The 115343-nt window shown below is 39.9% G+C and carries 111 protein-coding genes, 2 tRNA genes and 1 riboswitch (2 of these 114 running past the window's edge); of the genes, 52 read left to right on the forward strand and 61 right to left on the reverse strand.

The annotated features are described in order from the left end of the window. A protein-coding gene (locus AC056_RS03690) for an NRDE family protein (protein WP_213033471.1) crosses the window boundary here: on the reverse strand, positions 1–394 show its 5' portion. The gene continues 392 nt to the left of window position 1, outside the view; the window shows 394 of its 786 coding nt (coding positions 1–394); its start codon is at positions 392–394; its stop codon lies off the left edge, out of view. A gap of 93 nt (positions 395–487) precedes the next feature. Between AC056_RS03690 and lgt the strand changes: the two genes are divergently transcribed. The 7 genes from lgt (at position 488) to msrA (ending at position 5373) form a co-directional block, all read left to right on the forward strand. Further along, positions 488–1306: a prolipoprotein diacylglyceryl transferase gene (gene lgt, locus AC056_RS03695; RefSeq protein ID WP_004698831.1), complete on the forward strand. Its 819-nt coding sequence runs from the start codon at positions 488–490 to the stop codon at positions 1304–1306. A 73-nt stretch (positions 1307–1379) separates the two neighbouring features. Continuing rightward, positions 1380–1739 carry a hypothetical protein gene (locus AC056_RS03700; protein ID WP_032048365.1) on the forward strand — a complete coding sequence of 120 codons (360 nt, stop codon included), beginning with the start codon at positions 1380–1382 and terminating at the stop codon, positions 1737–1739. Between the two features lie 11 nt (positions 1740–1750). Beyond that, on the forward strand, positions 1751–2116 hold the full coding sequence (locus AC056_RS03705; RefSeq protein WP_077162777.1) for a hypothetical protein: 366 nt from the start codon (positions 1751–1753) through the stop codon (positions 2114–2116). Positions 2117–2281: 165 nt separating this feature from the next. Beyond that, the gene (thyA, locus tag AC056_RS03710) at positions 2282–3124 is read left to right on the forward strand and encodes a thymidylate synthase (RefSeq protein WP_002115009.1); all 843 of its coding nucleotides are present in this window, start codon (positions 2282–2284) and stop codon (positions 3122–3124) included. 44 nt (positions 3125–3168) lie between these two features. Next, a complete protein-coding gene (locus AC056_RS03715) occupies positions 3169–3678 on the forward strand; it encodes a dihydrofolate reductase (RefSeq protein ID WP_019458053.1) in 510 nt (169 codons plus the stop codon). A 14-nt stretch (positions 3679–3692) separates the two neighbouring features. Next, the gene (locus AC056_RS03720) at positions 3693–4748 is read left to right on the forward strand and encodes a DUF4105 domain-containing protein (RefSeq protein WP_077162778.1); all 1056 of its coding nucleotides are present in this window, start codon (positions 3693–3695) and stop codon (positions 4746–4748) included. Positions 4749–4848: 100 nt separating this feature from the next. Then, positions 4849–5373 (forward strand): peptide-methionine (S)-S-oxide reductase MsrA, encoded by a 525-nt coding sequence (gene msrA, locus AC056_RS03725; protein ID WP_019458051.1) that lies wholly within the window; start codon positions 4849–4851, stop codon positions 5371–5373. Between the two features lie 57 nt (positions 5374–5430). Here the strand turns inward: msrA and AC056_RS03730 are convergent, their stop codons facing one another. The 5 genes from AC056_RS03730 to AC056_RS03750 form a co-directional block, all read right to left on the reverse strand. Beyond that, positions 5431–5835: an ExbD/TolR family protein gene (locus AC056_RS03730; RefSeq protein WP_004698850.1), complete on the reverse strand. Its 405-nt coding sequence runs from the start codon at positions 5833–5835 to the stop codon at positions 5431–5433. Beyond that, the gene (locus AC056_RS03735) at positions 5835–6455 is read right to left on the reverse strand and encodes a MotA/TolQ/ExbB proton channel family protein (RefSeq protein ID WP_019458050.1); all 621 of its coding nucleotides are present in this window, start codon (positions 6453–6455) and stop codon (positions 5835–5837) included. Before AC056_RS03735 ends, AC056_RS03730 begins: the two co-directional genes overlap by 1 nt. Positions 6456–6499: 44 nt before the next feature. Further along, complete coding sequence (locus AC056_RS03740; RefSeq protein WP_039250355.1) at positions 6500–7255, reverse strand: energy transducer TonB; 756 nt, start codon at positions 7253–7255, stop codon at positions 6500–6502. Between the two features lie 390 nt (positions 7256–7645). Then, on the reverse strand, positions 7646–8509 hold the full coding sequence (gene purU / locus AC056_RS03745; RefSeq protein WP_004698860.1) for a formyltetrahydrofolate deformylase: 864 nt from the start codon (positions 8507–8509) through the stop codon (positions 7646–7648). 74 nt (positions 8510–8583) lie between these two features. Next, positions 8584–9276, reverse strand: coding sequence for a TetR/AcrR family transcriptional regulator (locus AC056_RS03750; RefSeq protein ID WP_019458048.1), 693 nt, complete (start codon positions 9274–9276; stop codon positions 8584–8586). 112 nt (positions 9277–9388) lie between these two features. Between AC056_RS03750 and AC056_RS03755 the strand changes: the two genes are divergently transcribed. The 4 genes from AC056_RS03755 to AC056_RS03770 all read left to right on the forward strand — a co-directional run bounded on the left by AC056_RS03755 (position 9389) and on the right by AC056_RS03770 (position 13266). Next, positions 9389–10837: a coniferyl aldehyde dehydrogenase gene (locus AC056_RS03755; protein WP_077162780.1), complete on the forward strand. Its 1449-nt coding sequence runs from the start codon at positions 9389–9391 to the stop codon at positions 10835–10837. A 167-nt stretch (positions 10838–11004) separates the two neighbouring features. Continuing rightward, positions 11005–11241 carry a 50S ribosomal protein L28 gene (gene rpmB, locus AC056_RS03760; protein WP_000048256.1) on the forward strand — a complete coding sequence of 79 codons (237 nt, stop codon included), beginning with the start codon at positions 11005–11007 and terminating at the stop codon, positions 11239–11241. A 12-nt stretch (positions 11242–11253) separates the two neighbouring features. Further along, entirely contained in the window at positions 11254–11409 is a 156-nt protein-coding gene (gene rpmG, locus AC056_RS03765; RefSeq protein ID WP_001205031.1) for a 50S ribosomal protein L33, read from the forward strand. Between the two features lie 147 nt (positions 11410–11556). Continuing rightward, positions 11557–13266, forward strand: a complete 1710-nt coding sequence (locus AC056_RS03770) for a cation:proton antiporter (RefSeq protein WP_004698868.1) — start codon at positions 11557–11559, stop codon at positions 13264–13266. A 36-nt stretch (positions 13267–13302) separates the two neighbouring features. Here the strand turns inward: AC056_RS03770 and AC056_RS03775 are convergent, their stop codons facing one another. From AC056_RS03775 to AC056_RS03825, 11 genes are all read right to left on the reverse strand, one after another. After that, positions 13303–13581, reverse strand: a complete 279-nt coding sequence (locus tag AC056_RS03775; RefSeq protein WP_004698869.1) for a hypothetical protein — start codon at positions 13579–13581, stop codon at positions 13303–13305. A gap of 112 nt (positions 13582–13693) precedes the next feature. Beyond that, entirely contained in the window at positions 13694–14197 is a 504-nt protein-coding gene (locus AC056_RS03780; protein ID WP_004698871.1) for a DUF6586 family protein, read from the reverse strand. An 81-nt stretch (positions 14198–14278) separates the two neighbouring features. After that, the gene (locus tag AC056_RS03785) at positions 14279–14638 is read right to left on the reverse strand and encodes an ASCH domain-containing protein (protein ID WP_077162781.1); all 360 of its coding nucleotides are present in this window, start codon (positions 14636–14638) and stop codon (positions 14279–14281) included. Positions 14639–14645: 7 nt separating this feature from the next. Continuing rightward, the gene (locus tag AC056_RS03790; RefSeq protein WP_019458044.1) at positions 14646–14885 is read right to left on the reverse strand and encodes an RNA recognition motif domain-containing protein; all 240 of its coding nucleotides are present in this window, start codon (positions 14883–14885) and stop codon (positions 14646–14648) included. Positions 14886–14958: 73 nt separating this feature from the next. Then, positions 14959–16938: an ATP-dependent helicase gene (locus AC056_RS03795; protein ID WP_077162863.1), complete on the reverse strand. Its 1980-nt coding sequence runs from the start codon at positions 16936–16938 to the stop codon at positions 14959–14961. 115 nt (positions 16939–17053) lie between these two features. After that, entirely contained in the window at positions 17054–17626 is a 573-nt protein-coding gene (locus tag AC056_RS03800; protein WP_049066792.1) for an HdeD family acid-resistance protein, read from the reverse strand. A gap of 137 nt (positions 17627–17763) precedes the next feature. Further along, positions 17764–18522, reverse strand: a complete 759-nt coding sequence (locus AC056_RS03805) for a hypothetical protein (protein WP_077162782.1) — start codon at positions 18520–18522, stop codon at positions 17764–17766. Between the two features lie 38 nt (positions 18523–18560). Beyond that, complete coding sequence (locus tag AC056_RS03810; RefSeq protein WP_039250493.1) at positions 18561–19346, reverse strand: NYN domain-containing protein; 786 nt, start codon at positions 19344–19346, stop codon at positions 18561–18563. Between the two features lie 101 nt (positions 19347–19447). Further along, positions 19448–22084, reverse strand: a complete 2637-nt coding sequence (gene topA / locus AC056_RS03815) for a type I DNA topoisomerase (RefSeq protein ID WP_019458040.1) — start codon at positions 22082–22084, stop codon at positions 19448–19450. Positions 22085–22119: 35 nt separating this feature from the next. Then, positions 22120–22569, reverse strand: a complete 450-nt coding sequence (locus AC056_RS03820; protein WP_004698883.1) for a hypothetical protein — start codon at positions 22567–22569, stop codon at positions 22120–22122. Between the two features lie 147 nt (positions 22570–22716). Next, entirely contained in the window at positions 22717–23094 is a 378-nt protein-coding gene (locus tag AC056_RS03825; RefSeq protein ID WP_004698884.1) for a winged helix-turn-helix transcriptional regulator, read from the reverse strand. A gap of 99 nt (positions 23095–23193) precedes the next feature. On the opposite strand from AC056_RS03825, the gene AC056_RS03830 reads away from it, so the two are divergent. After that, on the forward strand, positions 23194–24201 hold the full coding sequence (locus tag AC056_RS03830; protein ID WP_077162783.1) for a zinc-binding alcohol dehydrogenase family protein: 1008 nt from the start codon (positions 23194–23196) through the stop codon (positions 24199–24201). Positions 24202–24256: 55 nt separating this feature from the next. Here the strand turns inward: AC056_RS03830 and AC056_RS03835 are convergent, their stop codons facing one another. Next, positions 24257–24502: a SlyX family protein gene (locus AC056_RS03835; protein WP_004698888.1), complete on the reverse strand. Its 246-nt coding sequence runs from the start codon at positions 24500–24502 to the stop codon at positions 24257–24259. A gap of 32 nt (positions 24503–24534) precedes the next feature. Here AC056_RS03835 and AC056_RS03840 point away from each other — a divergent pair, with 32 nt between their 5' ends. Then, positions 24535–26445, forward strand: coding sequence for an ATP-binding cassette domain-containing protein (locus AC056_RS03840; protein ID WP_077162784.1), 1911 nt, complete (start codon positions 24535–24537; stop codon positions 26443–26445). Between the two features lie 20 nt (positions 26446–26465). Here the strand turns inward: AC056_RS03840 and AC056_RS03845 are convergent, their stop codons facing one another. Next, the gene (locus AC056_RS03845) at positions 26466–27473 is read right to left on the reverse strand and encodes an acyltransferase family protein (RefSeq protein WP_077162785.1); all 1008 of its coding nucleotides are present in this window, start codon (positions 27471–27473) and stop codon (positions 26466–26468) included. Positions 27474–27613: 140 nt separating this feature from the next. On the opposite strand from AC056_RS03845, the gene AC056_RS03850 reads away from it, so the two are divergent. The 3 genes from AC056_RS03850 (at position 27614) to AC056_RS03860 (ending at position 30666) form a co-directional block, all read left to right on the forward strand. Beyond that, positions 27614–28246 (forward strand): LysE family translocator, encoded by a 633-nt coding sequence (locus AC056_RS03850; protein ID WP_077162786.1) that lies wholly within the window; start codon positions 27614–27616, stop codon positions 28244–28246. 117 nt (positions 28247–28363) lie between these two features. Then, entirely contained in the window at positions 28364–29299 is a 936-nt protein-coding gene (gene lpxL, locus AC056_RS03855; RefSeq protein WP_077162787.1) for an LpxL/LpxP family Kdo(2)-lipid IV(A) lauroyl/palmitoleoyl acyltransferase, read from the forward strand. A 266-nt stretch (positions 29300–29565) separates the two neighbouring features. Further along, entirely contained in the window at positions 29566–30666 is a 1101-nt protein-coding gene (locus AC056_RS03860) for a glycosyltransferase family 4 protein (RefSeq protein WP_077162788.1), read from the forward strand. Between the two features lie 56 nt (positions 30667–30722). Here AC056_RS03860 and gltP read toward each other — a convergent pair whose 3' ends face one another. Both gltP and AC056_RS03870 read right to left on the reverse strand, forming a co-directional pair. Then, positions 30723–32009 carry a glutamate/aspartate:proton symporter GltP gene (gene gltP / locus AC056_RS03865; RefSeq protein WP_039250323.1) on the reverse strand — a complete coding sequence of 429 codons (1287 nt, stop codon included), beginning with the start codon at positions 32007–32009 and terminating at the stop codon, positions 30723–30725. A 690-nt stretch (positions 32010–32699) separates the two neighbouring features. Continuing rightward, on the reverse strand, positions 32700–33821 hold the full coding sequence (locus tag AC056_RS03870; RefSeq protein WP_077162789.1) for an endonuclease/exonuclease/phosphatase family protein: 1122 nt from the start codon (positions 33819–33821) through the stop codon (positions 32700–32702). A 187-nt stretch (positions 33822–34008) separates the two neighbouring features. Here AC056_RS03870 and asd point away from each other — a divergent pair, with 187 nt between their 5' ends. The 5 genes from asd (at position 34009) to truA (ending at position 39831) form a co-directional block, all read left to right on the forward strand. Next, positions 34009–35127 carry an aspartate-semialdehyde dehydrogenase gene (gene asd, locus AC056_RS03875; protein ID WP_002053322.1) on the forward strand — a complete coding sequence of 373 codons (1119 nt, stop codon included), beginning with the start codon at positions 34009–34011 and terminating at the stop codon, positions 35125–35127. Between the two features lie 148 nt (positions 35128–35275). Then, positions 35276–36637 (forward strand): FimV family protein, encoded by a 1362-nt coding sequence (locus AC056_RS03880; protein ID WP_077162790.1) that lies wholly within the window; start codon positions 35276–35278, stop codon positions 36635–36637. A 59-nt stretch (positions 36638–36696) separates the two neighbouring features. Then, the gene (locus tag AC056_RS03885) at positions 36697–37989 is read left to right on the forward strand and encodes a hypothetical protein (protein ID WP_139344618.1); all 1293 of its coding nucleotides are present in this window, start codon (positions 36697–36699) and stop codon (positions 37987–37989) included. 58 nt (positions 37990–38047) lie between these two features. Further along, positions 38048–39019: an asparaginase gene (locus tag AC056_RS03890; RefSeq protein ID WP_077162791.1), complete on the forward strand. Its 972-nt coding sequence runs from the start codon at positions 38048–38050 to the stop codon at positions 39017–39019. A gap of 14 nt (positions 39020–39033) precedes the next feature. Further along, positions 39034–39831, forward strand: a complete 798-nt coding sequence (gene truA, locus AC056_RS03895; protein ID WP_077162792.1) for a tRNA pseudouridine(38-40) synthase TruA — start codon at positions 39034–39036, stop codon at positions 39829–39831. A 19-nt stretch (positions 39832–39850) separates the two neighbouring features. On the opposite strand, the gene AC056_RS03900 is transcribed toward truA, so the two are convergent. Further along, positions 39851–40861 (reverse strand): AraC family transcriptional regulator, encoded by a 1011-nt coding sequence (locus AC056_RS03900; RefSeq protein ID WP_004883404.1) that lies wholly within the window; start codon positions 40859–40861, stop codon positions 39851–39853. A 264-nt stretch (positions 40862–41125) separates the two neighbouring features. On the opposite strand from AC056_RS03900, the gene infA reads away from it, so the two are divergent. Next, on the forward strand, positions 41126–41347 hold the full coding sequence (gene infA, locus AC056_RS03905) for a translation initiation factor IF-1 (RefSeq protein WP_001284370.1): 222 nt from the start codon (positions 41126–41128) through the stop codon (positions 41345–41347). 51 nt (positions 41348–41398) lie between these two features. Here the strand turns inward: infA and AC056_RS03910 are convergent, their stop codons facing one another. After that, on the reverse strand, positions 41399–41770 hold the full coding sequence (locus tag AC056_RS03910) for a lysozyme inhibitor LprI family protein (protein WP_077162793.1): 372 nt from the start codon (positions 41768–41770) through the stop codon (positions 41399–41401). A gap of 170 nt (positions 41771–41940) precedes the next feature. Between AC056_RS03910 and AC056_RS03915 the strand changes: the two genes are divergently transcribed. Then, positions 41941–42348 (forward strand): hypothetical protein, encoded by a 408-nt coding sequence (locus AC056_RS03915; protein WP_077162794.1) that lies wholly within the window; start codon positions 41941–41943, stop codon positions 42346–42348. A gap of 59 nt (positions 42349–42407) precedes the next feature. Here AC056_RS03915 and leuB read toward each other — a convergent pair whose 3' ends face one another. The 4 genes from leuB to leuC all read right to left on the reverse strand — a co-directional run bounded on the left by leuB (position 42408) and on the right by leuC (position 46306). Further along, complete coding sequence (leuB, locus tag AC056_RS03920; RefSeq protein WP_077162795.1) at positions 42408–43487, reverse strand: 3-isopropylmalate dehydrogenase; 1080 nt, start codon at positions 43485–43487, stop codon at positions 42408–42410. Between the two features lie 31 nt (positions 43488–43518). After that, complete coding sequence (locus AC056_RS03925; protein ID WP_004698919.1) at positions 43519–44109, reverse strand: hypothetical protein; 591 nt, start codon at positions 44107–44109, stop codon at positions 43519–43521. A gap of 112 nt (positions 44110–44221) precedes the next feature. Beyond that, the gene (leuD, locus tag AC056_RS03930; protein ID WP_004698920.1) at positions 44222–44869 is read right to left on the reverse strand and encodes a 3-isopropylmalate dehydratase small subunit; all 648 of its coding nucleotides are present in this window, start codon (positions 44867–44869) and stop codon (positions 44222–44224) included. Between the two features lie 18 nt (positions 44870–44887). Further along, positions 44888–46306: a 3-isopropylmalate dehydratase large subunit gene (leuC, locus tag AC056_RS03935; protein WP_213033467.1), complete on the reverse strand. Its 1419-nt coding sequence runs from the start codon at positions 46304–46306 to the stop codon at positions 44888–44890. A 244-nt stretch (positions 46307–46550) separates the two neighbouring features. Here leuC and AC056_RS03940 point away from each other — a divergent pair, with 244 nt between their 5' ends. Continuing rightward, on the forward strand, positions 46551–46799 hold the full coding sequence (locus AC056_RS03940) for a DUF2061 domain-containing protein (RefSeq protein ID WP_031944944.1): 249 nt from the start codon (positions 46551–46553) through the stop codon (positions 46797–46799). A 117-nt stretch (positions 46800–46916) separates the two neighbouring features. Beyond that, the gene (locus tag AC056_RS03945) at positions 46917–47777 is read left to right on the forward strand and encodes a LysR family transcriptional regulator (RefSeq protein WP_077162796.1); all 861 of its coding nucleotides are present in this window, start codon (positions 46917–46919) and stop codon (positions 47775–47777) included. Positions 47778–47782: 5 nt separating this feature from the next. On the opposite strand, the gene AC056_RS03950 is transcribed toward AC056_RS03945, so the two are convergent. From AC056_RS03950 to AC056_RS03965, 4 genes are all read right to left on the reverse strand, one after another. Further along, positions 47783–48034: a hypothetical protein gene (locus tag AC056_RS03950; RefSeq protein ID WP_077162797.1), complete on the reverse strand. Its 252-nt coding sequence runs from the start codon at positions 48032–48034 to the stop codon at positions 47783–47785. A 128-nt stretch (positions 48035–48162) separates the two neighbouring features. Next, positions 48163–48906 (reverse strand): sporulation protein, encoded by a 744-nt coding sequence (locus AC056_RS03955; protein ID WP_077162798.1) that lies wholly within the window; start codon positions 48904–48906, stop codon positions 48163–48165. 54 nt (positions 48907–48960) lie between these two features. Beyond that, the gene (locus tag AC056_RS03960) at positions 48961–50400 is read right to left on the reverse strand and encodes a DUF2252 domain-containing protein (protein ID WP_077162799.1); all 1440 of its coding nucleotides are present in this window, start codon (positions 50398–50400) and stop codon (positions 48961–48963) included. A gap of 187 nt (positions 50401–50587) precedes the next feature. Then, a complete protein-coding gene (locus AC056_RS03965) occupies positions 50588–51238 on the reverse strand; it encodes an HAD family hydrolase (protein ID WP_077162800.1) in 651 nt (216 codons plus the stop codon). 183 nt (positions 51239–51421) lie between these two features. On the opposite strand from AC056_RS03965, the gene AC056_RS03970 reads away from it, so the two are divergent. From AC056_RS03970 to katG, 3 genes are all read left to right on the forward strand, one after another. Further along, a complete protein-coding gene (locus tag AC056_RS03970) occupies positions 51422–51907 on the forward strand; it encodes an RNA pyrophosphohydrolase (RefSeq protein ID WP_019458019.1) in 486 nt (161 codons plus the stop codon). A gap of 84 nt (positions 51908–51991) precedes the next feature. After that, a complete protein-coding gene (gene ptsP / locus AC056_RS03975; RefSeq protein WP_077162801.1) occupies positions 51992–54286 on the forward strand; it encodes a phosphoenolpyruvate--protein phosphotransferase in 2295 nt (764 codons plus the stop codon). A gap of 512 nt (positions 54287–54798) precedes the next feature. Continuing rightward, on the forward strand, positions 54799–56955 hold the full coding sequence (gene katG / locus AC056_RS03980; RefSeq protein WP_077162802.1) for a catalase/peroxidase HPI: 2157 nt from the start codon (positions 54799–54801) through the stop codon (positions 56953–56955). Between the two features lie 66 nt (positions 56956–57021). Here the strand turns inward: katG and AC056_RS03985 are convergent, their stop codons facing one another. Continuing rightward, a complete protein-coding gene (locus AC056_RS03985) occupies positions 57022–58074 on the reverse strand; it encodes an MBL fold metallo-hydrolase (RefSeq protein WP_004698935.1) in 1053 nt (350 codons plus the stop codon). 692 nt (positions 58075–58766) lie between these two features. Between AC056_RS03985 and hcaR the strand changes: the two genes are divergently transcribed. Together hcaR and AC056_RS03995 are read left to right on the forward strand one after the other, a co-directional pair. Continuing rightward, positions 58767–59666, forward strand: coding sequence for a DNA-binding transcriptional regulator HcaR (gene hcaR / locus AC056_RS03990; protein ID WP_077162803.1), 900 nt, complete (start codon positions 58767–58769; stop codon positions 59664–59666). A gap of 243 nt (positions 59667–59909) precedes the next feature. Further along, positions 59910–60587 carry a DUF1345 domain-containing protein gene (locus tag AC056_RS03995; RefSeq protein ID WP_077162804.1) on the forward strand — a complete coding sequence of 226 codons (678 nt, stop codon included), beginning with the start codon at positions 59910–59912 and terminating at the stop codon, positions 60585–60587. Between the two features lie 58 nt (positions 60588–60645). Here AC056_RS03995 and AC056_RS04000 read toward each other — a convergent pair whose 3' ends face one another. From AC056_RS04000 to AC056_RS04015, 4 genes are all read right to left on the reverse strand, one after another. Continuing rightward, positions 60646–61251 carry a glutathione S-transferase family protein gene (locus AC056_RS04000; protein WP_077162805.1) on the reverse strand — a complete coding sequence of 202 codons (606 nt, stop codon included), beginning with the start codon at positions 61249–61251 and terminating at the stop codon, positions 60646–60648. Positions 61252–61300: 49 nt separating this feature from the next. Continuing rightward, positions 61301–61996: a helix-turn-helix transcriptional regulator gene (locus AC056_RS04005; protein ID WP_077162806.1), complete on the reverse strand. Its 696-nt coding sequence runs from the start codon at positions 61994–61996 to the stop codon at positions 61301–61303. A gap of 70 nt (positions 61997–62066) precedes the next feature. Continuing rightward, positions 62067–62741 (reverse strand): HAD-IA family hydrolase, encoded by a 675-nt coding sequence (locus AC056_RS04010; RefSeq protein WP_039251825.1) that lies wholly within the window; start codon positions 62739–62741, stop codon positions 62067–62069. Further along, entirely contained in the window at positions 62738–63670 is a 933-nt protein-coding gene (locus AC056_RS04015; protein WP_077162807.1) for an RluA family pseudouridine synthase, read from the reverse strand. The genes AC056_RS04010 and AC056_RS04015 overlap by 4 nt, the downstream gene beginning before the upstream one ends. 722 nt (positions 63671–64392) lie before the next feature. Between AC056_RS04015 and AC056_RS04025 the strand changes: the two genes are divergently transcribed. The 4 genes from AC056_RS04025 (at position 64393) to AC056_RS04040 (ending at position 70147) form a co-directional block, all read left to right on the forward strand. Beyond that, positions 64393–67707 carry an Rne/Rng family ribonuclease gene (locus AC056_RS04025; RefSeq protein WP_077162808.1) on the forward strand — a complete coding sequence of 1105 codons (3315 nt, stop codon included), beginning with the start codon at positions 64393–64395 and terminating at the stop codon, positions 67705–67707. Positions 67708–67899: 192 nt separating this feature from the next. Then, positions 67900–69741, forward strand: a complete 1842-nt coding sequence (locus AC056_RS04030; RefSeq protein ID WP_077162809.1) for a long-chain-acyl-CoA synthetase — start codon at positions 67900–67902, stop codon at positions 69739–69741. A 232-nt stretch (positions 69742–69973) separates the two neighbouring features. After that, positions 69974–70049: transfer RNA gene (locus AC056_RS04035), tRNA-Lys, on the forward strand. A gap of 22 nt (positions 70050–70071) precedes the next feature. Then, positions 70072–70147 (forward strand) — tRNA-Lys (locus tag AC056_RS04040). A 64-nt stretch (positions 70148–70211) separates the two neighbouring features. Here AC056_RS04040 and AC056_RS04045 read toward each other — a convergent pair. Further along, positions 70212–71108, reverse strand: coding sequence for a LysR family transcriptional regulator (locus tag AC056_RS04045; protein WP_077162810.1), 897 nt, complete (start codon positions 71106–71108; stop codon positions 70212–70214). A 113-nt stretch (positions 71109–71221) separates the two neighbouring features. Here AC056_RS04045 and AC056_RS04050 point away from each other — a divergent pair, with 113 nt between their 5' ends. Continuing rightward, on the forward strand, positions 71222–71977 hold the full coding sequence (locus AC056_RS04050; protein ID WP_077162811.1) for an SDR family oxidoreductase: 756 nt from the start codon (positions 71222–71224) through the stop codon (positions 71975–71977). 51 nt (positions 71978–72028) lie between these two features. Here the strand turns inward: AC056_RS04050 and hemW are convergent, their stop codons facing one another. After that, entirely contained in the window at positions 72029–73183 is a 1155-nt protein-coding gene (hemW, locus tag AC056_RS04055; protein WP_077162812.1) for a radical SAM family heme chaperone HemW, read from the reverse strand. 117 nt (positions 73184–73300) lie between these two features. Here hemW and AC056_RS04060 point away from each other — a divergent pair, with 117 nt between their 5' ends. Beyond that, positions 73301–73762 (forward strand): DMT family transporter, encoded by a 462-nt coding sequence (locus AC056_RS04060; RefSeq protein ID WP_004698953.1) that lies wholly within the window; start codon positions 73301–73303, stop codon positions 73760–73762. A gap of 32 nt (positions 73763–73794) precedes the next feature. Next, positions 73795–75141: an MATE family efflux transporter gene (gene abeM / locus AC056_RS04065; protein WP_213033468.1), complete on the forward strand. Its 1347-nt coding sequence runs from the start codon at positions 73795–73797 to the stop codon at positions 75139–75141. A 34-nt stretch (positions 75142–75175) separates the two neighbouring features. Here the strand turns inward: abeM and AC056_RS04070 are convergent, their stop codons facing one another. Together AC056_RS04070 and AC056_RS04075 are read right to left on the reverse strand one after the other, a co-directional pair. Next, positions 75176–76426, reverse strand: coding sequence for an acyl-CoA dehydrogenase family protein (locus AC056_RS04070; protein ID WP_077162814.1), 1251 nt, complete (start codon positions 76424–76426; stop codon positions 75176–75178). Positions 76427–76458: 32 nt separating this feature from the next. Further along, entirely contained in the window at positions 76459–77706 is a 1248-nt protein-coding gene (locus AC056_RS04075; protein ID WP_077162815.1) for an SfnB family sulfur acquisition oxidoreductase, read from the reverse strand. 257 nt (positions 77707–77963) lie between these two features. On the opposite strand from AC056_RS04075, the gene AC056_RS04080 reads away from it, so the two are divergent. The 3 genes from AC056_RS04080 to AC056_RS04090 all read left to right on the forward strand — a co-directional run bounded on the left by AC056_RS04080 (position 77964) and on the right by AC056_RS04090 (position 80203). Further along, a complete protein-coding gene (locus AC056_RS04080) occupies positions 77964–79262 on the forward strand; it encodes an ABC1 kinase family protein (RefSeq protein WP_077162816.1) in 1299 nt (432 codons plus the stop codon). Positions 79263–79362: 100 nt separating this feature from the next. Further along, positions 79363–79617 carry a type B 50S ribosomal protein L31 gene (locus AC056_RS04085; protein WP_077162817.1) on the forward strand — a complete coding sequence of 85 codons (255 nt, stop codon included), beginning with the start codon at positions 79363–79365 and terminating at the stop codon, positions 79615–79617. Positions 79618–79870: 253 nt separating this feature from the next. Then, entirely contained in the window at positions 79871–80203 is a 333-nt protein-coding gene (locus AC056_RS04090) for a HopJ type III effector protein (RefSeq protein WP_002114866.1), read from the forward strand. A 132-nt stretch (positions 80204–80335) separates the two neighbouring features. On the opposite strand, the gene AC056_RS04095 is transcribed toward AC056_RS04090, so the two are convergent. From AC056_RS04095 to AC056_RS04120, 5 genes are all read right to left on the reverse strand, one after another. Next, a complete protein-coding gene (locus tag AC056_RS04095; protein ID WP_002053279.1) occupies positions 80336–80464 on the reverse strand; it encodes a hypothetical protein in 129 nt (42 codons plus the stop codon). A gap of 166 nt (positions 80465–80630) precedes the next feature. Further along, a complete protein-coding gene (gene crcB, locus AC056_RS04105) occupies positions 80631–81011 on the reverse strand; it encodes a fluoride efflux transporter CrcB (protein WP_077162818.1) in 381 nt (126 codons plus the stop codon). Between the two features lie 124 nt (positions 81012–81135). Then, positions 81136–81202: riboswitch (Fluoride riboswitch) on the reverse strand. A 44-nt stretch (positions 81203–81246) separates the two neighbouring features. Then, on the reverse strand, positions 81247–81657 hold the full coding sequence (locus tag AC056_RS04110) for a GFA family protein (protein WP_000075988.1): 411 nt from the start codon (positions 81655–81657) through the stop codon (positions 81247–81249). A 77-nt stretch (positions 81658–81734) separates the two neighbouring features. Continuing rightward, entirely contained in the window at positions 81735–82940 is a 1206-nt protein-coding gene (locus tag AC056_RS04115; protein ID WP_077162819.1) for a TIGR03862 family flavoprotein, read from the reverse strand. Beyond that, complete coding sequence (locus AC056_RS04120; RefSeq protein WP_077162820.1) at positions 82930–83568, reverse strand: SAM-dependent methyltransferase; 639 nt, start codon at positions 83566–83568, stop codon at positions 82930–82932. Before AC056_RS04120 ends, AC056_RS04115 begins: the two co-directional genes overlap by 11 nt. An 87-nt stretch (positions 83569–83655) precedes the next feature. Here AC056_RS04120 and AC056_RS04125 point away from each other — a divergent pair, with 87 nt between their 5' ends. Next, complete coding sequence (locus AC056_RS04125; protein ID WP_004698974.1) at positions 83656–83850, forward strand: DNA gyrase inhibitor YacG; 195 nt, start codon at positions 83656–83658, stop codon at positions 83848–83850. Here the strand turns inward: AC056_RS04125 and AC056_RS04130 are convergent. From AC056_RS04130 to AC056_RS04150, 5 genes are all read right to left on the reverse strand, one after another. Next, positions 83847–84491: an MBL fold metallo-hydrolase gene (locus tag AC056_RS04130; protein WP_019456911.1), complete on the reverse strand. Its 645-nt coding sequence runs from the start codon at positions 84489–84491 to the stop codon at positions 83847–83849. The two genes, AC056_RS04125 and AC056_RS04130, sit on opposite strands and share 4 nt — an antisense overlap. A gap of 23 nt (positions 84492–84514) precedes the next feature. After that, positions 84515–85531, reverse strand: a complete 1017-nt coding sequence (gene hemH, locus AC056_RS04135) for a ferrochelatase (protein ID WP_077162821.1) — start codon at positions 85529–85531, stop codon at positions 84515–84517. A gap of 73 nt (positions 85532–85604) precedes the next feature. Then, the gene (locus AC056_RS04140) at positions 85605–86609 is read right to left on the reverse strand and encodes a DUF4062 domain-containing protein (RefSeq protein ID WP_077162822.1); all 1005 of its coding nucleotides are present in this window, start codon (positions 86607–86609) and stop codon (positions 85605–85607) included. Between the two features lie 120 nt (positions 86610–86729). Then, entirely contained in the window at positions 86730–87596 is an 867-nt protein-coding gene (murI, locus tag AC056_RS04145) for a glutamate racemase (RefSeq protein WP_077162823.1), read from the reverse strand. Between the two features lie 48 nt (positions 87597–87644). Then, on the reverse strand, positions 87645–88256 hold the full coding sequence (locus tag AC056_RS04150) for a DUF1285 domain-containing protein (RefSeq protein WP_077162824.1): 612 nt from the start codon (positions 88254–88256) through the stop codon (positions 87645–87647). A gap of 184 nt (positions 88257–88440) precedes the next feature. Between AC056_RS04150 and AC056_RS04155 the strand changes: the two genes are divergently transcribed. Next, the gene (locus AC056_RS04155; protein ID WP_077162825.1) at positions 88441–90153 is read left to right on the forward strand and encodes an electron transfer flavoprotein-ubiquinone oxidoreductase; all 1713 of its coding nucleotides are present in this window, start codon (positions 88441–88443) and stop codon (positions 90151–90153) included. A gap of 43 nt (positions 90154–90196) precedes the next feature. Here AC056_RS04155 and AC056_RS19665 read toward each other — a convergent pair whose 3' ends face one another. After that, positions 90197–90577, reverse strand: coding sequence for a hypothetical protein (locus AC056_RS19665; RefSeq protein ID WP_139344619.1), 381 nt, complete (start codon positions 90575–90577; stop codon positions 90197–90199). A 132-nt stretch (positions 90578–90709) separates the two neighbouring features. Next, positions 90710–90967: a sulfurtransferase TusA gene (gene tusA, locus AC056_RS04165; RefSeq protein WP_002053527.1), complete on the reverse strand. Its 258-nt coding sequence runs from the start codon at positions 90965–90967 to the stop codon at positions 90710–90712. Positions 90968–91151: 184 nt separating this feature from the next. On the opposite strand from tusA, the gene AC056_RS04170 reads away from it, so the two are divergent. Together AC056_RS04170 and lnt are read left to right on the forward strand one after the other, a co-directional pair. After that, positions 91152–91991 (forward strand): HlyC/CorC family transporter, encoded by an 840-nt coding sequence (locus tag AC056_RS04170; protein WP_004698992.1) that lies wholly within the window; start codon positions 91152–91154, stop codon positions 91989–91991. Beyond that, the gene (gene lnt, locus AC056_RS04175) at positions 91988–93547 is read left to right on the forward strand and encodes an apolipoprotein N-acyltransferase (protein WP_077162826.1); all 1560 of its coding nucleotides are present in this window, start codon (positions 91988–91990) and stop codon (positions 93545–93547) included. The genes AC056_RS04170 and lnt overlap by 4 nt, the downstream gene beginning before the upstream one ends. A gap of 1 nt (position 93548) precedes the next feature. Here lnt and AC056_RS04180 read toward each other — a convergent pair whose 3' ends face one another. After that, the gene (locus AC056_RS04180) at positions 93549–93887 is read right to left on the reverse strand and encodes a tRNA-binding protein (protein WP_000434938.1); all 339 of its coding nucleotides are present in this window, start codon (positions 93885–93887) and stop codon (positions 93549–93551) included. Positions 93888–94120: 233 nt separating this feature from the next. Between AC056_RS04180 and AC056_RS04185 the strand changes: the two genes are divergently transcribed. After that, positions 94121–94381 (forward strand): DUF2798 domain-containing protein, encoded by a 261-nt coding sequence (locus AC056_RS04185; protein ID WP_019456904.1) that lies wholly within the window; start codon positions 94121–94123, stop codon positions 94379–94381. Positions 94382–94440: 59 nt separating this feature from the next. Here the strand turns inward: AC056_RS04185 and AC056_RS04190 are convergent, their stop codons facing one another. The 3 genes from AC056_RS04190 to gspF all read right to left on the reverse strand — a co-directional run bounded on the left by AC056_RS04190 (position 94441) and on the right by gspF (position 96864). Next, positions 94441–94785 carry a hypothetical protein gene (locus AC056_RS04190; protein WP_019456903.1) on the reverse strand — a complete coding sequence of 115 codons (345 nt, stop codon included), beginning with the start codon at positions 94783–94785 and terminating at the stop codon, positions 94441–94443. Positions 94786–95050: 265 nt separating this feature from the next. After that, positions 95051–95635, reverse strand: coding sequence for a type II secretion system major pseudopilin GspG (gene gspG, locus AC056_RS04195; RefSeq protein ID WP_039251176.1), 585 nt, complete (start codon positions 95633–95635; stop codon positions 95051–95053). Positions 95636–95658: 23 nt separating this feature from the next. Next, positions 95659–96864: a type II secretion system inner membrane protein GspF gene (gspF, locus tag AC056_RS04200; RefSeq protein ID WP_004699003.1), complete on the reverse strand. Its 1206-nt coding sequence runs from the start codon at positions 96862–96864 to the stop codon at positions 95659–95661. Positions 96865–97012: 148 nt separating this feature from the next. On the opposite strand from gspF, the gene AC056_RS04205 reads away from it, so the two are divergent. The 6 genes from AC056_RS04205 (at position 97013) to AC056_RS04230 (ending at position 104401) form a co-directional block, all read left to right on the forward strand. After that, positions 97013–99241 (forward strand): primosomal protein N', encoded by a 2229-nt coding sequence (locus AC056_RS04205; protein WP_077162828.1) that lies wholly within the window; start codon positions 97013–97015, stop codon positions 99239–99241. Between the two features lie 75 nt (positions 99242–99316). Continuing rightward, complete coding sequence (locus AC056_RS04210; RefSeq protein WP_077162829.1) at positions 99317–101158, forward strand: monovalent cation:proton antiporter-2 (CPA2) family protein; 1842 nt, start codon at positions 99317–99319, stop codon at positions 101156–101158. A 165-nt stretch (positions 101159–101323) separates the two neighbouring features. Then, entirely contained in the window at positions 101324–102199 is an 876-nt protein-coding gene (locus AC056_RS04215; RefSeq protein ID WP_004699009.1) for an Hsp33 family molecular chaperone HslO, read from the forward strand. Between the two features lie 136 nt (positions 102200–102335). Then, entirely contained in the window at positions 102336–102947 is a 612-nt protein-coding gene (locus AC056_RS04220) for a LysE family translocator (RefSeq protein WP_004699012.1), read from the forward strand. 150 nt (positions 102948–103097) lie between these two features. Further along, the gene (locus AC056_RS04225; RefSeq protein ID WP_019456898.1) at positions 103098–104060 is read left to right on the forward strand and encodes a DnaJ C-terminal domain-containing protein; all 963 of its coding nucleotides are present in this window, start codon (positions 103098–103100) and stop codon (positions 104058–104060) included. Positions 104061–104071: 11 nt separating this feature from the next. Further along, the gene (locus AC056_RS04230; RefSeq protein ID WP_019456897.1) at positions 104072–104401 is read left to right on the forward strand and encodes a chaperone modulator CbpM; all 330 of its coding nucleotides are present in this window, start codon (positions 104072–104074) and stop codon (positions 104399–104401) included. A 228-nt stretch (positions 104402–104629) separates the two neighbouring features. On the opposite strand, the gene AC056_RS04235 is transcribed toward AC056_RS04230, so the two are convergent. The 3 genes from AC056_RS04235 to rpsO all read right to left on the reverse strand — a co-directional run bounded on the left by AC056_RS04235 (position 104630) and on the right by rpsO (position 108542). Next, complete coding sequence (locus tag AC056_RS04235) at positions 104630–105841, reverse strand: magnesium transporter CorA family protein (RefSeq protein WP_049065194.1); 1212 nt, start codon at positions 105839–105841, stop codon at positions 104630–104632. A gap of 87 nt (positions 105842–105928) precedes the next feature. Then, on the reverse strand, positions 105929–108016 hold the full coding sequence (gene pnp, locus AC056_RS04240; protein WP_171262119.1) for a polyribonucleotide nucleotidyltransferase: 2088 nt from the start codon (positions 108014–108016) through the stop codon (positions 105929–105931). A gap of 256 nt (positions 108017–108272) precedes the next feature. Beyond that, positions 108273–108542: a 30S ribosomal protein S15 gene (gene rpsO, locus AC056_RS04245; protein WP_001229357.1), complete on the reverse strand. Its 270-nt coding sequence runs from the start codon at positions 108540–108542 to the stop codon at positions 108273–108275. Positions 108543–108754: 212 nt separating this feature from the next. On the opposite strand from rpsO, the gene AC056_RS04250 reads away from it, so the two are divergent. After that, positions 108755–110053 carry a serine hydrolase domain-containing protein gene (locus AC056_RS04250; protein WP_077162868.1) on the forward strand — a complete coding sequence of 433 codons (1299 nt, stop codon included), beginning with the start codon at positions 108755–108757 and terminating at the stop codon, positions 110051–110053. A gap of 717 nt (positions 110054–110770) precedes the next feature. Here the strand turns inward: AC056_RS04250 and recD are convergent. Together recD and AC056_RS04260 are read right to left on the reverse strand one after the other, a co-directional pair. Continuing rightward, positions 110771–112522 carry an exodeoxyribonuclease V subunit alpha gene (gene recD, locus AC056_RS04255; protein ID WP_077162831.1) on the reverse strand — a complete coding sequence of 584 codons (1752 nt, stop codon included), beginning with the start codon at positions 112520–112522 and terminating at the stop codon, positions 110771–110773. A 108-nt stretch (positions 112523–112630) separates the two neighbouring features. Continuing rightward, a protein-coding gene (locus AC056_RS04260) for a UvrD-helicase domain-containing protein (protein WP_213033469.1) crosses the window boundary here: on the reverse strand, positions 112631–115343 show its 3' portion. 995 nt of this gene lie beyond the right edge of the window; only the last 2713 of its 3708 coding nucleotides appear in the window; the start codon falls outside the window, past its right edge — the gene reads right to left on this strand; it ends in the stop codon at positions 112631–112633.

Raw genomic sequence — 115343 nt, forward strand, 5'->3', positions numbered from 1 at the left:
GTGCTTCTCCGCGGTTACTCATATAAACCGCTTGATCAGCCGTTCCCATAAACAAGTTAAAACCAGCAAAGTTCTGTTGCTGTTGTTCTAATTGCTGAGCAAAACGAATCGGTAATAACTCAGACTCTAAAAAAGCCTGAACTAAATGACCACGAGAAGTCTCGTATTGTTGTTTATCACGTCCATCACGGAAATTAGTTAACACAGCCCATCGGCCCTGCGGTGTAACCCCCATCCAAGTACCACCTGACTGTAAGTCTTGCCCTGCAATGATGGGTGTATGTTCCCATTGATGCAATAATGCGGTTGGTCGATGATAAAACTCATCACGGTTTGAAATAAGACACAAGGGCATATCATCCAGAACATGCCATGCTAAAGCCACAATACACATTGATTCTTGTTCCCTATGTTTACACATTGAATGTACAACATTTTTCACATCATTCCGCTACAATCTGTCAAAACGTAAGATCAAGGAGCAGCAATGCTGACCTATCCTAATATCGATCCGGTCGCAATACATCTAGGACCTCTTCAAGTCCATTGGTATGGACTCATGTATTTATTGGCATTTTTATGTGCTTGGGGACTTGCTTCCTACCGTGCCAAACAGCGTGATGGCTGGACATCGGACATGGTTTCCGATCTGGTGTTTTACGGCGCTTTAGGTGTTGTACTCGGCGGACGTATCGGCTATGTGCTTTTCTATGAGTTTGATAAATTCCTTGAAAACCCAATTTGGCTATTCCAAGTCTGGACTGGTGGTATGAGCTTCCACGGCGGCTTCTTAGGCGTCATGATTGCAATGCTATTCTGGTGTAAAAAATATCAAAAAACATGGTTCCAAACACTCGACTTTATTGCCCCTTGTGTACCGACAGGCTTAATGTTCGGACGCTTCGGTAACTTTATTGGTGGAGAGTTATATGGCCGTGCGGTTACAGATCCGAACTATCCATTTGGAATGATCTTCCCAACCGATCCATTACACTTGGTTCGCCATCCTTCTCAAATTTATCAAGCGCTTTGTGAAGGTCTAATTCTATTCATTATCTTATGGTGGTTTAGTTCAAAACCTCGCCCTCGTATGGCCGTTTCATCACTATTCTTGATGGGTTACGGCGTTGCACGTTTTGTAATGGAATTCTTCCGTCAACCAGATGCCGACCAAGGTTTCATTTTATTTGGCTGGATGACTAAAGGTCAGATCCTTACCGTTCCAATGCTACTCATTGGCCTTTGGATGATGTGGTATGCCTATCAAAAGAAAATTTATGACTGGGGCCCACAAAAGAACAGTTAACATCTAAATCTGAGGAGTTTCGACTCCTCTTTTTTATGCTACAGTTTTTATCTCCCAAGAAAGAAGATACACCATGCTGGAATTCTGGTTTAACAAGCAAGTCCCGTCTTTTAAAAAATTAATGATCTTAATTATTACCCTCTTAATCTGTATTGGGTTATATCAATATCAACCATTACCGTTAGATACTATTTTAATGTTTACGGGAACTGGGGTTATTTTTTTAATCTGCCGTTACTTTAAATTGCATTTTGCTCAAAGTAATCCAACCGGTTTACTTTACCGTCTATTTACATGGGTTCCTATTGCACTCTTGTTTGCACTTATTTTTGTGAAAGCCATGCCTAACTTACTGATCTGGGGCGTTCAAGGCATCGCATTTATGGCGCTTGCTGCTTTTATTTTTTCACCACAATCGTTATTTAACAAATAGGCTCATTCTTTATGTTGGCTTATTGGTACAACGCACCGCGTCACATCAAACTTATCTTCATTATTGCGGTTTGTGCTGCAATTTATGTAGCCAATCAAGTCCAGCCTTTATCGCCGAGTTATACTATTCTTAGCCTTGTGTTAGGTTTCGGACTTCATTTCGGGCAATATTTACAAACAAAAATTCCAGATCGTAGTTCATATAAATCTAACTTCCAGTTTCTGCTTAGAATTTATCCTCTTATTATTGTTGCTATTGTGGTATGGCTATTATCGCCTCAGCACAATTGGATCTTAACGATACAAGCTTTAGGCTTTGTACTGGTTGGATTTTTTCTTGTTTCGATTTATCAGAATCGTGCCAAGCGTTTTGAATAATTACGCCTCTTGAAATGCCATAGAACTATTTTTAGATTTTCATCTTGAGCTACAACAGGTATCATCTTCAATGGTTCATGATGAAGCAGCTCTATTGCGTAATTATTTATCATTGAGCTATCTCCCCCCTTTATTTAATGGAATTAATCCGAACTCGAGAGTGTTATGCGTGCATATTTAGACCTACTACAACATATCCTTGATAATGGCGGTGACAAAGGCGACCGTACAGGCACAGGAACCCGTTCTGTATTTGGTCATCAAATGCGTTTTGATCTCTCTAAAGGTTTTCCTTTACTCACTACAAAAAAAGTTCACTTCCGTTCTATTGTGATTGAGTTACTTTGGTTTTTAAAAGGCGACACCAACGTCCAATATTTAAAAGACAATAAAGTTTCAATTTGGGACGAATGGGCAACAGCAGAACAAACGGCTCGTTTTGGCCGTCCAGAACATGAACTAGGCCCAGTTTATGGCCACCAATGGCGTAATTTCGGCGCAACTAAAAATGCTGATGGTACTTATAACCAAGATGGTTTTGACCAAATTAAATGGTTAATTAACGAAATCAAAACTAACCCAAATTCACGCCGTTTAATCGTTTCTGGTTGGAACCCGAATGAAGCTGGACAAGTTGCATTGCCACCTTGCCACACACTCTTCCAATTTTTCGTACAAGACAACAAATTGTCATGCCAGCTTTATCAACGAAGTGCTGACGTATTCTTGGGCGTGCCATTTAATATTGCTAGTTATGCTCTACTCACTCATATGATTGCTCAAGTGTGCGGCTTAGGTGTAGGTGATTTTGTTTGGACTGGTGGCGATACGCATCTTTATGCCAACCATTTTGAACAAGCACGACTACAATTAACGCGTGAACCATTACCACTTTGCCAATTAAAACTTAATCCGGAAGTTAAAGACCTTTTCGATTTCAAATTTGAAGATATCGAGATTGTAGGTTACGAGTCACATCCGGCAATTAAAGCACCGGTTGCAGTATAACGACGGCTTAAATTTCATTAGATTACGGTTTAGAGAATAAGATTATGGCATGGCAAAATGTAGAAGTTGTTCACGTTGTCGCAATGGACAAAAATCACTGTATTGGTAAAGGCAATGCGTTGCCATGGCATATCTCTGCCGATTTAAAACACTTTAAAGAAATCACTCAGGGTGGTGTGGTCATCATGGGCCGTAAAACCCTTGAGTCTATGGGCCGTGCTCTACCGAACCGTGTGAACTGGGTAATTACCCGTGACATTAACTGGCACTTTGATGGTGTAAAAATTGCGTATTCAATTGAAGATGCTTTAAATGCAGCTTTAGAAGATGCCAAAAACACCGAAAAGCAGGCGCTTTTCATCATTGGTGGTGGTGAAATATTTAAGCAAACCTTGTCAATTGCAGACCGTCTTGAACTCACTCATGTTGACTTAGATGTCCAAGGTGATGCACATTATCCAACTATACCGAGTGAATTTCATAAAGTTGCGAGCGAGCAGCAAGTAGATGAAAAAACAGGAACTTCATTCGAATTTGCAACTTATAAAAAATAATTTTATGGCCGCTTATGCACAATATCGGAACACGTGAATTTATTATCGCCCTCCTCTTCGGCGCTTTACATGGTCTATTCACGTTGTTTATTGTGCTTTCCAGCATTTGGGTGTGTTTAGCACTTTGGGTGCAACAACCTTTTGGCTGGTTAGGCAGCCGCATTATTATTGGCATATGGATTGCCTTTGCTTTAAGTATGGCTGGCTTATATTTTAATGGCCATATCATTAGCCGTCGTACAGACATTTTGATCTATCTGTTAGCTTTTGCTTGTTCTTTGGTTTGGTACTTCTCGATTACAGCACGTCAAGACCGTGACTGGAATCCTGAAGTTGCCAATATACTAAGTTACGAAAAACATGGCGATGTAATTACCTTGCACAATGTCCGTAACTTCAACTGGCACCCTGATGGCACTTATGATGTCCGCTGGGAAACCCGTACTTTTAACCTGAACAAGTTAAATGGCATAAATATTATTACCTCTTACTGGATGGGGCCACAAATTGCCCATACTCTGGTCAGTTTTGAGTTTAAAAATCAACAACCTTTGGTTTTTTCAATCGAAATTCGAAAAGAAAAGAACGAAGAGTTTTCGGCAGTGGGTGGTTTTTTTAGAAAATACGAACTGAGCTTAATTGCGTCCGATGAAAAAGATATTGTCTACACACGCAGTAACATTCGTAAAGAGCAAGTTTATAATTTCCCAATTAATATGCCACGTTCTGAACAGAAAGCGCTTTTTTTAGAATATCTTAAAAAGTCAGATGAGCTACGTGCTCAACCAAAATGGTATAATACGCTCACAAGTAATTGTACAACCTTGATTTTCGATATGGTTCAAGCGATTAATCCATATCAACTTCCTAAAGATTATCGTTTAATAGCCTCAGGTTATTTACCTAATTATTTATATGATCTTAAAGCCCTTAATCAAAATATTAGTTTAAAGCAGTGGTATCAAATCGCACATATCAATCCACGCACTGAACATTTTGAACAACTTTCAGATCAGAGTAGTGAACACTTCTCTCAAATCGTTCGACAAGGTTTACCTAAAGCAAAATGAAATAAGTAATGCACTTTTCTTTACTTTTTTATACATGCTTTACTTTGTAATCTAAATAGATAGACCCTATTGTAATAGGCAGGAAATAGAGGGAAACACAATGCAACAGGCATTATTTGGCGGCGGCTGCTTTTGGTGTGTCGAAGCCGTATTTTTACAGATCCGTGGTGTAGAAAAAGTAACTAGTGGTTACGCAGGTGGACATACGATCAACCCTACCTACGAGCAAGTATGTCAAGGCGATACTCAGCATGCTGAGGTTATCTTGGTTGATTTTGATGAAAAGCAAGTAACATATTCACAGTTACTCGATGTATTCTTTGCAACGCATGATCCAACGACTTTAAACCGCCAAGGTAATGATATTGGTACTCAGTACCGCTCTGTTATTTACTATTATAACGAAGAGCAAAAGCAGGCAGCGGAACACACGATTCAAACGCTAAAAGATGACGATCTTGATATTGTGACTGAATTGTCTCCTGTGCCGACGTTCTATCCGGCTGAAGAATATCATCAGAATTACTATGCAAAGAACCCTTCACAAGGTTATTGCAACTTTGCGATTCCACCTAAGCTATTAAAGCTATATAGTAAATTCCAGCATCTGATGAAAGATCAATAAATCAGAATAATAAAAAAGCAACCAAATTGGTTGCTTTTTTATTGAGTCAACTAAATTTTAGTTTTCACTTACAAAGGCAATATCGCTCAGTCCGGCTTCACTGGCGCGAGACATTACCTGAGCCACAGTATCGTATTTCGACTCTTTATCAGCACGAAGTTGAACCGTAGGTTTAACCTCACCTTGACCTGCTTCTTGGAAACGTTTTTGAAGCTCATCAAGGCTAATTACTTGAGTATCCCAAGCCACTTCACCATTTGCATTAATACTAATCGTAATCGCTTTTGGTGGTGGATCAATAATTTCAGCAGTTGTTTTAGGCAGTGTTAATGGAATCGATGGGTTGGCAACTGTTGCTGTGACCAAAAAGATGATCATTAACACCAACATAATGTCGATTAGCGGAATGAGGTTCATCTCATTTATGCCACTATCGTGGTCTTCACCCAATTGAAAAGCCATTAAGCTTGACCTCCAACATAACTTTGTTCTGCAGTTTTAACATCAGACTTTACAGTTGAGTCTTGCTGCAACATGGTATCAATTAACAAACTGTGTGCTTGATCTTGTAAATCATGAGCAAGACCACGATTAGCACGTACACAAATGTTATAAGCCAATACTGCAGGAATCGCAACTGCAAGACCAAGACCAGTCATAATAAGCGCTTCACCTACTGGTGTAGCTACTTGAGCCAATCCTGCTTGTCCGCTCTTACCTACAGCAACCAACGCGTGGAAAATACCCCATACTGTACCAAACAAACCAACGAATGGTGCAATTGAAGCAATTGTTCCTAAAACAGAAATACCTTTTTCAGCATTGACTTTTTCAGCAGAAATTTGGCGCAATAATGCTTGCTCTGCAACTGCTTTACGCTGTTCAAAACTTAAAGGTTGTAACTTTGCTTTTAGCGAAGTAATAGCCTTAGAAAGTTGAGCATAAGCTTGTTGTTTTAGTTGGCGAGTCCCCATCAAACGTAAGATGAAAACTGTCCAAGTAGCAATCGACATTGCCAATAAAATGAAATACAGGGTTTTACTCACTGCATCTGCATGTTGCCAATAGATTGAAAAGTTCATATTCGAACTCCTGATTAAGGTTAGCCGTTGGGACTCAAATTCGTTTAAGGGGTTAAATCAAAGGGTTGCTCTGCTTTAATTGGATAAGCAACACCATTTTCCATATAAGGTTTAAATTTTGCACCGCGAACAGCGCGAACTACTTTGTCATCTAGACTTGAAATACCGCTGCTTCGGGTCACACGCACGTTGATGATTTTGCCTTTTTCGTCAGCTTCAATTTGTACAACAACTGAGCGTGCTTCACCTTGTAAATCTTTTGGTGAAACAGTCAAACGTGGTGAGCGGCTCCACTGTACACCTGAACCACCAATTGAAACGCGTTTTGGTGACGGATCTGGTGCAGGTTGAGCTTTAGGCGCTTCTTGTACCACTGGTTTTGGTTTCTCAACGACTTTTTCAGTAACAGTTGTCGCTGGAGCAGCTATTTTGGGTTCAACTTTTGGTTCTGTCTTTACTGTTTGTTTAGGAGTTTCAGCCTTTTTCACCTGCTGTATTTTTTCCACTGGTTTAGGTGGAGTCACAGGTTTCTCAACAACTTTAACTTCTTTTACCTCTTTCTTAGGTTCCGGCTTTTTAGGCGGCTCCTTTGGTTTAGGAGGTAGTGGTTTCGGTTGCTCTTGAATTTTTACAAAGCGGACTTGTAAAGGTTTCTTATCAATTGGCTTTAGTTCAGCAGGCTTAATGTGGCTAACTGCCCATAAGACCCCGATATGACCAATTGCAACCGCAATTAGGGCCGTGATGACTTTCTTTTTCATCGGATTAGGAGAGTTTAAGGCTGCGGAAGATTGACTCATAAGAATCTAATTACCTAATGGATGATGATCTCGACCTTTAATTAAGAGAAACGATTTCAAACATCGGATAGAACAATAAAGTGCCACAATAATAAATGAGAAGTGTTTTCATTTGCAACTACTTTTTTCGCGAAAAACACTACCCAGTATTGTGCTATCTAACCTCATAAAGTGATATCACCTTACTTTTCTCTTGTATAAACAGCACGCTAAAAACTTTGAGTTCATTTCTTATTTATCAAACTGTGCTCAACATAAGCGTTGATTAAACAATTAAATATTAAGGCTAAGCAATCGAACATCAAATTTATGTTACGTTATAACATTTTAAATTTATTTTAGCTATAAAAAAAGCATGCCTAAGAGCATGCTTTTAAAAATATGAGCTAATTAGAAAACAACCGTCTTATTACCATCTACAATGATACGGTCTTCTAAGTGCCATTTAACAGCACGAGCTAATACATTACGCTCTACATCTTCACCAAGCTCACGCAACTGCTCAACATTATAATCGTGGCTTACACGTTCAACGTCTTGCTCAATAATCGGGCCTTGGTCTAGGTCAGCAGTCACATAGTGAGCTGTCGCACCAATCAACTTCACACCTTTTTCATAGGCTTGCTTATATGGGTTTGCACCAACAAAAGCAGGTAAGAATGAATGATGGATATTGATGATTTTCATTTCCCATTTTGCAACAAAATCTTCGCTTAAAATCTGCATGTAACGTGCAAGAACTAATAAGTCGTTACCTTGCATCATTTCATCAATTTGAGCATAAGCTTCAGCTTTATTGTCTTTAGTTACTTTGATTACAGTAAATGGAATACCGAAGTTTTCAACAGACTCACGCAAGTCTTCATGGTTAGAAATCACATGCGTAATTTCACAAGGTAACGACCCACGTGCATGACGCCACAATAACTCAAGTAAAGCATGGTCAACTTTAGAAACTAAAATACCAACTTTTTTAATTTCGTTTACGAATGCAAGACGCCATTGCATGCCATAACGCTCAGCAACGTTGACAGCAAATGTTTGAATTAATGCATCTTTACGCGACTGTAAATGATCAAGTTCAAATTCAACACGCATGAAATAACGCCCGCCTTGAGCTTCCGTCGCATACTGATCAAGCGCGGTAATGTTTGCACCTTGATGGTACAAAAAGCTCGATACAGCCTGTACGATCCCAGGCTTGTCTTCACAAGTAATCAGTAAACGGGCTGTATTGGCAGTGGTCATATTCATTTTGTTAATATCACTTAATTGAGACAAATTTTTGATAAGCCGAGTATTCTAGCGCTCTAAATAAACAAGCACAACTATTCATCTTTTAAGGATGACAAGCTTGCGAAAAGATCAGAAGGCCCAAGTGATTCGAGCAGTTGTTCATAAGTGGCACGGCTTTCACCCATTAAATAAGGGCCCTCTAAGAAAACCATCTGACGTAATGCCTGCCAAACCCATTTCTCTTCAAGATGATTGTTGTCACTAATATGTCCAGACATATATAAAAAATTAGTCCAGTTCGTTAAAACAATCCAAAGGTTAATAATGAGTGCTTCAATTTCAGAAGCCGTCATTTTCATAAGACCTGCGTCGACAAAGGCTTGATAAATTTTTTGCCCTTGTTGCATGACTTGGCCTGCAAATCTCGGATAGATCTTTTTAAAGTCTTCATTGCTTTCAACTAAGTGATAAACATCACGATGAATAAAACGATAATTCCAGAGTTGACCACTTAACACTTGAAAGTAGTTAATTTTATCAGTAGTGGTTAAAGGTCTGTCTTCAGGTAAAGAGAGCATTTCTAAAGTCTCTACCTGATACTGATACATTAATTCCTTAATGATTTCATGCTTATTTCGAAAATGGTAATACAAGTTTCCAGGACTAATCCCCAACTCTGCAGCAATATGATTGGTTGTGACAGACCGTTCGCCACGCTCATTAAAAAGCTGCAAACTGATTTGTAAAATCCGGTCTTTTGTCTTCAGAGCTTTAGGTAGAGACATTTCAATAACCTTCGTTAATTCATATGGTTAAGACGTGAATACAGAAACCAACTTGACTCTTTAGAGTATTTACTCTAAAAACTAAGTATATCAGTATATTTGGTAAGTACCGATGAACAGTCAAACAAAAACAAATCCAGAGACTCAGGTTCCTTATGATGTTAAGCATTTACATGATTTGCTTGAGCAGCAAAAGATTGCCTACTTACGTCATCCGGTACCCACTGCTAAAGAGCGTATTGATCGTTTAGCTCGTCTTAAAAGAGTTTTGGTAAAATATCAAGATCAGATTGCCGAAGCAATTAACCTTGATTATGGTAATCGTGCCATTATGGAAACCAAAATTGGTGAATTGCTTACTTGTCTTGAACAAATCAAGTATTACAGTAAGCACTTAACCGGTTGGATGAAACCATCAAAACGCCATATCAGTGTATTACATCAGCCAGCAAAAGGTTGGGTACAATATCAGCCAATGGGTGTAATTGGTATTATTACCCCGTGGAACTATCCATTACTTTTATCAGTTGGTCCACTCATTTGTGCCCTTGCAGCGGGTAACCATGCCATGATTAAAATTTCGAGTGCTTCTCCAAACTTTGGACAAGTTCTTGAAAGTGCATTAGCGGAAGCATTCCCACAAGAGTTGGTCGCTGTTGTAAATGGTGGCGGTGTAATTTCCGATGCGTTTAGCCATTTGCCTTTCGATAAAATGATTTTCACAGGCTCGACTTCGGTTGGTAAAACCGTCATGGCAGCCGCAGCTCAAAACCTTGTGCCGGTTATTCTTGAGTTAGGCGGTAAATCCCCTGCTCTTGTCCATGCTTCCGTAGAGATGAAAGATGTCGCACAACGTATTGCTGTAGGTAAATTGTGGAACGCTGGTCAAACTTGTGTTGCACCAGACCATATTTTCTTACCACGAGGCAAAACTGCCGAGTTCATTGAAAACTTTAAATTGATTGTCGCAGGAATGTACCCTCATTTCCGCAACAACCAAGACTATACTTCTATTATTAATGATAAACAGTACAACCGTATTCAAGGATATCTCGAAAATGCCCGTGATCAGGGTGCCCGTATTGTTGAAATTAATCCGCAAAATGAAATTTTAGATGATGTCCGCAAAATTCCACCGACCCTAGTAACTGGTGTAACGACTGCAATGGATATTATGCAAAATGAAATTTTTGGTCCTGTTCTACCAATTTTAGAATATGACCAAATAGAAGAAGTCATTGAGTTTATTAATAGTCGTCCGCGTCCTTTAGCAATGTATTATTTTGACTATGATCAGGCACGCGCCGATTATATCTCTCAACATACTCATTCAGGACATTTCGGAATTAACATGGTCATTACCCATGTTGCTCAAGATGACTTGCCATTTGGCGGAATTGGGGCATCAGGTATGGGCAAATATCACGGCCCAGAAGGCTTTTTCGGGCTTTCACATGAACGTTCGGTAATGTCGAATCCAAAACTTTATAGCCTGAAATACATTCTTCCACCGTTCAATAAACCAATTCATCGCTTCATTTCGAAAACCTTGTTGCGTTAACTGATCAAGGCATGATCTGTTACACTAGATCATGCCTCGTTTTTACCAATTTCGCTTGTCTTTTAATCGTATTTTTGGTATAAAACGCCCCTTGAATGAATTCATCCGTTTACATTTAGTATGACTGGCCACAGATTTGCTGTTGGCTAAATCAATGGAGTTACACCATGTCTAAGGTTTGCCAAGTTACCGGCAAGCGTCCAGTCGTTGGTAACAACGTCTCACACGCCAACAACAAAACCAAGCGCCGGTTCGAGCCGAACCTGCACCACCACCGTTTCTGGTTAGAAAGCGAAAAACGTTTTGTACGTCTTCGTTTAACCACTAAAGGTATGCGTATTATTGACAAATTGGGTATCGAAAAGGTTGTTGCAGACCTTCGTGCTCAAGGTCAAAAGATCTAAGGAGTCTGAGCAATGCGTGATAAGATTCGTCTCGTTTCTTCAGCTGGTACAGGTTATTTCTATACCACGACTAAAAACAAACGTACTATGCCGGAAAAAATGGAAATCAAAAAATTTGATCCAAAAATCCGTCAACACGTGATTTTCAAAGAAGCTAAAATCAAATAATTTTAGCGTCGAAAAAAACGACTTCTTAAAGAAGTCGTTTTTTTTTGCATTTTTTTTATACCCACCTTTTTGTTAAACTTTCTACATATTCCGCCTTGGCATTTTTTATGCTTGTCTTTAGCCTAACTCACGTAAAAGGAGTTTTTAGTGCCGCATGACGTAGATTTAATTATTTTACTTGCTGTTGGTTTCGGCGTTGCCCTCTTTTTTGGCTATATTGCCGCCCGACTACGACTTCCCCCTCTTATCGGCTATTTAATTGCCGGAATTATTATTAGTCCCAACACTCCCGGTATAGAAGCAGACATTCATCTAGCAAACCAACTTGCTGAGCTTGGTGTAATGTTTCTGATGTTTGGCGTTGGGATGCATTTTTCATTAAATGATCTTTTACAAGTTCGACGTATTGCCTTACCAGGTGCAATTTTACAGATAGCCGTTGCTACCTTACTTGGTGTTGGCGTTTCAATGCTATGGGGCTGGAGCTTTGGCTCTGCACTGGTTTTTGGCTTAAGCTTATCGTGTGCGAGTACCGTTGTATTATTAAAAGCTTTAGGAGACCGTGGTCTTTTAGACTCTGTAAACGGCAAAATTGCGGTAGGTTGGCTGTTAGTTGAAGATTTGGTAATGGTACTTGTTTTAGTACTTCTTCCAGCTACAGCGGTTTTACTTGGTGGAAAAGCACCAGCAGGCGCAGAAGGAAATATCTGGCTAACACTGGGAATCACTCTATTAAAAGTGATTGGCTTTATTGCGTTTATGCTTATTGTGGGTAAGCGTGTTGTTCCTATCATTATGCAGTTTGTTGCGCGCTTAGGTTCAAGAGAGCTATTTACCCTGACTGTCGTAGCAGCTGCTGTTTCGATCGCTTATGGCTCTTATGCCATCTTTGGGGTTTCAATGGCCTTAGGAGCCTTCTTTGCAGGTATGGTGGTAAAAGAATCAGATTTTAGCCACCGTGCAGAAGAAGAAACCCTTCCTCTACGTGAAATTTTCTCGATTTTATTCTTCGTTTCGGTAGGAATGTTGTTTGACCCACATATCCTTATCGAGCGTCCACTGCATATTTTGGCAGTTATCGCGATTATTATGGTGGGTAAAACTCTTGCTGCAATGGCCTTGGTTTTATTCTTCCGTTATCCAATTAATACTGCTTTGACCGTCGGGGCCAGCCTTGCACAAATTGGTGAGTTCTCATTTATTTTGGCAACACTTGGTGTGTCTTTAGGTCTATTAACGCTAGAAGCTCAAAACCTGATTTTAGCAGGCGCTTTGTTCTCTATTACGCTTAACTCTTTTGTTTTCTCGGCAGTTGAACCTGTACAACGCTGGATTCGTGAACGCTCTCATTTAGCACGACTTCTTGAGCGCAGTGGTGACCCACTCGCGATGTTGCCAGATGAAGTTGACCAAGCTTATCTACGCGATCAAGTGGTGATTGTAGGCTATGGTGGTGTTGGACGACGTATTACTGAAAATTTAATTAATCAGAATATTAAAGTCGTGATTGCAGAAGAAAATCGTGAAATTGTAGAAAAGCTACGTCAAGCAAATATTGCTGCCGTAAGTGGTGTCGCAACTGAACCTGGCGTTCTCATTCAGGCGCATATCATGCATGCACGACTATTGGTGATTTCCCCTATGGATATTTTAGATATTCATCGAATTGTGGATATTGCTAAACAATTAAACCCTCAAATTCAGGTTTTAATTTGTGCAGAAAGTAAAGAAGAAGCAGCAGTTATTCGAGATGAAAATATTGGCGAAGTATTCTATGCAAAAGAAGAAATGGCAAAGAATATGAGCCACCATATTTTAAATCAAATCGAACTGGCGCATCAGTCAACACATCATTAACTTATACAAAAAAGCGTACTCTAGAGTACGCTTTTTTTAACTTAGGAATTTAGGCTGCTCATCTACAACCTCAGCCTGCCATTCATTGACCTGCTTTTCGAGCAGTCCAAATAAAGCAGCCTGAATCATATGCTGTGCAACTACAGGCGTTTGCTCGCCTAAAATCTCTTTTAGTTCATCACTAAACTGAATTTTAACCAAGGGCTCCTTTTCAGAACCAGCATTACGCAAGGCAAGCTCACCACCTTCGAGTTGGACTAACTCCAACACTGCTTCTTGATTGCCAAATAACTCTTTCAATTGCTGTATAGACATATACTTCCTCCATGTTTCAACATGGTGGCAAAGCACCCTTGCACTTTGCATCTCTCGTCTTATTTATATAGGCGCACTAGGATTAAATTTCAAGCGCTTAAACAGTTTAATTTTAGAACTCGACCATTTCGTTACGAAAACCATCAATTAAATGACTTAATTCTCTATGCCATTCACGCAAAATTTTCACATCGGGCAACCATGACTGAGGTCCCTGAGTCACTTTAATGATCAAATTAGAAGATGTTTCTTCTTCCGGCGTTGGTTCAGTTGGTTCTGGTGCGTACTGACACATACGGTAAGCGCGCTTTAACTCTGCAACAAAGCCATCTTTGGCTAATTGCTGCAAAACAGAAACCTCAGGAGAAACCTGACCTTTTGCCGCCATAAGTTCTTCAATCGATTTTAATGTCGGCTGCGAGTCATTTAAACGGTAGTAACGTACCAGTTCTTGCAAAAAAGCCAGCATTGCACCATGCAAGTGAAAGACAGCTGTTTCACGATAAGCTTGTACCTGCTGTACATGATCAGTTTGCTCTGCTTGTTGACACGCTAAGCGCGCAAAATAGAGTTTTTGATTGGTACGATCGGCATGATAACGAGCAACACGTGACATAACTAAACTTTCCTGTTCTAAAGATTGCCATCAATATGGCTATTCTTAGCTTAACGACTCCATTGATAAAATCAACGTTATTTATGGAAAATCCAAAGCGACTTGATAAATTTTTCGTTTAGCCTGCACTTTCAGCTGCTGCTTCATTGGACGCACATTACTCAGAACCCAAGCGAAATATCCTTCACTCCAACCAGTAGCACAGGCAGGTTCAATCTCATCATTTTGCCAAGCATGAATAGAATCGACATCGACCAAAGCGACAGCTATTCCCTCTTCTTCATCACCATCATTGATTAAAAAATTCGGGTTCTCAACAATTAATAGATCTTTAAGAGGCAACTCTGTAGGCACCCATGAACGAACTTCTAGAGTCTTTACACCTTGGGCTATACGGGTTCCATTTGGAGCAACCACAGAAAGAGCTAAAAATTGTTGCATAAAAACATTACTCTTCAGCGGCTTTAACGCGAATTCCGTAACCTTTTACTTTAAGTGTATTTAAGCCTTTAATGGCTTTGATTGCTTCACGTGGATTCGGCATTTCGACAAAGCCAAAACCTTTTGATTTACCTGTCTCTTTATCGGTTACAACAACACAAGAATCAACTTTACCATAAGCCTTAAACAGCTCTAAAACTTCGGCTTCAGTCACTAAACGATCTAAATTACGAACTAATATTTTCATCTTCTAACCTTGACTGGCCTTCAAAATAAGGGCCAATATACATTTGAGTATTCACAGTGTCTTATACAGTAGTTTAGTCGAGATCGATACCAAAACCTAAGTTTACTGTTCGTGAAGTGTTCCATTGTTTTTTGGCAAATGGCTGTGGAACTTGACGATGAATTTTTGCTTGAACTAAATGTGCGGGTAGATCATTTAAGAAATAACTTTCGATTTTACGACCTTGTTCATCATATGTGTCTTGTGACCATGTATTGAGGTTTTGCTTCGTCAGAATCAATTCATTTTCCGCACGTGTTAATGCAACGTATAACACACGGCGTTCTTCTTCGACATCATCAAAATCCCCCTGTGCGCGTGCATATGGAAACTGATTTGGCGAAACATGCGGTACATAACATACCTTTTGCTCTGCACCTTTAGCCGAATGAATTGTAATTAAAGTCACTAAATCATCATCACCCGCTTTTTCAATTTCAGAAACTGAAATCGGCTCAAGCACATATTCTTCAAGAAATTCACCCAGCGATGCATGCTTACGCGCAAGTTGTTTAACCAAATCAAAATCTTTAGCGCGACGTGACCAGTCTTTCGTTTTATAGTTTTGCTCTAACTGTTCACTTAGGGCATCAAGTGCCAAACCAATACTTGCTTCAACATGCTGCTGTAACACATCAAGCTGCTTCAAAATCAAAATAGCCTGTAAAGGGACTTTTCCATGACGCTCCAAACGCTGACAACGTTCTTCAACCTCACTAATGCCCATTAACTCTTGTGCTAACTTACTAGCACCAACATCACCAATGCCATCCCATAAGGTTAAAAAGCGCATCCAAGCCAAGTCATCCTGCGGGTTAGTCACAATACGCAATAGACTGAGTACATCCTTTACATGTGCGGATTCCAGTAACTTTACTCCACCAATAAAACGATAAGGTATCTCAGCGGCAATAAATGCACCTTCCAAATAGCGAGCACTGTAGCCAGAACGAACTAACACCATATGGTCGTACCAATTTGCGCCCTGCTGATGTCGCTCTATTAAGTCTTGTGCAATCCAATTGGCTTCTTCAAATTCATTACCAAACAAGTGGAGCTGTGGCTTTTGCCCTTTGCCACGATGTGCCTGTAATTGTTTTTCATAATCGATTGGGCTATGAGCTAATAACCAGTTTGATAAATCCAATATTTCTTGAGTCGAGCGGTAATTTAAATCTAAGGTATGAATAACCGCGTCAGGAATCCGCTCTTTAAAAGAATGTATGTTTTCAAAGTCGGCCCCACGGAAACCGTAAATGGACTGAGCATCGTCACCCACACAAAACAATTTCACCTTGCCAATGAGTGGCTGCAAAAGTGCCCACTGTAAAGGGTTAGTATCTTGCATTTCATCGACCAACAAAGCTTGGCAAAAACCTGCAACCCAATCTGTGAGTGCTTCCGAGTTTTGCAAATGAACAGCGACAATCGACAAAATATCGTCATAGTCTAAAAAATTGCGCTCTCTTTTACGTTGCTCATAGGTTTTCATTAGCTCCGCAATTTGTGCCTTGTACTCATATGCTTCAGGTAATTGCTTGAGTAATGCCTCTGAAAGCTTAGATTGCGTATTTCGGGCATAAGAATACAAATCACACAGCTCTGCTGCTTTAGGTAAAACGTTATCTTTGTCTTTACCTCTCAATAAGCGAAACATGAGTAACTGATCATCACGATCAATAATACTAAATTGGGTTAAACCAAATGCTTGTGGATTACGACGCAGCAAGTACATGCAAAAGGTATGAAAGGTTGATGCACGAAGACCTTTGGCTTGTACTCCAACATGCTGTTCAACCCTTGCTACAATTTCACTCGCAGCACGGCGCGTGAACGTTAAAATCTGGATTTGATTTGCAGGTAACCCCTGATCAATTAAATAAGCTGCGCGAGCAACAATGGTTTTAGTCTTGCCACAGCCTGCTCCAGCCAAAACCAGACAGTTTTGAGCCGTAGTCGTTGCTGCCTTTTTTTGCTGAGCATTTAATTCATTAATTAACTTTGCAAGACTCATAACACACATCGCTAAAACACCAAGACCTAGTTTAACAGACCCATGCCACGAGATGGACCTTAGCTCACTAAAAACAAAAAAGGACACCTTAAGTGCCCTTTATTCGCTATTTAATTTAAGAAACTGTTTTTGAGCTAGAAGGTAAATGCTTAATTGCAGAAGCGAGTCCTAAAAAGTTAATGCCCTGAAATAAAATATCTACTGCCAAAAACATTCCCAATACCCAAAACGGTGAGTCCTTAGAAACTAAAATTAAAATACCTGTAGCTAGGGTTAATAAACCTGAAAATAATGTCCATCCCCACCCAGCAATTGGTCTTAATAAAAATGCGTTTATGGTGCGGATGACCCCAGCAATAATCAGTGCAATCGATAACAGACTAGTTAAAACTACAGCTGTAGTCACAGGTGTAGAAAATGCGTAATAGCCAGCCATTAAATACAGCACCCCAAAAAGTGCCCATAGCCATCGGCTACCACCCTTAAATACACTTAAGGCAGCAATCAAATGTAGAACACCGCCTATCATCATCAAAATACCAAATAGGAAAACAACCGAAAATGTTGCAAATGGTAGTGAACTAAATAAGACTAAACCGAAAATAATGAGCACAAAGCCTAATATTAGATACCATTTACGATCAGCATGTAGCTGATTACGAACTAAATCATTACCTACAGTTTTCATCATGGCTACTCTTATTATCAGGTATTAGGAAGTTTATATATTGTCATTATAGTGATTTACTTCACATTTATTGTCTGTATAAGATCTGCATCGTTTATTAACAATTGATGTGGATAAAACAGTATTTATCCACAATTTTATTTCAACCAACCAATTTCTTGAGCTGTCGGTAAACCTATTACAGTTTCTTGTAAATCTCTTGGCATTTTATTGGTCTGCTCAGACAATGGAGTTTTACCCCCCATGATTTCTGCTTGCTTTTGTGGGTAAAGAGGTACTTTTTCGGGTTGTGCATAACCCAATGGATAAATCGGCTGGCCTGTTTTTAAATCATATTTATCTTTTGCACCAAAGCCATGCAATAGCTCATGAACAAGAACGACCTGATTTTCTGATGCCTGCTCACGTGCAGCAAACAAATTGACGCTAGCTATACGACCTTTTTCTAAAGCAGTCGAATGCACTAAAACCTTTTGATAAGTTGGATCATAATAATTTAAATAAAGTTTAAGTGACGCTCCGCTATCTTCAGGCTGTTGTTGTCGCCATGCATAAAAACGAAACTTCAAGCTCCACCAGATTACATTCAAAATATTGGCATTTTGCGGAACCACAGGTGGACGATGCTGTAGTTGTTGCCCTAAACGAATCTCAAAGTTGCTGGACTGTCCACGATAATGCTGTGACCATTCACTTAAATAGCTTTTGAGCGTTTGGAAATCAGCGTTTTGTAACTGATGAATATAAGCTTGCGTGGTTTGTAAACCATCTGCATTTACTGGGTGCAATACCACAACAATAGGCTGATTCCAGTCTTGATTCTGATCTCGCCATGCCTGAACCGCAACGATTAATAAAATAATCAATAGGCATAAAATCCGAATGTTTTTCCACATTCTTTTTCCCCATAACATTTAGGATCTTTATGTTTTATCTAATTCACTTTATTCTTAGTTTTCTTTAAATACATTTGACTCCCCTCTATCTTCGTATCAAATAAATTCAACATTTTTATTAATCCCGAAAGCTTTGCACGCCCATAATTACGAGAATCAAAATCTGGTTTTATTGCTGTCAAATACGAGCCTACTGTGGAAAGATTTGCCCAACCATTATCATCAGAATTATCTTTTACAGCTTTATATATCAAATTCAACGTAGCTCGATCTAATTGTAGCTGCTTCAAAACCTCCTGCTTTTCATTTGTATCAGCTTTAACAGCATCAGTCATAATCTCTTTCTTTTTTGATCCAGTTTCTTGCTTTACTTCTTCTTTTTCTTCAATTTCAAGGTTTTCAACATATATAAATTTATCACAAGCCTGTACAAATGCTTCAGGTGTTTTGCTTCGACCAAAACCATAAACAGTTAAACCACTTTCACGAATTCTAGAAGCAAGTGGAGTAAAGTCACTATCACTTGAAACGATACAAAAACCTTCTAAAGCATTACTATAGAGTAAATCCATTGCATCAATGATTAATATCATATCGGTAGCGTCTTTACCTTTCGTATAGGCAAATTGCTGTACTGGCGTAATGGCATGGGGTAATAAAACTTCACGCCAATTTTTAAGAGTTTCACTACTCCAATCGCCATACACACGTTTGACACTTGCAATACCATACTTGGCAATCTCTTCTAAAACAAATTGGATTGAGTTTACTGATGAATTATCAGCATCTATTAAAACTGCCAATTTTTTTGGTTTTATTTCCATTTTCCCCAACCACATATCAAAAAAAATAATATGAAAAAGATTAGGGCGAATCATCATTCGCCCTATTTTATAAAAGTCTTATTTTAAAGAGGGCTCTCGACCTACCCCTCAATCCATTTACCGTCTTGATAAATCAGGCTCCATTTGGTTTGTTTACCTTCTGGTGTTTCAGATCCTACATATTGTGATTGGTTCTTACGACTAAACTTCACAATAGTCGGATTACCTTCAGGATCTACATCTGGAGCTTGTAAAATAAACTGGTATTTTGGATCAAGTTGGTCAGCAACACTGCGAAGCTCAGCAACTTTTGGTGCACGTGTTTCACGAATTTTCGGAAACTTACTTGCAGCCAAGAATAGACCAGCAGCACCATCACGTAACACGAAATAGTCATCATGCTTCGTTGAGCGCAAATGCTCCATCTTGATTGGTTCTACACGCGGAGGTGCAGGTTGACCACTCTTCAAGACTTTACGGGTATTGTCACAACTGGTACAAGCGAAATATGGGCCAAAGCGACCAGTTTTAAGCTGCATTTCGCCGTCACATTTATCACATGGAATAGTTGGGCCATCATAACCCTTAATCTTGAACTCGCCTTCTTCAAGCTCATAACCATCACAATCTGGATTGTTACCACAGACATGAAGCTTGCGACCACCATCAATTACATAGCTATCCATTGCTGTACCACATTTAGGACAACGATGTTTTGACATCAAGTCAGCCGTTTCAGCTCCATCATCATCAGATAACGCAGCTAAAGACTCAACTGGTGTTAAGTTCAAAGTCCCTTTACAGCGTTCTTTGGGCGGCAAGTTATAACCAGAACAGCCTAAAAATACGCCAGTTGTACCTGTACGAATCTGCATCGGACGCGAACATTCAGGGCAATGTACTGCTGGCACTTCAACTGGCTGGTTACGGCGCATGCCTTGCTCGCCTTGAGCATTGGTCAAACGCTTTTTAAAATCACCATAGAAAGTATCGAGTAACTCTTTCCAGTTACGCTCACCTGTAGCAACTTTATCGAGCTGTCCTTCAAGGTCTGCTGTAAACGCATAGTTCATCAGGTTATTAAAACTTTCATCAAGACGATCTGTCACGATCTCGCCCATCTTCTCTGCAAAAAGACGACGATTTTCTAATTTGACATAACCACGTTCTTGAATGGTAGAAATAATCGCTGCATAAGTCGATGGACGACCAATACTACGTTTTTCAAGTTCTTTTACTAAAGATGCTTCAGTAAAACGTGCAGGCGGCTTAGTAAAGTGCTGACTTGGGTCTAACTTCTCTAATTTTAAGATTTCACCGACTTTAATAGCTGGCAAAATAATATCGTCATCAGACTTGTTGGCACCACGAACTCGCGTAAAACCATCAAATACAAGCGTACGACCTTTTGCTTTTAACTCAACATTGCCTGCCTCAACCGTTAAAGTTGAAGACAAATATTCTGCTGGTGTCATTTGACAAGCAACAAACTGACGCCAAATCAAGTCATATAAGCGCTGAGCATCACGCTCTACACCCGCAAGTTGATCACCTGTAAGTGAAACATTTGAAGGGCGAATTGCTTCGTGGGCTTCTTGAGCACCCGCTTTGTTACCATAGCGGTTTGGCTTTGCTGGTAAGTATTTTTCACCAAACTGGCTTTCAATATGAGCACGTACCATATTTACAGCGTCATCACTCAAAAACGTAGAGTCCGTACGCATATAAGTAATAAAACCAGCTTCATACAAACGCTGCGCAAGCATCATGGTTTTCTTCACAGAGAAACCTAAGCGTGTACTTGCAGCTTGTTGTAAAGTCGAAGTGATGTATGGTGCACTTGGATTGACCTTAGTCGGCTTATCTTCACGCTGTGCAACTTTATATTCAGCGCCTTTTAAAACTTCTAATAAAGCATCAGTTTCAGCTTTATTTTTCAGTTTAAGCGTTTTACCTGCTTGTCTAACTGCTTCAAGACGGATGTCATCTTTTTTGGCTTGGGTATCTGCAAAAACTTGCCAGTATTCTTCTGGAATAAAAGCACGAATTTCACGTTCACGTTCCACAACAAGCTTTACAGCAACTGACTGTACGCGACCTGCCGATAAACCACGGGCAATCTTTTCCCAAAGTAATGGCGAAACCATGAAACCGACTACGCGGTCTAAGAAACGACGTGCTTGCTGTGCATTCACACGGTTTAAGTCTAGGCGCGTTGGTTGTTTAAATGCTTCTTGAATGGCATTTTTAGTAATTTCGTTAAATACCACACGGTGATAACGACTATCGTCACCACCAATCACTTCGCGTAGGTGCCAAGCGATTGCTTCCCCTTCTCTATCCAAGTCCGTTGCGAGGTAGATTGCATCTGCATCTTTAGCAAGTTTCTTGAGTTCAGCAACAACATTTTCTTTGCCAGGTAGAACCTCGTAGTGTGCTTTCCAGTCATGTTCCGGATCGACACCCATACGATTAATCAGCGCAGATTGGGCTTTTTGTTCTTTTTCAGCTTCAGTGAGTTTTGTCCGGGCAGCCGGCTTTTTCTCTGTTGATTTACTGCCGCCTGTTGGCAAGTCACGTACGTGACCCACAGAAGACTTAACAATGTACTGCGAACCTAAATATTTGTTGATGGTTTTCGCTTTGGCAGGCGACTCCACAATCACTAAGGCACGTTTATGTGCAGCAGAGGCAGTAGATGCTGTGCTTTGAGATGCAGAGCGCGAGGTATTCGCCATATAAAATGTTATTCCTATACCAATAAATTTAAAAATCAGGCTTCAGCCAAGGCCAACAGATAAGCCTTCATCTCATCTAATTGCGTGGCTTTTAGGTCCGATTCCTCATCCCAATAAAGGCCTACACAGTTTGCCTGCATATCAATAGCATAAATCCCTTTTAATGCAATGGGAGAATCATTAAATTTCTCATCGCCCTGCACTACTTTTAATTTTCCGTCTATAACACGAGCACGCATGAGCGTTAAACGAGCATCGGGGATTAATACACTATAATAAGCAACCATGCTGGCACGCTTTTCAGTTGCCATCGGGACATGTGTCCATTCAGGTGCGGCAATTATGCGTGGATGTAGTCCCATTTTACGGGCTTTGTCTCGCATAATACCGAGTGCCTTTTCACGCGGACTCACTCTTAAACCAAAAATGGAGCCTAGCACGAAAAGAACAATGATAACGGTAACCCAAATTCCCATATTGTCCATAGCAAAACCTATTAATCTCTTTTATTAGAGTTGCATAAGCTGACCAGAAAACGCAAGTTACATCATAAAAATAATGTCCCATTAACCTGTGAGGTTAAAAACTACAATATTTTCTCGTAGATATTCTTAGCAATCTATGCACAATATTTAGGCAGACTTTTCAGTTTCAAGAGTGGATAACTTACCGAACCGATCTAGATGGGCATCTCCCCATGTTTTTAAAGCAAGTAAAATCTGCTCAAGACCTTGTCCTAAATCTGTCAGGCTATATTCCACTTTAGGAGGAACTTGAGGATAAACCTCGCGATGAATAATGCCATCTTGTTCTAACTCACGAAGCTGATTGGTGAGCATTCTTTGCGTAATGCTTGGAACTCGTTTACGAATTTCATTGAATCGCAGGGTTCCTTCATTTAGTAAATGCCAAAGAATGACACATTTCCACTTACCATCAATCAAACTGATTGCGGCTTCAACTGAACAACCCGGTGAGCAGTCAAAACTTGAATGTCGAGCTTTTGCCATTTTACAGTATCCTTTTTGACACTATGAGCGTTATTTGTCTGTAGTCACTATTTTTAAGCTTACGTTATGATCAAACTCTCAACAAGAGGAATCACAATTATGAAAGGTGTGGCATATCAAAAAGCAGGGCCTATTACATCGCCAGAGGCACTCGTAGATATTGAACTCGACACTCCCGTTGCAGAGGGCCATGATCTGCTTGTTCGCGTACAGGCAATTTCGGTCAATCCAGTTGATACCAAAATACGTAAAAATGTAAGTGCCGAATCTGGTTGGAAAGTGCTTGGCTGGGACGCTGTAGGTGTCGTTGAATCAATTGGAGATAAAGTCACTCAATTTAAAGTGGGTGATATTGTTTGGTATGCAGGCGCGTTAAATCGCCAAGGCAGTAATAGTGAGTTGCAATTGGTTGATGAACGTATTGTTGGTCATAAACCAAAAACTTTAGAAGCAACTGAGGCTGCAGCTCTGCCTTTAACAGCAATCACGGCTTGGGAAATGCTATTTGATCGTTTGCAAGTTCCAAAGACTGCACCAGCTAATACGACTATTTTGGTGATTGGCGGGGCTGGTGGTGTAGGCTCTATTACCATTCAGCTTCTTAAACAGTTAACTAACCTTACGATTATTGCGACAGCTTCACGCCCTGAAACGAAAGAATGGGTAAAACAACTCGGTGCTGACTATGTATTAGATCATCGAGAGTCTTTGGCACCACAAATCAAGCAATTAGGCTTAAATGCACCTTCATATGTGTTCTCGACCACTCAAACAGATCAGCATTTGGCAGATATTGTAGAGTTGATTGCACCACAAGGGCACTTTGGACTCATTGATGACCCTGAGCAGTTAGATATTAAACCGTTTAAATCGAAGTCTGTGTCTGTGCATTGGGAATTTATGTTCACACGTTCAATGTTTCAAACTGCAGATATGCAAAAACAAAGTGAACTATTAAATGAAGTCAGCAAACTAGTTGAGGAAGGGAAAATTAAAACAACTGTGACTGAAGTTTTAAGCCCTATTAATGCTGAAAATTTAAAACAGATTCATCAACAAATTGAGAGTGGCAAGACAAAAGGCAAAATTGTTTTACACGGTTTTTAACTAAAATTAAAAATATCCTCTAGTTAAAAAGGCAAGTATTGAACTTGCCTTTTTATTAATAGTGAGGAGGTTTATTGGTTAATGGGTCAAAAGGCGCAATACCTTCTGATAAATCTGAAGATTCCACACGTAGGTAAAGTAATTGCATTTGTTTTTTCAAATCAGCTATTTCCTGAGTTTGAATAGCGAGTTGTTGATTTAATTGTTCAACTAAATCATCCAAAAATGTAATTCGCACTTGCAAATCTTCAATGGGTGCGGAAAATGACGCTTGATCATCATGATATGGTGGTTTAGTCATTTAAATCCTCATTTGAGATTCTGGAAAACATTATGGCCTATATTACCCTAAGGGATGTCCAACTTGCTTTTGGCGGACCTGCCCTGCTCGATGGCGCGAACTTTAATCTAGAACGTGGCGAACGAGTCTGTTTAATTGGGCGTAATGGTGAAGGTAAGTCTACTTTACTTAAACTCATCAAGGGAAGCTTATTACCCGATTCTGGTGAAGTTTCTATTCAAAATGGTCTAACGGTTTCTATGTTAGCCCAAGACGTTCCAATGGATTCTGGCAAAGTTGCTGACATTGTGGCAGATGGCGCAGGAGAAGCTGCCGAAGTACTTAGAGCTTACCATGAAGCAACCGATGCTTGTATGCTGGGAGATATGGAAGCTTGCGACCGTATGGGTAACCTTCAGCATAAGCTAGACCAACTAGACGGCTGGGCACTTGAAAACAAGGTGAATGCTCTATTAAGTAAAATGGGTCTCGACCCAAACGCAGATTTGGCAGACTTATCTGGTGGACGTAAACGTCGTGTTTTACTCGCTCGTGCTCTTTTAACGCAGCCAGACGTATTACTTCTAGACGAACCAACCAACCATTTAGATGTTGAAAGTATTGAATGGTTAGAAAAATTCCTACTCGATCAAAATAATTTAACACTTCTATTTATTTCGCATGACCGTTCTTTTGTAGATAGCATTGCAACTCGAATTGTTGAACTTGACCGCGGCATCCTACGTGGTTACGAAGGTAACTATTCACGTTATTTAGAGCTTAAAGCTCAGCAAATGGAAGCAGAAGAGAAGCAAAATGCTTTATTTGATAAAAAGTTAGCTGAAGAAGAGGCTTGGATTCGCCAAGGCATTAAGGCACGCCGTACGCGTAATGAAGGCCGCGTTCGTGCTTTGAAAGCTTTACGTGAAGAATCGAAAGCTCGCCGTTCACAACAAGGCAAAGTGAGCATGGCGACTCAAGAAGCAAATCGCTCAGGTAAATTAGTATTTGATATTGAGCACTTGAGTGTATCTTATGATGGTAAACCACTCATCAAAGACTTCTCTACCCTTGTCATGCGTGGTGACCGTATTGGCCTAGTAGGCGATAACGGCGTTGGTAAAACGACTTTAATTAAAGCCATTTTAGGTGAAATTGAACATGGCGGTTCAGTTAAAACAGGTACACAATTAGAAGTTGCCTATTTTGATCAGTTGCGTAATGCCTTAGACCTTGAAAAAACAGTCATGGCAAACGTTTCCGAAGGTTCTGACTTTGTTGATGTGAATGGCAACCGTCGTCATATCTACAGCTATTTACAAGATTTCTTGTTCTCACCTGAACGTGCACGCACGCCAGTCAAAGCCCTTTCTGGTGGTGAGCGTAACCGTATTTTACTTGCTAAATTACTGCTTAAACCATCGAACCTGATTGTGATGGACGAACCAACCAATGATTTGGATATGGTGACTCTTGAGCTACTTGAAGAGATGCTGTCTGATTACAAAGGTACGTTATTACTCATTTCGCATGACCGCGCATTTATGGACAACGTCGTAACATCGACTTGGGTATTTGATGGCAAAGGTAATATTGCAGAATACATCGGTGGCTACCAAGACTACTTACTACAACGTCCAGATGACAAAGTAGTAGATCAGAAATCTGACGTTAAAAAAGCTCAGGCAAAAGCTGAAGCTGAAAAAGCTGCTGCTCAAAGTAACGTTAAAAAGGTGAAATTGAGCTATAAAGACCAACGTGAACTTGAGCAACTTCCTGCTGAAATCGAGAAACTGGAAGTTGAACAAGCCGAGCTTTCTGACAAACTTGCAGATGGTTCGTGGTTTGTATCTGATGCCGATGCTGCGACCCAAGCAAGCCAACGCCTCGCAGAAATTGAAGAATTACTGCTTGAAAAATTAGAGCGTTGGGATGAACTTGAGCAAATGAGTAAAGGCAGTTAATCAATAAAAAAGGGCTTTAATTAAAGCCCTTTTTTTGGATTTAGAATTTCTACTAATGTCATACAAGGCTTATAAACAAATAAAGAGATGAAGCGAATTAAACGTTCAAATATCTGTGACTGCAAAACCATACAAGTGAGGATAGCCAAAACAAGACTAATGAAAATATTGATCTCTACCGAATATTTAAAACTTAATTGATGAGTCAAAACAATAATTACAAAACCATGCAATATATAAACTGGCAGCGTTTTTTGGCCTAAACCGATCCAAGGTCGTTTAAAATTTTGAGTGAGTACAAATAAACTCAAAACACCCATAGCCGATAGCAACATAATTACACTGCGAATCAGCATTCCCTGCCATACATCTACATGTAATTGAAAATATGACAAACTGCCAAATAACCAGTAATAACTATAATGACTTATAGCGGCTACAGCAGTAATGATTAATAATGTGATAACAGCAAATAATTTTGCATAAGGCAACTGCGGAAGATACTGAAAAATGGTTTTGCCATAAACAGCCCCAGCCATAAAAAAAGGTAGAAATACGAAAATTCGACCAATCGAGTAGCTGTAATTATTGATGGGTGAGCATCCAATAAATAAAGCTAAAACGATTGAAAACAAAACTGGATAAGCCGTCTTTTTTAGGAAAAAAGCGAGAACCGTCCAAGCCACCATGCTAAATAAATACCATAGCACCCAATAAGGCTTAGCAAACCATACCAAATGAAACGACCAATTCCATAAACTTCTATTATAGAAAACATCAAGCAATTGAAATAAAATTTGAAATGGTAAATATAACGATAAAAAGTAAATTACCTTTTCTAAGATTTTCTCTTCTTTAAAAAACATGCCTGATATAAAAATAAAAGCTGGCATATGAACAAAGTAAATGCTCCCTAAAATCGCTTGATTTAGAGGTTCATTCCAGCCAATTAACCTTTCAAGGTAATGACCCAATACAACTAGAAAAATTAAGATGCCTTTTGTGGCATCGATATGGAGATTTCTCATAAATTTCTATGAATTCAGGATATTCATATCATACTGAATTATTCTTATTTTTTGATTCAAAAAGACAATCAATAAAGTTTCGCTGTATACAAAATAATTATGATATACCTACCAGTATAATAATATTTAAGGATATTTCCGTGCTAGATCTCTCTCAAATTTTGGCATTCGGACTCATTTGCTTGGCGATGGTACTCACCCCAGGTCCAAACATGATTTATCTTATCTCTCGTTCCATTAGTCAGGGCAAAATCGCAGGTTTTATTTCCCTAGGTGGCGTTGCGGTTGGTTTTGTATTTTATATGCTCTGCGCTTCTTTCGGGATTACGGCACTTGTGGTCGCAGTTCCATATGCCTATGACACGATTCGTATTGTCGGTGCCATATATTTACTCTGGCTTGCATGGAAAGCCTTACGTCAAAATGCTGCGCCTATTTTCAGTGTAAAAGACTTATCTATCGATTCACCATTAAAATTATTTTTAATGGGCTTTTTGACAAATTTACTGAATCCAAAAATTGCAATTATGTATTTGTCTTTATTGCCACAGTTTATTCACCCACAACAAGGCAGTATTTTAGCGCAGTCCATTCAACTCGGAACCATACAAATTTTTGTAAGTGTTTCAGTCAATGCACTGATTGTGTTTTCTGCAGGTAGCATTGCGCTCTTTCTACAGCAAAAACCGCTTTGGGCAAGTATTCAACGCTGGATTATGGGAACTGTGTTAGCCGGACTCGCTGTTCGTATTCTTTTAGAACACCGCAGATAAACTACTTTATTTGCCTTTACAGCTCTACACCTTCAATTTACTCCTGTGTATTACGACGATAAATTCAGTTCGTGATACACTTTTGGCAGTTTTAACTTTTAGATTTTTTATATCGTTATGAGCCAAAAGCAGCCTTATACGCCCGGTGAGTTTCAGTGGTCCTTTTTATTACCTAAATATTGGGGTGTATGGATTGCGATTACTTTCCTCATGCTTTTGGCTATTTTACCGTGGGCGATTCAATGGCGTTTGGCTCACGGGTTAGCAAATATCGCTTGGAAATATTTAAAATCTCGTCGCAAAACCACTATTCGTAATTTAGAAGTTTGCTTCCCTGAATGGTCTCCTGAAAAAGTACAGCAACAAGCAAAACAAGTTTTTGTAGATATGATGCTTGGTATTTTTGAGACCTTAAACGCTTGGTATAAACCTTACTGGTTTAAAAACCGCGTCACAATTGAAGGTTTAGAACACATCACAAATGCTCAAGCTCAGGGCAAAGGCGTTTTATTACTGGGAACTCACAGTACTTTGCTTGATGCTGGTGGTTATGTGTGTGCTCAATATTTTGAGCCAGATGTTGTGTATCGTCCTCAAAATAATCCTCTTCTCGACATGCTGATTTATCGCTGTCGAGCAACGATTTACAAAGCTCAAATCGATCATGATGATATGCGGGGCTTAATTCGCCACCTTAAAGATGGTGATGCCATTTGGTATAGTCCCGACCAAGATTTCGGACTCAAGCAAGGCGTTATGGCACCGTTTTTTGGAGTGCCAGCTGCTACAGTCACGGCCCACCGTCGTTTATTAAAAATCTCCAAAGCGGTTGCTGTCCCTTTATATTTTTATCGTCATGGCGATGTACACAACCCAAAATATCATATCTTGATTGAACCTGAGGTCGACAATATGCCAAGCGAAGATGAAGTCGATGATGCAACCCGCATAAATAAGATTATTGAGAATCAGCTTCGCATCGCACCAACTCAATACATGTGGTTCCATCGCCGATTTAAAACACGTCCTGAGGGATATGAAGAGATCTATTAAATAATCTTCAGTAACGGCCGCACTATAGTAATAAACATCTAAATAAACACCAGCATGTACTATCGTGCGAAGGCGACAAGGATGTCGCCCGTTGGACTACCTTGCGCTGATTCCTAAAGCAGTGCTTTGGGAATCGCTCAGGATGTGTCGTTAGTCCAACAAATGGTTTTGTTACTTTTGCCAAAACAAAAGTAAGGAGTAAACTCCACCTATTAAATGAATAAACGGTAAAACACTACTTTGCTACAACCTAAAGGCAATAAACAATGAAAGTGATGCAACTTCTCCCAGAACTCAATAGCGGTGGCGTAGAACGCGGCACACTGGAAATTGCACGTGCACTAGTTGCACAAGGCCATCAATCTTTGGTTGTATCAAACGGCGGACGATTAGTGTCCCAACTTGAAGCTGAAGGTTCTAAACACTTGACCCTACCGATTCATAAAAAATCTTTATCGAGCTTGTGGCAAATCCGCCCTTTACGTCGACTTATTGAAGAGCATCAGCCCGATATTGTCCATGTACGCTCACGTGTGCCAGCTTGGCTTACCCATTTTGCCTTAAAAGGAATACCAGCACATAAGCGCCCTCACCTCATTAGCACAGTACATGGTTTCTATTCAGTTAATCGTTATAGTGCAATTATGACTCAGGCCGAGAAAGTGATTGCCGTTTCTGACAGCGTAGTTAAATACATCACTGACCATTATAAAAACTGTCCACCACAAGATATTGTGCGGATTTATCGAGGGATTGATCCTGCTGCTTTTCCGCATAACTATCAACCTTCAGCACAGTGGTTTAATAAGGTTTTTAATGACTTTCCTGAACTCGAAAATAAATTTTTACTATGCTTGCCTGGTCGTATTACCCGCTTAAAGGGACATGAGAGCTTAATTGAGTTAATGCAACAACTTCAGACGCAATATCCTCAGCTACATGCTGTGGTTGTGGGTGGTGCTGATGCTAAAAAACAGGCTTATTTAAGTGAGCTGCAAAGCACCATTCAACATAAAGGACTCGCTGATAAGATCACCTTTGTAGGACATCGCTCAGATATACGCGAATGGCTCGCTTTTAGCGACATCGTGCTCTCTCTATCCAATCAAGCAGAAACATTCGGTAGAACAGCATTAGAAGCGCTGTCAGTCGGTACGCCGGTGATTGGCTGGAACCGTGGAGGTGTTGCCGAGATTTTATCTAATGTATATCCACAAGGTCTTGTTGAAGCTGAAAATGAAAAAGCCTTAGTAGAAACAGTAAAGCATCATATTGAACAACCTCAAACAGTCGCTTCTGTGACCATGTTCAGTTTAAAAGATATGTGCGACCAGACGCTTGAGCTATATCAAAGTGTATTGAAATAACATAATAAAAAACCCGCGATGATCGCGGGTTTTTTTATAACTAAAAGAAAGCAGTCTTATTTAAATGTTGCTTCATAAGCAGCAGCTTTTTCATAGTCGTATTGTTTTTCCCATTTACTGATTACAAGTACCGCAAGCGCGTTACCTACAACGTTCAACGCAGTACGTGCCATATCCATAATACGGTCAACACCAGCAATAAATGCTAAGCCTTCTACAGGAATACCAACACTACCTAATGTCGCTAATAACACCACGAACGATACGCCAGGAACACCCGCGATACCTTTAGAAGTAATCATTAATGTTACAACCAAAATAACTTGTTGGCTGATTGACATTTCAATACCGTAAAGCTGCGCAATAAAGATTGCAGCGATACTTTGGTAGAGCGTAGAACCATCAAGGTTAAATGAATAACCTGTTGGAATTACAAAACTAGAAATTGCTTTTGGCGCGCCATAAGCTTCCATTTTTTGCATAATACGCGGTAAAACTGTTTCTGAACTTGCAGTCGAATATGCCAAAATTAATTCATCTTTCAAGATCTTAAGCAAGGTAAAGATATTGATACTGAACATTTTTGCAGTTAAACCAAGTACCACTAAACCAAAGAACAAGATTGCACCGTAAACCAATACAACCAATTTACCTAATGGAATAAGTGAAGCGAAACCGAAGTTTGCAACAGTTACAGCGATCAAACCAAACACACCCACTGGCGCATATTTCATGATGATGTGCGTTACACGGAACATTGTTTCCGATACAGCATGAAATACATTTAACAATGGGTCTTTAGTTGTAGCTGGTAATGAAGATAGACCAATACCAAAAAGTACAGCAAAGAAAATCACTGGTAACATTTCGCCATGCGCCATTGAACTAATAATGTTCGTTGGGATAAGCGATAATATTGTCTGCATGATGCCATGAGACTGTGACTGAACTTCTTCAGTTGTATGCTTATATTGAGAAATATCTGTTTGAACCAGCTGAGACATATCAATGCCTGAACCTGGATGGAAGATATTCGCTGCAACTAAGCCAACCAAAATAGCAATAGTAGTAATAATTTCGAAATAGAGAATGGTTTTAAAACCAAGACGCCCTAGACTTTTTGTACTGCCTACACCAGCAATACCTAAAATCAATGTAGAGAAAACGATTGGAATAACAATCATTTTAATCAGGCTAATAAAGATCTTACCTAATGGAGTAAGAACGTTATTTACAATGCTATCTTTGATTTCAGGCTGATTATGTAAAACAGCCCCGACAACTATCCCTAGGATTAAAGCAATTAAAATTTGCCACGCAAGGCTAAATTTAAAATTCTTCATAAGACAATCCTTATGCACCGCAAAGTATCAAATATGAGAGGGAGAAGAACACTATTTTTATAGTGAAACCTCAATATGTACACTAATTTCCAAACAGAAATTTAAATGCACAAGCAAATCACAACCCGCCGATCCGGCGAAGTAAACAACAATGCCTGTTGACGATCCAACATGTCAACGATCGGCACATTCTATTGAGATTTGCCAATTAAACAAGTCCAATTTATACCTAAATAGATCAAAGCCTATATTTATTCTTCAATAATCTATAAAAACAAAAACTTATTTAAAAAAATTTTTGTATCTATTTTCATTGAAAAAGGGCTCGGATATATAAAAAATTTATGGACTACTACCTATAATTAAATAGATTTTTAAATTAAGAGAACCTTAAAATATTTCTTTAATTTATAATTAATTAAATGGTACTTATATAAAATATCAACCCGAGTTCTGCGTCCTGCAAAACTCGGGTAAATGAGGTTGTGCTTTCAGGGTATATAATTCTTTTTATCGCTTCCGATCTAACATCTTATCCATGATGTCGTTCCATATCAGCTTAGTGCATCCTTACTTGGGATAATCCATTCCCGCTTCCGTGTGCCGATGAATGTAGAATACGGGTTTTCAACTCTTCTGCCTATTGGACCTCGACTCAAATCTTTGTACGATATTGCTTACAATTCGCTTTTATATACTTTTCCCTTTATAAGGTTCTGTAATTTCATCAGTCACGACTTTTTCTTCTTTTTCAGCCTTAGCAATACCTTCTTGTATTGCAGCTTTGGCTTCTCTTGCATCTTCTTCAGTTTCTTCAACTTCTTCTTGAATCTGCTCAAATATTCGACCAGTTTGTAAAACCACATAAACAGGAAAATGGTCCGATCCAATATGAGATAAACGTTGCATCTTTATCAAACCAAAATCTGTGCTATGAAAGATATGATCAAGTGACCAGCGTAATAAAGGATAGTCAGCATGAAAGGTATTAATAAAATGTCGTCCAACACGCGGATCGAGCAACCCACTAATACGTTGAAATAGACGAGTTGTGCGTGACCATGCGACATCATTTAAATCTCCCATCACGATACAACTTTCATCTAGATCTTTAATCTGATCTCCAACAATTAAAAGTTCTGCATCTCGTAGTGTTGAATCTTTTGCTTCAGTTGGACTAGGTGGTTTAGGGTGCAAACAGTAGAGCTGAACAGGCATTCCAGAAGGCAAGATTACAGTGGTATGAATAGAAGGAATTTCATTACTTAGAATGAATTTAACCTCTGTATTTTTAAGAGGGAGTCGACTATATAAATGCATGCCATATAAGTTATCTAGAGGGACTGGCACACGGTATGGATAATCTTCCTCAATTTCTTTTAATGCATTTTCCCAAGTCTTGTCAGTTTCTAACGTTAATAATAAATCAGGTTTTAATGTCCGCACATGCTCAAGTAATAAATGATATTTATCATTGGGTGTAAGCACATTGGATACAATCAGTGAAATTTGTTTTTGAGGATCTAATTGCTTTGGTTTAACTTTTTTAACCTGCTTTTTCCAAAACAATGTATAAGGTAAAACCATTTTAAGTTGATAAGCAATTGCTGCGATAAGTACCGCAAGTAAAATCTCACGCCATAGATTCCATTCAGTTGGCCAAAACAACATGCCTATTAAAGCAATTAGCCCAACAAACAAAATTTGTAACCGTGGAAAATCAGCGCCTCGGAACCACCACTCATCACGAGGGATCAGTGACCAGAAAGTCAACCAAATCACCACTACAGACACAACTTCGATATAAATCATTGAAATTTCTCTTTTAAGATGATTTGTTTTTTAATGTTTTTGTCATCTTTATCAATTTTGTATGTAACATAAACAAGATATTCTACTCAATAAAATTGCTGTTTTGATTCTGTAACGCTTGCAGTTGTGAGCACTTTTGATACACTCAACTCCCCCTAACAATTTTAACGCACCGAGGCAAAATGACATGAAAGTAGGTCTGGTCGGTTGGCGCGGGATGGTCGGTTCCGTCCTTATGCAACGTATGGTTGAAGAGAATGATTTTGCTCATATTGAGCCATTCTATTTCTCTACCAGTAATGCAGGTGGTGAAGCTCCTTCATTTGGTGGTAAGACTGCTCCAGCACTTATGGAAGCTACAGACATTACCAGTCTGAAGCAAATGGATGTCATTATTACCTGCCAAGGTGGCGACTACACATCTGAAGTTTTCCCACAGTTAAAAGCAACTGGTTGGGATGGCTACTGGATTGATGCAGCATCTACTTTACGTATGTCTGATGATGCAATCATCGTTCTTGATCCGGTTAACCTTAACGTGATTAAAGACGGTTTAGCGAAAGGTACTAAAACTTTCGTTGGTGGTAACTGTACCGTATCACTTATGTTGATGGGTGTGGGCGCACTTTTCCAAAACAATTTGGTTGAGTGGATGACTGCTATGACTTATCAAGCAGCATCAGGTGCTGGCGCACAAAACATGCGTGAGTTGTTAACAGGTATGGGTTACTTATACAACAATACCAAGACTTTGTTAGATGATCCTAAATCTGCAATTCTTGATATTGACCGTCAAGTTGCTGAGTTACAACGTGGTGAAGGCTTCCCTTCTGCAAACTTTGGTGTGCCACTTGCGGGCTCATTAATTCCTTACATTGATAAACAGCTTGAAAGCGGTCAATCTAAAGAAGAGTGGAAAGGTCAAGTTGAAACCAACAAGATTTTAGGTAACTCTCAAATCGTTCCTATTGATGGTCACTGTGTTCGTATCGGTGCAATGCGTTGCCACTCTCAAGCATTAACGATCAAACTGAAAAAAGATGTTCCGCTTGATGAGATCGAAGATATGATTCGTAACTCAAACCAGTGGGCTAAAGTTGTACCAAATACACGTGAAGCATCGATGACTGATCTTACACCTGTAGCTGTGACTGGTACCTTAACTGTACCTGTAGGCCGTTTACGTAAACTCAATATGGGTAAAGAGTATCTCGGTGCATTCACAGTAGGCGATCAGCTACTTTGGGGTGCTGCTGAACCTTTACGTCGTATGTTACGTATTTTAGTTGAATACAAAAGCTCATAATTTGACCTGAATTATTCAGTCAAAATAAAAAGCCGATCACATTTGATCGGCTTTTTCGTAACTGGTTTGTGAAAAATTAACAATTTATTTACATTTCATTATTGTATAATTTTGAACGACTTTACGACTGATCAGGTCATGGATTGAGATGACTGCATATAACAAATTAAAAATTGCCATTTTCACCATTATGTCTTCGCCTTCTGTTTATGCGATTACATTAGATCCTATTCAAATTCAATCTGCACCTGGGGAATTACTTTATGCAGAAATGAATTTTCAGCAAGCGGATCCTAACACTCCCTTGCAAGTCAGTTTAGCCACTCAAGAAGATCTCAATGGTTTGGGAGTCACTCACCAACCTCCTGGTAATCTAAATTTTTATACACGTCAAAATGGCCAAGGTTCTGGCGTTATTGTGATTACCTCATCTCGTCCTATTATTGATCCCGAACTGAATATTGTCGTAAAAGTCAGTGAGGGTAATGCAACTCGCCTTCAACATATTAAAACCGTTTTAAAACCATCGCCTATCAAAAAGGTGGCTGCTAACGAAACTCCACTTTCACCACAATTTATCGTAAATGAAAAAGACATTGCGTTAAACCTACCTGAAAGTACTCGGTATACACCTGCTGAGACAGCAACACCTGTAGCCGAAACTACAGCTAATGAGCACAATCTAAACATTAGCACTGGAACTGCTCCTGCTTTGAATAACTCGGCTCCAGCAACGCCTTTTACCGAAAAACCTGCGACTCAAGCGCCACAGCAGACTATCGCAGCAATGAGTAATGAACCATCAGCTGTAGAAAAACAGCCTGCCGCTTCTCTTAAACCGAGCAGTGACAATCAAACAACTACAGTCAAAAAAGCGGCTCAACCTAAGCCTGCTCAACAAAAAAATGCATTAAGCAAAAATACACCGAAAAAGCAAAAAATCAGCACTTATAAAGGTCCAGCCCCTGCAGGTAAATATGTCGTGCAGCGTAATGAATCTTTATGGACTATTGCCAATCGTATTGCAGCACAGACCAAACAACCTGTGGCTAAAGTCATGCGAGATATCCAAGCTCAAAACCGACATGCTTTTATTCAAGGTGATGTAAACCGTTTGCGTCAGGGAATTTCACTAAACTTAACAACAGCAAATACAGCTAAGGCTTCACATACAAAATCTAAATCGAGTGAAACTAACTTAGCAAAAGCATCTTCTGGTAGAGCTAAATATCGCTTACAACAAGCAGAAATGAGCATTGTGGCAGAGAACAGTCCAAATTCTACTCATGGAAGTGCAAAAAAGAGCACACAACAAGGTCAAAACAATACTGAGTTAGCAGTAAAAGTTATGACAACTCGCAAAAAAACCGTTACATTACAAAGGAATGTAACCAAACTAAATCAAACTTTAAGTTTAAAAGACCAACGTATTCAACTTCTGAATGCGCGTTTGGCAGAGTTACAACAGCAGTTAAAAGCACAGCAACAAACTCACAAGCAAAAACATTAAGTTAAAACCAGAGTTAGCTCGCTTTATATTGCAAAATTTTATTTTTTAAGGGGAAAGTAATGTTATATGTGATTCCGTTTATCATATTACTCGTGGTCGCCGTTGTTTTAAAAAAGCGTGAGAATGGCCAAAAACAAGAGACCACCTCCCCAAAAAGTATAAGTAAAAAATCGGGCAAAAAAGCGAGTGGTAAATCGAGTAAAAGCTCGCGCGAAAAAAGTAAAGCCAATGTAGTTGAAGAGGTCGCTCCTGCTCTTCCACAAAGTAGTCCTGTACCTGAGACTGTTCGTCAAAATATTCTACAACTCATTCAAGAAAAACAGTTTTCAGCAGCTGAAGCTCAAGTCAATCAGGCACTAAAAAAAGACAACACCCAGCACGAATTATATTTATTACTTCTTGAAGTTCATATTGCTCAAAAAGATGAATTTGCGATTCAACAACTTATTAGCCACATTCGCAGCTTGGCATTAAATGAAATAGCGATTAAAGCAGAGGCAAGACAAAAAGAATATGAGTCATCAAGACAACCTGATGCTATTGATTTTCCTCAAGCTAAAGCACATGAAGAACCACAAGCTATATCGGACACAACTGCTCAGTTTGACCAATTAACAACAAGCTCTTCTGAGACTTCTTTTGATGACTTGCAGAAAGACTATGCTCCTGTAAAACAAGAACCTGCTGTTGAAGTTGAACCTTTAGAGTTTAACTTTTCATTTGAAAAAACTGCAACTACAGAAAATACCAGCCAACCTGTAGATGAACCAGAAGTATCAACATCTCAGCAAGTATCCGAAGTATCTTCATCTCAAGAAACAAATGAGTTAGCTGATTTAGAGTTTTCTTTTGACTTGGCACCTCAGCATGAAACTGAAGAAAAAACTCAAGCAGTAGAGGTAAAAGCAGATCAAGACAGTAGTATCAATGCATTAGATTTTAATCTTGACTTAAATCCTTCAAGTTCAGAGACAAAACCTGCTGAACAAGCTCCATCATTAGATGAAATTAAACTCGTAGAACAAGCGCCATTAGAAGCAGCTTCTATCGCACCTCTTGAGTTTTCGTTAGATGAGCCTGCATTAGTTACAGCACCAGAGCTTGAAACTCAAAATTCTATAGATGTAGTCAATGAAGTAGTTACGCAAGCTCAAATAGAAGATCCACTTCTAGAAGCTTTTCCAGAATTAAAACAAGTAAATGAAAATGAACTCGATTTGAAATTGGCTGAGCAATACATCAAATTTGGAGCGAACCAAGCAGCACGCAATTTATTAGAGAGTGATGAGCAAAAATTCAACACAGAACAACAACAACATGCGAAAAACCTACTTAATCGCATAGCTTCTTAGAACTGTTCGATTTACCATAAGCAGTCAGAGATGACTGCTTTTTTATGCCTGCAAAAATATGAAAAAAATAGCCTTATTTTATATGGGTGGTACTTTTGGTTGTATTGGTGAACCTTTAGCGCCTATGCCTTACGACCAATTCTTACCTCAACTTGAAAAAGTGATTCCACCACACTTAACGGTTGACTGCTTCGCTGCACCCAATATTGTCGATAGCAGTGCCTGTACGGCTCCTGATTGGTTACGTCTCATTCAACGGATACAACAACTACAACTTGAAGGCTATCAACATTTCGTTGTTATTCACGGTACAGATACGCTCAGTTATGCGGCTGCGACCCTAGCTCGCTTTTTAGGCCAAAGCTGTCATATTGTAATTACTGGTAGCCAATACCCGTTACTCAATATTCAAGGTGATAATACTCGTGAATTTACTGATGCAATTGAGAACTTATATCTTGCATTAGAACAAGTGATTAGCTTACCTGTAGGTGCTTATCTTGCATTTCATCATCAAGTATTCCATGCACAAACTGCATTAAAAACTCATACGACTGAACTCGATGCATTTTCAGGTTTAAGTAGTGAAGTTGAGTTTACACCTCAACAAAATGAATTGATCGTACAAGATGCTCAAATTGAAAAGGCTGCTTCATTCCAGATTTTAAACTGGATGATGCAACCGATTGCAACACAGCACTTGGTACAACAGTTACGTCACTTACTTCCTGCCCCACCACACTTTTTGGTGTTACAAGGCTTTGGTACAGGCAATATTGCAGTAAACCCTGAACTATTGGCAACCTTAGATGAACTGTATGCTCATGGTTGTGTTCCAATCTTGGCGACACAAGTGACCTTTGGCGGCATTGACCAACGTTATGCAATTAGTGCTTGGGCCAAAACTGCAAAAATTGTCATTAATGATGCACATAGTCATGCAGATCTTTATGCAAAAGCACTTCAAATCTATTTAAAATACCCAACCCCAGAACAGTGGCTCAGCCATTGGAATGAAAATTTGCATTAAATAGAGGTAAAGCTATGCAACGTTATGCGATCGGTATTGAGTTTAGCGGAGTTCAATATCGAGGTTGGCAAACACAACAGCCAGGCGTTGCCAGCGTTCAGGAAACGATTGAGCGTGTACTCAGCAAAATTGCAGATGAACCTATTGCACTTCATGGTGCGGGTAGAACAGATGCAGGTGTACATGCAACCAATATGGTGGCACATTTCGATACGAATGCCATTCGACCAGAAACGGGATGGTTAAGAGGAGCAAATAGCCAGTTACCTAAAGATATTTCCATTCAATGGATTAAAGTGATGGATGAAAATTTTCATGCACGCTTTAAGGCGACGGCTCGACGTTACCGCTATGTTATTTATAACGCTCCTTGTCGCCCAGCCCTCTTATATAAACAGGTCACGCACATTTACCAACAGCTAGATGTGCAAAAGATGATTAAAGCTGCCAGTAAATTTGAAGGTACGCATAACTTTGAAACCTTTCGCGCAGCAGCATGCCAGTCCAATAAGCCTGTACGACATGTAACGCATTGCCGTCTATTTGAACATGGTCGCTACTTGGTGTTAGATATTCAAGCAGATGGTTTTTTACACCATATGGTACGCAATATTGTCGGATGCTTACTCGAAATTGGTCAAGGTATGTATGAAATAGACCATATCGATGCGATGTTTGCGGCACAAGATCGTAAAGCGGCAGGAGTCACTGCTCCACCTGACGGCCTCTACTTTATTCAATGTTATTATCCTGAGCAATTTGACTTGCCACAGCCACCACTTGGCCCACATTGGTTAAACCTACCTGAGTAGGCTTAACCAATTTTAGTATTTAACGATGCTGTTTACGCTTACGGTATTCAACGGGTGTTTCATTGGTCCAGCGTTTAAACGCACGATAGAATGTACTTGGTTCAGAGAAACCCGTTAAATACACAATACGCTCTACGCTCTCACTGGTATTTGCCAAAAGTTTTTTAGCCAAACGACAGCGATAGTCAGAAAGTATTTGCTGGAAACTGGTATTCGCTTCGCTTAACTGTGTCCGCAAACGGCGCGGTGTAATATTTAATTGTGCTGCTACAGTTTCTAGCGTGGTTTCTCCACTTTCCAGTGTCGAACCAATCGCACGGCGAACTTCACCCACTAAATCATAACGAGCCAGTTCTTGTAACTTTTCAATTGCGAGCTGCTCATGCAATTGCAATAGCTCAGGTTCTGCCTGCCAAAGCTGGAAATCTAAAATGGCAGGATCAAAATATAGCCTTGTTTCTTTCTGACCTAAACTTACTGGGCAGCCATAAACGCGGAAATATTCATCTTCAGAAGCACCTTCACTGAAATTAAAATCGATGAAGATCGGATGAAATTGCCCTTCGGTAATAAATTTGAAGAATCGAAGCACACCTGAAATCGCACATTCTGAAAAATGACGATTAACCAGATTATCAGCACCAATTTGTTCACCATTGGTCAAATAACAACGTCCATCTTCGACGACCAGTTTTGCATCAAATGCATCACTAATGAGACGTTGGTAAGCCAAAGCTCGTTTAAGCCCTTCACCAAAGGTTTCACTACTAATAAATAAGTGTTCAATGACCTGACCACGGTATAAAGGCAAATGTTCACCTAAATGCAAACCGATGTCTGGATCTTTACTGACTTCCTGAGCTGCAGTCCAAAAGGCATACTGTGCACTTAACGGAGTACGTGCATTGGTATCGACCTGATTTAAAGCGACTCCCGCTTTAGTTAATATTTCTTCCGTTGGCAATCCTGCACGACGAATTGCTTGATAGCCAAAACGTAATACAACTGATGCATCTGTTAGCTGACCCACGCAGTGCCCTTCCATGTAGATACTTCATTGATACTTAGGAGCTGTTGACTCTTTTTTCATGAACAGTCCCTAATAACTATGATTTTAGATTAGCGTTGATTGACCAAACTGACAACAGAATTAGAGTTGTTTTGTGAAAAAAATTACATCTTTTTTTACTAGTCATAGTTTAACCAGATGCTTTAACAAGAAGATGTCTATCTTGTTTTTTTTAAATAAATTGACTATAATTTGCGCCTTTCCAATTTGATCATCAGGTAGGCTATGGCCAATAAAGAGGAACTCATTGAGTTCGAAGGCGTTGTCACCGAAACGCTTCCTAATACGATGTTCCGTGTACGTCTTGAAAACGGTCACGAAGTTATTGCACACATTTCTGGTAAAATGCGTAAACACTATATCCGTATTCTTACTGGCGACAGTGTGAAAGTCGAAATGACTCCATATGACTTAACTAAAGGTCGTATTACGTACCGTGCTCGCTAATTAGTGAATGCAAAAAAGCCACATCATGAAGTGGCTTTTTTATTGCGTTATTTATTCACTTAATCGACTGGTTTTACAACCAACTGTTTGGCATTCACGTAATCTTTCTTGTAGCCAATGGTTTCTTTCCTGCGTTGTCTGTAAACGACACTGCACGTCTACACTATTTCTATTTGGATCTGTACATTCAGCATCACGTTGACGTATCCAAGCAAGCTGAGACTTCTTAAGCGTACTTCGTTGCGCTGTATTCAATTTTGCTCTTAATGCCTGATAGTTTTTATTTAGATCAGCATCAGCACTCGCATAGATTTTATTTGTACAGTAAATATCATCATAGGTATTACGAGTAGTGTCACAATTATCGGCATATACCGCTGTTATTCCGAAGCTGCATAAAAGCGCTAAAAGTATTTTTTTCATCTTGTTTTCCTTAAATTTTTTACGAAATAATTATAAAGCCTTTCAGATGTGAGTACGAATTGCTAGATAAACTCATCCTCCATTTATCATAAACTTCCTTTTTTTCTTTACAAGCTCAGCAATCCAACCTACCGTTATCTAATAATAAATATAATTTGATAGAGAGAAAAATGAATATACACACCCTATGTCGAATAAGCCTATTCTCAATGATGCTTATTTATTTGAACAGTTGTGCAACTGATCCACACCAATCTGTCGGCTTACAGGAATATTTAAAAGGCTTTCTGGGTAAGTCATCTACCACTATTCAGCAAGAATTAAACTTACGTGGCCTTGGTTTTCAAATTGCTCATGTTCCCGAAAAAAAATCAAATCAACTCATCTACACAATTTTACGGCCATTAAGTATTCCCATTCCTATGGTGAGTAATCTTGAAATGGGTGGTAATCCCGTCCCTATTCAATCGGGGGCTTTAGGGAGCAATTCTTACGATATTAATTTTAGTTGCAAAGTTATTTTTCAGCTTAAAAATGATATCGCTGAATCAATCCAATATCAGGGCAAAGCATGTTAAAACCTTTCAACAATAAAAAAACGCGGCTTAAAGCCGCGTTTTTTTTAGCAAAATAGCAATTAAGCAAGAGCAGCAACAACTGCTTCGCCCATCTCGGCTGTACCTACTTTCGTCATGCCTTCAGACATAATATCGGCTGTACGGAAACCTTGATCAAGTACTTGCCCTACTGCATCCTCAATTGCTTTAGCAGCAGCTTCTTCACGGAATGTATAACGAAGCATCATTGCAACTGAAAGAATGGTTGCTAATGGGTTTGCTACATTTTGACCCGCGATATCAGGTGCTGAACCATGACAAGGTTCATACATACCTTTACCACTTTCATCTAAAGATGCTGATGGCAACATACCAATTGAGCCTGTAAGCATTGCTGCTTCATCAGACAAGATATCGCCAAACAAGTTGCCTGTAACGATGACGTCAAACTGTTTAGGCGCACGTACAAGTTGCATTGCAGCATTGTCCACATACATATGTGAAAGCTGAATATTTGGATAGTTTGCTTGCTGTAAGTCAGTAACCGTTTGCTTCCAAAGCTCCGTCACTTCTAAAACGTTTGCTTTATCTACAGAACAAACTTTACCACCACGTAATCCTGCAAGTTCAAAAGCCACTTTGGCAATGCGTTTAATTTCACTTTCAGAATAAACGTCAGTGTTATAGCCTTGTTTTTCACCATTTTCTAGTTCACGAATACCACGTGGCTGACCAAAGTAGATACCACCAGTAAGTTCACGAACAATTAAAATATCTAAACCAGCAACAATCTCAGGCTTTAAGCTAGAAGCATCGGCTAATTGTGGGTATAAAATCGCTGGGCGCAAGTTAGCAAACAAGTTAAGTTCACTACGAATTTTTAAAAGACCACGTTCAGGACGAATAGAGCGTTCAATGGTGTCCCATTTTGGTCCGCCAACGGCACCTAATAAAATGGCATCAGCTTTCTTTGCTTGCTCGCTTGTTACAGCTGGGTACGGTTCACCATGAGCATCAATCGCTGCACCACCCAATAGGCCATGTTCCCAAGCCAACGACAAATTAAATTTTTCATTTACTTTATTTAATACTTTTTCTGCTGCCCCAACAATTTCAGGACCAATACCATCGCCAGCCAAAATTAAAATCTGTTTAGACATGAAGTTTTCCATTTTCAAAGACAAGACAGCATTATGACTGTCGTGGTGTTAGTTTTTTCTGTTCGAGAAATTCACCGAGTCCTGTGGTTACATCAAATGGTCGACAAAAACGGCGAATGACACGCCCATCCTGCTCTAAGTCAACACATAATGGATCTGGTACAGAAACATTGAGCAAACTGCCCGAACGGTTAGATTTGTCTCGGTACATTTTAAACATATAGCGATGATTAGCTTTAAATTGGTGGATAACATGTATCGTTTCTGCCCGATCTGGAGAAATCGGATAAAAACGAATGACCACTTCATATTGCTTAGCAGGCACAGACAGATACAAACTATTGCTTTGACTCAACAGCGAACCATTTAATCTCACAATTCCTTGATGAATTGCCTGATTACTAATTCTGCGTGTCTGTGCATCAACGACAGTAATATCATTTAGTCGTTCGAATTCGCAACTTTTTGCACCCGAACAATATATTGCTGCATTCTGCCCCAAATTTTCGTGTTTGGCCTGCTTAATACGAACAGTATCGACCACATTGTAAGTGCTCTGACAAGCACTAAGTGTTATTGCGCACAGGCCCAACAAAAAGCTATGAGTAACGTTCCTCTTCATTGTTCAAGCCCAATCCTCATCTAGTGCATAATTTTAAGGTGTTTTTATGCTTTAGCATGTTAGCAAGAGTTTGAACACGACGCCATGACTATGTTTAAAATGTACCAAAAGGTTAATTTATCTCTTGGAATACCCAAGGACGAACCTGTTTAGTTTTTTCTTCATAAGCGCGAATTGCATCCGCATTTTGAAGAGTTAAACCAATATCATCCAAGCCATTTAACAAGCAATGCTTACGAAATGGATCTACCTCGAATTTAAATGCTTCACCATTTGGTGTACGAACTTCTTGCGCAGCTAAATCAATAGTTAATTGATAACCTTCATTCGCAGCACATTCTTTAAATAACTGATCAACAATGTTCTCAGGCAAAATGACTGGCAACATGCCGTTTTTAAAACAGTTATTAAAGAAAATATCCGCAAAACTTGGAGCAATAACAGTACGGAAACCATATTCGTTTAATGCCCAAGGTGCATGTTCACGACTTGAACCACAACCAAAGTTAGTACGAGCAATTAAAACAGTTGCCCCTTGATAACGTGGCTGATTCAAAACAAAGTCAGGGTTCTTTGGGCGTACTGAGTTATCTTGACCTGGGTAGCCTTCATCTAAATAGCGAAGTTCATCGAATAAGTTGTCGCCAAAACCAGTACGTTTAATCGATTTTAAAAACTGTTTTGGAATAATTAAATCTGTATCAACATTGGCACGATCTAATGGTGCAACGATACCTTGTTCAACTGTATAAGCTTTCATGGTTTGCTCCAGACCGAATTAAAATGAACGAACGTCAACAAAATGACCCGCGATTGCAGCAGCCGCTGCCATTGCCGGACTCACCAAATGAGTACGACCACCATTACCTTGACGACCTTCAAAGTTACGATTTGATGTCGACGCACAGTGTTCACCCGGTTGTAACTTGTCTGCGTTCATTGCTAAACACATTGAACAACCCGGTTCACGCCACTCGAAACCAGCTTCCAAGAAAATTTTATCCAAACCTTCTTTTTCTGCCTGTTGTTTAACTAAACCAGAACCCGGAACAATCATCGCTTGCTTAATGCTAGAAGCCACTTTACGGCCTTTAACCACTTCAGCAGCAGCACGAATATCTTCAATACGTGAGTTAGTGCAAGAACCAATAAACACACGATCAAGTTGAATATCACCCAATGCTTGACCTGCACTTAAACCCATATATTGATACGCACGCGTCCAGTCACTACGTTGTACGTCATCTTTGGCTTGTTCTAAGGTTGGTACAGCTTTCGACACTGGAATCACCATCTCAGGTGAAGTACCCCAAGACACTTGTGGTTCAATCTCTGCACCATTTAATTCAACAACTGCATCAAAAACAGCATCATCGTCTGAATGCAAAGTATTCCAGTAAGCAACCGCTTTTTCCCACTGCTCACCTTTTGGTGCGTAGCTACGGTCTTTTACATATTCAATAGTCTTATCATCAACTGCGACCATACCAACACGAGCACCCGCTTCAATCGCCATGTTACATACCGTCATACGTCCTTCAATCGACATATCACGGAAAACTTGACCACCGAACTCAATTGCGTAACCCGTACCGCCTGCAGTACCGATTTTACCGATAATGGCTAACACAACATCTTTTGGTGTTACACCCTTACCTAAAACGCCATCAACACGAACCAACATGTTTTTTGATTTTTTCTGAATCAAACATTGTGTCGCTAAAACGTGTTCAACTTCAGATGTCCCAATACCATGCGCCAAACAACCAAAGGCACCGTGAGTCGCTGTATGCGAGTCACCGCACACCACAGTCATGCCCGGCAAAGTTAAGCCCTGTTCAGGACCAACAACATGCACAATACCTTGGCGAATATCATTAATGCCAAATTCAACGATATTAAAAGTCTTACAGTTATCATCTAAGGTTTGAACCTGAATACGAGACGTATCATCTTCAATACCAGCGATGCCCTGATCTCGCTCTTTTTTAGAGGTTGGAACGTTGTGGTCTGGTGTAGCCACGTTTGCGCTTAAACGCCACGGTTGACGACCCGCAAGTTGCAAACCTTCAAATGCTTGTGGACTTGTTACTTCATGCAATAAATGACGGTCAATATAAAGTAAGCACGAACCATCATCACGCTCTGTAACTACGTGGTCATCCCACAATTTGTCATATAAAGTTTTGCCTGCCATGTCGTCTTGCTCCATTGGACTGGGTAATTCTAATCTTTCTTCGATTATAGCCAGAGTTTTACATAAATCTAATTTATCATTTTTATAAATTAGAAAACTTTTAGGAATCATTCCCGTGTTTATTTATATTGCTCAAAAATATTTAAATCGGTTTTGTTAATGATTATCATTTGCATAATCCATTTTTAATCTTATACTCTCATCTCTATACTAAAAATATCAAATATAGGTAGAGAGAATAATGATGGCTAATATTCAAAAATTCGTTGTAAACAACCAACGTACATTAAAGAAAACCTTAAGTTACTACATTATGCATATTACGGTAGCAATGCTAGTCGCGTACTTTGTAACAGGTAACATTTGGATGGCTTTAACCTTAAGTATGTTAGAACCAACCGTACAAGCATTTGCATTTTTCTTTCATGAAAAAGTATGGGCAGCAAAAGACCGCCGTATATCAGCTTTAGACGAAAAAGAGACAACTGCTTAGGTTAAGATTAATACGCGAAATCACAAGTTTATAGAACGTTTAGCTGCAAGCATGATACGATTTTGGCTTGGCGACTTTAGCCTCTCTCGATTTTTCTATTCCAAGTAGAGTTGTATTATGAATCTTGCAGCCTTTGAAGCTTTTGTAAAAGTTATGGAAACAGGGTCTATCTCTGTGGCTGCAGATCAACTCTTTATTACCCAGCCTGCTGTCACCAAACGTATTCATAGCCTCGAAGAATACTTCGGCGTAAAGCTATTTGAGTCGGCAGGACGTGGGGTTCAAGCCACTCATGCTGCACATTCGTTATTACCAAAAGTCAAAAACTGGTTAAATGAACTTAAAGATATTCACCACACACTGAGTCATGAACAAACGCAAATACAAGGCCGTTTAAAAATCGGGACGAGTCATCACATCGGTTTACATCATTTACCTGCACCACTTAAACACTTTGTTCAACAGTTTCCACAAGTCACTCTAGACGTGCATTTTGTTGACTCAGAACAAGCCCACGAACAGGTCCTTGCTGGTGATTTAGAGCTTGCATTTTTAACGCTTCCCCCTTCAGGCGATGAGCGTCTTAACTACATTACAATCTGGAATGATCCGTTAGTGTTTGTTGCTGCTCCATTTCATCCATTGGCTCAAAAAAAGAATTTGACCTTACAAGACTTAATCGAATACCCAAGCTTATTGCCTGCTGCACAGACTTATACGGCTCAAATCACTTTGGCTGAGTTCGAAAAACAAGGGCTTAAACCAAAAATCACCATGAGTAATAATCCACTAGAGTCTATTCGCATGTTAGTGTCGATTGGTTTAGGTTGGTCAGTTTTACCAAAAACTCTACTGAATCAAGATATGCAGCAACTTGATTTAGATGTAGAAATGAATCGCCAATTAGGCATGGTGTGGCATCCTGCACGTACTCAATCTAGAGCTATGCAGGAGTTGATTAAAATGATGCAGGAATAACTGTATTAATGACTATATTTTTTAAAAAGGATATAAATTAAAACTGCGAAAGGCAGTAGTAAAAACAGAGCGCCCCAACCAAAGAAAATAGCGGCAAAGATAATACCGAGTAAAGTACCTGAAAATAATAAAAAAATAATGTAAATGAAGAGTTCACCAATGAGTGTGATGAAACCGTCAATCAGTTGTCCACCTAATTCTTCAAGAAGATTACCTTTACGAGTCTTCTTTTCTTCGGTCTCATTCTGATTATCCATCATATCCTCGACACATCATCACGACCGCTTTAAATCGCCCTTACTCTCAATGCAGCAAAAGCGATTTAAATATAAGGCTCATTTCAAGTTGATAAAAAACTCTCATTTGATGCACATAACTTAATTTATCAAAGCTGCAACAGGCTTCGAATTTGTTGCACCATTTGGTTTTCATCAAGCATATGGTGTGGAATCGTCATCGTTAAAAGTTGATCTGATCGAAAATGGCGGTCTACTTCAAGCATAACGTGAGTTTGATTAGTTTCAGCAACGAAAGAAACCTCAACTTCATTAAATCCGCTAAACATATGTGAAGAGACAAATTCAAGCTCTTGGTAACAACCAATGGTTGATCTAAAATTTCGCGCAGTCAGCTGCCCTTTTTCTACATCTACTGTCGATAAAACGAAACCACATCGCTGCATAGCCTGTAGAAACATTTGCATGGCTGGAGTTGGCAGAACCTTTAGATAATCACGATCAGTTGCATCTAATCCCCAATCAACATCCATATGGGTTTGAATCCAAACACGTGCACCATTTCTTCGACAAGCAACTTCGGTAATCGGTGTCTCAAATGGTAATTGAATACTGAAAGGGAAGGAATAAGCTTGATGTGCAGGCAATAAAAAACGAGAATTTACTAACCACTCTTGTAAGACCAAAGGTTGATTAAACTCATGGTCACCAGATTCAACTTCTGCCATTGTCATCAACTTCAAATAAAGACCATTAATCTCTTTCTCAGATGATCCACCTTTAAAGCTAATTTCCCCATGCAATGTGCTGCCTGCTTGCAAGCTCGGGTTCTGTAAAATAGTTTCTACCGTCACACCTTGAAGACCCAAACTAGACATAATTTTACTAAACATTTTTTCTCTAACCTTTCGAATTATTTCCTTTCATCTGTAGCAGCATACTTATTATTAAAGTGCATCATCTCCAGCGAGCTGAATCTTACCATCTGCAACTTTATTCATAAATTGGTTATAGTCATTTAGATTACGTTCTGCATATTCTTCTGCATACATTTGTAATACTTCTACTATCGTATTACCTTCGCCAAGATATCCCATAAGTACATCTGCATTTCCAGATTTAGCATGGGCATGAGCCAAAGCTAAACCACAACTTTCGGCATACTCATAGAAATACTCATCATCCATGTCACTAAGATCAACCGAAATTTTCATATCACGTAACTGACGTACATGAAAATGTTGAGTCGATATGGAAGAGAACCCAAGAAATATATCACTTGCGGCCTGCATGAGCTGCTGACCATGCACTACACGCTCACCTTCGTGATTTACCTTATCTACAAATAACGGGCTGAGAATTGATGGATTCGCTTCTTTCATTTGTAAAATTAACGGTTCCCGATCTGCATCTTGAAATAATGCAATCGCTGATCGTGTACCAACACTTCCGACACCCACCACTTTCAAAGCTACATCTGTACGTTGATAACGATCAAAAAGTACTTGGCGATCATATTTCAAAGAATCACGGTATTGTTGAAAAAATACATCAACATCTTTACCAAATGGCTCATCTACACTTGGATGCCATAATAACGGCGCATCATCCACAAAATGACGAAATCCTGTATCTTGATCTTGCTGGGTAAGCTTCGGCAAAACAGAGTACGCAGTTCTTTTCTGTGCTGAATCAAGATGCTTCTCGCGTTTCTTTCTTAGTTTTCGACACTCAGTATTTTCTAATAATGTACTGGCATCAACTTTTTCATACCAAACTTGGAGTGGTGAAAGTTCTGTAATTTCTAATAAGTGCTGACGATAACTATTCAGCATTATTTTAATTGCTTTTAAACCGACTTTCTCTGCAAGATTAATATCACGCGCCGCAATTACAAAACTGGTTGCTAAACGCTTTACATCCCATTCAAACGGGGCAACTAAAGTTTCGTCAAAATCATTAATTCCAAATAACAGGTTACGTTCTGGACTTGCAAAACCTCCAAAATTACTTAAATGACAATCACCACAAATCTGTTGAAATAAGCCTGAATTTGCCTGCTCCCACGCTTGGTCAAATAGCATTAAAGAAGGCATTCCACGATAAAATGTAAATGGAGAAACGCTCATCCGTTTTGCACGAATCGGCTTGAGCCTTTCTAAACGTGCTTGGTTACTCCAATCATATATTGTTAAGGCAGTTGTACCTTTGGGTCGTTCAGAAAGCTTTGATAGCTGTTCACGTGGAACTTTTTTACGTTGAGCCTTACCTAATTTGAAGCCTTCGCTTTTATTAAGTAATTTCCCCTGATAGCTATGATGTGTTAAATCAATACTTTCATCATTCCAAAGCTGTTTTGGTAATTTAATTTGTACTGTTTTTGACATTATTTCCTCATTTTTAAATTAAAATTTTTTATATTCTGAAATCTTTGCCAAGATAGAATTTATTTTATTAATCATAGCAATATCTGTTTTTTAGCTAAGTTTTATAAGAAATATTAAAAAATGATTTTAAATATAGTTAAGAGTTGGAAGACCTTAAATACCGCATAGCTCTTCCAACTCGATCATCTTAAATCGACCAGTCCTGAATTTCCCAGTTGTGCTCTTGAGCTAACTTTTCAAGACGGTCATCAGGATTTACCGCAATCGCATGCGTTGCATATTCAAGTAAAAAACGGTCATTGATTGAATCTGAATATGCCCAAGACTCATAGACGCTACGTCCAGCTAACCAGTCGTCAAGACGTGCTAGTTTACCTTTTTGATAACATGCCAAGCCCGCAACTTTACCAGTATATTTACCGTCAGCTACTTCGGCATTGGTCGCTAAAATTTCAGTAATACCAAATTCACGAAAAATTGGCGCGGTAATAAAATCACTTGTTGCCGTAATACCCACAATGGTATGACCTAAGTCTTGGTGTTTCTTAATCGCATCGAAGCCTTTAGGGCGCATTTGTGGACGAATCACTTTTTGCATGAACAATTGGTGAAGCTCTGTTAAGTAGCTATTGTCATGTTTTGTTAAGAAACCAAAAACGAATTCATTATAAGCATATGGGTCGAGTTGGCCTGCTTTGTAATCTTCATAAAATTTATCATTCATCTGACGATGATGAACCGGATCAACCAAACCTTCGTTGACTAAAAATTCACCCCACGAGTGGTCTGAATCGGTATTTAACAAGGTATGGTCTAAATCAAACAACGCCAGTTTCATGAAAATTCTCGTTTAAACTGAAATTTAAGAAAAAAAATGTAAATCTATCTCCGCTAGTCGATAGAAATTCGTTAAGATCGTAGCAATTTAAACATTTTACTTTGATCTTTTCGAGCTGGACATAAAAAAGTGTTTGTCCCCGCGATTAAAGTCAACGATATAGATAAATATTTAGGTAGCCAAATGATCGACTCAGAAGGTTTCCGACCCAATGTCGGGATCATTTTGGCAAACGATGATGGACAGGTTTTATGGGCAAAGCGCATTGGTCACAATGCTTGGCAATTTCCACAAGGAGGCATCCAGTTTGGAGAAACCCCTGAACAGGCACTTTTTCGAGAACTGAGAGAAGAAATCGGCTTATTGCCCGAACATGTCCAGATTATTGCGCAAACCAAAGGATGGCTGCGTTATCGTTTGCCACATCGGTACATTCGGTCAGACTCTGACCCTGTATGTATCGGACAGAAACAAAAATGGTTTTTACTGAAGTTAACTGCACCTGCAAAAAACATTCAGTTAAACCTCTCTGACCCGCCCGAATTTGACGAATGGCAGTGGGTTAGCTATTGGTATCCTCTTGGTCAAGTGGTCAACTTCAAGCGTGATGTTTACCGCAAAGCCATGGTGGAGTTGTGTACACAGTTGCCGTTGCAACAATTACCCTAAAAATCATTTATCTAGCAAATGATTTTTATTAAAAGTGCTGTTATAAATACATTCATAGTCTAAAAAATACTGGAGTATACATCCATGTCAAACATGCAACTCGACACTCTAAGACGCATTGTCCAAGAGATTAATGCGTCCGTGAGTTTGCATGAATCGTTAGACATTATGGTCAATCAGGTTGCTGAGGCCATGAAAGTGGATGTTTGCTCTATTTATTTACTCGATGAACGCAACCAGCGTTACGTCTTGATGGCCTCAAAAGGCTTAAATCCAGAATCTGTTGGTCATGTCTCATTGCAGATAGGTGAAGGCTTGGTCGGTTTGGTTGGGCAACGTGAAGAAATTGTTAACCTTGACAATGCCCCAAAACATGAGCGCTTCTTGTATTTACCTGAAACGGGCGAAGAAATTTATAACTCATTCCTCGGCGTACCTGTCATGTACCGTCGTAAGGTTATGGGCGTTTTAGTTGTCCAAAATAGACTTCCTCAAGACTTTAGCGAAGCAGCCGAATCCTTTTTAGTTACGCTCTGTGCTCAGCTTTCTGGGGTAATTGCGCATGCTCACGCGGTTGGCAACATCGATGTATTTCGTAAACCAAGTAATGGGCCTGCCTATAAAACCTTCCAAGGTGCGTCAGGTGCAGGTGGTGTTGCTTTAGGTCGTGCCATTATTTTGTATCCACCTGCCGATTTGGGCGCTGTCCCTGACCGTGAAGCAGAAGATATTAGCCATGAGCTTCGCCTTTTAGATCAAGCGATTTCATCAGTTCGTTCAGAGATCCGCTCTTTAGATGAAAAAATGCATGATTCACTCATGGCCGAAGAACGCGCTTTATTTAGCGTTTTCTTAAGAATGCTAGATGAAAATGCATTACCCGCAGAAATTAAAGATCTGATTCGTGATGGTCATTGGGCACAAGGTGCTGTACGTCGTGTCATTGAAAAACACACTGCCCTATTTGCACAAATGGAAGATGACTATCTACGCGAACGCGTTTCCGACCTTAAAGATTTAGGCCGACGTATTTTAGCGTGTTTACAAGAAGAAGATTCTAGCCACCGTGAACTCAGCCCAGACAGTATTTTAATTGGTGAAGAAATTAGTACTGCTGCGCTTGTGGAATTACCAGTAGATAATATTGCAGCCATTGTAACCTCAGAAGGTGCAGCCAATTCACATATGGTGATTGTGGCGCGTGCATTAGGTATTCCAACAGTGGTTGGTGTCACTGAACTACCTGTTAACACGCTTGATGATGCAGAAATGATTGTGGATGCTTATCAGGGCCGAGTTTTTGTAAACCCGCCACGTCGTTTACGTCAACGTTATAAAGAAATTCAAAAAGAAGATGAGCAAATCGCAAAAGATCTCAAGCAATACGAGACCAAAGAAGCGATTACTCCAGATGGTGTATCTGTTCAACTTTATGTAAATACAGGTCTCATGATTGATGTCGTTCGCGGCGTACAACGTGGTGCGCAAGGTGTAGGTCTATACCGAAGTGAAATTCCATTTATGTTGCGGGAACGCTTCCCAGGTGAAGAAGAACAACGTGCTATCTATCGTCAACAGTTGAGTCACTTTGCCAATAAGCCTGTGGTGATGCGAACCCTCGATATTGGTGCCGATAAAGACTTACCATACTTCAGTATCGAAGAAGAAAACTCGGCATTAGGATGGCGTGGTATCCGTTTTACACTCGACCATCCAGAGATTTTCTCGGCGCAAATTCGTGCAATGCTTAAAGCAAGTATTGGCTTAAATAATTTGCATATTCTCTTGCCAATGGTAACGACAGTAAGTGAAGTCGAAGAAGTACTTTATTTACTTGAACGCGATTGGATCGCTGTGCAAGAAGAAGAACAGGTTAAGATTACCAAACCAAAAATCGGGATTATGGTAGAGGTACCAAGCGTACTGCTACAAATTGATGAGTTTGCTGAACTTGTCGATTTCTTCTCGGTTGGTTCAAATGACTTAACTCAATACTTGCTTGCAGTAGACCGTAATAATCCGCATGTGGCCAGCGTATATTCACACTTCCATCCCTCTATTTTGCGTGCCTTGAGCAGACTGGTGAAGGAATGTCACAAGTACCAAAAACCAGTAAGTATTTGCGGTGAGATGGCGGGTGACCCGTTATCAGCAATCTTACTGATGGCAATGGGCTTTAATACCCTTTCTATGAGTTCAAGTAACATCTTGCGTGTCCGTAAAGCAATTTGTCATGTACCAATGACAGATGCCCAAAAGTTACTTGATGATGTGATGAAAATGAATAACCCACTTATTGTAAAAAGCTGGCTTGAGTACTACTTTAAAACGCATGGTTTAGCCGATATGGTTAAATCTAACCGTCTTGTAACCGTATAAATACTTTAAAAGGAGAGTTTTAACTCTCCTTTTTTATTGAACTATTTTTTAGATTTTCTCGTTATTTCAAACTCTCATTTACTGTACTCAACAATTTTGCTTAACTCTTTAAATCGGTTTTACCTATCAATATAGACAATTTAATCCATTTGAAAAATAAATATTCAGATTTTAGTATATTTAAAGAACGAAGTTGAAAGATATTGCGATGTTTCAATGATTAAGGAGCTCATGCTATGCATCATTATTTGCAAAAGTCGAACCATTTTCCCTCTTGTTTTTTAGTCTTCATGCAGTAAATTGAAGGAATAATAAACAAAGGAAACTTATGTAGTATTGAATAAAAATGATGAGCTGACATAACAGTGAAAAAAATTTAAACGGTTTACTTCACCACTTGTTCTCTCATTTCTTTATTTGATACACATCGTTTTTTAACCCAGAAGTCCAGGAAAATGAGCATTCGGTTCCATTTAAAGCTCAAATAAATATTACCCAGAGAGAATATAATCATGTCAAACGAATCAAAATGTCCCTTTTCAGGTCATAACTCAAAACCACAAGTAGCCCTCGGTGGTGGCACGACTAATTTACACTGGTGGCCAAATCAATTACGTGTTGACTTGCTTAACCAACATTCAGAACGCTCTAATCCACTTGGTAAAGATTTTAATTACCGCGAAGAATTTAAAAAAATTGACTACTACGCCCTTAAAGCTGATATCAAAAATGTATTAACCGACTCCCAAGACTGGTGGCCAGCCGATTGGGGAAATTACACAGGCTTATTTATTCGTTTAGCATGGCATGCTGCGGGTACCTATCGCATGGGTGATGGTCGTGGTGGTGCAGGTCGTGGTCAACAACGTTTTGCGCCATTAAATAGTTGGCCTGACAATGCGAGCTTAGATAAAGCACGTCGTTTATTATGGCCAGTTAAACAGAAATATGGTCAAAAAATATCGTGGGCAGATTTATTTATTCTTGCTGGGAACATTGCACTTGAATCTTCTGGCTTCCGCACCTTTGGTTTTGGTGCAGGTCGTGAAGATGTTTGGGAACCAGATAACGATGTGAACTGGGGCGATGAAAAAGAATGGTTAGCTCACCGTAACTCTGAAGCTTTGGAAGGCAGTAATCTTGCTGCAACCGAAATGGGTCTAATTTATGTGAACCCTGAAGGTCCAGAAGCCAGTGGTGACCCAAGGTCGGCTGCTCCATTTATTCGTGCGACTTTCGGCAACATGGCAATGGATGATGAAGAAATTGTTGCTTTGATTGCAGGCGGGCACACCTTAGGTAAAACGCATGGTGCAGCCCCTGCTGACCATGTTCAGGCTGATCCTGAAGGTGCTCCAATTGAACAAATGGGCTTTGGCTGGTCAAATAGCTTTGGTACAGGTGTTGGTAAAGATGCGATCACTTCAGGTTTAGAAGTGATTTGGTCACAGACTCCAACACAATGGAGCAATTACTTCTTTGAAAACCTATTCAAATACGAATGGGTACAAGAACGTTCACCTGCTGGCGCAATTCAATGGGTAGCAGCAGATGCTGAAGCGATTATTCCTGATCCATTCGATCCGTCAGTTAAACGTAAGCCAACTATGCTAACTACAGATTTGACTTTACGTTTTGACCCTGAGTTTGAAAAGATCTCTCGTCGCTTCCATGACGACCCTCAAGCATTCGCGAATGCATTTGCTCGCGCATGGTTCAAGTTAACTCACCGTGATATGGGGCCAAAAGCACGTTATTTAGGTCCTGAAGTACCTGCTGAAGATTTAATTTGGCAAGACCCATTACCTGCTGCTAGCGCTATACCATCTGCTGCAAGCATTGCTGATGCAAAAGCAAAAATTGCTGCGTTAGGATTATCTGCTGGTGAGTTAGTTTCTCTTGGTTGGGCATCAGCATCAACATTCCGTGGTGGAGACAAACGCGGTGGTGCAAACGGTGCACGCATTGCTTTAGCGCCTCAACGTGGTTGGGAAGTCAATAAAAAAGCTGTTGAAACTTTAACTAAAATTGAAGAACTCAAAGCATCGACCCAATTGTCATTGGCTGACTTAATTGTGCTTGCAGGTAACCTGGGTGTAGAGCAAGCTGCTCAAGCGGCAGGCTTTAACATTAGCGTTCCATTTGCTCCTGGTCGTGTTGATGCATTACAAAGTCAAACTGATATCGAAACTTTCCAATTGCTACTCGGCGCTGCTGATGGCTTTAGAAACTGGAAGAAAGAAGGTATCAACACACCAGCTGAAATCTTATTGATTGATAAAGCTCAGCAACTGACTTTGACTGCACCAGAGTTAACTGCATTAATTGGTGGTTTACGTGTATTGGGCACCAATTGGGATGGTTCACAACATGGTGTATTCACTCAGCAAGTGGGTGTACTCAGCACAGATTTCTTTACAAACTTACTCGACATGTCGAATGTATGGGCACCTGTTGATTCAACAAGTGAAGTATTTGAAGGCAAAGACCGTAAGACAGGTACAGTCAAATTTACTGCGACACGTAATGACTTAGTTTTTGGTTCAAACTCAATTTTACGTGCCTTGTCAGAAGTTTATGCTCAAGCCGATGGTAAAGAAAAATTTGTTCAAGACTTTGTTGCAGCATGGACAAAAGTCATGAATCTTGACCGTTTTGACTTAGCTTAATTTAAGTCAAAATCAAAAAAGCCAGTTCACATTGAACTGGCTTTTTTTATATACAACATTGAGGTTTTAAACAGTTAATTTATGACCTTCTCGAATACAATAAAAAGGATTAGCAAGTTTTGAGGAAGCTTTAATAGCGTGAGCTAAAGCATGCTCTGGATCTTCACGATTTTCATCTGTTAACTGAAAGGTTCGATAGTGAATCGCAACGGAACGATGGGCTTGTAAATCTAAATGTGCATGGACTGCGTCCTGAGGATTCATATGAACATAGCTCATTAGTTTACGAGGTTCATAAGCTCCAATTGGAAGTAAAGCAACACGCGGTGCCCCATAACGTGCATGTATCTGTTTGAAGTGCCCTGCATAGCCAGTGTCACCAGCAAAAAAACAATGTCCTGTTTTTGCTAAAACCGAAAACCCGCCCCAAAGTGCTTTATTTTGGTCACGTAAACCACGCCCCGAACCATGCTGAGCAGGTGTATAAACAATTCTTAACTCGTGATAAGGAATTTCCTGCCACCAGTCCATTTCAATGACATGGAACTCTTTAGGCAAGTAAAACCCGTTACCTAGCCCTGTATAAATCGGCATTGCGAATTTTTTATGTAGCCATTCAAGCGTTGCTAAATCCATATGATCATAATGATTATGGCTCAGTAAAACTCCATGAATAGTTGGCAACTGTTCCAAGGCAAAACCTGCTGGACATACACGGCGTGGACCACGACCATGCAGTGGACTCGCATAATCACACCATACTGGGTCAGTAATAAAGTTATATGGTCCAATTTGAATAAGTACAGTCGCGTGACCTACAAACCAAACTTGCCAATCATCTAAGTCCGCATGAGGGCGATTTTGTGGCAACGCAATTGGTGTATTAATGCGCGCTTCGTATTCATGTTGAATATCTACATTCCATGTATAAGATTCACGGGTAACTAACCAGCGTAATAGCTCTTTCGATCCCCGTGCTGGTGACCTAGGCTGCTGATTATAAAAACGAGTATCTTTTTCGTGGCCCAATTCAGGATGGCAAAAAGGCGGCTTTATCCAAGTATGCGTCCAACAGGACTGAGTCGGCAATTGATACGTTAATGTCGGCTTGTCTTTCATGGGCTTATTCTATGGTTGTAGCATCGAGAGGATGAATCATACTGTCTTCTATCTTAGCGATTTAAATAAATTAAGCTATGAAACTTACATTTATTTATCATATAAATATCCCTTTTATTTTCATCGCCACCCACACACATCAATCTAAACTGCCACAAAAAAATGTCTAGATATGTTGAGTTTGTGATTCATTAATTACAGTGTGTATTAAAAGCTACTGTATAACATAACAATCCTATATAATAAGCCGCCTATAACGGAAGGAGGAATTTTTTTTATCTCAGTTAATCAATTTTTATAAAATTGCTGATTTTTTTGATATGCATAAAATCGAAAAATATAGCAACATACAAGCTATACATTTATTAACAAAATACTATTAATACACAACTATACAAAGATTTCCTTCTATCAAAGCTTCTACAAATAATAGCCTTTTTCATAATATGAGAAAATTACATATTATTTTTCAAGAGTAATTAAAATTTATGATTAGAATTTAAAATAAATTTGATTGTGAAGCTGGATTAATATATTTTATAAATTAATAATTAAAAAATTTTTCATATTAAATTAATAATGATTTATAAATTTTCATTTATTTTATAAATATCTAAAGCATCTTCACGCTATATACTTTTATGCTTTATACTTTACTTAAATCATAGTAAGACATTTTTTGGATTAGTCTTATGGAATTACGCCATCTTCGATATTTCATCACTGTTGCTGAAGAATTAAATTTTAGTAAGGCCGCTCTCAAACTCTACACCGCACAACCCTCCCTTAGCCAACAAATTAAAGATTTAGAAGAAGATGTCGGAGTACGACTTTTAAATCGCACAAAACGTAAAGTCGAATTAACAGAAGAAGGTGAAGTATTTTTAGAACATGCTCGTTTAACATTGGCCCAAGCTGATAAGGCAGTCGCTTTGGCACGCCAAGTCTCGAAGGCTAAACAACAGCTATTACGCATTGGTTTCGTCCCCATTGCAGAAATGAAAATTTTCCCCTATGTACTGCCAAATCTACGCTTACAACACCCAGACCTTACGATTGAACTATCAAGCTTAAACAATACGGAGCAACTCAAAGCCTTAAAAAGAGGTGAACTCGATATCACCTTTACTCGTGACAATACTGAAACTAATGAAATTCAAAGCCAATTTGTTTTAACAGAACCTCTAATTTTTCTATTACCAAGAAATCATCCGCTCGCCAAATACGAACGTATCCCCGTAAAAGCGTTAAATGGTATAGATTTCATTATTCCTGCTGCTGAACAATCTAGCACCCTGCACAATACTATTTTAGAGTTTACTAAAACTTATAATATTGACCTCAATATTGTACAAAAGGCAGATAGTATTTTACTTAACATTAATTCTGCTGGATCAGGACTAGGATGCACGATTTTACCAGCCTATATTGCTCCGCTAGGCGTTGCTAACACCGTGGTTCGTCCTCTCGATGTTGAATTACCTTCTTTAGATTTATTTGTGAGTTATCGTAAAAATACACAATCTGTTGGTGTTAAAAGATTTATTGATCAGCTCAATAAAGTATTTCATCTTGATAAAAATCAAGATTAAACACCAAAGTTAAATCTACTTTTACTCTTAAATAATAAATTAGTTAGAAAATCTAAATTAAAGTATAAATTAAATGCATTTAATATTTATTTTATACTTTAATGAAGTAATTTAATTTTCGATAAATATATTCTCTTTAATTTATAAAATATTATTAATAAGCATAAAGCATATATAAAACTTAATGTTAAATTAACCAAACAGTAAAAAAATATTTACTAGAGCATATGGAGTGTCGAGTAAATGGTAGCACTATTAAAGCATTTGGGTCGTAGCGTGCGAAATCGACCTCACTTCTTTATTGCTTTATTTGTGGGAGTTATTGCCGGAACTCTATTGACTTGGTTCACCTCATGGAAATGGTCTACTATTTTATTAGTCAGCTGGAATGGTTCGATTGGCTTATATTTATTGCATGTTTTCAAACTAATGAAAAATGCAGATCACTCTCAAATGCAGCAGCAAGCTAAAAAACAAGATGAAAGCAAATGGGTCATTATGCTGATTGTTCTATTGGCTTTAACCATGTGCCTAGTTGCTATTTTAATACAGCTCTCACAGCTTCCTTCTGATCATGCTGCAAAGTTAGGTCATGTGGCTTTAGCTTTACTGACCATTGTTTCTGCATGGCTTTTTATGCATACCGTTTTTGCTCTACATTATGCCCATGATTTTTATATGGCTTTATCTAGAAATGAAGAAAATGGTGGTCTAGATTTTCCGGGAACAAAACAGCCCACTTATCCTGATTTTCTATATTTTAGTTATATTATTGGGACTTCTGCCCAAACTGCCGATGTTTCGATTACCACCAAACACATGCGTCTTTTAAACTTATTTCACGCTGTGTTGTCTTTTGGATTTAATACCACCATCTTAGCGATCTGTATTAACGTTGCTGCTGGCTTTCTTACCAACTAAAACTTGTATTTACAAAATAAAAAAGTCACCCAAATGGGTGACTCTGAACAGCAGAGGTTTACAACAATGAGCCCATCGTGCTTTGTTTTAAGCCTTCACGTTGTTTGATGGTTTCAACATAACGCGTAATAGCAGGATGAGATTCAATCGCGTTCATTTTCAATTGCCATAATAGCATTGCGCCAACACTTACATCTGCTGCCGTAAACTGTTCACCACACACATACGGATTAGCTTCACTAAGTCCTTGTACTAAAGCTTGGTAGGCATCGTTGTAATCACCATAACCAACAAACATTTTTTGCTCAGGTGTTACTTCTATTCCTAGAGCTTTATCAACGCCAGCAGCTTCCCAAGGACCTGCCATCAAAAATAACCAGCGATAGTACAAACCACGTTTAGGATCATCTAATGCAGGAGCTAAACCTTTATCGAAAAATTTATCAGCAAGATAAGCACAGATTGCACCTAGCTCATAAATCACGACATCGCCATCTACCAATACCGGCACTTTTCCAAAAGGATTAATTTTTAGATATTCCGGTGTTTTCATTTCAGTCTTGTATTCAACTTCAATACGTTCACACTCAACACCTAATTCGACTAAAAGCCAGTCGACCACAACACCACGTGATTCTTTGTTAGTATAAAGTTTAAGGCTCATTTTTTATGGCTCCTTGTTTATCGTGATGCTAGTCTACAAGGGTCTTTTGTCAGTTTTTGTCAGTAGTCGTTTGCGATTCTTGCGCCCACCATTGCTGGAACAGTTGTTGTTTAAATGATGGATATAACTCTTGGGTTAAACTTAAGTGTTGAATACGATCAAGTCTAAAATGTCTAAAATCCTGCCTGAGTTCACACCATGCCGCCAACACAATTTTGTCATTAAAATATCCCAAGGCAAAAGGCCACAAGGTTCGAACACTACTTCGCTGTTGTTCATCATGATAATGCATCGAAATTTTGACTTGCTGCCGAATAGCTAACCGCACTTGTTCGACTCGATTTTCATCTACAGGCAGCCATGTGTTAAACGCTCTTAGGGTCGTTTGCTGTAATAAATATTGGCGATGCTCAGGCAAAACAGAATTTAATTTAGCTAAGATGGATGTAGATGATGATTGTAAAGACTGGTCAGGCACACTCTTTAACCAATACAGTGCCAAAAAAATAGCTTCAACTTCATCTTCATTGAGTGTCATTGGTGGTAATACAATGTCTTCTTTAAGCTGAAACCCCAAACCTGCCGATGCATCGATTCTCACACCTTGTGCACGTAGACTATCAATATCACGGTAAATACTACGAACACTAATTCCCATACGTTCAGCCAAGACTTGGGCAGTAACTGGATAACGGAATTCACGGAGTTGTTGTAAAAGATTTAATAAACGAATAGAACGGCTCATTTTTCTCGTCTTATTGTTATTAGACATACAATAAGAGGGAATAAATTCCCCCTTCTTATATCATTCTAAATTACGCTACATCTGCATTAGATAACTTTGCGTACTCTCTTAAAAAGTTATGTAGCTCAGGTACATCTTTAGCAATCGTTAAAGGCTGGAACTGTTGTAATACTTCAATCGAATGCACACCATAGCCTACACCAATACGCGGCATCCCTAAACGCTGCGCCATCTCAAGATCATAGCTACTATCACCAATCATGACTGCACGCTCAACACTCACCCCAGTGACTGTTAATATTTCTTGCAACATGAGTGGATCTGGTTTTGATCGAGTTTCATTGGCTGCGCGAGTCACATCAAAAAGATGAGTACTTTGTGTTTTTGCAATCACACGGTCTAATCCACGACGGTTTTTACCTGTCGCTACGGCAAGCTTTAAACCTTGGGCTTTTAAATCATGGAGTAGTTCAGAAACACCCTCAAACCATGCATCACTAGTCGAGTTCGCAATATAGTGATCGCCATATGCTTTTAAAATCGATTCATGTAGCTCGGGCGCTTCCGGAAACAAAGTTTGCATCACTTCCGGTAAACCTAAACCGATAATACTTTTTGCAGCTTCATCAGTCAGAGTTAACTCATGCTGCTCTGCCGCATGCTGTAAACTTGCAACAATCTGACCAACAGAATTATATAAAGTACCATCCCAGTCAAAAATCACTAATTCGGTTTTCAGACTCATTTTGCTACTCTCAAAGCATCTAATAACTGGGTCATGTCTTCTGGTAAAGGCGCTTCGATCGTCGGATAACCCGGAATATCTAAACGCATCGCATGTAAACACAAACGGCGTGCTTCAGGGCCTGCATAAGCTGTGTTATGCCCGTATTTATCATCACCAATCAAAGGGTGTCCAATACTTAAACCATGTACACGAATTTGATGTGTGCGACCTGATAAAGGTGAAGCATGAACCAACGTGGCATTTTTAAAGCGCTCTGCAACCACCCATTCAGTTTTACTTGGTTTACCTTCTTTAGATACACGTACACGACGCTCGCCATTGGCTAACTCATAGCGGAATAAAGGAGCATCAATGAGTTGCTTATCAAGACTTACCTGACCTTTTACAATAGCTGCATAGGTCTTACGAATTTTGTGTTCACGCAACATATCTTGTAGCAACTTTAAAGTGCTACGTTTTTTACTGATCATGACCAGACCAGAAGTATCACGGTCAATACGGTGAATGAGCTCTAAATATTTTTTGCCTGTCGCCGCACGTAGTGCCTCAATCAAACCATAAGCCACACCACTACCGCCATGTACAGCAATACCAGATGGTTTATTTACAACTAATAGACCTTCATCTTCGTAAACCACACGGCTTAACAAACTTTGTGCCACACCATCACTTACAGGAACAGCTGTTTCATCTTTTTGTTCATAGCGAATAGGCGCAACACGAATTTGATCTCCAATTGCGATTTTGGTCTCGGCTTTAATACGTTTTTTATTCACGCGAACCTGACCTTCACGAATCAAACGATAAATTCGACTCTTTGGTACACCCTTTAAACGTGAAAACAGGAAATTATCGATTCGTTGTCCTGCTTGATGCTCATCCACCTCAAACCAAGTGACACTTTGCCATTGCTGTGTAGAATTCATACTAATATTTAAACCTGAAATTTTACGAAATTTGATTAATAAATGACCGATTAGCTTAGTTTTTTCACAAGAAATCTAAGCTTAGCCCATAGGCAGATGCTGCAAGGTTTGATATAGTCAGCGCACGGATACCGCCGTAAGTGAACATCTAATGGGAATTTTCCCTGATTGAAACCTCAATCAAAATGATGCTTTCATCACCAGCTCGGATTGGTCCTAAAGAATTATGCCGACGCCGAAGGCTTATTATATCGGCAAAATGACAAACTGTTGCGTTTAATTCAGTTTGTTCAAAAAAATATGTTACCAACTCTAGTTGGTTATGGAACGTAAACTGATACACATCAGACAAATCGATCCTTAATGTTGCCTTCAGGCTAAAGCGTTGATGCATTGGAACTGCCGAAAGCACCGATACGATGAGCATTCCGTATCAAACTTCCAATAAAGAAGTCACTTTGCGGCCAATGACAGTGAAAGTCATTAACCAATGCACCGCTCACCCGCCAGTGAAGCAAAAAGGAATTCCGATTTAAAGGTTGAAGCAGTATTGCCTACATCACAGACGAGAATCGAAGCTAAGGCTAAATGTAGCCGGTAACAGATGACTCAGACCACAAGTATTTTGAGATCTGGGAAATGATCCGTCATGTTCGATGTTCGTTCAGAACCTTTAAGTTTGTTTGGTTTGTTTGTGTGAGTCACTATTAGGTGTCACACCCATGAAACGTATGTTGATTAATGCAACTCACGCCGAAGAAGTTCGCGTTGCACTTATCACTGGTAATCGTCTTTACGATTTTGATTTAGAGAATCGTACCCGAGAACAGAAAAAATCCAATATCTATAAAGGCCATGTCACCCGCGTAGAACCTTCATTAGAAGCTGTTTTTGTTGAATACGGCGCAGGTCGTCAAGGCTTCTTGTCTATGCGTGAAATTGCGAATAGCTATTTCCAGGCAGATCCTCGTCAGACTTCAAACATTCGTGAACTTATTACTGAAGGCACAGAGCTTTTAGTTCAGGTTGAAAAAGAAGAACGTGGTAATAAAGGTGCAGCCCTTTCTACTTTTATTTCTTTAGCAGGTCGCTATTTAGTTCTTATGCCAAATAACCCTAAAGGTGGCGGTATCAGCCGTCAAATTTCGGGTTCAGTACGCGAAGAGTTAAAAGAAATTTTAGCCTCTTTAAATGTACCTCGCGGCATGAGCGTGATTGTACGTACTGCTGGTATTGGCCGTACTCAAGAAGAATTACAGCTTGATTTACAGCACTTACTTGACCTTTGGGCACAAATTCAAAGTACAGCAAGCTCTGGCCCTTCTCCAATGCTTGTTCACCAAGAAGCTGGTGTTGTAACACGCGCAATTCGTGATTACTTACGTGATGACGTTGCTGAAATTTTAATTGATAGCGAACAAGCTTATAACGAAGCTTATAACTTTGTTAAAGCAGTCATGCCTCGTCAATTAGACAAATTAAAAACTTATACTTTAAATGAGCCATTGTTTGCTCATTTTGGTATTGAAAGCCAAATTCAAACTGCTTACGAGCGTGAAGTAAAACTTCCATCTGGCGGTTCAATCGTGATTGACCAGACTGAAGCTTTAGTTTCAATCGATATTAACTCTGCGAAATCAACTCGCGGGCATGATGTTGAAGAAACTGCACTGAACACAAACCTTGAAGCAGCAGAAGAAATTGCTCGCCAGCTTCGTCTTCGCGACATTGGCGGTTTAGTTGTAATCGACTTCATCGATATGACTAAAGAACGCAACCAACGTATGGTTGAAGCAAAACTTCGTGAAGCAACCCAGAGCGATCGTGCCCGTATCCAGTTCGGTCAGTTGTCTCGTTTTGGCTTAATGGAAATGAGCCGTCAACGCTTACGTCCATCGCTTGAAGAAGCAACAGGTTATGTATGCCCTCGTTGTCATGGTACAGGCATGGTTCGTGACCTACGTTCGCTTTCTCTTTCAATCATGCGTAAAGTTGAAGAGATTGCTCTTCGTGAACGTCATGGTGAAGTTCAGGTTGAAGTTCCAGTTGAAATTGCAGCCTTCTTGCTTAATGAAAAACGCCATAGTCTGGTGTATTTAGAGCAAACTTCTGGTGTACGTGTGACTGTATTACCTCACCCGCACTTAGAAACTCCGCATTACGAAATTGCGTATAACCCAGACGGTTTTGCTCCATCTAGTTATGAACGTACTGAAGCAACTCGCTCAAGCGAAAAAGAGCTGGGTTATGAGTCTTCTGAATGGCATTTAGAAGAAGCAGATCACGGGCATGCACATGCAACAGCTCAAACTTCAAATAATGCTCCAGCTCAGAAAAAAGCAAACCAAGCAAGTCAACCTGTAGCACAGCAAGCTGTAGCTCAAAAAGCGGCAAGTCCTTGTGCATGGTTAGAAAACTTATTTGTTCAAAAACAAGCGCAAACTGTTGATCAATCTCGTTCAGCACAAAATGCCGCAGCTGCGATTGAGCAAATGGTAAATACTGGTGCTGTTAGCCGTGGTCAGTTTGGTCAAGTGGCTGTACCTCCTGTTGCAGAAGTTGCGCCAGTTCAGTCAAATAATGCTTATATTTCACAGTCACCTGTGAAACAAGAAGTTCGTGAACATGTTGAAAAAGATGATAGATCTCAACAACAACGTCAGAACAACAAAAAGCGTAAACATAAAGAGCAACGTGAACAGCATCAGCAAGCTCATGAACAACAACATCAAGTTCATGAAGAAGTGGTTCAATTGTCACGCCAAGAGCAACGTGAATTAAAACGTCAGCAAAAGCGTCAACAACACCAAGATCAGCAACATCAAAATAATGATGTACAACAAACTGAGAATGTTGTTCCACGCCGTGATCGTAATAATCAACAACGTCCAAACCGTCCAAATCGCCATCGCGATCCAAGCGTATTAAATGAAAATCAAAATACGCCAGCGGCACCAGTAGTTGTTGATGAAAAACAAGTTAAAGTAGATGTAATTGACGCACCTAAACATGATGTCATGAACACAGCTTTAATCATCAACGTTGACCAAGGTCAAAGCGAAATTGTTGCGCTAACGCCTGAACAAAAGGTTGAACATGTTGAAGCGGCTCCTGTTGAAGTTGCTCAAGAGCCAACTCCTGCACCAGTTGTAGAAGAGAAAGCTGTTGTTGCAGAAACAAAAGAAGCGCAACCAACTAAAGAAGCTACTCAGCCTCAAATCCAACGTGCTAGCAACGATCCTCGTATGCGTCGTCGTCAGCAACGTGAAGCTAAACAAGCTAAAGCAGCTACTCCAACTGTTACGCCATCGCAAATTCCAACTTTGGCACAATACACAATTGGTAGCTTAATTCGTCACGTATATGGCGAAGACTGCACTGTGTTAATTGAACAATTTGGTTTAGTACCAACGTTTAATCGTGCTTTGCAGAAGTTTACGGCACAGTACGCAAGTACTTTGGTGGTTGAAGTAACTTCAGAAACAGAAGAGAAAAAACCGGTAACTCGTGATGCAGAACTTCCAAGCCATAAACCAGCTGAAGAAGCAGAACCAGCACCAGTGCTTCCACTTACTCCATCGCAAGCGCCGACTCCACGTGTTGCAAATGATCCACGTGAACGTCGCCGTTTAGCAAAATTGGCTGCTGAGCAAGCATTTGAGCAAGTGAAGCAACAACACTCTACTCAAGAAGAAGTAGCTACCCCTGCTCCTGTAGTAGAAGAAACTGTTGTTGCTCCTGTTGCTGAAACACAAGCGCCTGTTGAATCAAAGCAACAACCGCTTGAGCTTGATCAAGTAACTGAGGTGGCATCTAGCGTAGAAGAAGCGCCAGTTGAAGCTGTAGTAGAGGCTCCAATTGCGAAACAGCCAAAAGCAGCGGCAAAAGCTAAAGCAGCTCAAGAACAAGCTGCTGAGTCAACTGAAGCTCCGACAGAGAGTGAATCAGAAGATTCTAAAGCTGATAAGGACAAACCAAGTCGTCCTCGTCGCCCTCGTGGCCGTCCACCAAAAAAAGCTAATCCTGTAGCTGAGTAAGCCATTTGCTCAATTGCAGCTAATTTAAACAAACCTAGTCATTTCGATGACTAGGTTTTTTTTGTTATTTTTAACCAATTAGGTTGATTGCACTAGAAGAAAAGTTTTAAAAGCATGGTGAACCATGAAAACTATTGGACTTTTTGCCCACACAACCTTTTTTGGATTGATCGAAAAATAAATAGGATTGATATGAGCCAGACAACACAGACCGATATCATTACTCTTGGTGATGTTGCCACAAGACTTCCTAGCTTCATTCCCAAAGTACCCCATATCCTAAATGGTCTTAAACAGGCTTATTTAAGAACATCACATACTCCAACAGGTTTGGGTATTGCTTTTGAAAAAGCTGTTAAACGGAATCCAAAAGGCACGGCATTATTATTTGAAGATCAAAGTTATTCTTATGAAGCTTTAAATGAATGGGCAAACCAGATTTCTCATTACTATCTTTCTATTGGAGCGCGTAAAGGGGACGTCATTGCTGTAATGATTGAAAACCGCTCCGAGCTAATCGCAACAATTGTTGGTTTGGCTAAAATTGGGGTGACCATTGCACTTGTGAATACATCTCAAGTCGGTAAAGTTCTCGCCCATAGCATCAATCTCGTAAAGCCAATTGCTGTTATTGCGGGTGAAGAAGTTCGAGCAGCTATTGATGAAATTCGCCAAGATTTAAATGTTCCTAAAGACCGTTTTCATTGGTTTGCAGATCAAGCAACACGTCAAAATGCAGGTAAAGCACCTCAAGGTTATGCGAATCTAGCTGAAAAAATTGATCAATTTCCAAAATTTAACCCATCGACTACTCGTTCTGTGACGGGTAATGATGGCCTGTTCTATATCTACACCTCTGGTACAACAGGTTTGCCAAAGGCTGTTATTTTCAAGCACAGTCGCTGGACATTAGCGTATGGCACTTATGGTCATATCTTAAACTTAGGCCCAGATGACGTTATGTACGTTACCTTACCGCTTTATCATGCAACAGGTGTGGTGGTTTGCTGGTGTGGTGTAATCGCAGGCAGCTCTACTCTTGCTATTCGACGTAAATATTCGACTAGCGCATTCTGGAAAGACGTTCAAAAATTTAATGCGTCTGCAATTGGTTATGTTGGCGAACTTTGCCGTTACCTAATGGATGCTCCAGTTACCGAACTTGACCGTAACCACCGCGTCACCAAAATGATCGGTAACGGCATGCGTCCAAACATCTGGGACAAGTTCAAACAACGTTTCGGCGTTAAAGAAGTGCTTGAACTTTATGCATCGAGCGAAGGTAACGTTGGATTTAGCAATATTTTCAACTTCGACAACACAGTTGGCTTCTCTCCTACACCATATGCCATTGTTCAGTTCGATAAAGAGAAAAATGAGCCTATCCGCGACAAAAACGGCTGGTGTCAAAAAGTTAAAGCAGGTGAGGTTGGCCTACTAGTTGGAAAAATTACTAGCCGCTCTCCATTTGACGGTTATACAGACCCTGAAAAGAACAAATCTGTAATTTGGAAAGATGTTTTCAAAAAAGGCGACTCTTATTTCAACACAGGTGATTTAGTTCGAGATATTGGTTTCCGTCATGCTCAGTTTGTGGACCGTCTAGGCGACACTTTCCGCTGGAAAGGTGAAAACGTATCGACCACTGAAGTGGAAAACATGGTATGCGAATACGAAAAAATTGCTGAAGCTGTCGTTTATGGTGTAGAAATTCCAAATACCAATGGTCGTGCTGGTATGGCAGCCATCACGCTGGCAGATGGTGAAGAGTTAAATGACGCAGATTTAACCGAAATGGTGTCTGTCTTTAAGAAGTGCTTGCCTGCTTATGCCGTACCTGTGTTTTTACGTGTACAAAAAAAGGTCGAAACAACAGGTACTTTTAAATATCAGAAGAATAAACTGAAAGAAGATGCGTTTAATCCGAGCAAAACTTCTGAACGTTTACTCGCTTTATTGCCTGGTGCAAACAGTTATTGTGACATCACAACTGAAATTTTTGACAACATTCAGGCATATAAATACCGTTTTTAGTTCATTTTTTAGCTAAACAAGAGGAAATCGTGCTTTTTATAGGCAATCATGCAAATGTTTTTAAATTTCCTCTTGTGTTAGTTGAATAACTTGCTAAAATACGCGACATCAAAACGATACAGTGTTTAGAAGTATTACTTCTCTCTGAGTCAATACGAGTTTGATTGCTTAAGAAAATCATAGATTTTCTCTTGCACTCGGGTAAAACGTTGTTTTACTTAATCCTCGCTCAGGGTCGTTAGCTCAGTTGGTAGAGCAGCGGACTTTTAATCCGTTGGTCCCGCGTTCGAGTCGCGGACGACCCACCACTTATCTGTTTTGAACCTATTTGGGTCGTTAGCTCAGTTGGTAGAGCAGCGGACTTTTAATCCGTTGGTCCCGCGTTCGAGTCGCGGACGACCCACCAAATTCTAAAAAGCCTCTCACAATTTGAGAGGCTTTTTTATTGTTATCTTATTTTCTTTTTATGACTAAAAGATGACGATGCATTTGCGATTTAAAACCTCTCCAACCCAACTCATAAAAACTTCTAATCGTTTTGGAATATAGCTTCTGTTGGGATATAAAATGTTAAGTGGAAGTGATGCTGCACTATAAGCACTCAACACTTCAACTAAAATACCTTGCTCTATTTTATCTTGAACATCGTAGTAAGGAACTTGAATAATCCCCAAGCCCGCACAAGCCGCAGCACTATAAGCTTCGGTATTATTTACACTTAAAGCACTATCCATCATGACGGTTCCACCCGAATATACAAATACGCCCTGCTTTTCGCCTACAGCTCCCGCGTAGTTAATCAGTTTGTGCTGTGATAGATCTTCTAATTGTTCAGGCGTACCGTACTGTTCTAAGTAATGGGGGCTTGCACAGTTCACCATGACCAAATGACCAATCAATCTTGCAATTAAACTACTGCTATCTAGCTCACCTACCCGAACAACACAGTCAATCCCCTTTTCAATTAAGTCAGTCATGTCATCAGAACTATTGAGCTGCAAATGAATATCTGGATAACGATGATAAAAATCTGACAACTCAGGAATAATCACTTGATGCACAATCCGACTGGGCATTGAAATTTTTAATGTGCCGCGATAATGCTGTTTTTGCGTCTGGATCAGTTGTTCTAATTGTTCATAGTCAAACAACAAGTTTTGACACTCTGGCAATATTCGCTGTCCATCTTGCGTCAAGCTTACTTTACGAGTGGTGCGGTGAAATAAGCGTACGCCATAGTGAGTTTCAAGTTGTTGAATGGCACTGGTTACCGTTGAGCGAGGTAGATCGAGTCGATGTGCCACTTCACTAAAGCTTTGCCGTTTAGCGACTTCTGTAAAAATAAAAAATTGCTGCAACCGATCCATTTTAATTGTTCGTATTTTCTGAATAGTTAAACCAAACTAGCATAATTGATCAAAAATTACCGCCAATCTAGACTAAAAACACATTAGAACAAGTCATCATAGGAATAACCATCATGGCAACTCATACGCTTAAAGATAAAGTTGTATTGATTACAGGCGGCGCAAAAAACTTAGGTGGACTCATTAGCCGTAAATTTGCAGAACACGGTGCGAAAATCGCAATTCACTACAATAGTTCAGAAACACAAGCAGATGCCGAACAAACACTCGCAGATGTAAAAGCATTCGGTGTAGATGCTGTTTTAATTCAGGCAGACCTAACTCATATCGATAACATCGAAAAACTTTTCATAGATACCAAACAGCATTTTGGTGGAATTGATATTGCCATTAATACAGTTGGAAAGGTTTTAAAGAAATCATTTTTAGAAACCACAGAACAAGAGTTTGATAGCATGAGCGATATCAACTCAAAAATTGCCTATTTCTTTATTCAATCGGCAGGTCGTCATTTAAATGACGGCGGAAAAATCTGTTCAATCGTGACTTCTCTTCTGGCAGCCTACACGGGTCTCTATTCAACCTACGAAGGTTTAAAAGCACCTGTTGAGCATTACACCCGCGCTGCATCGAAAGAATTTGGAGATCGCCAAATTTCTGTGACTGCTGTTGCACCCGGCCCCATGGATACACCTTTCTTTTATGGTCAGGAGTCTGCCGAAGCAGTCGCTTACCATAAATCTGCTTCAGCTTTAGGTGGACTTACTAAAATTGAAGATATTGAACCTCTAGTTCGCTTTTTGGTGACCGATGGTTGGTGGATTACCGGCCAAACCATTTTCGCAAATGGCGGTTATACTACCCGCTAAAATTAAAAAAGCCGCATCTCATCATGCGGCTTTTTCTTTAAGACTATTGGATTATAAAAACTCTTCTAGTACCGAGTTTAAGAAAATATGCCCTTGCTCAGTACATGCTAAACGAGCACTATCCTCTACCAATAACTTTCTCGAACGTAGTGAAGTAAGTACCTCTTTTAGCCTCTCTAAACTTAAACCAGTACGCTGTTCGTATAAGTCAGCGTTTACCCCATCATTTAAGCGTAAGGCATTCATCATAAACTCAAAAGGTAGCTCATCTGCCTCAATCTTTTTCATTTGCAAATGTTCGGCTGGAACCTTAGCTAAGTAATCTTTCGGTAAACGGGTCTTTTGGAAACGGTACACGCCATCTGGCTGTGTTACTTTGCCATGCGCACCTGCACCAATCGCAAGATAATCACCAAACTCCCAGTAATTTAAATTATGGGCTGAAGGTTGTTCTTTACGCCAAGCCGACACTTCATAGTTTACAAAGCCATTTGCTTTTAAATAGGCTTCACCTTGCTCTTGAATATCTTCTAATACCTCATCTTGAGGTAAAACAGGCTGAGTTCGGAAAAATACGGTATTTGGCTCAATAGTAAGTTGATACCAACTGATATGTGTCGCACCATGCTCTACAGCCATCTTTAAGTCATAAAGTGCTTGCTCTAACGTTTGCTCAGGCAGACCATGCATCAAATCGACATTAACTCGCTTAAAACCTGCTAGTCTTGCCTGCTCTATTGCATCCATAGCATTGTTTGCTGAATGAATACGTCCAAGCTTTTGCAAGTGATCGGTATTAAAAGTCTGTATACCAATCGACAAACGGTTAATACCCGCTTCTAAATAGCCTGCAAACGGGTCATGTTCCAGTGTTCCCGGATTAGCTTCTAAGGTAATTTCACAGTCATCTTCAAAGTTAAGCCGTGACTTAAGCTGCTTAAATAGCCATGCATAACCTTTGGCAGAAATGAGTGAAGGCGTTCCACCCCCAATAAATACACTGTGAATTGAACGCCCTTGGGCCATCTCAACTTGAGTTTCGAAGTCGGCTACCAACGCTTTTAGATAAGTTTGCTCGAGTTCTGCCGAAAGCGCACCATCAGGCACGGCATGCGAGTTAAAGTCGCAATAAGGACATTTACGCACGCACCAAGGCATGTGGATATATAAAGATAACGGAACAGAAGCAGGATTTAATACAGCCAAGGAACAAGGTCCAATTTACACAATATTTCTATTTTAACATGACTGCATCAATGGACTTATGAAAACATACCTTAATTGCTTTAGACTGTTCTTAAACATACTTAAATATTGATAAAAATGATGAAATTCTCTAGTCAACTTTTCCTGATCTTACCCTTAGCTATGGGAATCGGTGTTGCCATGGCTTTTCAAACTGCAATTAATGCTCAGCTTCGTGAGCAACTACACTCACCTTTGCAAGCGGCATTATTATCATTTTTCATAGGTACTATTGTTTTAGCCATTATGGTGTTCTTCCAAAGTGCTGAAAAACCCACTTTAAGTGAAATATCTAATATTCCATGGCTTCTTTGGACCGGAGGATTCCTTGGGGTTTATGCAATTAGCATGAGCATTTATACTGCACCTAAGCTTGGTTTTTTAACCTTTACAGGGCTAGTCGTTTTTGGACAATTGGTTATTTCTATGTTGCTTGACCATTTTGGATGGTTAGGTACAGACAAAACTCCTGTTACATGGCAACGGTTCCTAGGTGGAGTGGTGATCTTTGTTGGTGTGTTACTCACCCTACAGCGCTAGTTTCATTTTTATATTTATAAAGAGTATCTTTTGTGTCGAATGTCACGTCGTTTCGGACTGAATTAAAACAACTCTTCCATTTAATGCTACCTATTTTAATTACGCAGTTTGCTCAAGCAGGGTTCGGATTAATTGACACCATTATGGCAGGGCATTTATCTGCAGCCGACTTAGCAGCAATTGCTGTAGGGGTCGGTTTATGGATCCCAGTCATGCTCCTGTTCAGTGGCATCATGATTGCAACTACACCGCTAGTTGCAGAGGCAAAAGGCGCTAGAAATACAGAACAAATTCCTGTCATTGTTCGTCAGTCATTATGGGTTGCCATTATTTTAGGTATAATGGCTATGCTCATTTTGCAGCTTATGCCGTTTTTCCTACACGTGTTTGGTGTTCCAGAAAGCTTACGACCTAAAGCAAGCTTATTCTTACATGCCATTGGGTTAGGTATGCCAGCCGTCACCATGTACGCAGCGCTACGTGGCTATTCAGAAGCTTTAGGCCACCCACGCCCTGTCACCGCGATTAGCTTATTGGCCTTAGTGGTTTTAATCCCTCTAAACATGATTTTCATGCATGGCTTAGGGCCAATTCCTGCTTTAGGTAGCGCAGGCTGTGGCTTTGCAACATCCATTTTACAATGGCTCATGCTGATTACTTTAGCTGGCTATATTTATAAAGCTTCAGCTTATAGAAATACATCTATTTTTAGCAGATTTGATAAAATTAACCTGACTTGGGTTAAAAGAATCTTACAGCTTGGTCTGCCAATTGGTTTAGCGGTGTTCTTTGAAGTAAGTATTTTTAGTACAGGGGCATTGGTGCTTAGTCCACTGGGTGAAGTATTTATTGCTGCGCACCAAGTGGCTATTTCAGTTACTTCGGTGCTGTTTATGATTCCGCTTTCACTTGCGATTGCCTTAACCATTCGCGTGGGAACCTATTATGGTGAAAAGAACTGGGCTTCTATGTACCAAGTGCAAAAGATTGGTTTGAGCACAGCAGTATTTTTTGCTCTATTGACCATGTCATTTATTGCTCTAGGCCGTGAACAAATTGTCTCGGTTTATACTCAAGATATAAATGTTGTACCTGTTGCGATGTATTTACTCTGGTTTGCAATGGGTTATCAGTTAATGGATGCTCTACAGGTCAGTGCTGCTGGCTGTTTAAGGGGTATGCAAGACACCCAAGCGCCGATGTGGATCACCTTAATGGCGTATTGGGTAATTGCTTTTCCAATCGGGCTTTACTTGGCACGTTATACCCATTGGGGCGTAGCTGGCGTATGGCTAGGTTTAATTATTGGCTTAAGCATTGCCTGTGTTTTACTGCTCTCGCGGCTTTATTTAAATACCAAACGATTAAGTCAAACCTAATAAAAAAGCCGATGAAACATCGGCTTTTTTTATTTTATGCAGACTTTGCCCGCGGGCTTGCTCCAATTTGCCAGACAAAAGGTAAATCCGTACGGTTTACTTCCCAATCTCCAATCACTTTTTCTTTGTAAATAAGCGGATTATGTGAAGACACAGTACGCGTATTACGCCAGAAACGGTCAAGTTGTTTCGCTTGGCTACTTGCTGATGCACCTAATGCATTAAATAACTGACTTGTTAGATCGAGCACTAGGTTGGAAATTACCACCTGCCCTTGTGCCGACTCAAGCTCGGCATCTACATTAAACTGATGCTCTTTCACTTCAGACTCGGCAAAATGACTTTCATAAGCCTTTTGCAAGGCCTCGGCCGTTTTTAAGGTGATTGCCAGACTTGCATAGGCTTGAGCTGAGGCTTTACCCACTACTTGTAAAACTTGCGGATCATGACGAACCAAGTCACCATTACCATGACTAAAAATACGTTTACGGTCACGGATTTCTTGACTAAACGTCTCGACTGCGGCACGTGCAATACCTGTTAATGTTGCGAGATGCACCACCTGATAAAAAGCGGTTTGATACTTAAAACGTTGATCAAATGGAATGAGGTTTGAAGCTGGCAAATGGACCTGATGTACTTTTAAAGTACCACTGCCTGTTGTCTTTTGACCAAAACCATCCCAGTCATCCAGCACACTTACACCTGTTTCATGACGGTAAATAGCAGCAATCACATGACGGTCGTTCACTTCATCGTAGGCAAATAAATCAATCCAGTCTGCAAAAATACTTCCTGTTGAATAGTACTTTTCACCATTTACGACCAAGTTACCCGAAGCGTCTTTTGTGACACGTGTAACGACATCACCAATCTGTACATTTCCAACTTCTGTCCATGCATTTCCGACTAAATCGCCTTGTACAAAGCGCTGAAACCAAACCTCCTGTGAATGCTCTTTATGAGCAACCAAACGGTCTTCAACGAATGCAAAATGCCCTCGTAGTGCTTGTACAATATTGGAGTCAGCTTCTGCTAACTCTGCTAAAAGCTGGAAAAGTTGAGGTAATGAAACCCCATCTCCACCATATTTACGGGGTACTCGTACAGCACCCAACTTAGCTTCTTTTAGCCACTGAATCGGTTCAAAAGGCAAGATTCGTTCTTTTTCCCGTTGAATTGCCCCTTGTGCAATTTTTTCAAAAATGGGACGGAATCTGTTTGCTACCTTTTCATAATCAGCGCCTACAGACAGTTCTTCTAATTCAATTTGAGCTGTTGTCATTGTTATTCTCCTAATCTTGTCTTTTCTTGAATTTAGCTCCATGCATGACGAGGTGGCTGGACTCCATTGAGGTAATAGTTACCGACAATGTGATACTTCCAGCGCACAGGGTCATGCAAGGTATGGGTACGGGCATTGCGCCAGTGACGGTCAAGGTTGAGTTCAGATAAAGTAGAACGCGTACCCGACAACTCAAAAAGTTTATTGGCTGCCAAAATAGCAATTTCTGTAGTGAGTACTTTTGCCTCGGCAACCAATAGTGTGGCTTGGTTTACATGCTCTTCGGTGGTGTCAGCAATGGCCTGATCAATTGCATCTCCAGCCAAGTCCAGTACCGCTTCTGCTGCACGCAATTTAATTTTTAAATCACCAATGTTTGCAATCGTGTAAGGGTCATCACTGGCTTTTTCCAGACCTGAATCAACCCATGCACGGCTATGATTTTTGACGTATTGAATCGTTTCTTCAATTGCACCACGCGCGATACCAGCATCAACCGCAGCCTGAATAAACTGAGAAATAGCGCCTGCTGGTGTTGGACGTTCAAATGCTTGGTAAATCGGAACAATATATTCTTCACCTACTGGAACCTGATTTAGTTCTACCGTGCCACTAGCCGTAGTACGTTGTCCAAAACCAGACCAGTCATTAATAATATTGACCCCAGATGTTTCCCGTGGAACAAGCGCGGCATAAGGTTGCCCCTGTTCATTTACAGCAACAATTGGAATCCAATGTGCGAGCAAAGCACCCGTTGCAAAGAATTTTTTGCCGTTAATTTCATAACCCTCTTCGGTCTTTTCAAGTTTAGTTGTGAGGTCCGCGACTGTCTTACTATGTTTTTCGGAAAATGCGTTGCCAAAACGAATTCCTCTTAACACCAAGTTAAAAAAGAATTGTTGCTGTTCAGGTTTCGCATCTAGTCTTAAATGCTCAATAAAAGCCAAATGGTTTTGTGGCAACTGAGCAAGAGATGGATCAACACTCGCAATTGTTTTGATCACTTCCGCTAAAGTTCGATACTTAACTTGCGCGCCACCAAACTGCTTCGGCACAGTAATAGCCCAAAGACCGCTTTGTGAGAACTGTTGAATTTCATTTAAGGGTAAACGGCGTTCTCTGTCCCGCTCAGATGCTTCTTGAGCAAACTCTTGAGCAAGTTGCTTGGCAACCTCAATTGCCTCTTCATCAGAACGGATAATTTGTGCGTCTTTGGTCTGTTCAAATACAGATAAAGGAACCGCTTGAGAGCGACCATAGGATGAGTTTAGACTGGTCATAACTTTTATTGTCTCTATTTCTTATTTAACATGCCATTCACCTTAGCACTAAAAAAACAGTGACTTTATAGATATTAAAGCTTTGTTTATGAAATGAATTTTAAAAAGCTTTTCACATTTTTTACTTTAAAAATAACATATTGTTTTTCGAAAATATTCTTACACGCGCTAAACAATTTCATATAGGCTTTTTAAGTTTTGTCACCTATGATCAAAACTAGACAATATTATGTTGTAGTCAACGAGGTATCGAAGATATGGCAAAAAGTGCAAGTTCACCTGGCAAACGATTTATGAAACTTGCAGGAATGACCGCGAGCATTGCAACAAAAACCGTTTCTAATTCGATTCGAAACCTGGCTGCGGATGAAGAACAGAAACTAGCTGCAAAAACTAAATTGTTTCAAGATATCGGTCTACAGATTGCAGACACCTTAGGCGAAATGAAAGGTGCTGTCATGAAAGTTGGGCAAATTGCATCGCAATATAAAGATATCTTCCCGCCAGAAGTTGCTAAAGCGATATCAAAACTACAACGCCAAGCTCCAGCCATGCCTTTTGCAGCGATTCAGCAACAAGTTGAACGTGAGCTTGGGAAGCCACTCAATGCCGCCTTTAAATCTTTTGATGAACAGCCTTTTGCCGCTGCATCAATTGGACAAGTCCACAAAGCAGTTTTGCCAAATGGCCAACAAGTTGTGGTTAAGGTTCAATATCCCGGTGTTGATGAAGCCTGTGAAAGTGACTTAAAACAAGTGCGTTTAGCCCTTCGTTTAATGGGTGTACTTAAAATTGATAAAAAACTGCAAGATCAACTTTTTGCAGAGATTCAAGATAGTCTGTCAGCAGAGCTTAACTATGAAATTGAGGCTCAAAATCTTGAGGTCTTTAAAACTTTTCATAGCAAGTTAGATGATAAAATTATTATCCCGACTGTTTATAAAGATTACTCTTCAAGACGAATTTTGACCTTAAGTCTTGAACAAGGTGACAGTATTGAAACTGCGAGTTCTTGGCCTATCGAAATTCGCAATACAATTGGCCGTCGTTTAATCCGTGCTTTGGGTCAGGAAATGTTCTTTTTAAAACGTTTTCACTGCGACCCTCACCCAGGTAACTTTGCCTTCCGCCAAGATGGCAGTGTCATTATTTATGACTATGGCAGTGTTAAAACGCTTTCCAATGAAATTGTCTATAGTTTCAAACGATTGGTGAATGCAGCTCGTCATGAAGATATTGATCTTATTGAAACTGAGTTACTTGCCCTGCACTCTTTAACCGAGAAAGGTAAATTCCCGAGCGATCTTTATAAACTCTGGATTGAAGTGTTATTGCGTCCACTTACTACAAGCTATGACTTTGCAGAGAACTCATCACATCATGATGGCATGTTACTTGTGAAGAAGTCTTTAAAATATTGGGATGTCTTTAAGCCTTCACCAGATACCTTAATGGTCAATAGAACCATTTCAGGACACTACTGGAACCTCATTCACTTAAAAGTACATGACAACCTGAATGATTTATTTGAAGAACTTGTTCCACCTTCTAACTAATTCCATGAACTGATCCATGTAGCCTTTTGAGGTTGCATTGACTTATTTAATGTTATGTTATAACATTTCTTTAATCAAAAATAATTTAGGACAATCTCTCATGCGTAAAGATATTCATCCTGCTTATCAACAAGTGTTATTTCATGACACTAATGCAGACGTCTACTTCTTAATCGGTAGTACTCTTCAGTCTAAACAAACCAAAGAATATCAAGGAAAAGTCTATCCTTATGTGACCCTTGATATTTCAAGTGCTTCGCACCCTTTCTATACAGGTGAAGTACGTCAAGCAAGTAATGAAGGCCGTGTTGCAAGCTTTAACAAACGCTTCGGTCGCTTCAGTCGTAAGAGTTAATCTTGCGTTAAGATTTGACCAATACACTAAAATCATTGGAAGCCTAAGACTATCTCCTCCACTTAGGCTTCTTTTTTTATGTGCATTTTTTCAAACTTCTTTCAGTTGTGTATAAACTAAAACTTATCCACAAATTTGTCTAAAAACGCTTCTGATTATTTTCAACAACTCATCATTTTTTTATAGCTCCCAAGCTTTCAAAGCATGTATTCGATGCTATGCTTAAGCCCCATTTGATAGGAAGTTTAAGATTATGGCACAAGAGTTACTTGCCCAATTACAAGCAGGCACAGCAAAATTTTCAGACGTTTTAGCTCATATTGAAGCACGTTACCAACATACTCCAACAGCTTTTCAAAATGGTGCACAGCATAACGCTGCGACTGAAAATCAAGGCAGTGCGAAAGTTTTCTCTTTTGCCAAGTTACAAGGTTTAGACCAAGCACAAACTTTAAGTTTATTTGCAGAGCACTATGCATCTGTATTGGCTACCCCAGAAGGAACTGATCATCAAAATATTCGTCAGTTTATGCAAAATGGTTGGGATGGTGTGAAGTTTGAAGGTCAGGCTTTAACTGAAAAGTAATTAAGTATTTGTGAATACACGACGGAGTCTTACCGTTTATTCTCAAATGAAAGTAGCTAATTCTGTTACTTTGGTTTTGCCCAAAGTAACCAAAGGCATTTGTCATCAACAGAACCTGTTCCCCGATTGCACTTATCCAATATTTTGCAAAAACAATATATAGCTGATTTCAGTCAGGCTGTTGATGACTTTAACGCGTATCAAATCCCAAAATAAATCAGATGTTTTTAATTCGTCATTTACTATCGTGACAAGCGGCATGGATGCCGCTGTTTTGCTGTGCTACATGGATGTAGCATCAGCGAAACAAAAGATTTTTGCTTACTTTTGATCTCTCAAAAGTAAGGTATGCCTATACAAATGGCCTTGGAGAATATCTTAAAACGGAGGCCGTGCAGTATATATCGCTCCTTAAACATTTGAATAATCAGTTGCCTGCTACCCAATAATAAGTCGCCAAACCCAAACACGTAAAAATTAACGACCCAATTAAATGAATAGAAATTGCCAACATCGCCATTCCCAACTTACCACTTTGCAATAAAGTCACAATCTCAATCGAGAACGTTGAAAATGTAGTTAAAGCACCACAAAAGCCAGTGATTACGAAAAGCTTATAATTCGGACTCAAATCACTATGAGCAAAATAAGCCATCGCAAAACCAATAATAAAGCCACCGACTAAATTAACAGTGACAGTACCCAATGGAATTTGCGGATAAACTGGATTCAGTTTTAAACCTAAAAACCAACGCAACCACGCCCCTAGAACTGAGCCTAAAGCAATTGAAAGTAAAGGATAATACATAGAACCACCCCTTTAGTGAGATGCTAAAAGAGCAAAAATTAATGAAGGAAAATATGACATGGCGTACTCCAAAAATAAGCAGAGTACGCAATAACCTACGTACCCAGCGATATAAATATATGAGGGTAACGTAGGCATCATTAGCCGATATGGCGGTTTTTCAAGGGAGGAATGCCATCTCCCCGTTTTAAGTATATTAAATCATCTAAAAGTTGATTAAAACATACTTATTAAATCATGGACGTTCATCGTATTGCGGTAAATCGTCACAAATGCTTTCCCACTCTGCTTTTGAAGCAGCAAAAATATGCATTGTCGGCTTTTGGTCTAATGGTGTATCGAGTGACCCAATTCTTACACGATACAGTTCAGGCTGGGCATCACGCGAGCTAATAAGCGGTGAACCACATTCGCTACAAAACCAGCGATACACACCATTCACAGCAAATTTTTTGACGAGATCTTCACCTTGGGTAATTTTAAAATCTGTACTTTTAACAGGAGCATTGGTGGCAAATGCTGTTCCATTGGATTTTCGGCATCGTTGGCAGTGACACTGAATAATATCTCCGATATCGCCCTTAATTTCATAGCGAATACCCTGACATAAACAACTTCCTTGATAAACTGGTGATGCTTGAGACATGTCCTTTTAAATCCTATTATTATTGATCGCTCAAAAATAACACTTTTCACATATCAAACATAGCAGCGAATTTGCCGTTATTTCTCTAAGAATGAATGCACGCCTTCACCAGCAGCTCGTCCAGTAGCAAAACATGCTGTAAGCAAATAGCCGCCTGTAGGAGCATCCCAATCCAGCATTTCACCACAGCAAAAAACACCTGAGGTTTGTTTAAGCTCTAGGCTTTCAGTTAATGCACCTTGCTTAACACCACCAGCACAGCTAATTGCTTCTTCAATCGGTCTAAAGCCACTTAACTTGATTTGAAGTGCTTTAATTTGCTGAGCCATAGCCTCTGGTTGGTTCCATAGCGCTTTATCAACCACTTCTCTAATTAAGTTAATTTTGGCCGTGTCTAAACCTGCTTTACGCCAAATATTAGTAAGCGATTGTTTTTTGCTAGCCTGTAATTTTTTAACTAACTGTGTAAGCTCTACATCAGGCAATAAATCTAAAAATAGATTTAAGCTTTTCCCTTGTTTTTGTTGTTCTCTTAAAGCTCGTCCAAGTTTATAAATGACACCACTTTCTAAACCATAGTGAGTAATCACAATATCGCCATGAGTAACTTGGCTAGGCTCAACCCACGCATTGATACGCTTTAAAGGTTCACCAAAACAGCTTTCCATAAAAGCTGACCAAGTGTGCAATACCCCTGCATTACTTGCTTTAAAAGGTTTAATACTGGATTGATCTATCCATTGCTGCCAAGCACCATCACTACCCAATTGAGACCAAGATACAGCCCCACAAGCCAATACGACTGCATCGTATTGTTGGGTAAAAGTCTTGCTGCTTTGATTATTTTGGTTTTCTAAAGTCACTGTTGTACCTTGCAAATTAATACAACGATGACGATAAAAGAATTTAACTTGCTGTTCTGCTAAACGTTTTAACCAAGCACGAAGTAAAGGAGCCGCTTTCATTTCAACAGGAAAAATGCGACCTGAAGTGCCCACATAAGATTCAATTCCCAGACTTTTCATCCAGTTCTGAATCCAGACTGCATCCCATTTCTCAACCCACGGTTTAAGCCATTCTGCATGGTCATAACGTTCAATGAACTGGGCTAATGGTTCAGCATGCGAGATATTCAAACCTGTTTTACCAGCCATCAAAAACTTACGCGCAGCCGAAGGTTTTTGCTCAAACACATCAATTTCATAATCATACTGGCTCAGTACCTCAGCTGCCATTAAACCAGCCGGACCAGCACCGATAATGGCAATGCGCTTACTCGCCATGTGTTTGCCCTTGCAGTGGCGTAAATTCATCAAATCGAGTTTGATAACCTTCAGGCTTGCTGATTATGAGCTGTTGGCAAAGCTCACCACGCTCTAAATATTTAATTTCAAAATGAGTACGTGCAGAAGTTTGTGCAATTTTTTCTTTTTGGTAAGGCAGCTTCCACACATTTAATAACTGTTGTTCAGCTTCTTCAATATATTCAGGAATATTACTTGCCAAAGTAATGGTTCCGCCTGTTTTCAGACGTGATAACAAAAACTCAAAAAATGGCATGTTTAACCAGCGCTGTGCCGGATTATGAGGTTCAGGGTTCGGATAGAGAATAAAAAAATGTTCAACTTGTGCAGGGTGTAAAGCATGTACCACCCACGGCAAAGCATCCGCATGTACAGGTACCAGATTTTCTCGTGGTTCTAAACCATGCTGCTTTTGCATTGCCAAGAATTTTTCTCGGGTTCGTTCAATCGCATATAACGTGTGCTGTGGATTTTGCCCACTAAATAGCAAAGCATGTTTACCTTTGCCCGCCCCAATTTCTACACAAATTGGAGTATTTTCAATTGGGGTAAAATCACGAGGCGCTTGCATACGTTGTGCTTGAAATTGACGAATCTGCATAATCACATCAAACTAAATAAAAATCGGCACAAGTCTAACAAGTCACCTGACTTTTGCCTAATCTATTTCTCTTCACTTTGAGGATATCGCTTTATGCCACGTACATTCCCCTGCCCACGTTGTGGTGAACCAAGTGTTTGGGAAGGCAATGAATTTCGTCCATTTTGTTCTGAACGTTGTAAACTCATTGATTTAGGCGCTTGGGCAAACGATGAATATAGACTGCCTACCCAAGATGCTCCTCAGCAAAACAAGGGTAGTCAGCATGAAGATGATTATGAGGATTAACCCGCTTTACCTGCGACAAACGGGTTAAATTTTTTTTCATAGCCAATGGTACTCATTGGACCATGACCTGAAATAAATTGGGTTTGATCTGGCAAGCTAAAGCATTCACGTTGAATCGATTCAATGAGTTGCTCATGGTTACCACGTGGAAAGTCTGTTCTTCCTATTGAGCCTTTAAACAGGACATCGCCAGTCCAGAGTAAGCCATGATTCTTGTTATAGAACATGACATGCCCTGGTGTATGTCCTGGTGCAAAACGCACCTCAAACTCATCTTCACCGAGTTTGAGCACTTCGCCGCCTTCAAGCCATTGATCAACTTTTACTGGCTGTGGAATTGGAAAGCCATAACGTGCTGAAACTTCCTGAATCATATCTAACCAGAACTGATCTTCTTTATGCGGACCAACAACGGGAACACTCCATTCTTGTGCGAGTTCACCCACTGCCCCTGCGTGATCTAAATGCCCATGAGTAAGCCATAGTGCCTTTACTTTTAAACCTAAAGCTTCTACTTCTTTCTTCAAAACAGCAGCGTCACCGCCTGCATCAATCAAAACTGCTTCTTTTGTTTCACTGTCCCAGACTAAAGAACAGTTTTGAGCAAAAGCAGTAACTGGAACAATTTTGACTTGCAGCATAAGAACCTCTGGCTAAAACGCAATTAACGGTGGGCTAAGGTATGAGTAAGGGCATCAAGATTAGCCTGAACTAAACCTGCAAGCAAATCAATATGAGCCTGATCACTATTTAAAGCAGGAATGTAAGCATAGTTACCACCACCCGCCTCTTGAAACAACTCAGCGTTTTGGATGGCTAACTCTTCAAGTGTTTCTAAACAATCGGCAGAAAAAGCGGGACTTAAAACCTGAACTGACTTAACACCCTGCTTCGCCCAATCTTGTAAAAGCTGGTCAGTATAAGGTTTCACCCATTCTTGTTTTCCAAAACGGGACTGGAAACTAATTGCCCATTCATCATCGTTTAAATGTAAAGCTTCAGCGACTAACTTTGCGGTAATGCGACAACGGTCTGCATAAGGGTCGCCTTTGTCTGCATAAGGCTGTGGAATACCATGAAATGACATCAATAGTTTTTCAGGCTTACCATGCTGCTCTTGGTAGGCTAAAACACTTTCTGCCAGTGCCTGAATAAACATTGGGTGCTGGTAGTAGTCTTTAATAATGGTCAGACCCGGCAAATTGCGCTGACTAGGAATCCATTTGGCAAATGCATCGTATAGAGGCGCTGTCGACGTCGCAGAATACTGAGGAAATAAAGGTAATAAAATGACATGCTCTTGTGGATGAGCTGCCAGTTTTTCTAAAACTGCATCAATACCCGGATTACCATAAGTCATTGCTGGCAATACAGTTAAATCAAATTGTTTATTTTCACGTTCTAAATAAGCTTGCACACGTTGAGTTTGTTCAAACACAATTTCACGCATTGGTGAATCGGTAGACCATACCGAAGCATAGGCATGCGCTACTCTTTTTGGACGAAAAGGTAAAACGAACAAATTTAAAATAATCCACCAGATCAATTTCGGTATTTCAATCACACGTGAATCAGATAAAAACTGCTTTAAAAAACGGCGCACCGCTGGGACAGTTGCCTCATCCGGTGTACCTAAATTCGCTAAAATGACAGTAACTTTCGGTTTTTGTTCAAACGACATGCGCAAATGCCTTTCAGTTCAACTTATGACACTAATGTAACAGTTTTCATTGTTATATATAAATTGAATTGCTCTAAGCTTTTAATCGAGCACCTCGATGATTCCATTTATAACTCAGTAAAAGCTTTTGCGCTTTTGTAGTCAATTTCCACAAACTTGGGTACTGCTCAGATTTTGTTGGAATAATCCAACCTTGTGACTGCATTTGCCTTTTAATTCGAAATAGCGCTTTATGATTGATTTGTGCACAAGCTACTGCATGGGCACGAGGTAACACCTCGCGGGCATCTTCTAGCCCTGCTTGATTAAGATATTCATTAAGGCAAGTGCCGAAGTTTTCTTCTGGCATAGCTGTCTCAAAGTGTTTAGCCAAAATACTTAATAGCTCAGACCACGTCATTTGCCTCTGGCGTTTCAGCTCTTTAAAGTTACCATCTTGAAACGCTTGAATTTGATACTCAAACGCAAAAATGTCTTGTGGCCCTACTTCATTGAGTTGTGTAGGTACATCTGCTAATTGTTTCTCTAATTGTAAAATTTTACTTTTTAATCGATTAACCTCATCTTCCAACTGATGTGCTTGGTGTGCAGGTACCCAACCCTGTCCCACATGTTGTTCAACCATTAAAGGCATATTTAAACGGACAGCTAGCTCTAAATCACGCGGGCTTTTAAAGTAAAATACGTGGTGAGCTTCGTGTAATAGTTTCTTTCTAAATGCTAGAAATTTTTCTTTAAGCTGTGGATGAGTCTCTTGCAAATGCATATCGCGGCTTTCAGGTTGCTCATGCATGAATACCACAATAGGTTTAGCTCGGCTTAAAGCATATTCATACTCTTGGGCAAAATAGCTAGCGCCAGAAATAGATTGTTCACCGTACTGGCTGCCTAATAGTAAGACAACGTAATCCGATTCATCAATTTGTCGACGGGAAAGTGTTGTAGTTAAAGGACTTCTATACTCTAAACCCCAAGCAAAGAAACCCATACTGACTAAAGTTTGAGAGAGAACTACACGTTCAGGTTGCATCTCGCGACCTGACGTTGAAATAAAAATCTGATAGCGTGTATCGAGCATAACAATACCCTTATCGCCCCATAATCTTAATATGGCCTAAATAAGCCAAGACTATGAACCGCCCCAAATAAGAAAAAATAAATATAAAAAACGCTTTCTTCTGAATGCCTACAACAGAGCTCAACTCAGATTGTGCAGCGTCCATGTCAATTCTTGTGGAATCATATTCTGTAAAACAGGTTGCAATGCATCGGCATTATTACCACTTACATAACATTCAATACGTGCAACATTCTGACGCATTTGGTCACATAATAACTCATTTTTTATTAAAATACGGGCTGTTTGTCGGGCAACTGCTAATCCCGAATCAACCAGTGTGAATTGGTTATCAAAAAGATGATGAATTGCTTCATTTAAGAACGGATAATGCGTACAACCGAGCACTAAATAGTCAGCCCCTTGATCGGCTGCAGGCTGTAAAACCTCTTTTAATGCATTCAAACAAACAGGACTCATTTGCTGCCCTGCTTCGACACAAGGAACAAGTTCCAGATTGGTTAAAGTCATGACTTTAACACCCGCTGGAACAGCAAATTTTTCTACAACATCTTTAATAAGTTGCCCACGAAAAGTAGCAGGCGTTGCCAATACTGCCACTACTTTAGAACGGGTTTGTAATACGGCAGGTTTTAATGCCGGTACTAAACCAACAATTGGGAAGTGCTCGCCATAATGTTCACGTAAATGGTCAAGACTAAATGCTGAGGCAGTATTGCATGCTACAACTGCAATTTTACAGCCTTGGCGGTATAACCAATCGACAGCGCGAGCGGTAAGCTCTCTAATTTCGTCATCAGAACGAGGGCCGTAAGGTACATAGGCTGTATCGGCATAATAGACAATACGTTCGTTTGGCAAATATCTGGCAATTTCTGCTGCAACCGACATTCCTCCAATTCCCGAATCAAAAATACCAATTGGGGCATCTGCTGATGCTTTAGGCATAGATTCTAATTCAGTAAATAAAGGCTGTATGGCTGTCATGGCAGTACTAGAGAGTGTCGGAAAATTTCACTCTATAAAGCTTAAACCTCAAGTGCCTAATTGCAAGTGCAAATTACCACTTTTTAACTGCAAAATGGTTTCATCTTTATCATTTTCGACCAGTGTTCCATAGTTCACGAGATGATAAAAAGCTTGGCGTTGAATAAGTGCATTAATACCAAATCGGACATGCACATAAGGGCGTAATTCGCCTGCATATTCTCGCATAAAAATCGGGTGTTCTGCATCAACCAAAATCACATCTTGATTGGTCGTCGTGAGTTGCAAAAACTGATCACCTGAAATTTCGACCTGATCGACCTGATTGACCAATAAAGGTTCATCTTCAACTTCGATTTCAATTTGTTCTACAGGGGTTTTCAGGTAGAATTTACCCTCTTCTTTCCATAGGACTTTGGTAAACAAATCCAATAGGGCTTGGCGCTTGATTAATTGACCTTCGTGCCACCATTCTCCATTGGCTTTAACCGTTAAATCCATTTTACCGCAATGCTTTGGATGCCATTGCTCTAAAGGTGGAATTGACCTTTTGTGACTTTGCTGTACATCTTTTAAGTATTGTGCAATGTTCATTAAGTTTTTATCATCAGATAACGGTATTTTTCCCATATCCGATGGGGAATTATTTTGATTTACCATAGTTTATGCCTTGCTGACGAGAAAATATGACGACTCAGCCAATTGGCTAGATCATGGTTTAAAACTATACTAGCCAAAACGATAAAAGGCACAATAGCATATTTGCGCCTATGGATTAAAACTCACGGCAGCACCGGATGATCTGACATTACGGTTGCCACCTTTAAGTATTGAGGAGTCCTACATGGAACACATCGAACGCGAATCGATGGAGTTTGACGTTGTCATCGTAGGTGCAGGACCTGCAGGTCTATCTGCTGCGATTAAGATCCGTCAATTAGCGATTGAGAATAACTTACCCGATCTTTCAGTTTGTGTAGTTGAAAAAGGCTCTGAAGTAGGTGCGCATATCTTATCTGGTGCTGTACTTGAACCACGTGCTATTAATGAACTTTTCCCGAACTGGAAAGAAGAAGGCGCGCCTCTGAACGTACCTGTAACTGAAGACAAAACATTCTTCTTGCTTTCAGAAACTACGTCTAAAGAAGCACCTCACTGGATGGTTCCTAAAACCATGCATAATGACGGTAACTATGTTATTTCATTAGGTAACGTGGTTCGTTGGTTAGGCCAAAAAGCTGAAGAATTAGAAGTTTCTATCTTCCCTGGCTTTGCTGCATCTGAAGTGCTTTACCATGAAGACGGTACTGTAAAAGGTATTCAAACTGGCGACATGGGTATTGGTAAAGATGGCGAACCAACGCATAACTTTACTCCGGGTTATGAGCTTCACGCTAAATACACTCTCTTTGCTGAAGGTTGCCGTGGTCACTTAGGTAAACGCCTCATTGCAAAATATAACCTTGATAAAAATGCTGACCCTCAGCACTACGGTATCGGGATTAAAGAACTTTGGGAAATTGACCCAGCAAAACATAAGCCGGGCTTAGTGATGCATGGCGCTGGTTGGCCATTGGCTGAAACTGGTTCTTCTGGTGGTTGGTGGTTATACCACGCTGAAAACAACCAAGTGACTTTGGGTATGATTGTGGACTTGTCTTATGAAAATCCACACATGTATCCATTCATGGAAATGCAGCGCTGGAAAACTCACCCACTCATTAAACAATATTTAGAAGGTGGTAAGCGTATTTCTTATGGCGCACGTGCTGTAGTGAAAGGCGGCTTCAACTCATTGCCTAAATTGACTTTCCCGGGCGGTTGCTTAATTGGTGATGACGCAGGTTTCTTAAACTTTGCAAAAATCAAAGGCTCACACACTGCCATGAAATCAGGCATGTTATGTGGTGAGGCTGTATTTGAAGCGATTGCTGCTGGTGTAGAAAAAGGTGGTGACCTTGCGATTGCACGTGTTACTGAAGGCGAAGATTTATTCGTTAAAGAGTTGACTTCATACACTGACAAATTTAACAACAGCTGGTTAAAAGAAGAGCTTTATAACTCTCGTAACTTTGGTCCAGCAATGCATAAATTTGGTCAATGGATTGGTGGTGCATTTAACTTTATCGACCAAAACGTCTTTAAAGTTCCATTTACTTTACATGACTTGAAGCAAGACTTTGCTGCATTGAAAACTGTTGATGCAACAAGCTTTAAGCCAAACTATCCAAAACCGGATGGCAAACTTACATTTGACCGTTTGTCTTCTGTGTTTATCTCAAACACTGTACATGAAGAAAACCAGCCAGCTCACTTGAAGCTTACTGATCCTTCAATTCCAGTGAATGTGAACTTACCAAAATGGGATGAGCCTGCTCAGCGCTACTGCCCTGCTGGTGTTTATGAAATCATGGAAAATGATGATGGTTCTAAACGCTTCCAGATTAACGCAGCAAACTGTGTTCACTGTAAGACTTGTGATATTAAAGACCCATCTCAAAACATTACTTGGGTAACGCCTGAAGGCGGCGGTGGTCCGAATTACCCTAACATGTAATAAAAAAGCCCCGAATAATCGGGGCTTTTTTATTAGTATCCACTTAATGAAAAGGCGGTATTTTTGATACTTTTAAATTAAAATTCTTTTTATAGAAAATAAATGTGCCTAATAAAAATAAGCTAAGAAAACCAAAATTCCGCGCTACATCAATATACCAAGCTGATTTTCCAAATAATAAATCAATCATTAGCATAAATCCCATGAATCCTGTATGTAAGATGAGGCTATTGCTAATTTTTGATTCTGGAGCAAAAGATGTATTTCTATAACCTAATATAATTGAACCGAGAATTATAAAAGTGACTAGAATTATGGTAGCCATAGTCTCAGTTAACCAAGAAACTTCTATACGTAACAAACCAGCAAGACATGTGAACCAAAGGAAAATAAATAAGCTTCGTTTTAGAAAATAATCTTTCATTTTTATATGTCATTTATATACTTAATTTTATAGATTATATAATGATTCTTATTTGTAAAAAATTATCATTTTAAAATAATTTAAATGTTTAATGGCTCCCAACATTATTCATTAGAAGCCTCATTTATTCTATTAGCCCTTTTTCACCAAGTAATGAAATTCTTTATGACCATTTTCATCTAAGCGTTCTTCTTGCAAAAGCAACTCGTGACCTAAATGCATACAAAATTTAGGAATATCCCACGATGTCGAATTGTCTGTTGCAAAGACCTCAACCACATCTCCAGACTTAGATTTACGAATGGCTTGATGCAACATCATGACAGGTTCTGGACAACGTAAACCACGTGTATTGAGTTGTACAGTAGGTGAAATAGGTTGTTCTGACATAACTAACTCGAACAAATAGAATTTTCACATTTTAGCATAAACCGATCACTGACTTATGAACTGTAACTGGTGTTTACATAACAATATGTGTTTTGTCTTTTACTTTGTTTTATAGATGCATAAGGGCCTTTTCTTCGGTATGATCAATGTATTCATTTGATACATTGAGTCTTTAGGAAAGATCATGCAAGAGGAACCGAGTCCGTCGTGGGGAATGCGAGGCTTACGAAAGTGGTTAGGTACAGCGCCCGAAACCCGAGATGAATTATTAAAACTAGTCCAAAATTCACGTCGTTTTTTAGAACCTGATACTGTTGCCATGCTTGAAGGTGTTCTTGACCTTCCTGCTACAAAAATTCGTGAAGTCATGACGCCACGAACAGCAATGATCAGTATGCAAGAAGATGATCAGTTACTTGATATTCTTCACGTATTGGTTGAGTCTGCTCACTCACGTTTTCCAGTTTTCTCGGCTGACCAACCCGATAATGTTGTGGGTATTTTATTGGCAAAAGATTTATTGCCATTTTTGACTGAACCAAATACCAAATTAGATATTGGCTCGCTTATGCGCCAGCCATTATTTGTGCCTGAAAGCGCACGTTCAGATCAAGTTCTTCGTATGCTCAAACATACCCAAACCCATATCGCGATTGTCATTGATGAATATGGCTCTACGGCTGGTCTTGTTACACTTGAAGATATTCTTGAAGAGATCGTGGGTGAAATTGAAGACGAACATGATACTGCTGATGAAGATGCGCAGTACATTGTTCCAGATAGTGACCACAGTGTAGCGAATGCATGGATGGTGCAGGCACTTACACCAATTGAACACTTCAACACTGTATTAGATGCTGATTTTTCTGACGATGAAGTAGAAACTGTCGGCGGTTTATTGCTTCAAGAAATTGGTCTAGTCAGTGATTTACAAGGTCAGACAGTTGAACTTGGAAAATGGTTATTTACGATTGTTGAAGCAGATGCCCGCACTATTCATCTGATTCGAGCTGTACGTCAATGAGAGCATACTTTGAAAAGCTGTTAGATTCTTCGCAACAACAAAAACAGCTTCCTTTAATTTTTCCATTGCTCATTGCTTTATTTTCAGGTGCCGTGTTCAGCTTTGCACTGGCACCTTATTATTGGTGGTGGCTGGCAATTTTGTCTCCTGCCCTACTCTATGCGACATTGCATAAACGCTCAGCCAAACAAGCATTTGCGATTGGCTGGAGTTATGGTTTTGGTTTATGGTTTGTAGGGGCTTTCTGGCTCTATACATCTATCCATGTATATGGCGATACCAATGCCTTTTTAAGCGTATGTATGATTGCTGTTATGGCTCTTGTGATGGGCTTATTTACAGCATTCCAAACTTGGGTTTATCGACGCTTCTTCCCTGAAACACCGCTGACTTTCGCCCCTCTCTGGATTATTTTTGAGTGGGCTAAAACTTGGGTATTTACGGGTTTCCCGTGGCTATTTGTAGGTTACGCTTTTACTGAACGCCTACTCGATGGTTATGCACCGCTATTTGGTATTTATGCAATTTCCTTCGTGGCAATTGTTCTAGCGTGTGCTTTAGTCGAAATTCTACGTAAGCGTATTTTTTGGGTTATCCCTGCTGCCCTATTAGTTTTGGGTGCATGGGGAGCATCATATATTCAGTTTGTACAACCTAAAGCGGCTAAACCATTAAGTGTTTCGCTCATTCAAGGTAATATTCCACAAGATTTAAAATGGCTAACCGAATATCAAGTTAGAACATTAGAAATTTATGCAGGTTTAACTCAATCTGAATGGGGCCGTGACCTCATTGTATGGCCTGAGTCTTCAATTCCACTCTTCCAAACCGACATTGAACCGTTTTTGGATGCCATGGATGCACAAGCGAAAAAGAACCATACCGCTTGGGTAACTGGCATTCCTTATTGGGATGTTGCAAAATCACATCAAGTCGGCAGTCCTCTGTATTACAACAGTATTATGGCGTCTGGCAGCGATTCAAGCGGCCTTTATAAAAAGCAGCGTCTTGTGCCGTTTGGTGAATATATTCCGCTTTCAGGTTTACTCTCTTGGGTGTTACCAGCCATGCAAAATGATATTAGCATGAGCGGTTTTACACGTGGTGAGAGCAACCAGAAACCACTCTTAATTAAAGGGCATGCGCTTGCTGCTGCAATTTGTTATGAAGTGGCATATCCGAACCTGACACGACGTAATGCAGAAGATAGCGACTTCTTGGTGACTGTATCTAATGATGCTTGGTTTACGGGTACTGCTGGCCCATGGCAACATTTACAAATGGTACAAATGCGCGCGAAAGAAAATGGTCGCTGGTTTATTCGTGCAACCAACACAGGTGTAACAGCATTTATTGATCAAAATGGTCATATCACTGAACAAGCACCGATTGATAAAGAGTTTGTCTTGAGAGGTGATTTACCAGCTATGCAAGGCCAAACTCTCTATAACCGTCTAGGTGATTACCCAATTTTAGGATTTGCAGTATTACTGTTGGTTTTAGGTTGGATCTATCGTCCACGTCAAGTTGATGTGTCTTATAAATCACGTCGCTAAATTATAATAGCTTTGTACCCAGAGGAACTTCAAACTCTGGGATACAAAGTGCTACATCCCCATCTGCGTTATGAAACCCTGTCACCAAGCATTCTGACTGAATAGGTCCGATTTGTTTTTTAGGGAAATTTACGACAGCAACGACTAATTTACCAATCAAGTCCTGCGGTTGATAAAGTTTAGTAATCTGAGCACTCGATTTACGTACACCCAATTCTTCACCAAAATCTACATGCAAAATATAAGCAGGTTTACGCGCTTTTTCAAAAACCTCAGCTTGAATAATTTTACCCACACGAAGCTCTACTTTTAAAAAATCATTCCACTCGATCTGTTCCACTTTATATTTCTCATATTCTTAAATCTTCAAATCAAAAATACACAATATAAAAAAATAAATTATTCATGTTTAATTTGAAAATTCCATGTTAAATTAAATCCGCTGATTCAAAAGCCGTAAACGTTTACGTCAATCAACGTTCCAACATACCTCCAACAAGGCTTGGAGCTATTTGTTCAAAATATTTTTTATATTTTGAATGGCACGGGCGTTTGTTGGTTTACGGAGACAAAATGGAAAACCAAAAAACTTTCTATAGTTTTAAGAAACTTCCAAGTCGCTATACTGCTATTGTTTTACCTTTTTTTCTATCCATCATTATGACTTTTGTAGTGTCCATGGTCAGTACTTTACGAAGTTTAGGATTAGAAGAGTTTTCTATAAATGTCTGGATGTCAGCATGGATCATTTCTTGGTTAATTGCTTTTCCAACACTACTTTTGGTATTACCTGTCGTTCGTAAAATCACGGCACTATTAGTAGAGCCTGTTTAAAAAATGAAAACGTAGATATTGAGTCTACGTTTTATCTAAAAATTTGGTTTTAAATATCATTAAAAAGCGATTGATAATTGCAAAGATAAATAAGCAACTAAGCTTGATAAAAAGACCATGGGTACATAGCGATAAGCTTTAAAAAGTAATTGTTCATATTTAGAAGATATTTGTTTAGCTTGCCATACACTCGCTTTTAATGCAGTGAAAAAACTCACCATTAACCATGCACTCACAATACTTAATGCAAAGAAGCCAATCATGATTTGACTGCTACCTTCTGTACTCAGCCATAGTTTTAATGAAACTTCAGCAATGGGTAATAATGCTAAAATCAATAGGACAGACTTAAGCATCGCCCAATGAAACTGATTTAGTTCATCAAGTACGAGAAATGCTTTCATTTAATCTCTCCCATAGTTTTATAAAGTGATTTTTATTTATTATGCAAAGCTTTTATTTAAATATATAGCTTATTTCCCCTCATATTTTAACTTTCTTGTAACCATTAAATATGGGAATAATTCTTATTTTAAATCTCAAATATAATTATTAACTTTATTGTTTTATTTTCAACAGCTTATTATATTTTTGTGATTAAGAAAGATTATCAATTCGAATTATCAATTTCTCTTACTATCCGAATCGATAATCTCTCTTATATTTTAATTAAGGCTGGTAATAAATATCGGCATCGTTACCCTCACCACCTTCTTTACCATCTGCACCAAATGAATATAGGTCAAAAGGATGGCCGTCTTTTCCAGGAATGACATATTGAATATCATTTTTCCAACTGTCTTTAGGGTAACCACCTTTCACATAACCACCCGGCATCCAGTTTTTTGCTGTAGCAGGTTGGTTAATAAGTGCATCTAGTCCACCTTCTTGCATAGTTGGGAAATGCCCGTTATCAAGCTTGTACTGATCTAAAGCACCCGCTACACCCTTCAAGGTAATTTGAGTCGTATCGATTTTAGCTTTTTCACTACGGCCCATAACGTTCGGTACGATTAAAGCAGCCAACACGCCTAAAATTACAATAACGACCATAACTTCAATAAGGGTAAAGCCTGACGCACGTTTCATTCGAGCACCGCTCGAACGTGCCGCAAGTCCGAAAGCTGTGCTTGAGGAACAAACATCTGATACAGAGCTATGCTCGGAATGGCACGTTGGCTCAAGCTGATTTGAAACCGCAGCTTCACTATGTTGTTTCATCACTGTTTCGCTTTGAATATTTTTTACTTTCATCATTATCTCTAATATCAAAGTTATTAAATCATATTGTTCATATTTACGATTGGCAGCATAACCGCGATTACAATAACCAGCACAATGCTTGCCATTAATACCAGCATAAGCGGTTCAAGTAATGCCAATAAGGTTGAAATAAATGTCGTCACCTCACGGTCTTGCATAGTCGACGCACGTTCCAGCATACGGTCAAGCTCACCTGATGCCTCACCACTTCGAATCATTTGTACCATCATTGGTGGGAAATAACCACTGCGCTCCAATTGCGTGCCCAAGTTACCACCTTCTGTGACACGTTCAGCAGCATGAGCAATTGAGTCACGGATCACCCAGTTATTGGTCACAGCAGCACCAATTTTTAAAGCGTCTACCAAAGGCACGCCTGAACGAGTCAAAATAGATAAAGTACTGGCAAAGCGTGCAGCATTAATACCACGGGACAGTTTACCGAATAATGGCAGTTTGAGTGTTAAGCGATCAAAAGCATAATGACCAGCCGTTGTTTTTAAAAACCGCACAAAGGCAACAACGCCTATCACAGCAAAAAGAATAATAAACACCCACGCATGGCGAATAAAATCACTCGCTTTCATTAAAGCGACTGTAATCCATGGTAAGGCATCTTTGCTTTGATCGAAGGTTTTTACAATCTCTGGGACAACGTAGGTCATTAATCCCATCACAATACCAAATGACATGAGCATTAAAATGATGGGGTAAATCATGGCACCTTGAACTTTCTTTTGCATGGCAAAACGGTTTTCGGTGTAGTCGGACAACTGATCTAAAATCAGATCTAAATGACCTGAACGCTCGCCTGCGGCAACAGTTGCAATATAAAGGTCAGGAAAACGACCTGACTGTTGCATGCCTTGCGCGAGTGAATGCCCTTCTAATACTCTTGAACGAACAGAGAGTAAAAGATTTTGCACATGTGCTTTTTCACTTTGTCTGCTCACGGCGCGTAAAGCTTCTTCTAGAGGAATTGCAGCAGCAACCAAAACGGAGAGTTGTCTGGTCATCAGTGCCAAATCATAAGCACTAAACTTTTTCTGAAATAATCCGTGGCTTTGATGCTTGTCTTTTTGTTCAACAGGATCAACGCTAATCGGAGTCCATGCTTTATCGCGTAATTGTTGGCGAATCTGACGTGCTGAGTCTCCCTCAAGCACCCCCTTTTGCTGCTTCCCTGAAGCATCAATAGCAGTAAATTGATATGCAGGCATGGTAATGTTCTAATTTTCCAAAAATAATAGTCGCTGCTGTTGCATCTATGCTACGCAATCATTCATATTCATTCTATAGCCTGTGTAGAATACCCAAGTCCTCTTCACGACGCTATGCCGTTTTTTAAAATTGACGAAATGAGCCTCTATGACCATAACGCCAAAACCTGATTCAGTTGTTTATCGTGTGCGTGTTGCCGTACCTGTGCATCTGTACGACACTTTTGACTATACACTCACCAAAGCACAATATGAACGGGCTCAGGTAGGTTCACGCGTCGCGATTTCATTTGGACGGCAAAACCTGATTGGTATCATTACTGAAAAAGTTGACCCACAAGAATCATTTACAGGCACCTTTCAGCTTAAAGCCATTTCTGACCTTTTAGATGATGAACCTATTTTAGATGAACAAGTTTTAAGTTTATTGACATGGTCTGCCCTGTATTACCAATTTCCGATTGGTGAAGTGATGCAAACTGCCCTACCCGCATTATTGCGTCAGGGCAAACCGATGGATGTATTGTTTCATCTATGGAAAATCATTCCTTGTGACAATGTAGAAGCCTTGTTAAAGCGTTCCATTAAGCAACAAGATGCGTATCAGATTTTAAAATTGCATCCTGCTGGAACTACAGAAAATATTCTTAATTTAAGTGGTGTAGAAACGGCTACGCTTAAAGCGCTACAAAAGAAAGGACTCATAGACTGTACACTTGAGCCTCATGATTTTAGCCCAGCACCTGTGCAATTGGCTCAAATGCCACTTACGCTAAATGATGATCAAAAGAAGGCGACTCAGCACGTCATTAATGCACAGCATCAATACCAAGCATTTTTACTAGATGGCTTAACTGGAAGTGGTAAAACTGAAGTTTACCTGCACATCATGCATGAGGTGTTAAAACAAGGTAAGCAAGTCCTAGTATTGGTTCCTGAAATTGGCTTAACCCCTCAAACTATTTCGCGCTTTAAGTCTCGTTTTAACTGCGATATTGCTTTATTGCATTCAGGCTTAAATGACTCGAAACGCCTACAAGCATGGCAACAGGCACAAACTGGTAAAGCATCTATTATTTTAGGAACTCGCTCAGCCATTTATACACCGCTGCCACGTCTGGGCCTCATTATTTTAGATGAAGAACATGACCTGTCTTATAAACAGCAAGAAGGTTTCCGTTATCATGCTCGTGATGTCGCACTGTACCGAGGCCACTTACAAAGCTGCCCTGTTATTTTAGGTTCGGCCACTCCAAGCATCGACAGCTATCACTTAGTAGAAACTGGTAAGTTAACTTCACTGCAACTGAACCAGCGTGCAGGCCACGCGCTTTTACCTAAAATGCATTTGATAGATCTTAAAGTTGTCAAAAAGCAGCATGGTATTAGCCAGCCTTTAATCGAGCAAATTAAAAATACCCTAGCAAGAAAAGAACAGGTTTTAATCTTTTTAAACCGTCGTGGTTATGCACCTGTATTGGTTTGTGAAAGCTGTGGATGGCAAGCAAATTGTCCCCATTGCGATGCACATTTTACGTTGCATACTCAGCCTTATTCTTATTTGCATTGTCACCACTGTGGCACAGTTCATCGCTTGCCAGACCACTGCCCTGAGTGTCAGCAGAAGAGTTTAAAAACTTTAGGTGCCGGAACAGCCAAAGTTGAAGAGCACTTACAAGAACTCTTTCCAGACTATGATGTGATTCGAGTCGATCGTGACAGCACCAGTCGTGTCGGTAGTTGGCAAAAAATCTATGATCGTATTCATCAAAACAAACCAACAATTTTGCTTGGTACTCAAATGTTGGCAAAAGGTCACCATTTTCCACATGTGACCTTGGTTGCTATTTTAGATATTGATGCAGGTTTACTGAGTGTCGATATTCGGGCGCCAGAACGTACTGCGCAGTTGATTGTACAAGTAGCTGGTCGTGCAGGTCGTGGAGAACACAAAGGTCATGTTTATTTACAGACTTTAAGGCCAGATCATCCTTTACTCACCACACTCATCGAAAAAGATTATCGGGCGGTCGCGAAACAAACATTATCTGAACGAAAAGTTGCATTACTGCCGCCTTATCGTTATGCAGTCTTAATTCGTGCTGAGTCGAAAGATCGTGACTATACCTTACATTTTTTAAATGAAGCTACCGAACAGCTTCGCCAAATTGCAGGTGATATTGTTGATATTTGGGGGCCGATTCCAGCACCAATGGAACGTAAAGCGGGACGTTACCGCGCCCATATGGTGATTTTGTCTGCCGACCGTGCTCGTCTGCATTTTTACTTAAGACAATGGTGGGCTCAGTTGGTTCATGCACCAAGACAGCATCAACTTAGACTCTCTATTGATGTTGACCCGCAAGAATTTAGTTAGATGATTTGAATATCATGGTGTGAAGAAGCCCTTTTGGCTTTACACTTAAAAAGATCAATACATTCGGGGTAATGAATGTCATTCCTACTGCAAGCAACAATTTTTCTTGGAGCTTCTCTGATTTTAGTCCCTTTGGGTAAACGCTTAGGGATTGCAACAGTTTTAGGTTATTTATTTACGGGCATCCTTCTTGGCCCAAGTGTTTTAAATATTGCCCATGACCCTGAAGCCATTATGGAATTGGCTGAGTTTGGGGTCATCTTACTTATGTTCCTCATTGGCTTAGAGTTACGTCCACAACGTTTATGGGAAATGCGTGACTCCATTTTCGTGATGGGAAGTTTGCAAGTGGTGATTACGGGCGTAATTCTTATGCTCACCGTATTGCTACTATTTCAGCAACAACTTGCTACCAGCTTTGTCATTGGTTTTGCCCTCGCACTGTCTTCTACTGCGTTTGTATTACAGTTACTGACCGAAAAACAACAACTCAATACCACCTACGGTCAGCAATCGTTTTCAATTTTGCTTTTCCAAGATATTGCAGCGATTCCTTTATTGGCAGTCATTCCACTGTTAGCAGGAACAGAATCTACTCATCATGGCATTGCTTATTTTGCTGCCATCATTGCAACATTCAGTGGTCTGTTCCTATTTAGTCGTTATGTGATGCGTCCATTTTTCCGTTTCGTTGCAAAAAGTGGTGCAACTGAACTGATTACCGCAGTAGGGTTATTTATTATCCTTGCTGTTGTACTACTCATGGATACTTTAGGAATTAGCACGACACTAGGCGCTTTCCTAACAGGCGTACTTTTAGCCGACTCGGAATTCCGTCATGAACTTGAAGCAAGTATTGCTCCATTTAAAGGACTATTACTTGGTTTGTTCTTTATGACTGTGGGCATGACCACGCAACTGTCGTTACTAATTGAAATGCCTTGGCTCATTATTGGTGGAGCGGTCGGTCTGTTGGTGATAAAAACCCTCGTGTTAACTGCGATTGCCCGCTATAAAAAATACAGTTGGAACAATAGTCTGCTGCTTGGAACTTGCTTGGCTCAAGGTGGTGAATTTGCTTTTGTCATTTTAAGTCTTGCGAAAAGTGAAAAAGTTTTAACTGATGCTTTATTAGAGCCTGTTACGCTAATTGTGACGTTGTCGATGGTCCTTACACCAGTAATTTACTGGATTATGGCAACTAAAATCATTCCTTTGTTTAATAAAGAACGTCCACCTGAGTATGATGAAATTCCTCAGCAAGATAATCCAATTATCATCGCTGGGTTTGGTCGCTTTGGACAAATTATTGCACGTATTGCCCGCTTGCAGCACTTAGGCTTTACTGCGATCGACAACAACCTTCATCAAGTGGACTTTGTGCGTCGATATGGCGGTAAACTCTATTACGGTGATGTCACGCAACCTGATTTACTTCGCTCGGCAGGCATTGAAAAAGCCCAAGTATTTATTTTGGCAATTGATGATGTCGAAGACTCGATGAACGTTGCACGACATTTAAGATTGAACTATCCAAATATAAAGCTACTAGCACGCGCTCGTGACCGCCATCATGTACACCTGCTAAGAGATTTAGGTGTTGAACATATTTGGCGTGAAACCTATTTATCATCATTAGGTATGGCTTATCGCGCTTTACGCGAACTCGGTATTTCTGATGAACAGGCTTATAATAATATCGAAATCTTTCGAGATTATGATGAGAAACTACTCATACAGCAGCAAAGCATTTATACCGATGAACAAAAGGTTTTTGAAACCCATCGTAATGCGCTGGCTGAACTTGAGCATCTATTTGAAAGCGATGCACAGCAAGCCACATCAAGACATGACGTGGACTTAAAGCGTCATTTACAACCAAATCGTATCGACATTACACGAGATCACGAAGAATAACTTGAGATTTCGCAAAATGGCTATATTAAGGACTTATTCACATTGCCTAAATGATTGCGACAATCGGTACAAAAGTTGCCGTTGTCCTGCTTGCAGCTTCGCTGCATTCCCTAAGCTTGATTAAACCGAAGTTGTTATAATCTGCTTAGGGCCCTGGAGAATATTATGTCTGATTTACGCCAACGCTTTTATATAGAGGACTTTCCTGTTCGTGGTGAAGTAGTTCATCTAGAAGAAGCATTACAAACTATTTTAGCTCAACGCGACTACATGCCTGCGGTTAAAATTCTACTAGGCGAGATGTTGAGCGCGACTGCATTACTTGCAAGTACTTTAAAAATCAAAGGCCGTATCAGCTTGCAAATCCAGGCTAGCGGCTCTTTCAAATGGGCTATGGCTGAATGTAATCACTTAGGTGAGGTTCGTGCTTTAGCAGACTACGAAACAGATCCACGTTTTGTTGAAGCAACTGACAGCAGTACAGTCCTTGGTGCTTTAGTTAATCCAATTTTATTTATTAACATCGAGCCTGAGCATGGTGAGCGTTATCAAGGGATCGTCCCTCTTGACCAGACAAATCTAGCGGGTTGTTTGATGCAGTATTATGATTTATCTGCTCAAATTCCAACTCGTATTGTATTGGCAAGTACAGCTAAACGTTCTGGTGGTTTACTCATTCAGTTATTACCTCGTCATGATGAAGAAGAGCAAAAACTGGTTGATGAAGACTTATGGCCACGTTTGACTATGCTGACTGAAACGCTTAAGCCTGAAGAACTGACTGAGCTTTCAGCGAATGAGATTTTATATCGTCTGTATAACGAAGAAGAAGTACGCTTGCCAGAAGTTGAACACTTAAAATTTGGCTGTACATGTTCTAAAGAACGTTGTGCTAAAGCATTACTTCAAATTGGTGTTGATGCTGTTCATGAAACACTGGAAGCTCAGAACCCAATTCAAATGGATTGCCAGTTCTGTAACACTCGTTACGAGTTCACTGCTGAAGAAGCACTGGGTTTATTTGGCGAACATTTGAGTTAATTACTCACCTCATAAAAAGGCGGTCAAACCGCCTTTTTATTTATCTATAGTTTTTGATGATAATTTTCAGCATCTTATTTTAAATCAGTTAATATGAGTTTACTTTATAGCCTAATAAACAAGATGCTTATATTTCATGAATTATTTTGATTATTTTCTCTTTATTTTTAGTGTCATTATTATGATTGCTACCCCTGGCCCAGTCATGATTTTAGTGGCAAGCGCTGGGCTTAAAGGCGGCTATAAAAAAGCACTCGAAACCATTTTTGGTACAAATCTCGCATCACTGGTTTTAATTTTTATTTCAGTACTCGTACTCAAAGGAGTACTCGGTATTAATGAAAGCTATTTAAATATTATTCGTGTTTTAGGCTGCCTCTATATTGGCTATTTAGGATTTAGTATTCTTAAAGAAGTGATTCAAGCTCCACATCCAGAAGCAATACAAACCGTTTCTGCCCAAAATGGTGGTTTTAAAAAGGGCTTTTTGGTCGGTATTTCAAATCCTAAAGATATTATTTTCTTTTCAGCTTTCTTTCCTCAGTTTGTCTCTATTTCACCTAACTTAAATTTCAGTCTAACTGTTCTTACCCTGACATGGATTGTTTTGGATTTTTTAACCCTGTCTTTAGTGTATGTGTTTTTCCGCCGTCTTTCCAACAGCCACTTATATCCTAAAATACTCGGCTTATGCGGCCTATTGCTTTTATTAATTGCCTTATACGGTTTATATCAGACTTTTATGTAAAGATTGAGAGGCATAACCCTAATCGAATTATGTCTCTTCCACCTTGTCTCTCCATTTCTGTAAGAGAACAACTCTTATACAATCTAGCTCATTGAAAGCCTTAAAAATTGTTTCATAATGAAATAAACAACACCATCGTGATAAAACATTATGGCTAAAAATTATTATGAAGAATTAGGGGTTACACGAGAAGCCTCTGCTGATGAAATTAAAAAAGCATATCGGAAATTAGCTCGTAAATATCACCCCGATATCAGCAAAGAAAAAGATGCAGAAGAAAAAATGCAGGCGATTAACGTTGCCTATGACACGTTAAGCAATGCAGAAAAAAAAGCTGAATATGACCAAATGTTAGATCACCCACAGGGATTTAATGACTTTGGTCAAGGTGCAGCTCAAGGTGGATTTGATGGCGCACGTTTTTATCGTCAGGGCTTTACGGGCGGCGGTGGTGAACAAGCTGATTTTAGCGGTTTCGAGGATTTGTTCGGCCGTTTTGGTGCTGGTTTTGGTGGTGGGCAACAACAATACCAAAGACAACAACGCAGTTACCGAGGTGAAGATCAGCATGCCAGCATAGAGGTTGATCTTGATATTGCCTACCATGGATCAACACAACAGATTACCTTACAAATTCCGACTGTGAATGTCTATGGTGAGCCTGAGGTACAACGTAAAACCCTACAGGTGAAAATACCGAAAGGCATGAAGGAAGGCCAACAAATTCGCCTAAGCGGACAAGGACAAAGTGGTATCAATGGTGGTGCCAACGGCGATCTTTATATCGAGATTCAATATAAAGATACCGATCGTGTTCATGTCGAAGGCAGTGATGTATATTTAACTGTAGATGTAGCACCTTGGGAGGCAGCATTAGGTCAAGGTATTGAAGTAAAAACACCTGCTGGGTCGTTACATGTCAATTTGCCTAAAAATGCAAAACAAGGACAACAGCTACGTTTAAAAGACAAAGGGATACCAAATAAAACGCCAGGCCATCTTTATTTAATTTTAAATATTGTATTCCCGCCTGCACATTCTGAAAAAGAAAAAGAAGCGTATCAGCAATTGGCTGAAGCCTTTGCTTCATTCGAACCTCGTTCATCTCATTAGGGAGCAAGATCATGACAACCATCCATTATCGAGAAATTGTATGTGACGGCCACACCTTTAGTGCTGAAGTCGTTGATGAACAATCTACATTTGACTTACAACAATTTGCCCAAGCCTGTGGTCAAAGCCCGGACTGGATTCTAGAGCTTATTGAGTACGACATTTTAGTGATTGAAAGTACACCTGAAAAACATCAGTTCATGGGTGAAGATGTCGTTCGTGCTCGTAAAGCGTATCGTTTACAACGTGACTTTGACGCAAGTTTGGCAGCAGTTGCGGTGATGTTAGATTTGATTGATGAAGTGCAACAACTTAGAAAACAGTTGAAGCATTTTCATTAAGATTTTTCTTCTAAATAATATTTCACACAGGTATGAGCTAACGTGATGGGCGGCATGGATGCCGCCTTTTGGGCTGCGGTAACATGGATGTACCGTCAGCCCAAGAAAGGGGTTTTGTTACTTTTGCCCAGTCAAAAGTAAGGATATGCCTATGCAATAAGTATCAAGTTAATCCCTAAATTTGAGGCAGTACTAACAAATCAACTTTACTGATTTTGAAAATTCCTATTACTTCAACCGAGTAATCTTCTCCACTTCCTTCAATGTCTGCTTAATCGGCTCATATTCCAAAAACCAGAACAAATTCATCCGCTCTTGGCGGTGCTGCTGAGCCAATAAATCAATAACACTTTTCTCGCCACGCCCTACCAAATGCTGTCGATAGAAGTAGTAAAGCAAGAAAACCGTACTGAGCAACATAACACCGAGCATAATCCAGAATCCCACTGGCGACTTAAGCCCTGGAATAAACTCAAAGTTCATTCCATAGATACCTGTTAAGAGTGTAAGCGGTGCAAATACGGCCGTAATAATGGCAAGAATACGCATATTTTCATTGGTCTGGTTCGCAATCGCTGAGAAATGCAAATCAATCGCCGACTGAATAGCGCTACGTAAACGTAAAGTATGCTTTTGAATACGTTCGACATGACTCATTAAATCATTCAAACGAACTAACAAAAGATCTTGAGAACTATGTGTCCGCTCACCAATCACATGATGATAGTTTTCTACAATTTCATCTCGAAACTCTTGTAGGGTTTCAATTTGTTCTTCACAAAGGTTTTCGACCTGTTGAAAGGCCATATTTTCATGAAACAGTTGATGCCATTGTTTAAAACGGCGATTGCCCTGTAGTAGTTGTTGTTGCCAATGCTCGACCCTTCTAGTTAAAGGTGAACGAATATCCAGATAACCATCCACCATGCTATTGAGCAGACGTAAACACAAATCTACAGGTGAATTAGGCAACTTACGGGTTTTGTTTTGCTCTTCTAAGGTTTTACATAAAATATTTTCAAGACGCTGAATATAATTTTCAATCGACTTGTTGCCCTGCTCACGTACGCTAATGAGTACTTTAGGCGTAAAAATAAAACTAATTGGCGTGGTGGCTAAGCCAAATACACTCTCGTGAGTTTCCCCATTTTTAATTTCATCATCAGGTGTCACGAGCTTTTTGAAAATGAGCAGGTCATATTCTTCAAGTGTATCAAAGGCACAAGGATGCTCAATATTGGCAATATCTCGCATATGAAATTCATTAATTGCGACATCTGAAAGCTGCTGAATTTTTTGTTGCCATTCTTCATTATGGTTAACAACGTCAGATCTCACACTATCAATCCAGAAGAACTCTAGAACATGTTCAGTGTGCTTTTCTCGGCTCAAAAAAACATAGCCATCCTTTTGATGACGATAAAAATAATAAACCTGCATACCACGTCGATCTGTTTGTGTATTACTTGCATCATGCCATAAAAAAAGCCCGCATCAAGCGGACTTTTTTATTAGTGAGTTAAGCAATTATGCTTGCTCAATATCTTTCATAGTCAATTTGATACGACCACGGTTGTCAACATCAGCAACTTGTACTTTAACTTCCTGACCTTCTTTAAGAACGTCAGTTACGTTCGCAATACGCTCATTCGAGATTTGCGAAATGTGAAGAAGACCATCAGTACCAGGCATAATGTTTACGAACGCACCAAATTCTACGATACGAATCACTTTACCGTCATAGATTTTACCTGGCTCAACTTCAGCAGTAATCGCTTGGATTTTTGCAATCGCAGCTTTAGCAGCAGCTTTAGTTTCACCAAATACGCGAACTGTACCGTTATCTTCGATATCGATTGCAGCTTTAGTTTCTTCAGTAATTTGACGGATAGTTGCACCACCTTTACCAATTACGTCACGGATTTTGTCCGGATTAATTGTAATTACTTCAAATGTTGGAGCATGCATTGAAATTTCAGGACGAGCGCGTGAAATTACTTTGTTCATTTCATTAAGGATGTGCATACGACCAGCAAATGCTTGGTTTAACGCAACTTCCATAATTTCTTCAGTAATACCTTCGATCTTGATGTCCATTTGAAGTGCAGTAATACCGTTTGCAGAACCTGCTACTTTAAAGTCCATGTCGCCAAGGTGGTCTTCGTCACCCAAGATGTCAGAAAGTACAGCGAAACGCTCGCCTTCTTTCACTAAGCCCATTGCGATACCAGCAACTGGCGCTTTAAGTGGAACACCTGCATCCATAAGTGATAATGATGCACCACATACAGAAGCCATTGAAGATGAACCGTTAGATTCAGTAATGTCAGATACAATACGAATCACGTACGGGAAGCGGTCAGCAGTAGGAAGAACTGCTTGAACACCACGACGTGCTAAACGACCATGACCAATTTCACGACGTTTAGGACCAGACTCACGACCTGTTTCACCTACAGAGTATGCAGGGAAGTTGTAGTGCAACATGAAGTTGTCAGTTTTAGTACCAGAAAGCGTATCAACCATTAACGCATCACGAGTATTACCCAAAGTTGTTGTTACCAACGCTTGAGTTTCACCACGTGTAAATAATGCAGAACCGTGAGCACGGTCTAATACGCCAACTTGAACGTCGATACCACGAACAGTTTTAGTATCACGACCATCAATACGTGGCTTACCTGACAAGATGTTGTCACGTACTGTGCGGTATTTAAGGTCTTCAAATAATTCGTTTACTTCGTCAGCAATACCAGTTTCGTCATTTTCAGGAACGAACTGAGCTACAGCTTCTGCATAAAGCGCATCAAGTGCTGCATAACGGTCTTGTTTAACTGCAATTGTATATGCTTCAGAAATTTTAGCTTCAAAAGCTGCTTTTAATTGCTCAAGGAGTGCTTCATTTTTAGTTGGAGCAACCCAAGTTGATTCAACTGCACCAGCAGCGGCAGCAAATTCTTTAATTGCTTGAATCGCGATTTGCATTTCGTCATGACCGAAAAGCACCGCACCAAGCATTTGGTCTTCTGAAAGCTCTTTCGCTTCAGACTCAACCATTAATACAGCAGACTCTGTACCAGCAACCACAAGGTCAAGATCAGATTGAGCAAGTTGTTCAAAATTCGGGTTTAAAACGTATTCACCGTTAATTAAACCAACACGTGCGCCACCAATTGGACCACGGAAAGGAGTACCAGCAATAGACAATGCTGCTGATGTACCAAGCATTGCTGCGATATCAGCATCCATAGTTTTGTCAGAAGAAACAACTGTTGCTGTTACTTGAATTTCGTTGAAATAACCTTCTGGGAACAACGGACGAATTGGGCGGTCAATAAGACGTGAAATTAAAGTTTCAGCTTCAGACGCACGACCTTCACGCTTACCGTAACCACCAGGGATACGACCCGCTGCATATTGTTTTTCTTGATAGTTAACTGTTAACGGGAAAAAGTCTTGACCCGCTTTTGCTTTAGGTTGAGCAACAACTGCAACTAAAACAGTTACACCACCCATTGTGATTAAAACTGTATTCGCTTGACGAGCAACGCGACCCGTTTCTAAAACGACTTGATGTTGACCGAATTGGAATTCTTTACGAACGATGTTAAACATTGACATGTATTGTATTTTCCTAATTTTATTCTAGTGAGACCCCTAAGGTTTGGCATTCAGACTACACCAATTGGTAGATAAATGACAAAGCTTAGAAGCCATCACACTAGATCAAAAATTTTAAATAATATTAAACGCAAAGAAGGAGCGCACAAGCGCCCCTTCTATAAATCGCCTAACGGTGATTAGACGAAACTTTCTTTTCAGGAACAAAGCATAGCAACATGCGATAAACCGAAAACAAAGCAAAATCGAATTAACGACGTAGACCTAAAGCACCGATCAAAGCAGTGTAACGCTCGTGGTCTTTACCATTTAAGTAGTCAAGTAATTTACGACGTTGGTTAACCATACGGATCAAACCGCGACGGCTATGGTGGTCGTGTTTGTGAGCTTTAAAGTGACCTTGTAAATCATTGATTTGAGCAGTCAATAAAGCTACTTGTACTTCTGGTGAACCAGTGTCGTTTTCAGCGCGAGCAAATTTAGCAATGATCTCTGCGCGGTCTGCATTAGTTAAAGCCATTCGATTTCTCCGAGATGCTTAAAAAATAAAATGATATGAATCAGTTGAGCGCAACTGACTGCCGTGCATCACTACAGCAAGTCGCCTATTTTAAGGTATCTATATATGGATTGCAAAATTGTTTTCAGTTACCCGTCATTTTAGACACTGACATCAGCGTCCGAACCCTTCACACTTGGCCTTCAATAAAAAGAAAGAAGCGCGAGGGACGTGTGAAAATATTTTCGACTAATACCTGTCCGGTACCAGACGATATTGGATCGGTCATTCATCACAAAGATGAAGTGCCTGCCGAACTGGGCGGAATGAATGAACATCAGATTCAAAAGATCTGGAAAAGTATTGAGTCACTCTATAAAACCGGGAACTATCCGCTCATTACTTTTTGTTTACGTAGACAAGGGAAAATTTTATTAAATCGAAGCATCGGCTATGCTCAGGGGAACTCTCCAGCAGGTCTGCAAAATAATGCACTCATTGCAACGCCTGACACTCCTGTTTGCTTATTTTCAGCCTCAAAAATGATTACTGCCATGTTGATTCATCTTTTAGATGAAAAAGGTGAAATCAACTTACTCGACCCTGTCAGTTATTACATTCCAGAATATGGTGTAAATGGGAAGCGCCGTGCGACGATCTTTCATTTATTAGCACATCGTGGCGGCATCCCGTATATAGACGGCGAAGTCACTCCTGAACTGCTTTTTGATAAAGATGAAATTTTAAAGCGGCTATATGCAGCAAGACCCGTTTCTCCAGCAGGTAATCATCTCGCCTATCATGCTGTAACTGCAGGTTATATTTTGGGAGAAATTATTGAACGGGTCACAGGACAAGATCTTCGTCAGTTTGTACATGAGACCATCGAAAAACCAATGGGTATGCCCTATTTTAACTATGGTTTGAAGCCAGAATATCGTGCAAAAGTCGCACTCAATTGTGCAACAGGCTTACATCCTCGCTTAGGGACAGACCATTATCTCAATCATGTATTAGGCGGCGGTTTACAACTCGCTGTAGATGTCACTAATGACAGCCGCTTTATGGATACGATTTGTCCTGCCGGTAACATTTATACGAGTGCCGAACAGGCTGGACGTTTCTTCGAAATGCTCTTAAGTGGTGGAAGTTATCAAGGCAAACAAGTTTTAAGTGAGAAAACAATTTTTAGAGCAACTCTACCGACCACAGGAGTTAATATTGACCGAACCTTATTAATCCCGATGCGTTATGCATTAGGTCCAATGCTCGGTAGCAATCCGGTAGGTTTATTTGGTCCAATGACTGGTCAAGCTTTTGGTCATCTTGGTTTTTCCAATATTTTATGCTGGGCCGATCCAGAGCGTGATATTAGCGTTTCTCTGTTGACTACCGGAAAATCCGTAGTAGGTACTCATCTGCCTGCTTTGGCAAATCTGCTCTATCAAATTTCTAGCCAATGTCCTCGAATTCCTAGAGATCAACGTCGTTCATTGTTCGGTAGTGACTCACATGAAACAGATCTAGTTTAAATAGCAATAATCTAGCTATAAAATAAAAAACCCAAGCATTTCTGCTTGGGTTTTTGGCGCTGTAGTTCTTATTTATCGTGTTTATCGCTGTTCTTATTGTTATATGTGAGATGCTTTATACATCTTTCTTCTAGTTTTACTCACTTCCGTTGTTTTTATTTCTATTTCCTTATGGGATGTATTCTCTCATATCCAATTATGAAGAAAAGTAGTATTTTTCTTATCATCATGTAAGCAAAAACGTACAGGTCTGTCTAATATTTAGTGTTTGTCTGTAACAGCTAAATAACGTACGGTTCTGTATAACATTTAACTTAACAATTCACGGAAAAAATGACTATTTAAGAATCATATTACAAATAAATATATTAATAGGATTGTTTTAAATTGTTGATAATAAGGACAAGAAATCGTGTGAAATACATAAAGATTTATTTAATTTATTTGACATGATAAAAACTCAAAATATAAAAAAGCCCTGTAGTCTCTCCCAAAACTACAAGGCTTAGCGGCTGTAAGTTTCCTCTTTATTCACCTACTTCATTGTAAGTTCGCAGTCTCTCGACTTAAGTTATTATTATTGTGCGATTTTGCCCGACATTCCTTGCCAAGCTCGTTGTGCGTTTATAATCTCAAAAACAGGGGGTGTTCTCTAGCAGCAAATATCTCGAATCTATGTAAGCTTTTTCTTACAAAGGTCAAAATATTAAGTTTGACTTAACGAACTAACCGATTAACCTTTTCAACTAAACCGCTTCTTCTTGTCGTACGAACTGTAAAAGATTGTAATAAAGCCTCAGGGTGAACCAAAAGACTCACTACCTTTTTCGCTCGTGTAATCGCAGTGTAAATAAGTTCTTGGCTTAGCAAATTCTTGGCAGCCTGATCAAGTACAACAGCAGTATGCGTAAATTCAGAGCCTTGCGATTTGTGAATGGTTAAGGCAAACGCACTTTGAATACTTTTAGGTAGTCTGTTTGCAGCAACCCATTTATTTAAACTAGGAAAATACACTTCAAACTGTTGAGGCTGAGTACGGTGTTCAAAACATAAACCAATGTCACCATTTGAAATGCCAAGTTGGTAATCGTTATAAGTCATCATAACCGGACGACCAACATACCACCCTCCTAAAGTCACGATACCCAGCTGTTGTTGTAACCAACGTTCGGCATATTGATTAAGTTGCTGTAAGCCAAATGGTCCATGACGTACAGCAGTTAAAATACGGTAGTCATCGAATGACTTAACGATATTTTCAATATGCTCAATTGAGCGATCATCTTGTAAATAAGCTTTTAGGCTTTGCACATAGCCTTGAAAACCCACCATCAACTTTTGATAGTAAGCTTCTAGCTCTATAGGTGACTCTTCAGGTAAGTATTCAAGCTGAACCACATCGGGCATATCAACTTCTAAAGGAATTGAACGTAACTCTGAAACCTGAACAATATCAATTTCAAATTGCTGCAAAACCTGCTCATGATTGATCTGACTGGTTTGCATTTGAATAAATCGTGCCACTTGCCCAATTAACGCACCTTCTGCAAAACGGCGGCTGGTTTGAAGGTGAACACGGTTTTCAGACAAAGCGTCGATTTGCTGTAAATCCGCAAGTACCGCTCCAACATCTACTGAAGCAAGCTGGTTGGCATCGCCTAGCAAAATAATTCGGCAAGACTCAGGCACCGCTTCAAATAATAAAGTTGCCAGATTTAAATCCAGCATAGAAGCCTCATCCACCACAATAACGTCATAAGGCAAAGTCTGCTTTTGATTAAAACGTGGAGTTTGACTATGCCCCATACCCAATAAGCGATGAATGGTTTGGGTACTTTGGCTTCTTAGCTCGTCACTCATCAGCCCCGACTCAAGCAGTTTTGGGTCATTAAACGAGTTTTGTAAGGCTTCTTGCATACGCTGTGCAGCTTTACCCGTCGGAGCTGCCATTGCTACACGAATATGAGGAATTGCTTGACTCAGCACAGCAATAATACGAGCGAGCGTATAGGTCTTACCTGTCCCCGGCCCACCTGTAATGATACTTAAGCTCTGCTGAGTCACCATTTGCAAAGCAGCTTGCTGATGTGGGTCAGTGAGTAAGTTTAAATGCTCTTCACACGAAACTGGTTGAATTGGTTGTTGCTTTAATCGACGAATTTGCTCAGCTAGACGTTGCTCTAGGTTCCAATATCGGTATAATGCCAACCCCTGCCCGTCGTGGACACAAGGGGCAACTTGAGACATCGCTTGTTCTGCGGATATCACCAGTTGACCAAGTGTTTCTGTTTCTTCTGGGCTAATCGCAATACAACTGTCACCTTGCAAGCTCGCTTCAATAAGCTGCTGCAAAAAACAAGCTGCCTCTGGAGCTTGTGTCTGTGCAGTAAACGGAGCTTGATTTAGAAAGGTACTCCAAGTCGTCAACCAGCTTAAATCGCTTTGTTCAGGGCTATTTAGATTGTCCACACACTTATCCACCTAGTTTTCCACACGCTTGTCCACATGGTTATAGACAGGATTATCCACACCCCAAGTATTTGTTAATTCTAAAATTAGATCATTTATCAGCATTTTTTATGCAATTTTATCCTCAGCAAAGTACCCTAAAATAGCATCAAGTCGTAGAACAAATTCTGTACTTGGCTGCCAATAATAATAACCCTGCTCAGCTTCGCCATTCATACCACGCAAGTAAAGATAAGTCGCCCCACCTAGGTGTTGCTCAATATCATAATTTTGCATTTTGACTTTTAAATAACGATGTAACGCAACTAAATACAAGCCTGCTTGTAGCCAATAGCTGGCTAGAGACATACTTTGGGCAATGCTTGCCCCACTATAATCCGCAAGGTTTTCACCTAAGTAATTACTTTTATAGTCAGCAATGTGATAACGCTGCCCATCAAAATAAACCAAATCTATCGAACCATTTAAATAACGTGCGGAACGAGCCTCTAATAACTCTGGCATTTCCATTCCATACTCAGCAAACAGCTGCTGAATACGTTTCATGGCTAACACCCTATCTGACAGGGCCAAATAAAAAGGACACTCTGATAAATAGTGCTCTGGTTGTAACTGATTTAGGCGAAAACCTTGATATAACGGCGTGTTTAGAATCTCTTGCAACCATGTCGCCACAGCGTGATAAAGCGAATATTCCGCTTCTTGTTCTTCGGGAAAGCTTTCTTGATATTTGATTAATAAATCTTGCCACAAACTACTGTAGTCATTTTTAAAACGACGGCGTATTTCACTTACCCACTCATCTGAACATTGAAAATCAATATGTTCAAAAATTTCATGTAAGAAATTACCTGCAAGTGTTCCTCTAGGAAAGTTGCTTTTGATCCAGCTAATTGGCTGTGCTGCGGTCACTTCAACAGAAATAACTTGATCGAGTTCATCTTCGGCTAAAACAGCTTCATGGCTCTGGCTCGCGAGTAAATCTGTACCTACTTTATGTCTTAAATGCTGTGCCAGATAACTAAAACTGGTTTTGCCTCTCGAATAAAAGCGCTGGTCAGGAAAATTCTGTGCCTGTATCTCAATAATATTGATTTGTTGATTTAAATGCATGGCAGCAGGTGGTTGCTCCAAAATCATTTCATCGCAACAACAACGGTGCTGGAATGGTTCAGCTCTGTTTTTCCAAAATGCCAAACCTGAAACAGACTTGCCATCTGTATCTTGTAAAAGCGCATAAACACGATGACTTGCCCGAGTTAAAGCCACGTACCAAAGGCGGTTTTGTTCCGCCAAAGCCCGTTCTTCATGCTGCTTCAGTTCGGTTTCGTTTAAATACGTTTTATCGGCAATCGCGACAACTCGTTGTGTTACGGTTTGAGCCGACTCCGGCGTAGTGATATCTTGGGTCGAGAAGTTAAGTGTTTTGTTATTTTCCCGAAATGGCTTATCAGCCCCAAGCAAAAAGACAATTTTAAACTCAAGTCCTTTCGACTGGTGAATAGTCATGAGCTGTACGCCAGCTTCACTCGACAATCTACGCTCTAGCTCCCACTCACGTTCAAGCGGTGACTGTAATTGCTTGAGATACCAATGATAGAGATTTTGCGCACCCTGATATTTCTCGCTATGCTGACTCAAAATTTCGGTCAGATGACGCAAGTTCACCACAACCCGCTCATTATCTTTACTCTGGACAGCAACTAGATTTTTCCAAATGCCAAATTGGTTTAAACATTGCTGCCATGCCACTAAAAAACCCTGAGCTGACCAAAGCTCACGAATAGCATCAAAGCCTGTCATAAACTGGCTTAAACCTTCAGCTGTTTGCTCAAGTTGCAACAGTTGTTTTAGATCCATAGCAAACAATCGGCTAATCAAAGCTCGTTTCAATTTTGCCTCATCGTAAGGATGAAGAATCGCGGTGAGTAAGGCCCCAACATCTTGAGCAATGGTGCAATCAAAAACACTTCGTTTTGATGGTCGGTTAACGCGTATTCCTAAACGCTCTAATTGAAACTGAACTTTATCAAGGCCATCATGATTGCGTGACAAGACCGCAATATCATCTTCATTTAAAGCTTGGGTCTGAGTATCTTTTTGAAGATATAACTGCCCAGTATGTGACTGGTTGAGTAAATCCCGAATCTTCCATGCTACTTGCTGTGCTTCCGTTTCCTTGTCTTTTAGCAGAAGCCAACGTAAAGGGTACGGGTTAGGCTGATTTTGATCGACTAAAGCTGGGTGAGGTCGAGTCCCTGCCCGAATCGGGTCATATTGAACCTGTTCACCAAAGTCGATTTGCCTTTGAAATAAGGCATCAACCACTTCAACCAAGTCAGCGACTGAACGATGGTTATGAATTAATTTATATTCTCGACCATGCTTTGCCTGAATATCTTTATAGGCATTTAAAAAGGTAAGCATATCCCCACCACGGAAACCGTAAATTGCCTGCTTACGGTCACCCACCATAATCATGCAACCTTTTTGGTAACGCTCTGGATGACGCCAAATGCTGGCGAGCATATCGTCTTGGTCTTGATTAGTATCTTGAAATTCATCGACTAAAATTAAGGGATATCGAGCCTGCACAAATACGGCGAAACGTTGCCCCTGCTCGCCCTTTAAAGCTTCTGACAAAGTGCGAATTTGCTGAGAAAAAGTCGTCTCACCCTTATTTTGTAAAACCTGAGGTAAACGTTTCTTAACTTCTACACACAAGTGAAATTGTAAAAAAGTATTCAACTGATTCAAATCAGCTTGAATTTTTTGCATCATCTCAAAAATATTTTTTAATATTTGAATTATAGGATGTTGG

The sequence above is a fragment of the Acinetobacter genomosp. 33YU genome, assembly GCF_001990725.1.
Classification (GTDB): Bacteria; Pseudomonadota; Gammaproteobacteria; order Pseudomonadales; family Moraxellaceae; genus Acinetobacter; species Acinetobacter seifertii.

Excerpts from the sequence above, each read along its gene's own strand:
- lgt (WP_004698831.1), top strand. The coding sequence starts at position 488 with ATGCTGACCTATCCTAATATCGATCCGGTCGCAATACATCTAGGACCT.
- AC056_RS03700 (WP_032048365.1), top strand. The coding sequence starts at position 1,380 with ATGCTGGAATTCTGGTTTAACAAGCAAGTCCCGTCTTTTAAAAAATTA.
- AC056_RS03705 (WP_077162777.1), top strand. The coding sequence starts at position 1,751 with ATGTTGGCTTATTGGTACAACGCACCGCGTCACATCAAACTTATCTTC.
- thyA (WP_002115009.1), top strand. The coding sequence starts at position 2,282 with ATGCGTGCATATTTAGACCTACTACAACATATCCTTGATAATGGCGGT.
- AC056_RS03715 (WP_019458053.1), top strand. The coding sequence starts at position 3,169 with ATGGCATGGCAAAATGTAGAAGTTGTTCACGTTGTCGCAATGGACAAA.
- AC056_RS03720 (WP_077162778.1), top strand. The coding sequence starts at position 3,693 with ATGCACAATATCGGAACACGTGAATTTATTATCGCCCTCCTCTTCGGC.
- msrA (WP_019458051.1), top strand. The coding sequence starts at position 4,849 with ATGCAACAGGCATTATTTGGCGGCGGCTGCTTTTGGTGTGTCGAAGCC.
- AC056_RS03730 (WP_004698850.1), bottom strand. The coding sequence starts at position 5,835 with ATGGCTTTTCAATTGGGTGAAGACCACGATAGTGGCATAAATGAGATG.
- AC056_RS03735 (WP_019458050.1), bottom strand. The coding sequence starts at position 6,455 with ATGAACTTTTCAATCTATTGGCAACATGCAGATGCAGTGAGTAAAACC.
- AC056_RS03740 (WP_039250355.1), bottom strand. The coding sequence starts at position 7,255 with ATGAGTCAATCTTCCGCAGCCTTAAACTCTCCTAATCCGATGAAAAAG.
- purU (WP_004698860.1), bottom strand. The coding sequence starts at position 8,509 with ATGAATATGACCACTGCCAATACAGCCCGTTTACTGATTACTTGTGAA.
- AC056_RS03750 (WP_019458048.1), bottom strand. The coding sequence starts at position 9,276 with ATGTCTCTACCTAAAGCTCTGAAGACAAAAGACCGGATTTTACAAATC.
- AC056_RS03755 (WP_077162780.1), top strand. The coding sequence starts at position 9,389 with ATGAACAGTCAAACAAAAACAAATCCAGAGACTCAGGTTCCTTATGAT.
- rpmB (WP_000048256.1), top strand. The coding sequence starts at position 11,005 with ATGTCTAAGGTTTGCCAAGTTACCGGCAAGCGTCCAGTCGTTGGTAAC.
- rpmG (WP_001205031.1), top strand. The coding sequence starts at position 11,254 with ATGCGTGATAAGATTCGTCTCGTTTCTTCAGCTGGTACAGGTTATTTC.
- AC056_RS03775 (WP_004698869.1), bottom strand. The coding sequence starts at position 13,581 with ATGTCTATACAGCAATTGAAAGAGTTATTTGGCAATCAAGAAGCAGTG.
- AC056_RS03780 (WP_004698871.1), bottom strand. The coding sequence starts at position 14,197 with ATGTCACGTGTTGCTCGTTATCATGCCGATCGTACCAATCAAAAACTC.
- AC056_RS03785 (WP_077162781.1), bottom strand. The coding sequence starts at position 14,638 with ATGCAACAATTTTTAGCTCTTTCTGTGGTTGCTCCAAATGGAACCCGT.
- AC056_RS03790 (WP_019458044.1), bottom strand. The coding sequence starts at position 14,885 with ATGAAAATATTAGTTCGTAATTTAGATCGTTTAGTGACTGAAGCCGAA.
- AC056_RS03795 (WP_077162863.1), bottom strand. The coding sequence starts at position 16,938 with ATGAGTCTTGCAAAGTTAATTAATGAATTAAATGCTCAGCAAAAAAAG.
- AC056_RS03800 (WP_049066792.1), bottom strand. The coding sequence starts at position 17,626 with ATGAAAACTGTAGGTAATGATTTAGTTCGTAATCAGCTACATGCTGAT.
- AC056_RS03805 (WP_077162782.1), bottom strand. The coding sequence starts at position 18,522 with ATGTGGAAAAACATTCGGATTTTATGCCTATTGATTATTTTATTAATC.
- AC056_RS03810 (WP_039250493.1), bottom strand. The coding sequence starts at position 19,346 with ATGGAAATAAAACCAAAAAAATTGGCAGTTTTAATAGATGCTGATAAT.
- topA (WP_019458040.1), bottom strand. The coding sequence starts at position 22,084 with ATGGCGAATACCTCGCGCTCTGCATCTCAAAGCACAGCATCTACTGCC.
- AC056_RS03820 (WP_004698883.1), bottom strand. The coding sequence starts at position 22,569 with ATGGACAATATGGGAATTTGGGTTACCGTTATCATTGTTCTTTTCGTG.
- AC056_RS03825 (WP_004698884.1), bottom strand. The coding sequence starts at position 23,094 with ATGGCAAAAGCTCGACATTCAAGTTTTGACTGCTCACCGGGTTGTTCA.
- AC056_RS03830 (WP_077162783.1), top strand. The coding sequence starts at position 23,194 with ATGAAAGGTGTGGCATATCAAAAAGCAGGGCCTATTACATCGCCAGAG.
- AC056_RS03835 (WP_004698888.1), bottom strand. The coding sequence starts at position 24,502 with ATGACTAAACCACCATATCATGATGATCAAGCGTCATTTTCCGCACCC.
- AC056_RS03840 (WP_077162784.1), top strand. The coding sequence starts at position 24,535 with ATGGCCTATATTACCCTAAGGGATGTCCAACTTGCTTTTGGCGGACCT.
- AC056_RS03845 (WP_077162785.1), bottom strand. The coding sequence starts at position 27,473 with ATGAGAAATCTCCATATCGATGCCACAAAAGGCATCTTAATTTTTCTA.
- lpxL (WP_077162787.1), top strand. The coding sequence starts at position 28,364 with ATGAGCCAAAAGCAGCCTTATACGCCCGGTGAGTTTCAGTGGTCCTTT.
- AC056_RS03860 (WP_077162788.1), top strand. The coding sequence starts at position 29,566 with ATGAAAGTGATGCAACTTCTCCCAGAACTCAATAGCGGTGGCGTAGAA.
- gltP (WP_039250323.1), bottom strand. The coding sequence starts at position 32,009 with ATGAAGAATTTTAAATTTAGCCTTGCGTGGCAAATTTTAATTGCTTTA.
- AC056_RS03870 (WP_077162789.1), bottom strand. The coding sequence starts at position 33,821 with ATGATTTATATCGAAGTTGTGTCTGTAGTGGTGATTTGGTTGACTTTC.
- asd (WP_002053322.1), top strand. The coding sequence starts at position 34,009 with ATGAAAGTAGGTCTGGTCGGTTGGCGCGGGATGGTCGGTTCCGTCCTT.
- AC056_RS03880 (WP_077162790.1), top strand. The coding sequence starts at position 35,276 with ATGACTGCATATAACAAATTAAAAATTGCCATTTTCACCATTATGTCT.
- AC056_RS03885 (WP_139344618.1), top strand. The coding sequence starts at position 36,697 with ATGTTATATGTGATTCCGTTTATCATATTACTCGTGGTCGCCGTTGTT.
- AC056_RS03890 (WP_077162791.1), top strand. The coding sequence starts at position 38,048 with ATGAAAAAAATAGCCTTATTTTATATGGGTGGTACTTTTGGTTGTATT.
- truA (WP_077162792.1), top strand. The coding sequence starts at position 39,034 with ATGCAACGTTATGCGATCGGTATTGAGTTTAGCGGAGTTCAATATCGA.
- infA (WP_001284370.1), top strand. The coding sequence starts at position 41,126 with ATGGCCAATAAAGAGGAACTCATTGAGTTCGAAGGCGTTGTCACCGAA.
- AC056_RS03910 (WP_077162793.1), bottom strand. The coding sequence starts at position 41,770 with ATGAAAAAAATACTTTTAGCGCTTTTATGCAGCTTCGGAATAACAGCG.
- AC056_RS03915 (WP_077162794.1), top strand. The coding sequence starts at position 41,941 with ATGAATATACACACCCTATGTCGAATAAGCCTATTCTCAATGATGCTT.
- leuB (WP_077162795.1), bottom strand. The coding sequence starts at position 43,487 with ATGTCTAAACAGATTTTAATTTTGGCTGGCGATGGTATTGGTCCTGAA.
- AC056_RS03925 (WP_004698919.1), bottom strand. The coding sequence starts at position 44,109 with ATGAAGAGGAACGTTACTCATAGCTTTTTGTTGGGCCTGTGCGCAATA.
- leuD (WP_004698920.1), bottom strand. The coding sequence starts at position 44,869 with ATGAAAGCTTATACAGTTGAACAAGGTATCGTTGCACCATTAGATCGT.
- leuC (WP_213033467.1), bottom strand. The coding sequence starts at position 46,306 with ATGGCAGGCAAAACTTTATATGACAAATTGTGGGATGACCACGTAGTT.
- AC056_RS03940 (WP_031944944.1), top strand. The coding sequence starts at position 46,551 with ATGGCTAATATTCAAAAATTCGTTGTAAACAACCAACGTACATTAAAG.
- AC056_RS03945 (WP_077162796.1), top strand. The coding sequence starts at position 46,917 with ATGAATCTTGCAGCCTTTGAAGCTTTTGTAAAAGTTATGGAAACAGGG.
- AC056_RS03950 (WP_077162797.1), bottom strand. The coding sequence starts at position 48,034 with ATGGATAATCAGAATGAGACCGAAGAAAAGAAGACTCGTAAAGGTAAT.
- AC056_RS03955 (WP_077162798.1), bottom strand. The coding sequence starts at position 48,906 with ATGTTTAGTAAAATTATGTCTAGTTTGGGTCTTCAAGGTGTGACGGTA.
- AC056_RS03960 (WP_077162799.1), bottom strand. The coding sequence starts at position 50,400 with ATGTCAAAAACAGTACAAATTAAATTACCAAAACAGCTTTGGAATGAT.
- AC056_RS03965 (WP_077162800.1), bottom strand. The coding sequence starts at position 51,238 with ATGAAACTGGCGTTGTTTGATTTAGACCATACCTTGTTAAATACCGAT.
- AC056_RS03970 (WP_019458019.1), top strand. The coding sequence starts at position 51,422 with ATGATCGACTCAGAAGGTTTCCGACCCAATGTCGGGATCATTTTGGCA.
- ptsP (WP_077162801.1), top strand. The coding sequence starts at position 51,992 with ATGTCAAACATGCAACTCGACACTCTAAGACGCATTGTCCAAGAGATT.
- katG (WP_077162802.1), top strand. The coding sequence starts at position 54,799 with ATGTCAAACGAATCAAAATGTCCCTTTTCAGGTCATAACTCAAAACCA.
- AC056_RS03985 (WP_004698935.1), bottom strand. The coding sequence starts at position 58,074 with ATGAAAGACAAGCCGACATTAACGTATCAATTGCCGACTCAGTCCTGT.
- hcaR (WP_077162803.1), top strand. The coding sequence starts at position 58,767 with ATGGAATTACGCCATCTTCGATATTTCATCACTGTTGCTGAAGAATTA.
- AC056_RS03995 (WP_077162804.1), top strand. The coding sequence starts at position 59,910 with ATGGTAGCACTATTAAAGCATTTGGGTCGTAGCGTGCGAAATCGACCT.
- AC056_RS04000 (WP_077162805.1), bottom strand. The coding sequence starts at position 61,251 with ATGAGCCTTAAACTTTATACTAACAAAGAATCACGTGGTGTTGTGGTC.
- AC056_RS04005 (WP_077162806.1), bottom strand. The coding sequence starts at position 61,996 with ATGAGCCGTTCTATTCGTTTATTAAATCTTTTACAACAACTCCGTGAA.
- AC056_RS04010 (WP_039251825.1), bottom strand. The coding sequence starts at position 62,741 with ATGAGTCTGAAAACCGAATTAGTGATTTTTGACTGGGATGGTACTTTA.
- AC056_RS04015 (WP_077162807.1), bottom strand. The coding sequence starts at position 63,670 with ATGAATTCTACACAGCAATGGCAAAGTGTCACTTGGTTTGAGGTGGAT.
- AC056_RS04025 (WP_077162808.1), top strand. The coding sequence starts at position 64,393 with ATGAAACGTATGTTGATTAATGCAACTCACGCCGAAGAAGTTCGCGTT.
- AC056_RS04030 (WP_077162809.1), top strand. The coding sequence starts at position 67,900 with ATGAGCCAGACAACACAGACCGATATCATTACTCTTGGTGATGTTGCC.
- AC056_RS04045 (WP_077162810.1), bottom strand. The coding sequence starts at position 71,108 with ATGGATCGGTTGCAGCAATTTTTTATTTTTACAGAAGTCGCTAAACGG.
- AC056_RS04050 (WP_077162811.1), top strand. The coding sequence starts at position 71,222 with ATGGCAACTCATACGCTTAAAGATAAAGTTGTATTGATTACAGGCGGC.
- AC056_RS04060 (WP_004698953.1), top strand. The coding sequence starts at position 73,301 with ATGATGAAATTCTCTAGTCAACTTTTCCTGATCTTACCCTTAGCTATG.
- AC056_RS04070 (WP_077162814.1), bottom strand. The coding sequence starts at position 76,426 with ATGACAACAGCTCAAATTGAATTAGAAGAACTGTCTGTAGGCGCTGAT.
- AC056_RS04075 (WP_077162815.1), bottom strand. The coding sequence starts at position 77,706 with ATGACCAGTCTAAACTCATCCTATGGTCGCTCTCAAGCGGTTCCTTTA.
- AC056_RS04080 (WP_077162816.1), top strand. The coding sequence starts at position 77,964 with ATGGCAAAAAGTGCAAGTTCACCTGGCAAACGATTTATGAAACTTGCA.
- AC056_RS04085 (WP_077162817.1), top strand. The coding sequence starts at position 79,363 with ATGCGTAAAGATATTCATCCTGCTTATCAACAAGTGTTATTTCATGAC.
- AC056_RS04090 (WP_002114866.1), top strand. The coding sequence starts at position 79,871 with ATGGCACAAGAGTTACTTGCCCAATTACAAGCAGGCACAGCAAAATTT.
- AC056_RS04095 (WP_002053279.1), bottom strand. The coding sequence starts at position 80,464 with ATGCCGCTTGTCACGATAGTAAATGACGAATTAAAAACATCTGATTTA.
- crcB (WP_077162818.1), bottom strand. The coding sequence starts at position 81,011 with ATGTATTATCCTTTACTTTCAATTGCTTTAGGCTCAGTTCTAGGGGCG.
- AC056_RS04110 (WP_000075988.1), bottom strand. The coding sequence starts at position 81,657 with ATGTCTCAAGCATCACCAGTTTATCAAGGAAGTTGTTTATGTCAGGGT.
- AC056_RS04115 (WP_077162819.1), bottom strand. The coding sequence starts at position 82,940 with ATGGCGAGTAAGCGCATTGCCATTATCGGTGCTGGTCCGGCTGGTTTA.
- AC056_RS04125 (WP_004698974.1), top strand. The coding sequence starts at position 83,656 with ATGCCACGTACATTCCCCTGCCCACGTTGTGGTGAACCAAGTGTTTGG.
- AC056_RS04130 (WP_019456911.1), bottom strand. The coding sequence starts at position 84,491 with ATGCTGCAAGTCAAAATTGTTCCAGTTACTGCTTTTGCTCAAAACTGT.
- hemH (WP_077162821.1), bottom strand. The coding sequence starts at position 85,531 with ATGTCGTTTGAACAAAAACCGAAAGTTACTGTCATTTTAGCGAATTTA.
- AC056_RS04140 (WP_077162822.1), bottom strand. The coding sequence starts at position 86,609 with ATGCTCGATACACGCTATCAGATTTTTATTTCAACGTCAGGTCGCGAG.
- murI (WP_077162823.1), bottom strand. The coding sequence starts at position 87,596 with ATGACAGCCATACAGCCTTTATTTACTGAATTAGAATCTATGCCTAAA.
- AC056_RS04150 (WP_077162824.1), bottom strand. The coding sequence starts at position 88,256 with ATGGTAAATCAAAATAATTCCCCATCGGATATGGGAAAAATACCGTTA.
- AC056_RS04155 (WP_077162825.1), top strand. The coding sequence starts at position 88,441 with ATGGAACACATCGAACGCGAATCGATGGAGTTTGACGTTGTCATCGTA.
- AC056_RS19665 (WP_139344619.1), bottom strand. The coding sequence starts at position 90,577 with ATGAAAGATTATTTTCTAAAACGAAGCTTATTTATTTTCCTTTGGTTC.
- tusA (WP_002053527.1), bottom strand. The coding sequence starts at position 90,967 with ATGTCAGAACAACCTATTTCACCTACTGTACAACTCAATACACGTGGT.
- AC056_RS04170 (WP_004698992.1), top strand. The coding sequence starts at position 91,152 with ATGCAAGAGGAACCGAGTCCGTCGTGGGGAATGCGAGGCTTACGAAAG.
- lnt (WP_077162826.1), top strand. The coding sequence starts at position 91,988 with ATGAGAGCATACTTTGAAAAGCTGTTAGATTCTTCGCAACAACAAAAA.
- AC056_RS04185 (WP_019456904.1), top strand. The coding sequence starts at position 94,121 with ATGGAAAACCAAAAAACTTTCTATAGTTTTAAGAAACTTCCAAGTCGC.
- AC056_RS04190 (WP_019456903.1), bottom strand. The coding sequence starts at position 94,785 with ATGAAAGCATTTCTCGTACTTGATGAACTAAATCAGTTTCATTGGGCG.
- gspG (WP_039251176.1), bottom strand. The coding sequence starts at position 95,635 with ATGAAAGTAAAAAATATTCAAAGCGAAACAGTGATGAAACAACATAGT.
- gspF (WP_004699003.1), bottom strand. The coding sequence starts at position 96,864 with ATGCCTGCATATCAATTTACTGCTATTGATGCTTCAGGGAAGCAGCAA.
- AC056_RS04205 (WP_077162828.1), top strand. The coding sequence starts at position 97,013 with ATGACCATAACGCCAAAACCTGATTCAGTTGTTTATCGTGTGCGTGTT.
- AC056_RS04210 (WP_077162829.1), top strand. The coding sequence starts at position 99,317 with ATGTCATTCCTACTGCAAGCAACAATTTTTCTTGGAGCTTCTCTGATT.
- AC056_RS04215 (WP_004699009.1), top strand. The coding sequence starts at position 101,324 with ATGTCTGATTTACGCCAACGCTTTTATATAGAGGACTTTCCTGTTCGT.
- AC056_RS04220 (WP_004699012.1), top strand. The coding sequence starts at position 102,336 with ATGAATTATTTTGATTATTTTCTCTTTATTTTTAGTGTCATTATTATG.
- AC056_RS04225 (WP_019456898.1), top strand. The coding sequence starts at position 103,098 with ATGGCTAAAAATTATTATGAAGAATTAGGGGTTACACGAGAAGCCTCT.
- AC056_RS04230 (WP_019456897.1), top strand. The coding sequence starts at position 104,072 with ATGACAACCATCCATTATCGAGAAATTGTATGTGACGGCCACACCTTT.
- AC056_RS04235 (WP_049065194.1), bottom strand. The coding sequence starts at position 105,841 with ATGCAGGTTTATTATTTTTATCGTCATCAAAAGGATGGCTATGTTTTT.
- pnp (WP_171262119.1), bottom strand. The coding sequence starts at position 108,016 with ATGTTTAACATCGTTCGTAAAGAATTCCAATTCGGTCAACATCAAGTC.
- rpsO (WP_001229357.1), bottom strand. The coding sequence starts at position 108,542 with ATGGCTTTAACTAATGCAGACCGCGCAGAGATCATTGCTAAATTTGCT.